This is a genomic window from Actinomycetospora callitridis (assembly GCF_028737265.1).
Classification (GTDB): domain Bacteria; phylum Actinomycetota; class Actinomycetes; order Mycobacteriales; family Pseudonocardiaceae; genus Actinomycetospora; species Actinomycetospora callitridis.
This window is the reverse complement of record NZ_JAQZAK010000011.1, coordinates 55493-166741: the sequence shown is the minus strand read 5'-3', so window position 1 is coordinate 166741 and position 111249 is coordinate 55493. Positions and strand designations below refer to the sequence as shown.

115 protein-coding genes (2 of these 115 only partly in view) are annotated in these 111249 nt (G+C 74.7%); 55 read left to right on the top strand and 60 right to left on the bottom strand.

The genetic code is table 11. The features are described 5' to 3' along the window. The 3 genes from PH191_RS26150 to PH191_RS26140 form a co-directional block, all read right to left on the bottom strand. A protein-coding gene (locus PH191_RS26150; protein WP_274197600.1) for an RNA polymerase sigma factor crosses the window boundary here: on the bottom strand, positions 1-1179 show its 5' portion. It extends 42 nt beyond the left edge of the window; the window shows 1179 of its 1221 coding nt (coding positions 1-1179); it begins with the start codon at positions 1177-1179; the stop codon falls past the left edge of the window. An 11-nt stretch (positions 1180-1190) separates the two neighbouring features. After that, positions 1191-1541, bottom strand: coding sequence for a YciI family protein (locus tag PH191_RS26145; RefSeq protein ID WP_274197560.1), 351 nt, complete (start codon positions 1539-1541; stop codon positions 1191-1193). A gap of 111 nt (positions 1542-1652) precedes the next feature. Then, positions 1653-1787, bottom strand: coding sequence for a hypothetical protein (locus PH191_RS26140; protein WP_274197559.1), 135 nt, complete (start codon positions 1785-1787; stop codon positions 1653-1655). A 137-nt stretch (positions 1788-1924) separates the two neighbouring features. On the opposite strand from PH191_RS26140, the gene PH191_RS26135 reads away from it, so the two are divergent. After that, positions 1925-2941 carry a hypothetical protein gene (locus tag PH191_RS26135; protein ID WP_274197558.1) on the top strand — a complete coding sequence of 339 codons (1017 nt, stop codon included), beginning with the start codon at positions 1925-1927 and terminating at the stop codon, positions 2939-2941. Positions 2942-2947: 6 nt separating this feature from the next. Here PH191_RS26135 and PH191_RS26130 read toward each other — a convergent pair whose 3' ends face one another. Next, on the bottom strand, positions 2948-3535 hold the full coding sequence (locus PH191_RS26130; protein ID WP_274197557.1) for a TetR/AcrR family transcriptional regulator: 588 nt from the start codon (positions 3533-3535) through the stop codon (positions 2948-2950). Positions 3536-3603: 68 nt separating this feature from the next. Here PH191_RS26130 and PH191_RS26125 point away from each other — a divergent pair, with 68 nt between their 5' ends. After that, positions 3604-4740: an acyl-CoA dehydrogenase family protein gene (locus tag PH191_RS26125; RefSeq protein ID WP_274197556.1), complete on the top strand. Its 1137-nt coding sequence runs from the start codon at positions 3604-3606 to the stop codon at positions 4738-4740. Between the two features lie 119 nt (positions 4741-4859). Here PH191_RS26125 and PH191_RS26120 read toward each other — a convergent pair whose 3' ends face one another. From PH191_RS26120 to paaA, 9 genes are all read right to left on the bottom strand, one after another. Further along, complete coding sequence (locus PH191_RS26120; RefSeq protein ID WP_274188517.1) at positions 4860-5177, bottom strand: DUF8129 domain-containing protein; 318 nt, start codon at positions 5175-5177, stop codon at positions 4860-4862. 40 nt (positions 5178-5217) lie between these two features. Beyond that, a complete protein-coding gene (locus tag PH191_RS26115) occupies positions 5218-5853 on the bottom strand; it encodes a DedA family protein (protein WP_274197555.1) in 636 nt (211 codons plus the stop codon). Positions 5854-5980: 127 nt separating this feature from the next. Continuing rightward, positions 5981-6388 (bottom strand): hydroxyphenylacetyl-CoA thioesterase PaaI, encoded by a 408-nt coding sequence (gene paaI, locus PH191_RS26110; protein ID WP_274197554.1) that lies wholly within the window; start codon positions 6386-6388, stop codon positions 5981-5983. Then, a complete protein-coding gene (gene paaZ, locus PH191_RS26105) occupies positions 6381-8420 on the bottom strand; it encodes a phenylacetic acid degradation bifunctional protein PaaZ (protein ID WP_274197553.1) in 2040 nt (679 codons plus the stop codon). The genes paaI and paaZ overlap by 8 nt, the downstream gene beginning before the upstream one ends. An 8-nt stretch (positions 8421-8428) precedes the next feature. Then, complete coding sequence (paaE, locus tag PH191_RS26100; RefSeq protein ID WP_274197552.1) at positions 8429-9526, bottom strand: 1,2-phenylacetyl-CoA epoxidase subunit PaaE; 1098 nt, start codon at positions 9524-9526, stop codon at positions 8429-8431. After that, a complete protein-coding gene (gene paaD / locus PH191_RS26095) occupies positions 9526-10035 on the bottom strand; it encodes a 1,2-phenylacetyl-CoA epoxidase subunit PaaD (RefSeq protein WP_274197551.1) in 510 nt (169 codons plus the stop codon). The genes paaE and paaD overlap by 1 nt, the downstream gene beginning before the upstream one ends. Beyond that, positions 10029-10958, bottom strand: a complete 930-nt coding sequence (paaC, locus tag PH191_RS26090) for a 1,2-phenylacetyl-CoA epoxidase subunit PaaC (protein WP_274197550.1) — start codon at positions 10956-10958, stop codon at positions 10029-10031. The genes paaD and paaC overlap by 7 nt, the downstream gene beginning before the upstream one ends. Next, positions 10958-11296 carry a 1,2-phenylacetyl-CoA epoxidase subunit PaaB gene (gene paaB / locus PH191_RS26085; RefSeq protein WP_274197599.1) on the bottom strand — a complete coding sequence of 113 codons (339 nt, stop codon included), beginning with the start codon at positions 11294-11296 and terminating at the stop codon, positions 10958-10960. Before paaB ends, paaC begins: the two co-directional genes overlap by 1 nt. A gap of 2 nt (positions 11297-11298) precedes the next feature. Beyond that, complete coding sequence (gene paaA, locus PH191_RS26080; RefSeq protein WP_274197549.1) at positions 11299-12276, bottom strand: 1,2-phenylacetyl-CoA epoxidase subunit PaaA; 978 nt, start codon at positions 12274-12276, stop codon at positions 11299-11301. Between the two features lie 251 nt (positions 12277-12527). Here paaA and PH191_RS26075 point away from each other — a divergent pair, with 251 nt between their 5' ends. Next, on the top strand, positions 12528-13022 hold the full coding sequence (locus PH191_RS26075; protein ID WP_274197548.1) for a GNAT family N-acetyltransferase: 495 nt from the start codon (positions 12528-12530) through the stop codon (positions 13020-13022). Here PH191_RS26075 and PH191_RS26070 read toward each other — a convergent pair. Together PH191_RS26070 and PH191_RS26065 are read right to left on the bottom strand one after the other, a co-directional pair. Then, positions 12994-13215 (bottom strand): hypothetical protein, encoded by a 222-nt coding sequence (locus PH191_RS26070; RefSeq protein ID WP_274197547.1) that lies wholly within the window; start codon positions 13213-13215, stop codon positions 12994-12996. The two genes, PH191_RS26075 and PH191_RS26070, sit on opposite strands and share 29 nt — an antisense overlap. Positions 13216-13241: 26 nt before the next feature. Further along, the gene (locus PH191_RS26065; protein WP_274197546.1) at positions 13242-13904 is read right to left on the bottom strand and encodes a TetR/AcrR family transcriptional regulator; all 663 of its coding nucleotides are present in this window, start codon (positions 13902-13904) and stop codon (positions 13242-13244) included. 207 nt (positions 13905-14111) lie between these two features. On the opposite strand from PH191_RS26065, the gene PH191_RS26060 reads away from it, so the two are divergent. The 3 genes from PH191_RS26060 to PH191_RS26050 all read left to right on the top strand — a co-directional run bounded on the left by PH191_RS26060 (position 14112) and on the right by PH191_RS26050 (position 17033). Further along, a complete protein-coding gene (locus PH191_RS26060) occupies positions 14112-15689 on the top strand; it encodes a class I adenylate-forming enzyme family protein (RefSeq protein WP_274197545.1) in 1578 nt (525 codons plus the stop codon). A 141-nt stretch (positions 15690-15830) separates the two neighbouring features. Further along, positions 15831-16229, top strand: a complete 399-nt coding sequence (locus tag PH191_RS26055; protein ID WP_274197544.1) for a hypothetical protein — start codon at positions 15831-15833, stop codon at positions 16227-16229. A 78-nt stretch (positions 16230-16307) separates the two neighbouring features. Next, the gene (locus PH191_RS26050; protein ID WP_274197543.1) at positions 16308-17033 is read left to right on the top strand and encodes an alpha/beta hydrolase; all 726 of its coding nucleotides are present in this window, start codon (positions 16308-16310) and stop codon (positions 17031-17033) included. A 2-nt stretch (positions 17034-17035) separates the two neighbouring features. Here the strand turns inward: PH191_RS26050 and PH191_RS26045 are convergent, their stop codons facing one another. Next, positions 17036-17833: an enoyl-CoA hydratase/isomerase family protein gene (locus PH191_RS26045; RefSeq protein ID WP_274197542.1), complete on the bottom strand. Its 798-nt coding sequence runs from the start codon at positions 17831-17833 to the stop codon at positions 17036-17038. A gap of 118 nt (positions 17834-17951) precedes the next feature. Here PH191_RS26045 and PH191_RS26040 point away from each other — a divergent pair, with 118 nt between their 5' ends. Continuing rightward, positions 17952-18368 (top strand): hypothetical protein, encoded by a 417-nt coding sequence (locus tag PH191_RS26040; protein WP_274197541.1) that lies wholly within the window; start codon positions 17952-17954, stop codon positions 18366-18368. On the opposite strand, the gene PH191_RS26035 is transcribed toward PH191_RS26040, so the two are convergent. Next, a complete protein-coding gene (locus tag PH191_RS26035; RefSeq protein WP_274197540.1) occupies positions 18326-19129 on the bottom strand; it encodes a class I SAM-dependent methyltransferase in 804 nt (267 codons plus the stop codon). The genes PH191_RS26040 and PH191_RS26035 overlap by 43 nt on opposite strands. A gap of 183 nt (positions 19130-19312) precedes the next feature. On the opposite strand from PH191_RS26035, the gene PH191_RS26030 reads away from it, so the two are divergent. The 3 genes from PH191_RS26030 to PH191_RS26020 all read left to right on the top strand — a co-directional run bounded on the left by PH191_RS26030 (position 19313) and on the right by PH191_RS26020 (position 21755). Then, positions 19313-19657 carry a hypothetical protein gene (locus PH191_RS26030; protein ID WP_274197539.1) on the top strand — a complete coding sequence of 115 codons (345 nt, stop codon included), beginning with the start codon at positions 19313-19315 and terminating at the stop codon, positions 19655-19657. A gap of 65 nt (positions 19658-19722) precedes the next feature. Next, positions 19723-20433, top strand: a complete 711-nt coding sequence (locus tag PH191_RS26025) for a response regulator transcription factor (RefSeq protein WP_274197538.1) — start codon at positions 19723-19725, stop codon at positions 20431-20433. Continuing rightward, the gene (locus PH191_RS26020) at positions 20430-21755 is read left to right on the top strand and encodes a sensor histidine kinase (protein WP_274197537.1); all 1326 of its coding nucleotides are present in this window, start codon (positions 20430-20432) and stop codon (positions 21753-21755) included. Before PH191_RS26025 ends, PH191_RS26020 begins: the two co-directional genes overlap by 4 nt. On the opposite strand, the gene PH191_RS26015 is transcribed toward PH191_RS26020, so the two are convergent. Beyond that, positions 21721-22002, bottom strand: a complete 282-nt coding sequence (locus PH191_RS26015; protein ID WP_274197536.1) for a hypothetical protein — start codon at positions 22000-22002, stop codon at positions 21721-21723. The genes PH191_RS26020 and PH191_RS26015 overlap by 35 nt on opposite strands. A 113-nt stretch (positions 22003-22115) precedes the next feature. On the opposite strand from PH191_RS26015, the gene PH191_RS26010 reads away from it, so the two are divergent. Continuing rightward, on the top strand, positions 22116-22301 hold the full coding sequence (locus PH191_RS26010) for a MerR family DNA-binding transcriptional regulator (protein ID WP_274197535.1): 186 nt from the start codon (positions 22116-22118) through the stop codon (positions 22299-22301). A gap of 83 nt (positions 22302-22384) precedes the next feature. Continuing rightward, positions 22385-22690 (top strand): hypothetical protein, encoded by a 306-nt coding sequence (locus tag PH191_RS26005; protein WP_274197534.1) that lies wholly within the window; start codon positions 22385-22387, stop codon positions 22688-22690. Here PH191_RS26005 and PH191_RS26000 read toward each other — a convergent pair. The 3 genes from PH191_RS26000 to PH191_RS25990 form a co-directional block, all read right to left on the bottom strand. Beyond that, a complete protein-coding gene (locus PH191_RS26000) occupies positions 22674-23402 on the bottom strand; it encodes an HAD family hydrolase (RefSeq protein ID WP_274197533.1) in 729 nt (242 codons plus the stop codon). The two genes, PH191_RS26005 and PH191_RS26000, sit on opposite strands and share 17 nt — an antisense overlap. Before the next feature lie 36 nt (positions 23403-23438). Beyond that, on the bottom strand, positions 23439-24347 hold the full coding sequence (locus PH191_RS25995) for a sulfite exporter TauE/SafE family protein (protein ID WP_274197532.1): 909 nt from the start codon (positions 24345-24347) through the stop codon (positions 23439-23441). A gap of 277 nt (positions 24348-24624) precedes the next feature. Beyond that, on the bottom strand, positions 24625-25245 hold the full coding sequence (locus tag PH191_RS25990) for a hypothetical protein (protein WP_274197531.1): 621 nt from the start codon (positions 25243-25245) through the stop codon (positions 24625-24627). Positions 25246-25370: 125 nt separating this feature from the next. Here PH191_RS25990 and PH191_RS25985 point away from each other — a divergent pair, with 125 nt between their 5' ends. Then, entirely contained in the window at positions 25371-26069 is a 699-nt protein-coding gene (locus PH191_RS25985; protein ID WP_274197530.1) for a response regulator transcription factor, read from the top strand. Continuing rightward, on the top strand, positions 26066-27550 hold the full coding sequence (locus tag PH191_RS25980) for a sensor histidine kinase (protein ID WP_274197529.1): 1485 nt from the start codon (positions 26066-26068) through the stop codon (positions 27548-27550). The genes PH191_RS25985 and PH191_RS25980 overlap by 4 nt, the downstream gene beginning before the upstream one ends. 78 nt (positions 27551-27628) lie before the next feature. Here the strand turns inward: PH191_RS25980 and PH191_RS25975 are convergent, their stop codons facing one another. Then, positions 27629-28366, bottom strand: a complete 738-nt coding sequence (locus tag PH191_RS25975) for a PP2C family protein-serine/threonine phosphatase (RefSeq protein WP_274197528.1) — start codon at positions 28364-28366, stop codon at positions 27629-27631. A gap of 281 nt (positions 28367-28647) precedes the next feature. Between PH191_RS25975 and PH191_RS25970 the strand changes: the two genes are divergently transcribed. The 4 genes from PH191_RS25970 (at position 28648) to PH191_RS25955 (ending at position 30857) form a co-directional block, all read left to right on the top strand. Next, positions 28648-29085: a DUF4333 domain-containing protein gene (locus PH191_RS25970; RefSeq protein WP_274197527.1), complete on the top strand. Its 438-nt coding sequence runs from the start codon at positions 28648-28650 to the stop codon at positions 29083-29085. A gap of 77 nt (positions 29086-29162) precedes the next feature. Then, on the top strand, positions 29163-29891 hold the full coding sequence (locus PH191_RS25965; protein WP_274197526.1) for a sulfite exporter TauE/SafE family protein: 729 nt from the start codon (positions 29163-29165) through the stop codon (positions 29889-29891). 91 nt (positions 29892-29982) lie between these two features. Further along, positions 29983-30495, top strand: coding sequence for an STAS domain-containing protein (locus PH191_RS25960; protein WP_337994100.1), 513 nt, complete (start codon positions 29983-29985; stop codon positions 30493-30495). Then, positions 30492-30857 carry a hypothetical protein gene (locus tag PH191_RS25955; RefSeq protein ID WP_274197524.1) on the top strand — a complete coding sequence of 122 codons (366 nt, stop codon included), beginning with the start codon at positions 30492-30494 and terminating at the stop codon, positions 30855-30857. Before PH191_RS25960 ends, PH191_RS25955 begins: the two co-directional genes overlap by 4 nt. Before the next feature lie 14 nt (positions 30858-30871). Here PH191_RS25955 and PH191_RS25950 read toward each other — a convergent pair whose 3' ends face one another. Beyond that, entirely contained in the window at positions 30872-31504 is a 633-nt protein-coding gene (locus PH191_RS25950; protein WP_274197523.1) for an L-threonylcarbamoyladenylate synthase, read from the bottom strand. A gap of 185 nt (positions 31505-31689) precedes the next feature. Between PH191_RS25950 and PH191_RS25945 the strand changes: the two genes are divergently transcribed. From PH191_RS25945 to PH191_RS25915, 7 genes are all read left to right on the top strand, one after another. After that, positions 31690-32250, top strand: a complete 561-nt coding sequence (locus PH191_RS25945; RefSeq protein ID WP_274197522.1) for a hypothetical protein — start codon at positions 31690-31692, stop codon at positions 32248-32250. Positions 32251-32285: 35 nt separating this feature from the next. Next, on the top strand, positions 32286-33482 hold the full coding sequence (locus tag PH191_RS25940) for an amidase (RefSeq protein ID WP_274197521.1): 1197 nt from the start codon (positions 32286-32288) through the stop codon (positions 33480-33482). A gap of 91 nt (positions 33483-33573) precedes the next feature. Then, positions 33574-35442: an alpha/beta hydrolase gene (locus PH191_RS25935; protein WP_274197520.1), complete on the top strand. Its 1869-nt coding sequence runs from the start codon at positions 33574-33576 to the stop codon at positions 35440-35442. Continuing rightward, positions 35439-36194, top strand: coding sequence for a CPBP family intramembrane glutamic endopeptidase (locus PH191_RS25930; RefSeq protein WP_274197519.1), 756 nt, complete (start codon positions 35439-35441; stop codon positions 36192-36194). The genes PH191_RS25935 and PH191_RS25930 overlap by 4 nt, the downstream gene beginning before the upstream one ends. Before the next feature lie 26 nt (positions 36195-36220). Further along, positions 36221-37255, top strand: coding sequence for a magnesium and cobalt transport protein CorA (locus PH191_RS25925; RefSeq protein ID WP_274197518.1), 1035 nt, complete (start codon positions 36221-36223; stop codon positions 37253-37255). After that, positions 37252-37992: a class I SAM-dependent methyltransferase gene (locus tag PH191_RS25920; RefSeq protein WP_274197517.1), complete on the top strand. Its 741-nt coding sequence runs from the start codon at positions 37252-37254 to the stop codon at positions 37990-37992. The genes PH191_RS25925 and PH191_RS25920 overlap by 4 nt, the downstream gene beginning before the upstream one ends. 68 nt (positions 37993-38060) lie before the next feature. Next, positions 38061-38507: a P-loop NTPase family protein gene (locus PH191_RS25915; RefSeq protein ID WP_274197516.1), complete on the top strand. Its 447-nt coding sequence runs from the start codon at positions 38061-38063 to the stop codon at positions 38505-38507. On the opposite strand, the gene PH191_RS25910 is transcribed toward PH191_RS25915, so the two are convergent. Continuing rightward, complete coding sequence (locus PH191_RS25910; protein WP_274197515.1) at positions 38492-38782, bottom strand: DUF1540 domain-containing protein; 291 nt, start codon at positions 38780-38782, stop codon at positions 38492-38494. The genes PH191_RS25915 and PH191_RS25910 overlap by 16 nt on opposite strands. A gap of 299 nt (positions 38783-39081) precedes the next feature. Here PH191_RS25910 and PH191_RS25905 point away from each other — a divergent pair, with 299 nt between their 5' ends. The 6 genes from PH191_RS25905 to PH191_RS25880 all read left to right on the top strand — a co-directional run bounded on the left by PH191_RS25905 (position 39082) and on the right by PH191_RS25880 (position 45828). Beyond that, positions 39082-41466 carry a xanthine dehydrogenase family protein molybdopterin-binding subunit gene (locus tag PH191_RS25905; protein ID WP_274197514.1) on the top strand — a complete coding sequence of 795 codons (2385 nt, stop codon included), beginning with the start codon at positions 39082-39084 and terminating at the stop codon, positions 41464-41466. After that, positions 41463-42368, top strand: coding sequence for a 5-oxoprolinase subunit B family protein (locus PH191_RS25900; RefSeq protein ID WP_274197513.1), 906 nt, complete (start codon positions 41463-41465; stop codon positions 42366-42368). The genes PH191_RS25905 and PH191_RS25900 overlap by 4 nt, the downstream gene beginning before the upstream one ends. Then, entirely contained in the window at positions 42365-43336 is a 972-nt protein-coding gene (locus PH191_RS25895) for a 5-oxoprolinase subunit C family protein (RefSeq protein WP_274197512.1), read from the top strand. Before PH191_RS25900 ends, PH191_RS25895 begins: the two co-directional genes overlap by 4 nt. 23 nt (positions 43337-43359) lie before the next feature. Further along, positions 43360-43602 carry an acetyl-CoA carboxylase gene (locus tag PH191_RS25890; RefSeq protein WP_274197511.1) on the top strand — a complete coding sequence of 81 codons (243 nt, stop codon included), beginning with the start codon at positions 43360-43362 and terminating at the stop codon, positions 43600-43602. Beyond that, a complete protein-coding gene (locus PH191_RS25885) occupies positions 43599-44945 on the top strand; it encodes an acetyl-CoA carboxylase biotin carboxylase subunit (RefSeq protein ID WP_274197510.1) in 1347 nt (448 codons plus the stop codon). The genes PH191_RS25890 and PH191_RS25885 overlap by 4 nt, the downstream gene beginning before the upstream one ends. Positions 44946-45027: 82 nt before the next feature. Continuing rightward, positions 45028-45828, top strand: a complete 801-nt coding sequence (locus PH191_RS25880; RefSeq protein ID WP_274197509.1) for an alpha/beta fold hydrolase — start codon at positions 45028-45030, stop codon at positions 45826-45828. Here the strand turns inward: PH191_RS25880 and PH191_RS25875 are convergent. The 6 genes from PH191_RS25875 to PH191_RS25850 all read right to left on the bottom strand — a co-directional run bounded on the left by PH191_RS25875 (position 45810) and on the right by PH191_RS25850 (position 53394). Next, positions 45810-46574, bottom strand: coding sequence for a LamB/YcsF family protein (locus PH191_RS25875; RefSeq protein ID WP_274197508.1), 765 nt, complete (start codon positions 46572-46574; stop codon positions 45810-45812). The two genes, PH191_RS25880 and PH191_RS25875, sit on opposite strands and share 19 nt — an antisense overlap. Before the next feature lie 15 nt (positions 46575-46589). Continuing rightward, complete coding sequence (locus PH191_RS25870; protein WP_274197507.1) at positions 46590-47402, bottom strand: NAD(P)H-binding protein; 813 nt, start codon at positions 47400-47402, stop codon at positions 46590-46592. 18 nt (positions 47403-47420) lie between these two features. Further along, a complete protein-coding gene (locus PH191_RS25865) occupies positions 47421-48704 on the bottom strand; it encodes an aminotransferase family protein (RefSeq protein WP_274197506.1) in 1284 nt (427 codons plus the stop codon). Between the two features lie 50 nt (positions 48705-48754). Next, positions 48755-51949, bottom strand: a complete 3195-nt coding sequence (locus tag PH191_RS25860) for an ATP-binding protein (RefSeq protein WP_274197505.1) — start codon at positions 51947-51949, stop codon at positions 48755-48757. A 181-nt stretch (positions 51950-52130) separates the two neighbouring features. Next, the gene (locus PH191_RS25855; RefSeq protein ID WP_420791849.1) at positions 52131-52415 is read right to left on the bottom strand and encodes a DUF1636 family protein; all 285 of its coding nucleotides are present in this window, start codon (positions 52413-52415) and stop codon (positions 52131-52133) included. A 43-nt stretch (positions 52416-52458) separates the two neighbouring features. After that, entirely contained in the window at positions 52459-53394 is a 936-nt protein-coding gene (locus PH191_RS25850) for a metal-dependent hydrolase family protein (protein WP_337994103.1), read from the bottom strand. Positions 53395-53462: 68 nt separating this feature from the next. Between PH191_RS25850 and PH191_RS25845 the strand changes: the two genes are divergently transcribed. Further along, positions 53463-53657 carry an FCD domain-containing protein gene (locus PH191_RS25845; protein ID WP_274197503.1) on the top strand — a complete coding sequence of 65 codons (195 nt, stop codon included), beginning with the start codon at positions 53463-53465 and terminating at the stop codon, positions 53655-53657. A gap of 18 nt (positions 53658-53675) precedes the next feature. Further along, positions 53676-55331, top strand: a complete 1656-nt coding sequence (locus tag PH191_RS25840) for a phytoene desaturase family protein (RefSeq protein ID WP_274197502.1) — start codon at positions 53676-53678, stop codon at positions 55329-55331. Here the strand turns inward: PH191_RS25840 and PH191_RS25835 are convergent. Both PH191_RS25835 and PH191_RS25830 read right to left on the bottom strand, forming a co-directional pair. Beyond that, entirely contained in the window at positions 55283-56722 is a 1440-nt protein-coding gene (locus PH191_RS25835) for a lipase maturation factor family protein (RefSeq protein ID WP_274197501.1), read from the bottom strand. The two genes, PH191_RS25840 and PH191_RS25835, sit on opposite strands and share 49 nt — an antisense overlap. 138 nt (positions 56723-56860) lie before the next feature. Then, positions 56861-59197, bottom strand: coding sequence for a transketolase-like TK C-terminal-containing protein (locus PH191_RS25830; RefSeq protein WP_274197500.1), 2337 nt, complete (start codon positions 59195-59197; stop codon positions 56861-56863). A 128-nt stretch (positions 59198-59325) separates the two neighbouring features. On the opposite strand from PH191_RS25830, the gene PH191_RS25825 reads away from it, so the two are divergent. After that, positions 59326-59820: an Lrp/AsnC family transcriptional regulator gene (locus tag PH191_RS25825; protein ID WP_274197499.1), complete on the top strand. Its 495-nt coding sequence runs from the start codon at positions 59326-59328 to the stop codon at positions 59818-59820. 341 nt (positions 59821-60161) lie between these two features. Further along, positions 60162-61754 carry a TROVE domain-containing protein gene (locus tag PH191_RS25820; protein ID WP_274197498.1) on the top strand — a complete coding sequence of 531 codons (1593 nt, stop codon included), beginning with the start codon at positions 60162-60164 and terminating at the stop codon, positions 61752-61754. A 56-nt stretch (positions 61755-61810) separates the two neighbouring features. Here PH191_RS25820 and PH191_RS25815 read toward each other — a convergent pair whose 3' ends face one another. The 3 genes from PH191_RS25815 to PH191_RS25805 are packed head-to-tail and all read right to left on the bottom strand — an operon-like array spanning position 61811 to position 65277. Next, positions 61811-63283 (bottom strand): aldehyde dehydrogenase, encoded by a 1473-nt coding sequence (locus PH191_RS25815; protein ID WP_274197497.1) that lies wholly within the window; start codon positions 63281-63283, stop codon positions 61811-61813. A gap of 27 nt (positions 63284-63310) precedes the next feature. Next, positions 63311-64198 carry a hydroxymethylglutaryl-CoA lyase gene (locus PH191_RS25810; RefSeq protein ID WP_274197496.1) on the bottom strand — a complete coding sequence of 296 codons (888 nt, stop codon included), beginning with the start codon at positions 64196-64198 and terminating at the stop codon, positions 63311-63313. 17 nt (positions 64199-64215) lie between these two features. Then, a complete protein-coding gene (locus PH191_RS25805) occupies positions 64216-65277 on the bottom strand; it encodes a hypothetical protein (RefSeq protein ID WP_274197495.1) in 1062 nt (353 codons plus the stop codon). A 220-nt stretch (positions 65278-65497) separates the two neighbouring features. Here PH191_RS25805 and PH191_RS25800 point away from each other — a divergent pair, with 220 nt between their 5' ends. The 6 genes from PH191_RS25800 (at position 65498) to PH191_RS25775 (ending at position 74896) form a co-directional block, all read left to right on the top strand. Then, positions 65498-66646 carry a lysylphosphatidylglycerol synthase transmembrane domain-containing protein gene (locus PH191_RS25800; RefSeq protein WP_274197494.1) on the top strand — a complete coding sequence of 383 codons (1149 nt, stop codon included), beginning with the start codon at positions 65498-65500 and terminating at the stop codon, positions 66644-66646. Positions 66647-66907: 261 nt separating this feature from the next. Then, a complete protein-coding gene (locus PH191_RS25795) occupies positions 66908-68398 on the top strand; it encodes a hypothetical protein (RefSeq protein WP_274197493.1) in 1491 nt (496 codons plus the stop codon). A 124-nt stretch (positions 68399-68522) separates the two neighbouring features. After that, positions 68523-68756, top strand: coding sequence for a hypothetical protein (locus PH191_RS25790; RefSeq protein WP_274197492.1), 234 nt, complete (start codon positions 68523-68525; stop codon positions 68754-68756). Further along, entirely contained in the window at positions 68753-70939 is a 2187-nt protein-coding gene (locus tag PH191_RS25785; RefSeq protein ID WP_274197491.1) for a dynamin family protein, read from the top strand. Before PH191_RS25790 ends, PH191_RS25785 begins: the two co-directional genes overlap by 4 nt. Before the next feature lie 230 nt (positions 70940-71169). After that, on the top strand, positions 71170-72642 hold the full coding sequence (locus tag PH191_RS25780; RefSeq protein WP_274197490.1) for a dynamin family protein: 1473 nt from the start codon (positions 71170-71172) through the stop codon (positions 72640-72642). 127 nt (positions 72643-72769) lie between these two features. Next, the gene (locus PH191_RS25775; protein ID WP_274197489.1) at positions 72770-74896 is read left to right on the top strand and encodes an Hsp70 family protein; all 2127 of its coding nucleotides are present in this window, start codon (positions 72770-72772) and stop codon (positions 74894-74896) included. 13 nt (positions 74897-74909) lie between these two features. Here PH191_RS25775 and PH191_RS25770 read toward each other — a convergent pair whose 3' ends face one another. After that, complete coding sequence (locus PH191_RS25770) at positions 74910-77558, bottom strand: helix-turn-helix transcriptional regulator (protein ID WP_274197488.1); 2649 nt, start codon at positions 77556-77558, stop codon at positions 74910-74912. Between the two features lie 195 nt (positions 77559-77753). On the opposite strand from PH191_RS25770, the gene PH191_RS25765 reads away from it, so the two are divergent. From PH191_RS25765 to PH191_RS25750, 4 genes are all read left to right on the top strand, one after another. Beyond that, positions 77754-78503, top strand: a complete 750-nt coding sequence (locus PH191_RS25765) for a (Fe-S)-binding protein (protein WP_274197487.1) — start codon at positions 77754-77756, stop codon at positions 78501-78503. Next, on the top strand, positions 78500-79975 hold the full coding sequence (locus tag PH191_RS25760; protein WP_274197486.1) for a LutB/LldF family L-lactate oxidation iron-sulfur protein: 1476 nt from the start codon (positions 78500-78502) through the stop codon (positions 79973-79975). The genes PH191_RS25765 and PH191_RS25760 overlap by 4 nt, the downstream gene beginning before the upstream one ends. Beyond that, positions 79942-80625, top strand: a complete 684-nt coding sequence (locus PH191_RS25755) for a LutC/YkgG family protein (protein WP_274197485.1) — start codon at positions 79942-79944, stop codon at positions 80623-80625. Before PH191_RS25760 ends, PH191_RS25755 begins: the two co-directional genes overlap by 34 nt. A 381-nt stretch (positions 80626-81006) precedes the next feature. Then, positions 81007-81420 (top strand): hypothetical protein, encoded by a 414-nt coding sequence (locus tag PH191_RS25750; protein ID WP_274197484.1) that lies wholly within the window; start codon positions 81007-81009, stop codon positions 81418-81420. 87 nt (positions 81421-81507) lie between these two features. On the opposite strand, the gene PH191_RS25745 is transcribed toward PH191_RS25750, so the two are convergent. The 3 genes from PH191_RS25745 to PH191_RS25735 form a co-directional block, all read right to left on the bottom strand. Continuing rightward, positions 81508-81711, bottom strand: a complete 204-nt coding sequence (locus PH191_RS25745; protein WP_274197483.1) for a hypothetical protein — start codon at positions 81709-81711, stop codon at positions 81508-81510. Positions 81712-81842: 131 nt separating this feature from the next. Further along, positions 81843-83393 carry a class I adenylate-forming enzyme family protein gene (locus PH191_RS25740; RefSeq protein WP_274197482.1) on the bottom strand — a complete coding sequence of 517 codons (1551 nt, stop codon included), beginning with the start codon at positions 83391-83393 and terminating at the stop codon, positions 81843-81845. Then, entirely contained in the window at positions 83390-84361 is a 972-nt protein-coding gene (locus tag PH191_RS25735) for a phosphotriesterase family protein (RefSeq protein ID WP_274197481.1), read from the bottom strand. Before PH191_RS25735 ends, PH191_RS25740 begins: the two co-directional genes overlap by 4 nt. Positions 84362-84477: 116 nt before the next feature. Between PH191_RS25735 and PH191_RS25730 the strand changes: the two genes are divergently transcribed. Then, positions 84478-84810: an ArsR/SmtB family transcription factor gene (locus PH191_RS25730; protein ID WP_274197480.1), complete on the top strand. Its 333-nt coding sequence runs from the start codon at positions 84478-84480 to the stop codon at positions 84808-84810. After that, positions 84807-85355 carry an SRPBCC family protein gene (locus PH191_RS25725; RefSeq protein ID WP_274197479.1) on the top strand — a complete coding sequence of 183 codons (549 nt, stop codon included), beginning with the start codon at positions 84807-84809 and terminating at the stop codon, positions 85353-85355. Before PH191_RS25730 ends, PH191_RS25725 begins: the two co-directional genes overlap by 4 nt. Positions 85356-85383: 28 nt before the next feature. Here the strand turns inward: PH191_RS25725 and PH191_RS25720 are convergent, their stop codons facing one another. Further along, positions 85384-85599, bottom strand: a complete 216-nt coding sequence (locus PH191_RS25720) for a hypothetical protein (RefSeq protein ID WP_274197478.1) — start codon at positions 85597-85599, stop codon at positions 85384-85386. A gap of 134 nt (positions 85600-85733) precedes the next feature. Between PH191_RS25720 and PH191_RS25715 the strand changes: the two genes are divergently transcribed. Together PH191_RS25715 and PH191_RS25710 are read left to right on the top strand one after the other, a co-directional pair. Next, complete coding sequence (locus PH191_RS25715; RefSeq protein ID WP_274197477.1) at positions 85734-86831, top strand: SPL family radical SAM protein; 1098 nt, start codon at positions 85734-85736, stop codon at positions 86829-86831. 104 nt (positions 86832-86935) lie between these two features. Continuing rightward, a complete protein-coding gene (locus PH191_RS25710) occupies positions 86936-88903 on the top strand; it encodes an HNH endonuclease signature motif containing protein (protein WP_274197476.1) in 1968 nt (655 codons plus the stop codon). Positions 88904-88914: 11 nt separating this feature from the next. Here PH191_RS25710 and PH191_RS25705 read toward each other — a convergent pair whose 3' ends face one another. From PH191_RS25705 to PH191_RS25695, 3 genes are read right to left on the bottom strand one after another with little or no spacing between them, the layout of a single operon-like run. Then, complete coding sequence (locus PH191_RS25705; RefSeq protein ID WP_274197475.1) at positions 88915-89718, bottom strand: thioesterase family protein; 804 nt, start codon at positions 89716-89718, stop codon at positions 88915-88917. Then, entirely contained in the window at positions 89708-90505 is a 798-nt protein-coding gene (locus PH191_RS25700; protein ID WP_274197474.1) for an arylamine N-acetyltransferase family protein, read from the bottom strand. The genes PH191_RS25705 and PH191_RS25700 overlap by 11 nt, the downstream gene beginning before the upstream one ends. 34 nt (positions 90506-90539) lie before the next feature. After that, positions 90540-91037: an Lrp/AsnC family transcriptional regulator gene (locus tag PH191_RS25695; protein WP_274197473.1), complete on the bottom strand. Its 498-nt coding sequence runs from the start codon at positions 91035-91037 to the stop codon at positions 90540-90542. A 181-nt stretch (positions 91038-91218) separates the two neighbouring features. On the opposite strand from PH191_RS25695, the gene PH191_RS25690 reads away from it, so the two are divergent. Next, positions 91219-94797, top strand: coding sequence for an indolepyruvate ferredoxin oxidoreductase family protein (locus PH191_RS25690; RefSeq protein ID WP_274197472.1), 3579 nt, complete (start codon positions 91219-91221; stop codon positions 94795-94797). Here the strand turns inward: PH191_RS25690 and PH191_RS25685 are convergent. From PH191_RS25685 to PH191_RS25640, 10 genes are read right to left on the bottom strand one after another with little or no spacing between them, the layout of a single operon-like run. After that, positions 94790-95275 (bottom strand): OsmC family protein, encoded by a 486-nt coding sequence (locus PH191_RS25685; RefSeq protein ID WP_274197471.1) that lies wholly within the window; start codon positions 95273-95275, stop codon positions 94790-94792. The genes PH191_RS25690 and PH191_RS25685 overlap by 8 nt on opposite strands. Beyond that, positions 95275-95667, bottom strand: coding sequence for a DUF3224 domain-containing protein (locus PH191_RS25680; protein WP_274197470.1), 393 nt, complete (start codon positions 95665-95667; stop codon positions 95275-95277). Before PH191_RS25680 ends, PH191_RS25685 begins: the two co-directional genes overlap by 1 nt. 36 nt (positions 95668-95703) lie before the next feature. Next, on the bottom strand, positions 95704-96513 hold the full coding sequence (locus PH191_RS25675; protein WP_274197469.1) for an SDR family NAD(P)-dependent oxidoreductase: 810 nt from the start codon (positions 96511-96513) through the stop codon (positions 95704-95706). Between the two features lies 1 nt (position 96514). After that, the gene (locus PH191_RS25670) at positions 96515-96700 is read right to left on the bottom strand and encodes a hypothetical protein (protein ID WP_274197468.1); all 186 of its coding nucleotides are present in this window, start codon (positions 96698-96700) and stop codon (positions 96515-96517) included. 45 nt (positions 96701-96745) lie between these two features. Continuing rightward, on the bottom strand, positions 96746-97018 hold the full coding sequence (locus tag PH191_RS25665; protein ID WP_274188423.1) for an antitoxin: 273 nt from the start codon (positions 97016-97018) through the stop codon (positions 96746-96748). A gap of 37 nt (positions 97019-97055) precedes the next feature. Further along, entirely contained in the window at positions 97056-98459 is a 1404-nt protein-coding gene (locus tag PH191_RS25660) for a carboxylesterase/lipase family protein (RefSeq protein WP_274197467.1), read from the bottom strand. Beyond that, a complete protein-coding gene (locus PH191_RS25655; RefSeq protein WP_274197466.1) occupies positions 98456-99631 on the bottom strand; it encodes a DUF3500 domain-containing protein in 1176 nt (391 codons plus the stop codon). The genes PH191_RS25660 and PH191_RS25655 overlap by 4 nt, the downstream gene beginning before the upstream one ends. Continuing rightward, on the bottom strand, positions 99628-99954 hold the full coding sequence (locus tag PH191_RS25650; RefSeq protein ID WP_274197465.1) for a putative quinol monooxygenase: 327 nt from the start codon (positions 99952-99954) through the stop codon (positions 99628-99630). The genes PH191_RS25655 and PH191_RS25650 overlap by 4 nt, the downstream gene beginning before the upstream one ends. Before the next feature lie 59 nt (positions 99955-100013). Beyond that, a complete protein-coding gene (locus PH191_RS25645) occupies positions 100014-100496 on the bottom strand; it encodes a hypothetical protein (RefSeq protein WP_274197464.1) in 483 nt (160 codons plus the stop codon). 13 nt (positions 100497-100509) lie between these two features. After that, entirely contained in the window at positions 100510-101004 is a 495-nt protein-coding gene (locus PH191_RS25640) for an inorganic diphosphatase (RefSeq protein WP_274188418.1), read from the bottom strand. Positions 101005-101164: 160 nt separating this feature from the next. On the opposite strand from PH191_RS25640, the gene PH191_RS25635 reads away from it, so the two are divergent. Beyond that, positions 101165-102148 (top strand): YihY/virulence factor BrkB family protein, encoded by a 984-nt coding sequence (locus PH191_RS25635; protein ID WP_274197463.1) that lies wholly within the window; start codon positions 101165-101167, stop codon positions 102146-102148. A gap of 64 nt (positions 102149-102212) precedes the next feature. Here PH191_RS25635 and PH191_RS25630 read toward each other — a convergent pair whose 3' ends face one another. Next, complete coding sequence (locus PH191_RS25630; RefSeq protein WP_274197462.1) at positions 102213-102767, bottom strand: YceI family protein; 555 nt, start codon at positions 102765-102767, stop codon at positions 102213-102215. A 118-nt stretch (positions 102768-102885) separates the two neighbouring features. Further along, entirely contained in the window at positions 102886-103329 is a 444-nt protein-coding gene (locus PH191_RS25625) for a hypothetical protein (RefSeq protein ID WP_274197461.1), read from the bottom strand. 242 nt (positions 103330-103571) lie between these two features. Here PH191_RS25625 and ilvD point away from each other — a divergent pair, with 242 nt between their 5' ends. The 3 genes from ilvD (at position 103572) to PH191_RS25610 (ending at position 106503) form a co-directional block, all read left to right on the top strand. Beyond that, complete coding sequence (gene ilvD, locus PH191_RS25620; protein WP_274197460.1) at positions 103572-105257, top strand: dihydroxy-acid dehydratase; 1686 nt, start codon at positions 103572-103574, stop codon at positions 105255-105257. Further along, positions 105250-105666, top strand: coding sequence for a GNAT family N-acetyltransferase (locus PH191_RS25615; protein ID WP_274197459.1), 417 nt, complete (start codon positions 105250-105252; stop codon positions 105664-105666). The genes ilvD and PH191_RS25615 overlap by 8 nt, the downstream gene beginning before the upstream one ends. 72 nt (positions 105667-105738) lie before the next feature. Continuing rightward, complete coding sequence (locus tag PH191_RS25610; protein WP_274197458.1) at positions 105739-106503, top strand: hypothetical protein; 765 nt, start codon at positions 105739-105741, stop codon at positions 106501-106503. A gap of 1 nt (position 106504) precedes the next feature. On the opposite strand, the gene PH191_RS25605 is transcribed toward PH191_RS25610, so the two are convergent. Genes PH191_RS25605 through PH191_RS25595 form a run of 3 tightly spaced genes read right to left on the bottom strand, consistent with a single transcriptional unit; the run spans position 106505 to position 108517 of the window. Beyond that, positions 106505-107107 (bottom strand): SMI1/KNR4 family protein, encoded by a 603-nt coding sequence (locus tag PH191_RS25605; RefSeq protein ID WP_274197457.1) that lies wholly within the window; start codon positions 107105-107107, stop codon positions 106505-106507. Beyond that, entirely contained in the window at positions 107104-107406 is a 303-nt protein-coding gene (locus PH191_RS25600; protein WP_274197456.1) for a protealysin inhibitor emfourin, read from the bottom strand. The genes PH191_RS25605 and PH191_RS25600 overlap by 4 nt, the downstream gene beginning before the upstream one ends. 10 nt (positions 107407-107416) lie before the next feature. Further along, a complete protein-coding gene (locus tag PH191_RS25595) occupies positions 107417-108517 on the bottom strand; it encodes a M4 family metallopeptidase (RefSeq protein ID WP_274197455.1) in 1101 nt (366 codons plus the stop codon). Positions 108518-108713: 196 nt separating this feature from the next. On the opposite strand from PH191_RS25595, the gene PH191_RS25590 reads away from it, so the two are divergent. Further along, entirely contained in the window at positions 108714-110291 is a 1578-nt protein-coding gene (locus tag PH191_RS25590) for a DEAD/DEAH box helicase (protein ID WP_274197454.1), read from the top strand. 265 nt (positions 110292-110556) lie between these two features. Here the strand turns inward: PH191_RS25590 and PH191_RS25585 are convergent, their stop codons facing one another. Further along, positions 110557-111036, bottom strand: coding sequence for an Hsp20/alpha crystallin family protein (locus PH191_RS25585; RefSeq protein ID WP_274197453.1), 480 nt, complete (start codon positions 111034-111036; stop codon positions 110557-110559). Between the two features lie 163 nt (positions 111037-111199). Beyond that, on the bottom strand, positions 111200-111249 hold the 3' portion of the coding sequence (xylB, locus tag PH191_RS25580; RefSeq protein WP_274197452.1) for a xylulokinase. Its footprint extends 1348 nt past the window's final position; the window shows 50 of its 1398 coding nt (coding positions 1349-1398); its start codon lies off the right edge, out of view; it ends in the stop codon at positions 111200-111202.

The window sequence follows — 111249 nt, the reverse complement described above, 5'->3', positions numbered from 1 at the left end:
GGGGTCGTCGGTGCGGGTGAGGGCCGCCTCGAGCGCCCGGTCGGCCTCGTCGTCGCGGCCCAGCCGGCCCAGGAGGTCCGCCCGGACGGCGTGCAGGAGGTGGTAGCGCTCCAGTCGCTCCGCGAGCGCGTCGACGATCTCCAGCGCGGCGGCCGGACCCTCGGTCTCGGCCAGCGCCACCGCCCGGTTGAGCGCGACCGTCGGGCTCGGGGTCAGCGCGAGCAGCTGGTCGTGCAGGGCGACGATCTGCCGCCAGTCGGTCGACGCGGTGTCGGGCGCGGACGCGTGCACGGCGTTGATCGCGGCCTGGACCTGGTAGGGCCCGGGCCGGTCGCGGCGTAGGCACCGGCGGACGAGGTCGAGGCCCTCGTCGACCATGGCCCGGTCCCAGCGCGTCCGGTCCTGGTCGGCGAGCAGCACCCGCGCGCCGTCGGCCGACGTCCGTGCCGGCCTGCGCGCCTCGGTGAGCAGCAGCAGCCCGAGCAGCCCGAGGACCTCGGGCTCGTCGGGCATCAGCTGCGCGAGCAGGCGCGCGAGCCGGATCGCCTCCGCGGCGAGGTCCTCCCGCGTCGCCGTCGCGTGGCCCTCGGTGAAGACCAGGTAGACGACGGCGAGCACACCGGGCAGGCGGTCGGGCAGGTCGGCGTCGCGGGGCACGCGGTACGGGATGCGCGCGGCGCGAATCTTGTTCTTCGCGCGCACGATCCGCTGCGCCATCGTCGCCTCGGGCACGAGGAACGCGCGGGCGATCTCGTCGGTGCCCAGCCCGCCGAGCAGACGCAGGGTCAGGGCCACGCGTGCCGGCAGGGCGAGCGCGGGGTGGCAGCAGGTGAAGATCAGGCGCAGGCGATCGTCGTCCACCGGTCCCTCCTCCTCCTGCGGGGTGTCGTCGTCGGGCGGCGGTTCCTCGCGGGCGGCCCGGTGCTCCTTGTCCCGCCCCACCGCGTCGCGGCGGAGCCGGTCGAGGGCCCGGCGCCGGCCCGTGGTGACGAGCCAGCCGCCGGGGTTGGCTGGCACGCCGTCGGCGGGCCAGCGCGTCAGGGCGACGGTCAGCGCGTCCTGGACCGCGTCCTCGGCGAGGTCGATGTCGCCGAGGACGCGGGTCAGGGTCGCCACGCACCGCCCGTACTCCTCGGCGACGATCCGCTCGATCGCCGCCGAGGACGGGACGTGGCGCATGGTGCGATCGCTCACGGGGCCCACTGGAAGGGCCGGACCTCGATCGCCAGCCCGATCGCCTCGGTGGAGCGCCGGCCCCAGTGCAGGGCGGCGTCGAGGTCGGGCACGTCGATGATCGTCAGGCCGCCGACGTACTCCTTGAGCTCGACGAACGGCCCGTCGGTGACCAGGACGTCGTCGCCGCTGCGCCGCAGGACCGTCGCGGTGTCCGGGGCCTCGAGACCACCGGAGAACACCCAGACGCCGGCGGACTGCATGTCGCTCTGGAGCGTCGCGACGTTGCCCATGATCGCGTTCATCTCGTCCTCGGTCGGCGGCTCGCCGTCGGAGGGGGTGACGACGCTGAGCAGGTAGTGGGCCATGAGGTCCTCCTCGGTGGGTGGGCGGGCACGGCGCCCGCACACCCCTCCACGAACGGCCGGGGCGCCGATCGACAGGTCCGCCCGAGAAATCTTCTCCCGGGAACGGAGCGCTCAGCGTCCCCGGTCGGCCACGGCCGTGATCACGGCGGCGCGGGCGACGTACCAGGCCCGGCTGGCCCACCACCCCGCGGCCACGCCGTGCCAGACGACGCCGGCGGCGAGGACGAGGACAGGACGGACGGACATACGGACCTCCGGGGAAGCGACTCGGGGGCTTCCTATCCTCCGCCGCGTCCCCGCCGCACCCGACACGCGACGTCGGACGGGTGGTGGACGACGAGGCTTCACCCGGCGTTCGTCCCGGGCCCCGGCATGATGGCGCGGTGATCAGGGCGAGGCGGCGGGCGTGGCTCGTCGTCGTGGTGCTCCTGCTCGCCGCGGGGTGCTCGACGACCCCGTCCCGAGGCGCGGTCACCGACACCGGCCCCGAGGGGCCGCGGGACGTCTACCTCCGGCCGTTCGCGTGGAACTCGATCTGGAACCTCCCGCTGTCCACGGCCGCGCAGTACGCCCCGTTCGACGCGCAGATCGACGAGCTCTACCCCGACATCGAGAACATCTCGGTGGACCCGGACGCGCCGGTCCGTGAGCTCGACGCGGACCCCGGCGGCTCCGTGCACGTCGACCCGGCCCTGCGCGCGGACGGCAGCTACAACAACTGCTCCACCCTGCTGCTCGACACCCCCGACCGGACCACGGTGATCCAGGGCCAGCCGATGCGGCTCTCCCGCGGCGGCGACCCGAGCTGGGAGCACGGCTGGCCGCCGATGTCGCTGACCGGTCGCGGGATCGAGGGCTGTCACGGCGGGTCGGGGCTGTCGGGGATCGGCGGCACGCTGCGTCAGGGCGAGCTCTCCGGGACCCGGCCGATCCGGCACGCCCTGAAGATGAGCCTGCCGTGCCAGACCAGCTGCTCCACCGCGGACGGCGGCTACCGCTGGCCCGCGGTGAAGTCCGACTCCGGCTACGAACGCACGTACGGCGGCGACGACGAGAACGTCGGGATGGGCACGCTGCTCGCCCTCCCGCCCGACGTCGACGTCTCGCGCATCACCGATCCCCACGCGCACCGGATCGCCGTGGCGCTCCAGACCTACGGCGCCTACGTCGTCGATTCCACCGGCGGCCCTCCCGCGGGCTCGTTCGACGTCCAGTCGACCGCCGTCCGCGAGTTCCCCGACATCGACTCCGGCGCGATGCGTCGCGTCGTCGCCCAGCTCGCCGCCGTCACCAACAGCACCCGCGAGACCCCCGGCGGCGGCGAGCTCGGCACGCCCCGCCGCGCCCCGTGCGCCCCGGCGTTCACCGACGGGACCGGGGGCGCGCCTCCCGGGTGCTGAGCGGTGTCAGTCCCGGGCGAGCCCGTGCAGGAGCAGCGTCGCGAGGGCCTCGTAGGCCTCGGCGTCGGCCAGACCGGTGGTGCCGGCGATCCGCCGCTGCTGGATGGCGACCATCGTCGCGGTGATCACCTCGGCGGCGAACGACACCGGGACCTCCCGGAACGCGCCGGCGGCGACGCCCTCGCGGATCAGGTCGCCGACGCGACGCGCGGCGGCTTCGGTGTTGCGGGCGTAGACCTCGGCGGCGGGCGGGAAGCCGGCCATGTCGTCGAAGAAGCGCGCCGAGGCGGGCGCGAGCTCGGCGGCCACGGCGCGCAGGTAGGCCGCGACGCGGTCGGTGGGCGCGGCGACCGCGGCCACCGCGGCCTCGACCCGCGTGGTGGCGCGCTCGAAGAAGTGCACGACCGCGGTGCGCACGAGCTGCTCCTTCGACCCCGCGAGCGCGTAGAGCGTGCGCTTGGAGCAGCGCAGGCGGCCGGCGAGCTCGTCGAGCGTGAGGTGGGCGAAGCCCTCGGCGAGCAGCAGGTCGACCAGCGCGTCGAGGAGCTCCGAGTGGCGCGCGGCACCCCGTCGGGTCGGGCTCGGAGCGGACACGGACCTACCCTAGCGCTCCTGCTATCGGTACTCTAGGACCGATTTCAGTACCGATAGGAGTACCGCCGATGGCCGTCGACCGGCTGCTGCCCACCCAGGAGTCCGAGGACCTGCTCGAGCTCACCCGCGAGATCGCCGACAAGGAGCTGGCGCCGCGGGTCGAGGAGCACGAGCGGGCCGAGACGTACCCGGAGGGCCTGTTCGCCACCCTGGGCGAGGCCGGCCTGCTCGGCCTGCCCTACCCCGAGGAGGTCGGCGGCGGGGGCCAGCCCTACGAGGTCTACCTGCAGGTGCTCGAGGAGCTGGCCGCACGCTGGGCCGCGGTGGCCGTCGCGACGAGCGTGCACTCGCTGGCGTGCTTCCCGCTGTTCACGTTCGGCACCGAGGAGCAGAAGCAGCGGCTGCCCGAGATGCTCGCCGGCGGGCTCGTCGGCGGCTACAGCCTGTCCGAGCCCCAGGCGGGCTCCGACGCGGCGGCCCTGCGGTGCAGGGCGGAGAAGGTCGACGCGGGCTACCGGATCACGGGCACCAAGGCGTGGATCACCCACGGCGGCGTCGCCGACTTCTACGCCCTGTTCGCCCGCACCGGCGAGGGCTCGCGCGGCATCTCGTGCTTCCTCGCGCCCGGGCAGGCCGAGGGCCTGGAGTGGGGGAAGCCCGAGGAGAAGATGGGGCTGCACGCGATCCCCACGACGACGGCGAACTGGGACGGCGCGGTGCTCGACGCCGACCGTCTGATCGGTGCGGAGGGGCAGGGCCTGGAGATCGCGTTCTCGGCGCTGGACTCCGGCCGGCTCGGGATCGCGGCGTGCGCGGTGGGGCTCGCGCAGGGGGCGCTGGACGCCGCCGTGGACTACGCGAACGAGCGCTCGACGTTCGGCAAGAAGATCGTCGACCACCAGGGTCTCGGCTTCGTGCTCGCCGACATGGCCGCGGCCGTCGACTCGGCCCGCGCGACCTACCTCGACGCCGCGCGCCGACGCGACCTCGGGCGTCCCTACGGCCGCCAGGCCAGCGTGGCCAAGCTCGTGGCCACCGACGCGGCGATGAAGGTGACCACCGACGCCGTCCAGGTCTTCGGCGGCTACGGCTACACCCGCGACTTCCCGGTGGAGCGCTACATGCGCGAGGCCAAGATCATGCAGATCTTCGAAGGCACCAACCAGATCCAGCGCCTCGTCATCAGCCGGCACTTCGCCCGCTGATCCGCCGAAGCGACGACCCGTCCCGCTCCTCCGTCGCGCGACGGGCAGATCGCCGGCGGTGGGCCCGCTGACCCCGTGAGCGAAGTTCACGGCTATAGCCGTGAATTCCGCTCACGTGGCTAGCCGCCCCACGTCACCTGGCGGAGGCCGTGGCGGTCGGGCGGGCCGGGTTGGGCGGCGCCGTCGGGCGAGACGGGCGAGCCGTGGGACGTCCCGCCCTCGCGGGCCTCGCGCTGGTCCCCGCCCGACGGGGTCGCGCCGTCGTCGAGCTCGGCGAGCCGGGTGCGCAGCACCTCGATCACCGGCATGCGCGAGGAGTGCGCGCGCTCGTGGTCGAGCAGCCCCTGCACCTCGTCGCGCTCGAGCGACCGGATGCGGTGCTTCACGGTCTCGACCGTGGCGTGGTCGAAGTCGGGGAACGGGGGTGTGTCGGCCACGAGTACCTCCTGCGGGCGGTGGGGCCCGGGGCCTACCCGTTCACGAGGTCGTCGCACTCTCCCCGGGTTGGTTCAGCAGCCCGATCACGCGCTTCTTGACGAGGAATCCCACGGTGAGGCCCACGATCACCGCCACGACCAGGCCGGCCCAGGAGAACCGCCTCAGCCAGGTCTCGGCCGCGATCCCGAGCGCGTACACCGCCGCCGTGGTGCCGAACGTCCAGAGCACCCCGCCGACGACGTTCGCGGGCATGAACTTCCGGTACGGCATCCGCAGGGCGCCGGCCAGGGGACCCGCGAAGATCCGCAGGATCGCGATGAAGCGGCCCACGATCACCGTCAGCACGCCCCAGCGCTCGAACGCGCGCTCCGCGAGGGCGAGGTGCGAGGGGCCGAAGTGCCGGGGGAAGCGGCGACCGGCCGCCTGCAGCAGGCCCATCCCGTAGCGCCGTCCAACCGCGAACCCGATGGAGTCGCCGACGACGGCCCCGATGAGCGCGGCCACCGCGACCCAGATCGCCGACACCGCGAGCTCGGGGCGGGTGGCCATCAGCGTCGCGCTGACGAGCACGATCTCGCCCGGGAGCGGGATCCCGAAGCTCTCCACCCCGACCACGCCCAGGACGGTGAGGTACACCGCCAGGGGCGGGATCGACTGCAGCCACTCAGCGATCACCGCGCGACCCCCTCTTCCCCGGCACCGACCCGCCGAGCATGACGCACCGTGGCGACGGACGACACCGTTGGGTCAGAAGGGCGACCAGGAATCGGGCGCCGGTCGACACACCGTGACGGATCGGGTGCTACCCGCTGCGCAGCACCCTGCTCCGGCCGCGGAACTCCGCGATCACCTGCCCGTCGCGGAGGCGCGTGACCGTGACGTCGTAGACGCCGCTGCGCCCGTACGCGGTCCGCTCCGTCGCCACGGCCTCGAGCACGTCGGCGGTGCGCGCCGACGCGACGAAGACGATGTCCGCGGCGGCGGCGACGGTCACCGGGCCGGGGCTGTTGCAGGCGCACGCGAACGCGGAGTCCGCGAGCAGGAACAGGTAGCCGCCGTGGCACATGCCGTGGCCGTTCACCATCTCGTCGGTGACGGTCATGGTCAGCCGCGCGCGGCCGTCGACGGCCTCGTGCAGCTCCATGCCGAGCTTGCGGGACGCGGCGTCGTCGTCCCACATGCGGCGCACGGAGGCGCTGATCTCAGGCATCACGCTTCGCCACCAGGGTCAGCACGTCGTACTTGGCGACGGGCTCGCCGGCGGCGTTGACGACCTCGGCGTCCCAGCGCACCTCGCCGTAGGCCGCCGAGGCCCGCGGGGAGATGTCCTTGGCCGTGAGCGTGATCGTCAGCTCGTCGCCGAACTTGACGGGCGTCAGGAAGCGCAGGTGGTCGACGCCGAAGTTCGCCAGCACGGGGCCGGGCGCGGGGTCGACGAACAGGCCCGCGGCGAACGAGACGACCAGGTAGCCGTGGGCCACGCGCTCGCCGAAGAACGGGTTGGCGGCGGCCGCCTCGGCGTCGAGGTGGGCGTAGAAGGTGTCGCCGGTGAACTCGGCGAAGTGCGCGACGTCGGCCTCGGTCACCGGTCGCGGGCCGCCGACGACGGTGTCGCCGGGGCGCAGGTCCTCGAGGTGCTTGCGGAACGGGTGCTCGTCGGTGATCGTGCGCGCGCTGCCCGGCACCCAGCGCCCGGTGATCGCCGAGAGCATGTCCGGGCTGCCCTGGATCGCAGTGCGCTGCATGTGGTGCGCGACGCCGCGCACCCCGCCCATCTCCTCGCCGCCGCCGGCGCGGCCGGGACCGCCGTGCACGAGCTGGGGCATCGGCGAACCGTGGCCCGTCGACTCCTTCGCGTCGGCACGGTCGAGCACGAGCAGCCGCCCGTGCCACGGCGCGACGCCCAGGACGACGTCGCGGGCGAAGTCCGGGTCGGCGGTGACGACCGAGCCCGCCAGCGACCCCTGCCCGCGCGCGGCCAGCGCCACGACCTCGGCGGTCGACGAGTACGGCATGATCATCGACACCGGGCCGAACGCCTCCACCTCGTGCACCGCGGCGGCGTCGCCCTCGGCGCGCAGCAGGACCGGCGACAGGAACGCCCCGCGCTCGGCGTCGGCGCCGCGGACCTCGACCTGCTCGGGGTCGCCGAACACCACCTCGGCGGCGTCGGTGAGCGACTTCAGCGAGCGGCGCACCTCCTCGCGCTGCTCCAGCCCCGCCAGCGCGCCCATCGTCACGCCCTCGGTGGACGGGTCGCCGACGACCACCTGCGCGAGCTTCCCGCGCACCGCCTCGACCACCGCGTCGACCTGCTCGGCGGGCACGAACGCGCGCCGGATCGCCGTGCACTTCTGGCCCGCCTTCACCGTCATCTCGGTGACGAGCTGCGAGACGTAGAGGTCGAACTCCGGGGTGTCGGGCGTCGCGTCCGGGCCGAGGATCGAGCAGTTCAGCGAGTCGGCCTCGGCGGTGAAGCGCACCGCGCGCGCCGAGAGCACCGGATGGGTGCGCAGCTGCCGGGCCGTCGACGCGGAGCCGGTGAACGACACCAGGTCCTGCTCGGTGAGGTGGTCGAACAGGTCACCCACCGAACCGGCGAGGAACTGCACCGCGCCCTCGGGCAGCACGCCCGACTCGACGATCAGCCGGACCAGCTCGGCGGTGAGGAACGCCGTGGGCGTCGCCGGCTTGATGATCGAGGGGACGCCGGCGAGGAACGCGGGGGCGAGCTTCTCGAGCGGGCCCCAGCACGGGAAGTTGTAGGCGTTGACCTGCACCGCGACCCCGCGCAGCGGCGTCAGCACGTGCTGGCCGAGGAACGTGCCGCCCCGGCTCAGCGGGGCCAGGTCGCCGTCGAGCCACGGTCCCGACGCGGGGAGCTCGCGCTTGCCCAGCGACGCGTACGCCGCCAGGACGCCGATGCCGCCGTCGACGTCGAACTTCGAGTCGCCCTTCGTCGCGCCGGTGCGCGCCGAGACCGCGTAGAGCTCCTCGCGGTGCTCGCGCAGGTACCCGGCCAGGGCCTTGAGCAGCGACGCGCGCTGGTGGAACGACAGGTCCCGCAGCGCGGGGCCGCCGGTGTCCCTGCCGTACGCGGCGACCGCGGCCATGTCGATGCCGTCGGTCGCGAGCCGGCCGATCTCCTCGCCGGTGACGGCGTCGGTCATCGGACGGCCCGCCGTGTCGGAGACGGTGGGTGTGACCCACCCGCCGCGGACGTAACTGGGCAGGACGCTCATCGGGACCTCTAGACGTCGTAGTCGACGGTGACTTCGTCGGAGACTGGCAGGGCCTGGCAGGTCAGGACGAACCCGGCGTCGACCTCCTCGGGCTCGAGGGCGAAGTTGCGGCGCATCGTCACCTCGCCGGCGCTCACGTGGGCCCGGCACGTCCCGCACACCCCGCCCTTGCAGGCGAACGGCAGGTCCGAGCGCACCTTCTGCGCGGCGTCGAGCACCGGCTCGGTGCGGGGCAGCGTCAGCACGCTCGCGCGTCCGTTGAGCACCACCGTCACGGTGGCGCCCCCGACCTCGTCGACCGCGTCGTCCTCGCTGCGGTGCACTTCGGGCGGGGGCTCGTCCACGTAGAAGAGCTCGCGGTGCACCCGGGCGCGGGGCACGTCGAACCCGGTGAGCACCTCGCCGGCGGCCTCGACCATGCCCAGCGGCCCGCACAGCCACCAGTGCGCGACCTCGCCGACGGGGACGAGCGCGCCGATCAGCGTGCGCAGGCGGTCGGCGTCGAGACGGCCGTTGAACAGGTCCGCGGCGGTGGGCTCGCGGGAGAGCACGTGCACCAGCTGCAGGCGCGGCCCGTAGCGGTCCTTGAGGTCGGCGAGGTCCTCGCCGAACATCACGGTGTCCGTCCGGCGGTTGCCGTAGAGCAGGGTGACGTGGGTGTCGGCGGCCGTGGCGAGCACCGTCGCGGCGATCGAGAGCACCGGCGTGATGCCCGAGCCGGCGGCGACGAGGACGTGGTGCTCCCCGGCGGTGACGTCGGGGGAGAAGCGGCCCTGCGGCGGCCCGACCTCGATCTCGTCGCCGGCGGTGAGCCGGTCGACCAGCCAGGTGGAGAACAGCCCCGTGTCGACGCGGCGCACCCCGATCCGCGGCGCGGCGCCCTCGGGCGCGCAGATCGAGTAGGAGCGGCGCTCCTCGCCGGCGTCGGTGACCAGGCGCAGCGTCAGGTACTGGCCGGCGCGGAACGCGAAGTCGTCGCCCAGGGCGTCGGGGACGTCGAAGGTGACGGCGACGGCGTCGTCGGTCAGCCGCTCGACGTCGGCGACCCGCAGGGTGTGGAAACCCGCCGCACGGGGGGCGACGCGCTCCGTGGTGGGGGCGCTCATCAGATCTCCTTGACGTGCTCGAACGGCTCGGCGCAGGAGCGGCAGCGACGCAGGGCGGTGCAGGCCGTGGGCCCGAACCGCGACACCTCCTCGGTGTCGGCCGCGCCGCACTGCGGGCACGCGACCGTCTGTGACGGCGGGGCCAGCGTCAGCGGGATGGGGGCGCCCGCGGCCTTCGGCCCGATCCGGTCGGGCGGGGCGACGCCGGCCTCGGCGAGCTTGCGGCGGCCCTCGTCGGAGATCCAGTCGGTGGACCACGGCGGGCTGAAGGTGGTGCGCACCTCGACCGCGTCGTAGCCGGCGTCCTGCAGGGCGGCCCGCAGGTCGTCGCGCATCGCCTCGAGCGCCGGGCAGCCGGAGTAGGTCGGGGTGAGGGTGACGACCACGGTGCCGTCGCCCGCGGTCTCGACGCGGCGCAGGACGCCGAGGTCGGCGAGCGTGAGCATCGGCATCTCGGGGTCGACGACGCGCTCGGCGGCCTCCCGGGCATCGACCAGGGCCGTCACCACGTCGCCCCCGGGTGCGCGCGGGCGAGCGACTGCATGAGGGCGAGGACGCCGCCGAGGGCCTCGGTGTGCACGCCGTCGCGGCCTCCGCGACCGCCGACGAGGCCGACCGCCGGGGTCTCGGGACGGGTGAGCGTCGCGGCGGGCAGGACCTGCGCGACGACCGCGTCGACGTCGCCCCGCAGCTCCGCCGGATCGACGGCGACGCCGGCCTCGACGAGGCGGCGCTCGACGTCGTGGGCCAGGAACAGCTCCTCGACGTGGGGCCACACGCCGTCCAGGCCGGCCTGCATGCGCGCGTGCGAGAGCTCCGTGCCGTCGCCGAGGCGCAGCACCCACTGCGCGGCGTAGTCGCGGTGGTAGGTGAGCTCCTTGACGGCCTTGCCGGCGACGGCGGCGAGCACCGGGTCGCGCGAGCCGGTGAGCCGCTGCATGAGCGCCAGGCGCCACGCGGCGAACACCAGGATCCAGGCGATGGTGCGCCCGAAGTCGCCGAGGTCGGTCTCGGCGAGCGTCACGTTGCGGAACGCGCGGTCGTCGCGGAAGTAGGTCAGCACGTCCTCGTCGTCCTGCGGCCCGACGCGGTACGGCTCGGCGGCGCCGAGGTGCCCGGCGCGCGAGAGCAGTACCCGCGCCTGGCCGAGCAGGTCGAGCGCGATGTTCGCGAGCGCGACCTCCTCCTCGAGCTCCGGGGCCTTCGCCGTCCAGCCGGCCAGGCGCTGCGAGGCAATCAGCGCGTCGTCGGCCAGCATGAGGCAGTAGGTCGCGACGTCGGCCCGGTCGACGCCCTCGGGTGCCGGAGCGGTGATCTCTGCGTCGCCGGCGTCGAACCCGGTGCCGAAGGCCCAGCGGCCGTCGTCGTCCGCGGTCGACAGGGCGTCGTAGACGTTCTCGTCGTGCCCTGGGTGGGGTGAGTGGGTGTCCATCACAGGTGCGGCACGTTGTCGGGGATCTCGTAGAACGTGGGGTGCCGGTAGACCTTGTCCCCGGCGGGCGCGAAGAACGGGTCCTTCTCGTCCGGGCTGGACGCGGTGATCGCGTCGCCGCGGACGACCCAGATGCTCACGCCCTCGTTGCGCCGCGTGTAGAGGTTGCGGGCGTTGTGCAGCGCCATCGTGTCGTCGGGCGCGTGCAGCGAGCCGACGTGCACGTGGTTGAGCCCGCGCTTGCCGCGCACGAACACCTCGTAGAGGGGCCAGACGGCCTTCGGGGTGCCGTCGAAGCGGGGCTCGCCCTCGACGTGGGCGGTGGTGTCGTCGGCCATGCTCATGCGCTCATCGCCCCCTCCGACGCCCGCGCCGCCTGCTTCGCGGCGTACGCCGTGGCCGCGTCGCGGACCCACTGGCCGTTCTCGTGGGCGGCGCGGCGGCTGGCCAGGCGCTGGGCGTTGCACGGCCCCGCACCCTTGACCACCTGCATGAACTCGTCCCAGTCGATGTCGCCGAAGTCGTGGGCCTCGCGCTCGTCGTTCCAGCGCAGCTCGGGGTCGGGCAGCGTCACGCCCAGCGCCTCGGCCTGCGGGACGGTCATGTCCACGTAGCGCTGGCGCAGCTCGTCGTTGGTGTGGCGCTTGATCCGCCAGGCCATCGACTGCTGGGTGTTGGGCGAGTCGCCGTCGGCGGGGCCGAACATCATCAGCGACGGCCACCACCAGCGGTCGACGGCGTCCTGCACCATCTCGCGCTGGGCGTCGGTGCCGGCCATCAGCGTCTGCAGGAGCTCGAAGCCCTGGCGCTGGTGGAACGACTCCTCCTTGCAGATGCGCACCATCGCCCGGGCGTAGGGCCCGTAGCTCGACCGGCACAGCGGCACCTGGTTGACGATCGCGGCGCCGTCCACGAGCCACCCGATGACGCCGATGTCGGCGAACGTCAGCGTCGGGTAGTTGAAGATCGACGAGTACTTCTGCTTCGAGTCGATGAGCTTCTCGGTGAGCTCACCGCGGTCGACCCCGAGCGTCTCGGTGGCCGAGTAGAGGTAGAGCCCGTGGCCGGCCTCGTCCTGGACCTTGGCCAGCAGGATGGCCTTCCGTCGCAGGCTGGGGGCCCGCAGGATCCAGTTGCCCTCGGGCTGCATCCCGATGATCTCGGAGTGCGCGTGCTGGGCGATCTGGCGGATCAGCGTCTTCCGGTACCCCTCGGGCATCCAGTCGCGCGGCTCCACCCGGCCCTCGGCCGCGACCGTCCGGTCGAAGTCCGCCTCGAGCGCGGCGAGGTCGGGGCCCTGGTCCTCGGTCACCGTCATCGGTGAGCCACCTCCGTACCGAATGTTCGTTCGGTTGATGGTGACGCACCGGCGCGCCCCTGTAAAGCCGTGGCAGCGGGTCCGGACGGGTGGAGCGAGGGTCACCTCGACTGCGCTGGGCGCAGCGAAGGCGTCCCTCGCTCGACCGCGCACCGGCACGCCCGGTGGGTCGAAGGACGCCCCAGCGGCACTGGACGCAGCGAGGACGTCCCTCGCTGCCGCACCCCGGACGCCGCGGGACGATCTCCGGCATGGACGTGCTCGCGACGCTGGCCGACGGGACGTTGACGGTGCGCCGGGCGCGGGCCGACGACCTGCCCGCGCTGGTGGGGCTCCTCGCCGCCGATCCCGTCGGCGCGGGCCGGGGCGACGCCGTCGACGACCTCGCGTCCTACGCAGCGGCCTTCGCCGAGATCGACGCCGACCCCGCGCACCTGCTCGTCTGCCTCGACGAGACCGACGGCACGACGGTCGGGACGCTGCAGCTCTCGGTGCTGCCGAACCTCGGGCGGCGCGGGACACGGCGCGCGCAGCTCGAGGCGGTGCACGTCAGCGACGCGCGGCAGGGTCGCGGGTACGGGGCGGCGCTCGTGGAGTGGGCGGTCGCGGAGGCCGGGCGCCGGGGGTGCGGGCTGGTCCAGCTCACCAGCGACGCGTCACGGTCCGGCGCGCACCGCTTCTACGAGCGCCTCGGGTTCACGGCGTCGCACGTCGGGTTCAAGAAGGACCTGACGTCCCGTCGATGAGCTCGTCGAGCGTGACGTAGAGGCCGGGCTCGCCGGTGCGCTCGCTGCGCTCCACCGCCGCCCGGGCGCGCTCGGCGATGCGCCCGATCTCGTCGGCCGCCACCACGCGGCTCTGCAGCACGGTGCCGTCCTCGTCGGTCAGCGTGACGGCGACGAGGCCGGTCTCGGGCTGCTCGGAGAAGTCCAGCGGCACGCAGCCCAGCCTAGTTGTCGCGGCCCCTAGAACGGGCGGCGCTTCGGTGCGGGTGCCGGCGCGAGCAGGCCCTCGAACGCCATGCGGTCGACCTCGGCGACCAGGGCGTCCACCGGGATCCGCCCCGGGCGGTACCACTCGACGAGCGAGTTCACGAGCCCCGAGAGCAGGCGGGCGTCGACGGCGGGGTCGAGGCCGTCACGCAGCTCGCCGGCGGCCGAGGCGTCGCGCACGAGGCGGGCGATCGCGGCGTCGAACTCGCGGCGCCGCGCCATGGCCCAGCGCTCGGTCTCGGTGTTGCCGCGCAGCCGCAGCAGCAGGGTGACGTGGGGCAGCTCGGCGACGAGCACCTCGACCTGGCGGCGCACGATGTGGCGCAGCCGGGTCAGCGGGCTGCCGGTGGACGCCGCCGGCTCGTCGAGGACGCCGAACAGCCCGTCGAGGGCGCGCTCGAGCGCGGCGCGCAGCAGCGCCTCCTTGCCCCGGACGTGGTGGTAGAAGGACGACTTCGTGATGCCCGCCGCCGCGGAGAGGTCCTCCATGCTCGTGGCGTCGTAACCGCGCTCGTTGAACACGCGCGCCGCGACCTCGACGAGGCTCGACGGGTCGTAGGTCGGGCGGGTCCGCCGGTCCCGGGCGGGCGCTGCCGCTCGTTCGCCCTCGCGGGCGGGGGGACGCGTACCGGTCACGGGGAGCAATCTACGGCCCCGGGCGGGGGACCTCCGCGCGGCGCTCCACACAGCGGAACCGCCGCGCCGGAGGTCGTCGACGCTGGCGCCGGACGCCCGTGACGGACCATCCTCGTCCTGGTCGACCGGGGTGCTCGCTGCTACCGTCCCGCCCGACCGAACGATCGTTCGCCTGTCCGTCCGCACAGCGCTACCCCGAGGTGGTCGATGACGACGCTCGAGACCCTCCACGACCTGGCCCCGGCCGCGGACGCCGGCAATGCCACGCGCACCGTCGGGGCCCCTATGCGCCGCGCGCTCGCGACCTCGCGCGACCGGACGGCCGTGGTGTGCGGCGAGCTGACGCTGACCTACGCCGAGCTCGGCGACCGCCTCGCCCGCCTGGGCGGCCTGCTCGCCGGGCTGGGCCTCGGCCCCGGCGACCGCGTCGGCGTCCTGGGCGCCAACTGCCACCGCTACCTCGAGCTCTACCTCGGGCTGCCCTCGCACGGGCTCGTGATCGTCCCGCTCAACGTCCGGCACACCGCGGCGGAGCGGACCTACGCGCTGCGCGACGCCGGGGCCACGGTGCTGTTCGCCGATCGGGCCCTCGACGACCTCGACCCCGACCTGCGCGTCGTCGACCTCGGCGCCGAGTACGAGGCGCTGCTCGCCGACGCCGCGCCCACCGAGCCGCGGCGCGCGCCCGCCGAGCACGACCTCGCCGGGATCTTCTACACGGGCGGGACCACCGGCGCGGCCAAGGGCGTCATGCTCACCCACGGCAACCTCGTCGCCAACGCCTTCCACTTCATGGCCTGCTGGCCGTTCACGGCCGACACCTCGTGGCTCGTCGTCGCGCCGATGTTCCACGCCGCCGGCACGATCGGGGCGCTCGCCACGATCTGGGCGGGCGGCACGCAGGTCATGTGCCCCGCCTTCAGCGCCGACGGCGTGCTCGACCTCGTCGAGCGTCACGGCATCACCGCGACGCTCGTCGTCCCGACGATGATGGACGCGCTGGCCGTCGAGCAGACGGCCCGGCCGCGGCGGGTGTCGTCGCTGAGGTGGCTCTCGCACGGCTCGTCGCCGGCGGCCGTCGAGCTGCTGCGGCGCACCCATGCGGCGTTCCCCGAGGCCGAGATGCTGCACATCTACGGGCTCACCGAGACGTCCCCGATCGTCACGCTGCTGCCCGGCGAGCAGCACCTGCTCGACGCCCCGCAGGCCCGCTCGTGCGGGCGGGCGGCGGTCGGCGTCGAGGTGATCGTCGTTGACCCGGCGGAGCGCACGCCGCTGCCGACCGGCGTCGTCGGCGAGGTGCTGATCCGCGGCGCGAACGTCACCGCGGGCTACTGGAACAAACCCACCGAGACGGCGGCGGCGCTGCGCGACGGCTGGTTCGCCTCCGGCGATCTCGGCCTGATCGACGACGGCGGGCACCTGTTCCTCGTCGACCGCGCCAAGGACATGATCGTCTCGGGCGGGGAGAACGTGTACAGCGCCGAGGTCGAGAACGCGCTCTTCGCGCACCCGTCGGTCGTCGAGGTCGCGGTTTTCGGCGTGCCCCACGAGCGGTTCGGCGAGGCCGTGCACGCCGTGGTCGTGCTCCGCGCGGAGCCCGAGGACGCGGACGCCTTCACCGAGGAGCTCGTCGCCCACTGCCGCCGCTCGATCGCCGGCTACAAGGTGCCCCGCAGCATCGAGACGCGCACCGAGCCGCTCCCGAAGTCCGGGGCGGGGAAGATTCTCAAGCGGGAGCTGCGCGCGGTCTTCTGGTCCGACCGGGAGTCGCAGCTGACGTAGGTCCCGGGGGCCGGTCAGGCGTGGACGTTCCGCTGCCCGACCGCGCCCCGGAGGCCGACGCAGCCGACACACCCCACGCAGTCGACGCAGTCCACACACCCGACACAGGCCACGCACCGGGTGCAGTTCACACAGGCGAGCGTGGCCACGCAGTTCCGGAGCGCGACGCCGAACGCGGTGACCAGGCTGCCCGCGATGCCGGCGCTGCCGGTGGTGGCCACGCTGCCGGCGACCGCGACGCTGCCGGACGTCGCCACGCTCCCCGCGACGGCGACGCTGCCGGCGGTGGCGACGCTGCCGGCGACCGCGATGCTGCCGGCCGTCGCCACGCTCCGGACGACGGCGACGCTGTGGGACGTCGTCACGCTCCCCGCCGTGGCGACGCTGCCGCTCGTGTCCACGCTCCCGGCCGTCGCGACGCTGTCGGCGGTGCGGACGCTGCCTGCGGCGGCGATTCCGCCGGCGGGGGGATTCTCCGGCTCGGTCACGACCAGCAGGGTGCACGAACTGCTCCTCGCCGTCCAGGAAGGATTGGGCTGATCAGTTCACCGAATGGGGCCCGATCACCACTACTGTCGATCTCGCAAGCACAGTGGGAACACACTGCCGGAGGCCGACGTGCCGCAAGCGACGATTGTCCTGGTCCACGGAGCGTGGGCCGATGGCTCGAGCTGGAATGCCGTGGCGCGCGAGCTGAGGAATCGTGGATTGACGGTGATCACGCCACCGAATCCCTTGCGCGGTGTGACCACCGATGCGCCCTACGTCACCTCGTTCGTCAAGCAGCGCACGACGGGTCCCGTGGTCCTGGTGGGCCACTCCTACGGCGGGTTCGTCATCACGAACGCCGCTACGGGGGCCGGTGACGTGCGCGCGCTCGTCTACGTCGACGCGTTCATCCCCGAGGCGGGGGAGACGGTCTTCCAGATTCTCGGCGGTTCCGGATCGGCGCTCGACGTCCCCGACCCGACCGCCGTCCTCGACCTCGCGGGATATCCGAATGCGCCCGAGGGGGACGTCGAGGCTTTCCTGAAAGCGGACACCGTGCACCGGTCGTTCGCGCAGGATCTGTCCGAGGACGACCGCTGGAGAATCGTCGAGAGTCAGCGTCCGATCACACTCGGTGCGAATTTGACGCCGGGCACGGAAAGTGCCTATACGTCGCTCCCCAGCTGGGCCGTGGTGGGCACCGAGGACAAGGTCATCCCGCCGGACACGCAGCGGAAGATGGCCGAGCGGGCGGGGTCGACGATCTCCGAGGTCGCCGGCTCGCACGTCTCGATGGTGTCCCGGCCGGGGCCGACGATCGACGCGATCCTCGCCGCCGCGGAGGCGGCCGGCTGAGGTCAGTGCCCCGTGAACGTGGGCTTCTCCTTGGCCAGGAAGGCCTCGACGGCGTTGCGGTGGTCCTCCGTGGCGGCGAGGCGTGACTGGGCGGCCCCCTCGTGCTCGAGCACCGTCGTCAGCGGCGAGACGGTGCCGAGTGCGACGGCCATCTTGATCTCCGCGTAGGCGGCTGTCGGGCCGTTGGCGAGGCGGCGGGCCAGCGCGAGGGCCTTGTCGTCGAGCTCCTCGGCGGGGACGACCTCGCGGACGAGACCCCAGTCGCGGGCCGACTCGGCGGTGAAGGTGTCGCCGAGCATGAGCAGGTCGGTGGCGCGCGAGGCGCCGACGGCGTGGGCGAGGGTGGCCGAGAGCCCCGAGTCGCCGCCGAACCCGATGCCGGAGAACGCCGTCGCGAACCGCACCCCGGTCGCGGCGAGGCGCAGGTCACAGGCGAGCGCGAAGCCGAGGCCGGCCCCGACGCACGTGCCCCCGACCGCGGCGATCGCGGGCTTGGGCATCGTCGCGAGCGCGGAGGTGATGCGGTTGTAGTGCTCGGGCACCGTGCGCATCGGCTCCTCGGCACCGGAGCGCAGCGCCTCGGCGTGCTCGCCGAGGTCCTGGCCGACGCAGAAGGCGGGCCCGGCGGCGGACAGGACGACGGCGCGGACCTGCGGGTCCTGGCCGACGTCCTCGAGCGCGTCGCGCAGGGCGACCTTGAGCTCGGTGGTCAGCGCGTTGCGACGGTCCGGGCGGTTCATCCGCACGGTCGCCACGGCCGCCTGGTCGTCACGGGTCACCACGACCGCGTCGTTCGTCATCGAACGCACTCCTCTCGCTCACCGTCTCCGCCGGGGATCATGCTGCCCGCCCTGGGTCACCGCGGACAGGGGGCGTCGGCCCCGTGACGGCGGACCGGACACACCGGACACTGGAGCCGTGGTCCTCTCCGTCCGCGTCGCCGCGCGCACCACCGGGGCGCTCCTGACCGGCTTCGGCGCCTTCCAGGCGGGCCTGGCGGGCGGTGCCCCGTGGGGACGGTTCGCCTACGGCGGCCAGCACGAGGGGCGTCTCCCCGATAGCTTCCGGCGGATCAGCGCCGTCGCCGCTCCGGTCTACGGCGTGCTGGCCGTCGTGGTCGCGTCGGAGGCGGGCTCGCCGCGGCGGCGGCGAGCGGTGGCGAGCGGGGTGGCGATCTTCATGGCGATCGGGACGGCGCTCAACCTCGCCTCCCGGTCACCGGCCGAGCGAATGCTCTGGACGCCGCTGTGCGCGCTGACCGCCGTGCTCGCGGGGGCGGCCCGTCCGCCGGCTCACTCCGTCCGGGCGACGAGCGTGACCACCGGGGGGCGGTAGGGCGCCATCACCGGGGTGACGGCGTCGAGGGCCGCCCAGCGCAGCGCCGCACGGTCGGCTTCGGGGAGCCCGGCGAGCCACGCGGCGACGTGCGCCTGGCCCAGGCGGTAGTCGACGAGGTCCTCGGGACGGTCGACGCCGACGTCGGCGGCGTGCTCGGTGACGACGACGTCGACGAGCCCCGCGCTCTCGGCGGCCGCGGTCATCGCGGGCACGTCGCCGAGCAGGGGCGCCTGGCCCCGGGTGAGGTGGGCGTACCAGGGCGGCGGGACGAAGCCGGGGTCCGCGACCACGGCGTCGATCCGGTCGCGCGCCGCACGGTGGCGGGTCGTCGCGGCGGCCACGGTGGCCAGGACCGCCCCGCCGGGCCGGGTGACGCGGGCGAGCTCGGCGAGCGCCGCGGTCGGGTCGTCGACGTGGTTGAGGACGAAGGCGGCGACGGTGTCGTCCACCGCGTCGTCGCGCAGGGGCAGTGCCTCGAGCGCCCCGGCGACGGCCGGTGGGCGGTGGCCCGCTTCCCAGGCGAGCATCGCGGGCGAGCGGTCGACGGCCACGGGGTGTGCGCCGACCGCGCTCAGGGCCGTGGAGGCGAGGCCCGTGCCGGCGCCCGCGTCGAGCACCCGGCGCCCGGCCAGGGGGTGGGGCGCCGCGGCCACGAGCTGCGTCGCGAGCGGGCCGTAGACGCGCGCCGCGCCCGTCGCCCAGCCCGTCGCCGCCGCGGCGTAGCGGTCCTCGTCCCCGTCAGTGATGTCGCTGCCCATGATCGGGGCGAGGATGTGGCTTTCCTGGCGCCCAGTGCAAGCGTGGACGCAGGGCTGGCACCGCCGGGACGACCTCACGGTTCCCTCAGAGTTGCCACAGAGCTGCGTCACGCGCGGTGTCCAGGGTGGATCACGAGGCGGCCGCCCCCGATCGGTCGCCCGTGTCGTGAGGAGATCGAGGAGATGGACTTCCGCCGCCTGCCGGTGCTCGCCGGACCGGTCGTGGCCGGGCTGTTCCTGCTCGGCGGGTGCGCCGCCGGGCCCGCCACCTCTGCTGCGGCCCCCGCCGAGGCCCCGGCCGCGGCCGCGAGCACCGGGACCGGCCAGGCGCCCTGCACCGCGCGGCTGCGTCCCGGCGCCACCGGCGGTGCCCCGCTGACGCTCTCGCCCGAGGCGCGGAGCGAGATCGACCGGCTGCGCGAGACCCGCTCCGGCCCCGCGACCGCCCAGGACCCGGAGCTCGCCGCGCGCCTGGCCGAGGTCAGCCAGCGGGTCGAGCGCGCTGCCCGGCCGTGCGCCGACCGCTGAGCGGTCCTGACGGTGCGACCGCCACCGCGCGGACCCTCCCGGACGCGGTGGCACCATCCGCGCCCATGAGCGAGTCGAACCCCGACCTGCTGGTGGTCGACGACGACGCCGACGTGCGGGCGTCGCTCGAGCGCGGCCTGCGGCTCTCGGGGTTCACCGTGCGCTCCGCGCAGGACGGGCCGGGCGCGCTGCGGGCGGTGCACGAGCGCGTCCCCGACGCCGTCGTCCTCGACCTCGGGCTGCCCGGCATGGACGGGGTGGCCGTCGTGACGGCGCTGCGGGCGATGGACCACGACGTGCCCGTGTGTGTGCTCTCGGCGCGCGACACCGTCGACGACCGCGTCGTCGGGCTCGAGGCCGGGGCCGACGACTACATGGTCAAGCCGTTCGCGCTCACCGAGCTCGTGGCGCGGCTGCGGGCCCTGCTGCGCCGGGGCGCGCGGTCGACGACCCCGGCCGAGCCCGCGCTCGGTGAGACGCTCACGGCGGGGCCGCTGACCGTCGACCTCGCCCGGCGCACGGTCCACGTCTCCGACCGCGCGGTCGAGCTCACCAAGCGCGAGTACGAGCTGCTCGTCGTCCTCGCCCGCAACGCCGAGGTCGTGCTCACCCGCGAGCGCCTGCTCGAGCTGGTGTGGGGCTACGACTTCGCCACCGACACCAACGTCGTCGACGTCTTCGTCGGGTACGTGCGCCGCAAGCTGGAGTCCGACGGCACGCCCCGGATCGTGCACACCGTGCGGGGGGTCGGGTTCGTGCTGCGGGCGTGCGGATGAGGCGCTCCCTCTCGCTGCGGGCGCGCGTCGCCCTCGCCGCCGCCCTGGCCGCGACCGTCGTCGTCGTCCTCGTCGGCGTGCTGGCCTCGGTGCTGCTGGCCCGGGAGCAGACCGAGCGGCTCGACCGCAGCCTGGTGCCCGGCTCGCCGGCGGTGCTCGGCTCGTTCGCCTCGACGCGCGCCGACCTCGCTGTGACGCTGCGGAACCCGGCCGGCGAGGCCCGGCGGGTGAGCGGGCCCGAGCTGCCGCTCTCGCCGATCGGCATCCCGACGTCGGTGACGGTCGCGGGCGTCGGCTACCGCATCCGCACCGCGCCGGGCCCGGCGCCGGGCTCGCTGGTGACGGTGGGCGCGACCGAGGACGACACCCGCGCACGGGTCGCGGAGCGCCAGCGTCTCGTGGCCGGGCTCGGGGTCGCGGCGGTCGCCCTGGCGGCGGGCCTCGGGTGGGTGTTCGCCGGCCGCGCGGTGCGCCCGATGCGCCGGCTCACCGCGCAGGCGGCGACGCTCGACCGCGCGGCCACCGACCCGGCGGCCGCGCCGCCGACGGTCCGCGCCGACGGGTCGCGCGAGTCCGAGGAGCTCGCCGACGCGCTGTCGGACATGCTCGCCCGCCTGCACGCCGAGCAGGAGCGCAGCACGGCCTCGCTGCACGCTGCGCGCGACTTCGCCGCGGCCGCCCGCCACGAGCTCCGGACGCCGCTGACGTCGATGCGCACCGACCTCGAGGTCCTGGCGGCCCACCCCGACCTGCCCGAACGCGACGAGGTGCTCGCCGACGTGCTGCGCGCCCAGGCCCGGGTGGAGGCCACGCTCACCGCCCTGGGCCAGCTCGCCGCCGGGGACCTGCCCGACGCCGCCGGTGGCGAGGCGATCGGGGTGGCCGACGTCCTGCGCCTGGCCGCCGAGGACGCGCGACGCGCCCACAGCCGGCTCGAGGTGGTCGTCGACGAGCCGGACCCGGCGACGCCGGAGTCGGTGCGCGCGTCGCCGGAGGGGCTGCGGATGGCGCTGGCGAACGCCGTCGTCAACGCCGTGCGGCACGGTCGCGCGGGCACCGTCCGGCTGGGTGCCCACGCGGGCACCGACGGCGGCGTCGTGCTCACCGTCGACGACGACGGGAGCGGCCTGCCCGCGGACGAGCGGGAGGCGGTGCTCGGCCGGTTCGTGCGCGGGAGCACCGCGGGCGCGCCGGGCTCGGGGCTGGGCCTGGCGCTGGTGGCGCAGCAGGCGGCCCGCCACGGCGGACGGGTGGCGCTCGGCGACGCCCCGACGGGCGGCCTGCGCGTCAGCCTGGCCCTCGGCCCGGATCGAGCTGGGTGACCAACCGCAGGTCCCACGCCTCGGGCCACGGCACGCTGCGCCGGACCCGCTCGTAGATCCAGGCGGTGAACCCCTCCGAGACCAGGACGCGCGCGATCTCGACGAGCGCGGCCAGGTCGTCGGACTCGTGCTGCTCGTGGTCGTTGCGGGCGGGGGTGTGCAGCGGCCCGCGGAAGCGTCGCGCGTCGAGCCGGTAGCGCCGGGGGCCGCCCGAGCGGGGTAATCGGATGTCGCCGGTGTCGTCCATGTCGCCGATGGTAGCGACACCGGCGCCATGAACGACAGCGGTGTCATCCACGAAATCCGCGACAGCAGCGGCGTTCCGTCGTACGGACGACACCGGCGACATAGGCTGCCGCCATGTCCCCGTCGGACCTCGTCTCGACCCCGGAGGCCGCGAAGGCGCTGGGGGTCAGCCCGCGCACGCTGCAGCGCTACGTCCGGGCCGGCCTCGTCACGCCCGAGATCACGCTGCCGTCGGGGCAGTACCGGTGGAACGTCGCCAAGCTGCGCCGCCAGATCGGCATCGCCCCGGACGAGGACTGAGGACGGGCGACCGAACCGCCCGTCGCTGTCGGTGGGCAGGGATAGCGTCGACGCCGTCCGCCACCCGCGGAGGAGGAGGCGCCATGCCCGACGGCGACGAGGTCCTGCCCGGACCCTTCGACACCGAACCCCTCGATCTCGGTCGGCTGCTCTCCGAGGGCTTCTCGCCGGCCGTGCCGGGCGACGAGGTGGTGCGTCGGTGCGAGCGCTGGCTGGTCGGCGTGCTCGACGAGGCCGATGTCGCGCTCGGGGCGAGCGACGTCGAGATCGCCGCGCTGCTCGCCGCCGAGGGGTGGTCGGTGGCCCAGGTGGTGGGCGGGTGGGTGCGGCGCGCGGCGAGACCGGTGGGCCGGGAGCTCGTGGCGCCCGGCGTCACCCGCGTGGGCTGACCAGCGCGAGCACGTCGCGCAGCCCGCGCTCCCGCTCGCGCTGCTCGCCGGCCAGCACGAAGGCCCGCAGGCCGGCGGTCACGGCGCCGCCGTCGCGCACCGGGTTGTCGCCGACCATGAGGGTGCGCCGTGGGTCGGTGCCCAGGCGCTCGCAGGCGGTGCGGAACAGCGCGGGGTCCGGCTTCTCGGTGCCCTCCTCGCAGGAGAGCACCCAGGTGCCGACGAGGCCGTCGAGCCCGGCGGCGCGGGCGTGGCCGCGGATGTCCCAGCCGATGTCGCTCACCACGCCCACCGGCACGCCCTGCGCGGCGAGGGCCGCGAGGAACGACCCGGTGTCGCCGTAGGGCACCCACGAGTCCTCGGCCACCACCCGCGCCTGCGCGGCGTCCTCGATGCCCGCGAGGTAGGGCACGCGGGAGAACCACGCGCGCATCGCGCGCCGGTGCGCGTCGGCGTCCAGGTCGCGGCCCACCTGTGCCGCCACGACCTCGGGCTCCGCGGCCGCCGCGTCGAGGGCGGCGAGGATCGCCCCGGGGTCACCGAGCTCGCGCCCCGTGTCGGCGGCCACCCGGCGCAGCCACTCCTCGGTGCCGATCATCCGGAAGAGCGTGTTGCTGAAGTCGCAGAGCACCGCCTCGACCGGTGGGACGGGCGCAGCCCGGTCGTCGTCGGACGGGCGGTAGGCCGCGGGCAGGTCGAACAGGGCGCGCACGTCGATCAGTGTGGCCCCTGCCCTCAGACGTCGTCCTCAGGCGGCGGAGGTGCTGTCCTCCTCGACCACGGCGGACTCGTTGAGCGCGCGCTCGCGACGGGCGCTGCGCACGGCGACGACGATGGCCACGACCCAGAGCACCGCCAGCACGATCAGCACGGTGGTCACGATGCCCGTGGCCACGTCGAAGCCGTTCAGCAACGTGCGGGCGTTGGTGATGATGATCAGACCGCCTGCCCCGGTGCCCAGCACCCGGGCGGGGAGCAGCCGGACGATGTAGGCCGCGAACGGCGCCGCGATCACGCCGCCGACCATCAGGGCGAGGACGACCGTGTAGTCGATGCCCTCCTGCGACAGCGTGAACAGGAAGCCGATGCTGGCGGCGAGGGCGACGACGAACTCCGAGGTGTCCACCGAGCCGACGACCTTGCGGGGCTCGAGACGGCCCGACGCGAGGAGGCTGGACGTGGCCACCGGGCCCCAGCCGCCGCCGCCCGAGGCGTCGAGGAAGCCCGCGACCAGGCCGAGCGGGCCGAGGAACTTGCCGCCCGGCCGCGGCCCCGAGACGACGCGCTTCGCGATCGCCCGGGAGCTGAAGCGCAGCAGTACGTAGACGCCGAGCAGGAGCAGGATGCCGGCCATGTAGGGCTCGGCGTCCTCGGTCATGTTGACCAGGACGTAGGCGCCGAGCACCGCGCCGACGGCGCCGGGGACCGCGAGGATGCCGACCACCCGCCAGTCGACGTTGCCGAAGCGCCAGTGGGAGGCGCCGGAGGCGAGGGTGGTGCCCACCTCGGCGAGGTGGACGGAGGCGGAGGCGATGGCGGGAGCCGTGCCCGCCGCCAGGAGCACCGACGTCGACGTGACGCCGTAGGCCATGCCCAGGGAGCCGTCGACGAGCTGGGCGATGAGCCCGGCGAGGGCGAAGAGCAGGAACGCGCGCACAGGATTCCTCGGTGGTGGCAGGGGCGGGCCCGCGCGCCCTCACACCGGGGCATGTGGCGACCCGGTCGGGGACGGACCCGCGACCGGACGAGACGTGGACGGTCAGCGGCGGGGGAGGCGACACCCGGCCGAGGTGACACGGAGGAGGTCGACGTGCGCACGGCGCACCAGGACCACTCCCGAGTCGGACACGAACTGATCCTCACACGGCGACGCGGCGGAGGACAGCGATCCGACCCACCGCTGTGACCGCTGCCACGCCGCCGCTCGAGGCCGGTCAGCCCGGCACGGGGGCCGGCTGGTCGGGCTGCGCGGGCACGGCCGGCCGCCCGGGCTGGGCCGGCTGGGCCGGCTGGGTGGGCTGGGTGGGCTGGGCCGGCTGCCCGGGCTGGGTCGGCTGCGCGGGCTGCGCCGGCTGGGCGGGCTGCCCCGGCTGGGCCTGGGCGCCCGGCACCGTCTGGACCGTCGCGCCCGGCGCCACCTGCACCGTCGCGCCCGGCTGGACCTGGACGACGATCGGGCCCGACGCGCCGGCGGCACCGCCGCGCTCGCCACGGGGACCGCCGTCGGGACCGGGCGGGCGGCCCGGTGCCCCGGGACCGCCCGGTCCGCCGCGCCCCTCGGCGCTCGTGCCGGGACCCCGGTCCCGCGGCCCGTCGCCGTGGCCGCCGCCCACGGTCGCGGCCAGCACGCCGCCGGCCAGCAGCACGCCGAGCAGCAGCCCGACGACGCCGGCCACCACGACCGCGGTGCGGCGGGTCCAGCCGGACGGGCGGGTGGTCCGCTGCCATCGCGTGGGCGGACCGCTCGGATTCGCGGCGGTCCCCGGGGACCGGTCGGTCGGTCGGGTCGGCGGGTCGCCGTCGGGGGTGCCGGACTGCGGGTCCTGGTCGCTCATCGGAGGTCTCCACTCGTGCTCGGGGACCACCGACGATGGGCAGCGGGGCTGAACCGGGCCTGAAGCCACCGGCGTACGGGCGGGTCTTCAGGTCCCGTTCAGCAGCGGGGGGCCAGGATCCGGGTGTGGGTGGCACCTGGGGCACGGCGGCGCGCGTGCTCGTCGTCGAGGACGAGACGGCGATCCGCGAGTCGGTCGTCGAGGCGCTCGAGGACGCGGGCCTCCGCGCGCTCGGGCGCGGCGACGGCGAGGGCCTCGAGGAGCTGCTGGACGGGTTCCGGCCCGACCTCGTCGTCCTCGACGTCATGCTGCCCGGCCGCGACGGCTTCCGTCTGCTCGGCGTGGTGCGCGAACGCAGCGACGCGGGACTGGTGCTGCTCACCGCCCGCGACGCGCTCGCCGACCGCCTGCACGGCCTCGACGGCGGCGCCGACGACTACGTCGTCAAGCCGTTCCTGCTCGCCGAGCTGGTCTCGCGGGTGCGCGCCGTGCTGCGGCGGAGGGGACGGGTGCCGACGGCCATGACGGTCGGCGACCTCGTCGTCGACGACGAGGCGGGCACCGCGACCCGCGGCGGCGCCGTCCTCGAGCTCACCGCCACCGAGCTGCGCCTGCTGCGCTACCTCGTCGAGCAGCGCGGACGCACCGTCACCAAGAACCAGATCCTCACCCAGGTCTGGGGCTACGACGCCTACGACCCCAACCTCGTCGAGGTCCATGTGAGCGCCCTGCGCCGCAAGCTCGAGGCCCACGGCCCGCGCGTCGTCCACACCGTGCGGGGCCTGGGCTACGCCCTGCGCCCGGTGGCGGGGGAGAGCGCGTGAGCCGCTCCTGGGCTCGGCTGTCGCTGCCCGAGGGCTGGTCGGCGACGCGCTCGCTGCGCTTCCGCGTCACCGCGCTCGTCCTGCTGGTGGTGGCCCTGGCGCTGGTGGTCATCGGGGTCGCCGTCGACCTCTCCCTCGACGCCCAGCTGCGCCGCGACCAGCAGAGCCGCCTCGACGACCGCGCCGCCCGGGCCGGCCTGCTCGTCGCGGCGGGGTCGACGGGCCCGTCGCTGGTCGAGGCCGTCGACGGGCAGGGCATCCGCGCGGTCCTGCTCGACGCCGCGGGACGCCGGGTCGCCGGGTCCGACGAGGACGGTCCCCGGGGACGCGGCCGGCCGGGCGCACCCGACGCGCCGGGCGGGCCCGGTGCACCGGACGGGCCGGTGCCGGTCGCGCCGGGTAGGCCGGACGTCCCGGGCGCGCCGGACGGCCCACGTCCCTCACGCGCCGGACGGGAGGACGTCCGCACGGTCGCCCTGCCCGACGGCTCGCGGCTGGTGCTGGCCGTGGAGCCGGGGGAGAACGACGGCGTCCTCCGGCGGTTGCGCGTGATCATGGTCGGCGTCGGTGGACTCGGGCTCGGTGTCGTGGCCGTCGCCCTGTTCGTCGGCGTGCGGATCGCGCTGCGCCCGCTCGACGACATGACGGTCCTGGCGCGCGACATCGCGGCCGGCGACCGGGGCCGGCGGCTGCGTCCCGAGCGCGCCGACACCGAGCTGGGACGCACGGCCGCCGCCTTCGACGCGATGCTCGACGAGCTCGAGTCCGCCCAGACGCGCGCCGAGGACGCGGCCGGGGAGGCGCGGCGTTCCGAGGTGCGCACCCGGCGGTTCCTCTCGGACGCCGCCCACGAGCTGCGGACGCCGATCGCCGGCGTCCAGACCCTCGCCGAGTCGCTCGTGCGCCACCCCGACGGCGACCTCGATCGCCGCGAGCGCCTCGCCACCACCCTCGTGCGCGAGACGCGGCGGGCCGGGGCGCTGGTCAACGACATGCTCGAGCTCGCGCGGATCGAGGACGGCACCCCGCTCGACCGCCGGCCCGTCGACCTCATCGAGCTGGCCGCCGCCCAGGCCGAGCGGATCGCGCTGCTCGCCCCCGGCCTCGCCGTCGAGGTCGACGGCCCGCCCACCACCGTCGACGCGGACCCCGGACGCGTCACGCAGATCCTCGCCAACCTGCTGGAGAACGCCCGGCGCCACGGGCCGGTCGAGGGCACCGTGCGGATCGCGGTGACCGTCGAGGGCGCGGACGCGGTGCTCGACGTGGCCGACGAGGGCCCGGGGATCCCGCCCGCGGACCGCGAGCGCGTCTTCGACCGCCTGGTCCGCCTCGACGACGCGCGCACCCGCGACGCCGGTGGCGCCGGGCTGGGCCTGCCCATCGCGCGCGCCCTGGCCCGCGCGCACGGCGGGGACCTGCGCGTCGTCGACTCCGAGGTCGGTGCCCGCCTCCGGCTGACCCTGCCGCGCGGGGGCTGACGCGAGGCCTCGGGTGGTGGCAGCGAGGGACGCCCTCGCTGCGTCGGGCGCAGGCGAGGCGTCCCTCGCTCCCAGATCTCAGCCGGCGACGACCAGCGCGGTGGCGTTGTCCGTGAGCCCCGCGGTCTCGGCGAGCCGGACGACGCGGGCCGCGCGCTCGCCGGCGCTGCCGCTCGCGGCGAGGACCGCGGCCATCGAGGACGCCGTGACCGCGCGGTGGACGCCGTCGCTGACGAGCAGGAGGGTCCCCGGGTCGTCCACGACCGCGATCCCGACGTCCCGGGGTCCGACGGTCCGCGCGCTCGTGGTGATGACGTGCTCCAGGTGCGGGTGCGGGGTCAGCCCCAGGGCCCGCACGCGCGCGGCGAACGTGTGGTCGCTGGTCAGCGTGCGCAGGGTGCGCCCGTCCCACGCCAGCGCGCGGCAGTCGCCCACCCACGCCAGGCGCCACCGCGGCTCGCCCGGACCGGGGGCGAGGGCGACGACCGCGGCGGCGTCACCGGGGACGAGGTCCTGCGTGGCCTCCAGCAGGTCGTGGGCGGCGAGCAGCGCGGTGTCGGGCCGGCCCTCGAGGGCCGCGACGCGGACCGCGTGGTCGGCCACGAGGCGCGCGGCGAACCCGGCGTCCTCGGAGTCCCCGACCCCGTCGGCGACCGCGACGGCGAGACGACCCCACGGCGCCCGGTGGGAGGCGACGGCGTCGGCCTGGTGCTGCCGGGGACCGCGATGGGTCGCGTGCCCGACGAGGACGTCGGCGGCGGAGGAGGTGGCGCCGGCCGCGACGGTGCCGGACGGGACGGTGACGGCGGCGGTCATGGACGGGCCCTCTTCGCCGGTGGTCGGCGCCGGTGCTCCGTGCGCCTACCGACCAGGGTGGGCGGGCTCCCTGGGCGCAGCCTGTGCGCGCGATGAGGACCGCGGGTGGGTCGAGCGACCGCGTGTCTCTGGCGAAACGCTGAGATAGCTCTGATGGAGTAGCCAGAAGGGTTTCTCGTCGCTCTCCGTGTTCTATGCTCCTTCTCGTCGGCCGGTCCCCGCTCCGCGCCGATCCGGCCCCGCCGGTCCCCGCGCAGCCCCCGTCGCATCGAGGAGTTCCCATGTCGCAGCAGGCACCGCCGCCCCCCGCCGGCTTCCCGTACCCGCCGATGCCGCAGGGTCCGTCCGGGATGCCCTACGGCGGCCCACCTCCCGGTCCGGGATACGGCGGTTACCCTCCGCCACCGCCCGTGCGCAAGAGCTCGGCCGGCAAGATCATCGGGATCGTGGTCGGGGTGTTCGTCGCGATCCTCGTGGCCCTGTTCGCGCTCGCGATGGTCTTCGGCTCGCCGACGGTCACCGCCGACCAGGTCGAGCAGCAGATCGCCCAGCAGTACGGCGTGGACGCGAGCCAGGTGGACTGCCCCTCGTCGCTGGAGGGCGAGGTGGGCGCGACCATCACGTGCACCGGCACCGACGCGGGCACCACGTCGACGCTGCTCGTGCGGGTGACCGCCGTCCAGGGCGACACCGTGAACTTCGACATCATTCCCCAGTGACGGTCGGGCCGGTGACGATCGGCCGCCGATCCCGGCGGTCATCATGACCGCATGACGCCTCCGTCCCCGTCGCGCCCGTGAGCGCGGCGGGGACGGCGGTGCTCGTCCTGGGCCCGGTGCTCCTCGGGGCGCTCACCCAGCGGGCGACAGGCCTCGGTCTCGCCCTCGTCGGCGCGCCGTTCCTCGTCGCGATCCTGGGTCCCCGCGACGGGGTGTCGTTCGGCAACGCCCTGCAGGTGCTGCTGTGTGCCGTCGTGCTGGCGCGGACCTGGCGCGGGGTCGACCTCCGGTCCGCCGGACTGCTCCTGGCCGGCGCCCTCGTCACGGTCCCGCTCGGCGCCTGGGTGGTCGGCGTGCTGCCCGAGGGGCCGTTGCTCGTCGTGGTCGGTCTGCTCGCCATCGGCGCCGTGGTGGTCTCGCTCGTCCCGCGTCTCGGCGGGTGGATGAACGGCACGCCCGGGGCCGTCGGGGCCGGCGCCGTCGCCGGGTTCGTCAACGCCGCGGCCGGCGTGGGCGGGCCGATGATCTCGGCGTTCGCGCTCGCCCGGCGGTGGAGCACCGACGTCTTCGTGCCGACCGCGCAGCTCGTCCTGCTCGTCATCAACCTGCTCGCGCTCCTGGGCAAGGGCGTCCCCCGCCTCGCCCCCGCGGTCTGGGGTGCCGGCCTCCTGGCGCTGGCCGTGGGGGTTGTCCTGGGCGACGTCGTCCACCGGCGCCTCGACCCCGCCACGGCGCGTCGAGCGGTCGTCGTCCTGGCCCTGACGGGCGGGCTCGCCACCGTCGTCCGGGGTCTGCTCACCCTCTGAGCGCCCTCCGACGACGACCGCTCGGGTGGACAGCGCCCGCCGGGCCGGGGCACAGTGAGGCAGCTACCCGCAGCTTCACCCCCACGAGGCCATGCGGTACTCGTTCCTCGTGGAAGGGGTGGCGCTCATGCGCGCGCCTCGCGACCATCAGTACGACGGCTCGACCGCGCCGGAACCTCGTTGTCCCGACGAGCCGCTCGGGGGCCTCACGATCGCCCCGACGCAGCCACGGCGTGGGCTCGTTCTCGTGCGCGTCATCGGTGAGATCGACATGCTCACCGCCCCTCGCTTCGGCGACGTCGTGCAGAACGCCCTCGTCGCGGTCGCCACGGAGCGGGATCGCGGGGGCGACCCCGCCCTCGACGAACCGTCCCCGCAGGTCGTGTGCGATCTCTCCGGGGTCACGTTCTTCGGCGCCTCCGGGCTCGACGTCATCGCCTCCGCGCAACAGACCGCCGAGGAGCACGAGGTCCGGTTGGTCGTCGTCGCCGACCACCGCACGGTGCGACGCCCCTTCCGCCTCGTCGCCCTCGACCGCCGGGTCCTCCTCACCGCGACCCATCCGGCGATCGGACGGCGCGTGACGGCGGGATCGGCGCGTTGAGCGCGGTGACGTCCCCACGGGCCGGCGGCGGCGGCAACGCCCGCCCCCCGGAGCTGGGTGAGGCGGTACGGGCGGCCCTGGGTGCGCTCGCCGACCTCGCGGTCCCCTCGGCCGCGCTGCGCGACGGCCGGGTCGACCGCATGTTGCGGGCAGCGCTGATGGCTCACGAGTCCGCCTACAACGGCGACGGGCACCGGGCCGGGCTCGACGAGGTCGCCGCCGCGGTGCGGACCGCCTGCGCGCACCTGGCCGTGACCGAGTTCGAGGACGCGTACCTCGCCCTGCGCGCCGCGCTCGACCGGTTGCCGCGGCGGTGGGATCCCGGGGTCGACGGCGCCGCCACGGGTGACGGACAGGGCTGAGCGGCCGCGTCACCTCACCACTGGAAGCCGTGCCCCGCGCCCTGCCGCACCAGCTCGGGCTCGTCGCCGGAGAGGTCGATGACCGTGGTCGGCTCGGTGCCGCACTCGCCGGAGTCGATGACGGCGTCGAGCTGGTTGCCGAGCCGCTCGTGGATGTCGGCCCCGGAGGTCAGCGGCTCCTCGGTGTCGGGCAGGAGCAGCGTCGAGGAGAGCAACGGCTCGCCGAGCTCGGCCAGCAGCGCCTCCGCCACCGGGTGCTCGGGGATGCGGACCCCGACGGTGCGCTTGCGGGGGTGCAGCAGCCGCTTCGGCACCTCCTTGGTCGCCGGCAGGATGAACGTGTAGCAGCCGGGCGTGGCGGCCTTCACCGACCGGAACACCGGGGTGGAGACGCGGACGAACTGGCCGAGCTGGGCGAAGTCGCGGCACACGAGCGTGAAGTGGTGGCGCTCGTCGAGGTGGCGGATCGCGCGGATGCGCTCGAGCCCCTCGCGGTTGCCCAGCGCGCAGCCGAGCGCGAAGCACGAGTCGGTGGGATAGGCGATCAGCCCGCCCTCCCGGAGGAGGTCGACGGTGGCGGTGACCGCCCGTCGCTGCGGGTTGCGGGGATGGACCTCGACGTACCTCGCGCGCGTGGGAGCGGCCATCGCCGCAGGGTAGGTGCGCTGCAGCCCGTTCCGCGACACCCGAGGGCGGTGAGCGGGATGATTGGGCCCCGTATCGGAGGGGCACTCCATCGAGGCTTGTGACCGGATCGAGACCTACGCGGAGCGTGACCGAGACGTCGATACGCCGTCCGGCGCATCGTGGTCACGCTGGAGGAGGAACTCGGATGAGCGCTCACCGCATCCAGGACGAACGCCCCGCTGACGTGGTCCGCCTCGTCGGGCGGGGGGTGGTGGCCACCGCGGCCGCCCTGACCCTCACCGGTGCGGGGGCGGGGCTGGCGCTGGCGACACCCGGCAACGGGCACGGCAACGGGCACGGCAACGGGCACGGCAACGGGCACGGCAACGGGCACGGCAACGGGCACGGCAACGGGCACGGCAACGGGCACGGCAACGGGCACGAGGACGACGACTCGTCGGGCTACTCCGCCCAGGACCCGGCCGACTGCGGCGCCTCCGGTGACGACCTCGTCGGCGGCCTGCTCGGGGACCTGGGCCTCGGGGGATCGAGCGGGCAGGACAGCTCGCAGGACGCCTCGTGCGACACCGGGTCGTCCGAGGGCTCCGAGGCCTCGGGCAGCCAGGACACCGCGTCGGCGAGCGACGGCAGCGCGACGCAGCAGGCCACGGCGCAGCGGCAGTACACGCCGACCAACCCGGCCGACATCCCGCCGCCCCCGGGCGAGACGAAGATCATCGACATCCCGGACCGCTCCGCGTCGTAGCGCGGCGGCCGAACCGGGGTGGGCAGACTGACGTCATGGATCTCGTGGCTCCGTGGCGGATCGACGACGCCCGACACCCCGACGCCGCGGTCGCGGCCCGCGAACGCATCGCCGAGGTCGACGACCACGTCCGTGCGTGGGTCACCCCGGTGCCGTCGGAACCCGCACGTGAGGGTCCGCTCGCCGGCGTCCCGGTGGGCATCAAGGACATCGTCGACGTCGCCGGCGTGCCGACCCGGTGCGGCTCGCGCGCGCTGGTCGACGCGCCGCCGGCCGAGGCGGATGCCGGGATCGTGCGTCTGCTGCGCGCCGCCGGGGCCGTGGTCGTCGGCAAGACCGTGACCACGGAGTTCGCCTACTTCGACCCGGGTCCCACGCGCAACCCGCACGACCCGTCGCGCACGCCCGGCGGGTCCTCGAGCGGGTCCGCGGCCGCAGTGGCCGCGGGTATGGTGCCGCTGGCCGTCGGCACCCAGACCGCGGGATCGGTGGTGCGGCCGGCGTCGTACTGCGGCGTCGCGGGGCTCGCGGTCGCGCGTGGGGTCCTGCCGCACGACGGGGTCGCGCCGCTGGCGCCCGGCCTCGACACGCTCGGGCTGTTCGCCGCGACCGTCGCCGACCTCGCTGTCGCACGGGCCGCGATCGACGGACGGGACGCGGCGCCGGAGACGGCGGACCCGCTGCGCCTGCTGGTCTGGGACGGCACCGCGGTCGCCGACGTCTCCCCGGCGATGCGCGACGCCCTCGCGGCCGCGATCGACCGGCTGCGCGCGGACGGGGCCACCGTCGCCGACCTCGACGTCGACCTCCGCGCGGCCACCACCGACCACCGCACCGTCATGGCCGCCGAGGCCGCGACCACCGTGCCCGAGCTCCCCGGGCTCGGCGAGAACCTCACCGCCCTGGTGGCCGAGGGCCACGCGGTCCCGGACGGCGAGCTGACCGCGGCCCGCGAGCGCTCCGCGGCCACCCGCGAGACGGTGCTCGCGCGTCTCGCCGACGCCGATGCGGTCCTGGCTCCCGGTGCCCTCGGCGTCGCCCCGCCCGGCCTGGACGCCACCGGTGACCCGGTGCTCAGCAGGCCGTGGCACGTGATGGGCCTGCCCGCCCTCGCCGTGCCCGGGCTGCGCGACGCCGACGGCCTGCCCCTGGGCCTGCAGCTCATCGGCCACCCCGACCGCGAGGACGCCCTGCTCGGCGCCGGCCGCCGCCTGGAGTCCCTGCTGCCGTGAGCGATGTTCACGGCTATAGCCGTGAACATCGCTCACATGGGGTGGGGCACCCGCCGTGTACCGCCTTGCGCGCGGGGGAAGAGTGGGGGCCGTGGCGGACCGGGAGACGCGGACGGCGGGGGCGACGCCCACCGGGCCATCCCCTGCCCCGCCCTCCGAGAAGAACTCCGACGACGAGCTCGACGTCGAGTTCCTCGAGGAGTTCGCCGACGAGCTCGACCACCACCACCTGTGGCACCGCGACGGCGAGCGCCACCAGTTCGGCACCGATTCGCCGCTGCTCTCCCCGCGCGTCGCCGCCTGGGTCCGCTACGTCCCGCGCGCGCACCCCGCGGGCTTCGTGCTGGGCACCGCCTTCGGGCTCATCTCGCTGACGCCGTCGCTGATCCCCCGCGACTACCTCTTCCAGGGCCTCGCCACCGGCATCTCCGCCGCCCTGGGCTACGCGATCGGGGTGGCCCTCGCCTGGCTCCTGCGTCGCATGGCGCGCTGGACGCACCTCACCGACCGCCTGGACCGCGCGACCCCCGTGTGGTTCACGCCCGGGGCCTGGCTGGTGCTCGTGGTGACCGCGACGTTCGCCCTGTTCGGCCTGCTCCTCGCGGGCGCGGGCTGGCAGCGGCAGATCGCCGGGCTCATGGGCCTCGAGCAGCCGACGACCGACGGCTGGCTGCGCGCCGGGCCGATCGCGGTGGTCGTGGCGGGGGTCCTCGTCGGTTTCGGACGCGGGGTGCGCTGGCTCGCGGGACGGGTCGCGGAGCTGCTGCGCCGGCGCGTCCACATGCCGCGCCGGGTCGCGACCGTCGCCGCCACGGTGCTCGTGCTGCTGCTCGTCGTCACGGTGCTCGACTCGGTGGTCCTGCGCGGCGGGCTGCGCGTGGCCGACTCCGTCTTCAGCGCCACCAACGACACGCCCTACCCCGGGCTCGCCGCCCCGACCTCGCCGCTGCGCTCCGGCTCGCCCGCCTCGCTCGTGCGCTGGGACACGATCGGCCGCGAGGGCCAGGCCTTCGTCGCGGGCGGGCGCCCGCCCTCCGAGCTCGCCGCCGCCTCCGGGCGCGCCCCGGTGGAGCCGATCCGCGCCTACGTCGGCCTGCTCGCCGCGCCGGGGTCCTCGGAGCGCGCCGCCCTGGCCGTCGCCGAGCTCGAGCGCACCGGGGCGTTCGACCGGTCGGTGCTCGCCGTCGTCACCACCACGGGCACCGGGTGGATCGACACCCCGACCGCCGACTCCCTGGAGATGATCTGGGGCGGGGACACCGCGATCGTCGCCACCCAGTACTCGTACCTGCCGAGCTGGCTGTCGTTCGTCGTCGACCGCACGCGCGCCGAGGCCGAGGGCCGGGCCCTGTTCGACGCCGTGCACGCCCGCGTCGAGCAGATGCCCCCCGACCGGCGGCCGCGGCTGTTCGCGTTCGGCGAGAGCCTCGGCTCCCAGGGCTCCGAGGCCGCCTTCTCGGGTGTCGACGACGCCCGCGCCCAGGCCGACGGGGTGCTCTGGGTGGGCCCGCCGAACTCCAACCGGCTGCACTCCGCCCTGACCGCGCGCCGGGATCCGGGCACGCCGGAGGTCCTCCCGGTCGTCGACGGGGGCCGCGAGGTGCGGTTCGGGGCGACGCCCGAGGACCTCGCGCGCCCGCCCGGCCCGTGGGATGCGCCACGGATCGTCTACCTGCAGCACGCCTCGGACCCGGTGGTGTGGTGGTCTCCGTCACTGCTCTGGGCCCGCCCCGCGTGGCTGGCCGAGCCCAGGGGCCGCGACGTCTCGCCCGCGATGGACTGGTACCCCGTGGTGACGTTCTGGCAGGTCACCATCGATCTGACCAACTCGCTCGGGGTGCCCGACGGCCATGGTCACCAGTACCGCGGCGTGATGGTCGACGGATGGCTCGCCCTGGGTAGCCCCACGGGGTGGACCCTTGCGGACACGGAGCGGGTGGCAGGCATGCTGGGGCTGTGACCGCTCCCCAGCACACGGCCGCCGAGGCGTGCCCCGACCGGGGCGACACGAGCGACGAGGAGGACACCCCCTCCCACTGGCGGCGGCTCGCCCCGCCGGCCGTCGTCGCGGTCCTGCTGCTGGCCTGGAGCAACCTCGTGCTCCCCGCGCTACCCGCCGACGCGGTGCTCAAGGCGCTGTTCAACGTCGGCGGCGTCGCGGCCATGGTCACCGTGGCCCGGCTGCTCGGCCTGTCCTGGGCCGACCTCGGGATCGGACGCGGCACCTGGGGCGCCGGTCTGCGCTGGGGCGGCGCCGCGATCGCCGTCGCGGTGCTCGGCTACGGCGCCGTCCTCGTCGCCGCCCCCGGGCTCCTGGAGAACCCCCAGCTGGCCGGCGCCTCCCCGGGCGCCCTGCTCCTGCGCGGGCTCGTCCTCATCCCGCTCGGCACCGTGCTGGCCGAGGAGCTCGCGTTCCGCGGCGTGCTGCAGGGGCACTCGGTGCGCTCGCTGTCGGCCCGGGTGGCCCTCAGCGTCACCGCCGTCGCGTTCGGCCTCTGGCACCTCACCGTCGCGATGGGCCCCTCCGCCGTCCCGCTGCCGCCGACGCTGCAGTGGACCTCGGTGCTCGCCGTGCTCGCCGTGACCGTCGTCGGCGGGCTCGCGCTCGGCTGGCTGCGCCACCGGACGGGCTCGGTGCTCGCCCCCATCGGGCTGCACCTGGGCACGAACGCGGTCGGTCTCGTCGCCGCGGGTGTCGCGCTCGCGCACTGACGGACGCCGCAGGCGAGACTGTCGCGATGACGGTGGTCGACAACGCGGTGTACGTGAGCGGTACCCGCGACAGGGAACCCGACTCGCTCGACGGCACCCTCGCCGCGCTCCGCGAGCGCGACGGCACGCCCGACGACGACGGCTTCGCCTGGATCGGCCTGCTGCGCCCCGACAAGGCCGAGCTCGACAAGCTGGCGCTCGAGCTCGAGCTGCCGGAGCTGGCCGTCGAGGACGCGGTGCACGCCCACCAGCGGCCCAAGCTCGAGCGCTACGACGACACGGAGTTCGTCGTCCTGCGGCCCGCCTGGTACGTCGACGAGGACGAGGACGTCCAGGTCGGCGAGATCCACGTGTTCCTCGGGCAGGACTTCGTCGTCACCGTGCGCCACGCCGAGACCCCCGACCTGTCCTCGGTGCGCGCCCGCCTCGAGGGTGATCCGGGGCTGCTGGCACTCGGCCCGCGGGCGGTGCTCTACGCGGTGCTCGACCGCATCGTCGACGACTACCAGCCGGTCATCCGCGGGCTGCGCAACGACATCGACCAGATCGAGACCCAGGTCTTCGGCGGTGACCCGAGCGTCTCGCGGCGCATCTACCAGCTCTCGCGCGAGGTCATCGAGCTGCAGCGCTCGGTGGACCCGCTGCGCGAGGTGCTCGACGGGCTCCTGTCCGAGACCGCCGACGACCACGCGCGCGTCGATCTGCACCGCGGGCTGCGCGACGTCGCCGACCACATCGCGCAGACCTCGGAGTCCGCCGACAACTTCCGCCAGCTGCTCGGCAACATCCTGCAGGTCAACGCCGCACTCGTCGGGCAGCGCCAGAACGAGGAGATGCGCAAGCTCTCCGAGACCAGCCTGGCCCAGGGGGAGGAGGTCAAGAAGATCTCCTCCTGGGCGGCCATCCTGTTCACCCCGTCGCTCATCGGGGCGATCTACGGCATGAACTTCGAGCACATGCCCGAGCTCGCCTGGACCCTCGGCTACCCCTTCGCGCTCGGGCTGATGGTGATCGGCTCGCTGACGCTGTTCCTCGTCTTCCGCAAGCGCGGCTGGCTGTGACGACCGAGCGGGCCCGCTCGTTCGGCGCCGCCGCGGACGACTACGACCGGCTGCGGCCCGCGCCGGCCGCCGAGGCCCTGCGGTGGCTGGTGCCGTCCCCGCAGAGCCGCGTGCTCGACCTCGCCGCGGGCACGGGGCTGGTGACCCGCGCGCTCGCCGCCGAGGGCGTGCACGGCGTCGTCGCGGTCGAGCCCGACGACGCCATGCGGGCCGTGCTCACCGCGCGCAGCCCCGGGGTGCGGGCCCTGGCCGGCACGGCCGAGGACATCCCGCTGCCGGACGGGTCGGTGGACGTCGTGCTGGCGGCGTCGGCGTGGCACTGGTTCGACGCCGAGCGGGCCGCGACCGAGATCGCGCGGGTGCTGCGGCCGGGGGGTGTGCTCGGCCTGATGTGGAGCTACTCCGACCCCGACACCGACTGGGTCGCGGACCTGCGCCGGATCGGGCGGGCCGAGGCGCAGGGGTCGGCGTCGCTGGTGCGGTCGGGGCTCTCGCTGGAGATGCCGGCCGGGGCGCCGTTCGGCACCGGCGAATCGCGGGTCTTCCGGCGCTCGGCGTGGATGGCGGCGCAGGACGTGGCCGCGATGCTCGGGACGTACTCGAGCGTGCTCACGCTGCCCGCGGCCGAGCGCCGTGACGTGCAGCGACGGGCCCGGGCCCTCCTCACCGAGCGGGTGGGCAACGACCCGGTGCGCGTGCCCTTCGTGACCGGGGCGTTCCGGACGTTGCGCTCATGAGGTGATCGCCTCTCGACTCGGGGCCCGGAGCGAGGTTAGCCTGCCCTCACAGAAGCGAGGAGGCTGCCGTGACGTTGCGTTTGCCCACGGGTGAGGTGACCGTGCTGCTCGGCGAGCAGATCGTGCGCCGCCGGCTCATGGACATGCTCGACGACTCGTCCGCGCGCGAGGACACGGGGCGGCCGGCGACGGTGCACCGGGTCGGTGCGGGCGCGTCGGAGGGTGTCGCGACGCGCCGCCGGCGTCTCGAGGACGCCGGCGGCGTCGACGGGGCCGCGATCGTGCTCGTCGACCACATCACCGACGGCCTCGACGCCGCGGGGAGGCGCGCCGTGCTCGGCGCGCTCGCGACGGTGGCCGCGCGGGGTGCTGCGGTGCTGGTGGACGACGGTGACTGCGTGGCCGCCCTGGCGATGGCGGACGGCACGCTGCGCGCCGACCCCGTGCGGGGGCTCGTCCTCGAGCCCGCCAGCGGGTCGGCCGCGCCGCTGGAGGAGCTCTACCGGGCCTCGTAGGTCAGGCAGTCGGCGACGTCCGAGCCCTGGCCGATCTCGACCGACGGCGCGGTGCACTCGAGCTTGTCGTTGAACTTGCACTCCGAGCGGTGGCAGGCGCCCACGACACCGTTGCGGTCGAGGCCGCCGCGGAAGGAGATCTCGACGAAGGTGCCGCACTTGGCGGTGTCGCCGGCGATGGTGATCGCACCGGCGTGGCAGGTCTTGCTGTCGTTGTAGGAGCAGGCGGTCACCGAACAGGCCTGGACCGTGGGCATGTCCTGGGTCGAAGTCATGACCATGATGGTGGCGTCCCCGCAGGAGCCGTCGCCACGCAGCGAAGGCTGCCCTGATCAGGGCGAATGCCCCGTCCGGCACACGCCGACCTGGGGCGACGGAGACGACACCCGCGACAGGCGGGCATTCCTGTGAGGCACATCACGTTGCGCGGTACCCGTACGGGCGTCGCGCGGTGAGGGTGCGCTGTCCTCAGTTGCTCCCTTGATCGGTGATCGGACGCTGGGGACTTCCCAGGACGCATCGGGCGGGCCACGGTGGATCACTCCACCACCGCCCGTCGACGGGAGCACCGCCCGTGACCGACACCGCCCCGCCCGCCCAGCGCACCACGCACGTCGGCCAGAGCCTCCCGCGTCGCGAGGACGCGGCGCTGCTCACCGGCCGCGGCACCTGGACCGACGACATCGCCCCGCTCGGCGCGGTGCACCTCGCCCTGGTGCGCAGCCCCGTCGCGCACGCCCGGATCACCGCCGTCGACACGACCGGCGCGCGGGAGCACCCGGGCGTCGTCGCCGTCCTCACCGGCGAGGATCTCGCCGACGACTTCGTGGCCGGCATCCCCACCGGGTGGCCGGTCACCGAGGACATCCTCGTGCCCGACCACCGGCCGCTGGCCCACTCCGAGGTCAAGCACGTCGGGGACGCCGTCGCGGTCGTCGTCGCGGGCGACGCCGCGACGGCGCGGGACGCCGCCGAGCTGGTGGTCGTGGACTACGACGAGCTGCCCGCCGCGGTCGACCTGGAGGCCGCGCTCGCGCCCGGTGCCCCGCTCGTGCACGAGGACTTCGGCACGAACCACTGCTACACCTGGCCGCTCGCCGTCGGCGACGTCGACGCGGCGTTCGCCGAGGCCGACGTGGTCGTCGAGGGCCGCTACGTGCAGCAGCGCGTGATCCCCTCGCCGATGGAGACCCGCGCGGTCGTCGTCACGCCCGATGCCGTCGGCGGCGGCTTCACCCTCCACACCTCGACGCAGGTGCCGCACTTCGTGCGCGACATCCTCGCCGCGATCTGCGGCATCTCCGACACCAAGCTGCGCGTCGTCGCCCCGGACGTCGGCGGCGGCTTCGGCGCGAAGCTCAACGTGTACGCCGAGGAGGCCCTGGCGCTGGTCCTGGCGCGGCGGCTCAAGCGGCCGGTGAAGTGGACCGAGACCCGCTCGGAGCACCACGTCGCGACCACCCACGGGCGTGGGCAGGTCCAGTACATGACGATCGGCGCCACGCGCGAGGGGAAGATCCTCGGTATGCGGATCCGCCTCGTCGCGGACATGGGCGCCTACCTGCAGCTGCTGACCCCGGGCATCGCCGTCTTCGGGGCGTTCACCTACTGCGGGCTCTACGACTTCGGGGCCTACGACTTCTCGTGCCAGGGCGTCTTCACCAACCTCACGCCCACCGACGCCTACCGGGGCGCCGGGCGCTCCGAGGCGGCGTACGCCCACGAGCGGATCCTCGACGACCTCGCCCGCGCCCTGGAGATGGACCCGGCGGAGCTGCGGCTGCGCAACCTCCACCCGGCGTTCGCCGAGCCGCGCACGGTGCCCTCGGGTGTCCAGTACGACTCCGGGGACTACGAGCCCTGCATGCGTCGCGCCCTCGAGCTGGTGGACTACGAGGGTCTGCGCGCCGAGCAGGCGCGGCGCCGGGCCGCAGGCGACACCGTCGAGCTCGGCATCGGGATCGGGAACTTCACCGAGTCCGGCGGCCTCTCGCCCTCGAAGGTCGCCGCAGGCGTGCGGCTGCAGAGCGGCGGCTGGGAGGCGGCGACGGTGCGGATGACCACCGCCGGGCGTGCCGAGGTCGTCACGGGCACGAGCCCGCACGGACAGGGCCACGAGACGGCGTGGGCCCAGATCACCGCCGACAGCCTCGGCATCGATCCCGCCGACGTCGAGGTGTTCCACGGCGACACGATGGTCGCGCCGTTCGGGCGCGACACCTACGGCTCGCGCAGCCTCGCCGTCGGGGGCACCGCGGTGTTCGGGGCGGCCGAGAAGGTGGTGGCCAAGGCCAGGCTGATCGCCGCGCACCTGCTCGAGGCCAGCGAGACGGACCTCCAGTTCGTCGACGGCACGTTCTCCGTGGCCGGCACCTCCGGGCCGTCGATCACGATCCAGGAGATCGCCGGCGCGGCGTCGCTGGCCGCCGACCTGCCCGAGGGCATGGAGCCCAACCTCACCGCCGACTACCACTTCGACCCGCCGAACTTCACGTGGCCGTTCGGCACGCACATCTGCGTCGTCGAGGTCGACACCGAGACCGGGATGACCACCGTGCGGCGCTTCGTCGCGGTCGACGACTGCGGGCGGATCGTCAACCCCCAGATCGTCGACGGGCAGCTGCACGGCGGGATCGCCCAGGGCATCGCGCAGGCGCTCTACGAGCACGCCACGTTCGACGAGGACGGCCAGCCGACGGCCGCGACGCTCGCCGACTACGCCGTGCCCGCCGCGAGCGACCTGCCGTCGTTCGACCTGGACCAGACCGTCACCCTGTCGCCCACCAACCCGCTGGGCGCCAAGGGGATCGGGGAGTCCGGGGCGATCGGCTCGTCGCCCGCCGTGGTGAACGCGGCGATCGACGCGCTCGCCGCCCGAGGCGTCACGCACCTCGACATGCCGCTGACCCCGCAGCGGGTCTGGCGCGCCCTCGACGGGGCCGCCAAGGTGACCACATGACCGCCACGGAGGCCGAGACGGAGACCCGCTACGACCACGGCGGCGACGAGTTCGTCTACGTCGAGCTGTCCGCGGCGATGAGCCTGCCGGTGCACTTCCGGTCGCTGGCGATCACCCGGCGGCTGGCCGAGGAGGCGATCCCGGGCGTCGAGGAGATCGCGCCGTCGAACGCGTCGTACATGGTGCGCGTCGACCCGGACCGGCTGCACCCGCGCGACCTCGTCCGCGAGCTGAAACGCATCGAGGGTGAGGTCGGCGAGCTCTCCGACGACCTCACCGTGGCGTCGCGGATCATCGACGTCCCGATCATGCTGAACGACCCGTGGACCCACGAGGTCCTCATGAAGTTCCGCGACCGCCACCAGGACCCGAACGGCACCGACCTCGACTACGGGGCCCGGATCAACGGCTACAGCTCGACCGAGGACTTCATCGACGCGCTCGCCGCGTCGCCGTACCTGGTGACGATGATGGGGTTCGTCCCCGGGCTGCCGTGGTGCTTCCAGCTGGTGCCCCGCGAGCGGCAGGTCGAGGTGCCCAAGTACGTCCGCCCGCGCACCGAGACCCCGGAGCGGGCGTTCGGGTTCGGCGGCGCGTTCGCGGTGATCTACCCGGTGAAGGGTGCGGGCGGCTACCAGCTCTTCGGCTCGGCGCCCGCGCCGATCTTCGACGGCGAGCAGCGCCTGCCGGACTTCGCCGAGAACGACTCGGTGGTGTTCTTCAAGCACGGAGACGTGATCAACTACCGGCGCGTCGACCGCGAGGAGTACGACGACGTCCGCGCGCAGGTCGACGCGGGCACCTGGCGGTACTCGTACAAGGAGCTCGAGTTCTCGCCGAGCCGGTTCCTCGCCGACCCCGACGGCACCAACGCGGCGATGAAGGAGGTGCTGTACGGGTGAGTATCCGCGTGCAGGACCCGGGTCTGGAGACGACGGTCCAGGACACCGGGCGGCTCGGCTACTACAGCATCGGCTTCCCGCCCTCGGGCGCACTCGACTCGTTCGCCTACCACGTCGGCAACGCCCTGGTCGGCAACGAGCCGGGCGCCGCGGGGCTGGAGGCGGTCTACCTCGGCCCGACGCTGGAGTTCACCGTCGACACCGTCATCGCGGTGACCGGCGCGGACATCCCGGCGTTCGTGGACGGCCAGGAGATCCCCCTCTGGGAGTCGGTGGCGGTGTCGGCGGGCTCGGTGCTGTCGTTCGGTCAGCTCCGCGGCGGGGCGCGGCCCTACATCGCCGTCGCCGGCGGGGTCGACGTGCCGCTGTACTACGGCAGCCGCTCGACCTACACGCTCGTGGGGATCGGCGGCTTCGAGGGACGCGCGCTGAGGGCCGGCGACGAGCTGGCGATCGGCTCCGACGCGCGGGACCCCCGGGCGGGACGGCGGGTGGACGCCTCCGACGTGCCGGTGCACCCGTCGACCGCCGAGGTGCACCTGCTCGTCGGCCTGCACAGCTACCGGCTCACCGAGGACAGCCTCGCGCGGTTCACCGACACCGAGTGGAAGGTGACCCCGGACGCCAACCGGGTCGGCTACCGCTTCCGGGGTGCCGAGCTGGAGTTCGTGCCCCGCGAGCAGCCGTTCGGCGCCGGGAGCGACCCCGCCAACGTCACCGACTGCGGCTACCCGGTCGGGTCGGTGCAGGTGCCCGGCGGCGTCGAGCCGATCGTGCTGCTGCAGGACGCGGTCACCGGGGGCGGCTACGCGACGCTCGGCACCGTCGTGTCCGTCGACCGCGACCGGCTGGCCCAGACCAAGACCGGCGACAGGACGCGCTTCGTGCCCGTCGACCTCGACGGCGCGCTGGAGGTCCGCAAGGACCGCCTCGGCGCGCTCGACCGCATCCGTTCCGCGCTCGCCTGACCGATCCTCGAGGAGGCACGTCCGTGGGCAGCCACACCATCACGTCCCGCACGCCCGGCGTCTTCTACCACCGGCCCTCACCCGACGCGGACCCCTACGTCACGGAGGGGGCGTCCGTCAGCGAGGGCGACACGGTGGGTCTCGTCGAGGTCATGAAGACCTTCCACGAGGTGAAGGCCGACGCCGCGGGCACCGTGTCGAAGTTCCTCGTCGAGAACGAGGACGAGGTGACCATCGGCCAGGACCTGGTCGAGCTGGAGACGTGAGCCTGCGAAGCGTCCTGGTCGCCAACCGCGGAGAGATCGCGCTGCGGGTCGTGCGGGCCTGCCGGGAGCTGGGCATCCGGTCGGTCGCCGTGTACTCCGACGCCGACGCGTCCGCCGCGCACGTCCGGCACGCCGACGACGCGGTGCACATCGGCAAGTCGTCGGCGTCGAAGAGCTACCTCAACGCCGACGCGGTGCTCGAGGCGGCGCGCTCGGCCGGGGTCGACGCGGTGCACCCCGGCTACGGCTTCCTCTCCGAGCGGCCGTCGTTCGCCGCGGCCGTCGAGGAGGCGGGGCTGACGTTCGTCGGCCCGCCGTCGTCGGTGATCGCGACGATGGGGGACAAGGCGGCGGCGCGGGCGGTGGCGCGCTCGGCGGACGTGCCGGTGGTGCCGGGCAGCGACGAGGTCTCCTCGGCCGACTACGCCGTCGCCGCGGCCGAGGAGGTCGGCTACCCGGTGCTCGTCAAGGCCTCGGCCGGCGGCGGGGGACGGGGCATCCGGCCGGCCGCGTCGGCCGGCGAGCTGCGCACCGTGGTGGTCGAGGCCCAGCGCGAGGCGTCGTCGGCGTTCGGGTCGGACAAGGTGTACCTCGAGCGGGCGCTGCAGGGGCCGCGCCACGTCGAGGTGCAGGTGCTCGCCGACACCCACGGCTCCGTCGTGCACTGCTTCGAGCGGGAGTGCTCGCTGCAGCGGCGCCGGCAGAAGATCCTGGAGGAGGCGCCGGCGCCCGGGCTCTCCTCGGAGCTGCGGTCGGCGTTGTGCGACGCGGCCGTGCGGCTGTCGTCGCAGGTCGGCTACGTCGGCGCGGGCACGGTGGAGTTCCTCGTCGAGGGCGAGGAGTTCTTCTTCATCGAGATGAACACGCGCATCCAGGTCGAGCACCCGGTCACCGAGTGGATCACCGGGCTCGACCTCGTCGCGGAGCAGCTGCGCATCGCGGGCGGGGAGCCGCTGTCGGTGGCCCAGGACGACATCGTCCGCCGGGGCGCGTCGATCGAGTTCCGGGTCAACGCCGAGGACCCCGACCAGGACTTCCTGCCCTCGCCCGGCGAGGTGACCGGCCTCGAGCTGCCGGGTGGGCCCGGCGTCCGCGTCGACACCGCCCTCATGGCCGGCGACGTCGTCCCGCCGTTCTACGACTCGCTGGTGGCGAAGCTCGCGGTCTGGGCGCCGACGCGCGAGCAGGCCCTGGCCCGCGGCCGCCGCGCCCTCGCCGAGTACCGCGTCGAGGGCCTGCCGACCACCATCGGCCTGCACCGGCGCCTGCTCGACGAGCCCGCCGTCGTCGACGGCACCTACGACATCACGACGCTGGAGACGTGGTTGGCGGGCCCGTCCTGATGCAGCGAACGCGCTGTTCGCTGCTTCTACGCGCACGAACTCCCCGTTCGCGGACTGCCTCGGCGCCGCGGGCGACCCGGGCATGAGCCCGCCGGTCGACGTGCTCGACTCCGGGTCGGGGCCGCCGGTGGTGCTCCTGCACAGCTCGGTGAGCGGGAACCGGCAGTGGAATGCGCTGACCGCCGAGCTCCGGGACCGCCACCGCGTGCTGGCGATCAACCTCCTCGGCTACGGCGCCACGCCGCCGTGGCCCGGCGACCGGCCTCAACGGCTCACCGACCAGGCCGCGCTCGTCCACGCGGTGCTCGACGACGTCGACGGCCCGGTCGCGCTCGTCGGCCACTCCTTCGGCGGGGCGGTGGCGATGCGCGCGGCCGTCGAGCTCGGCGACCGCGTCGGCACGCTCGTCCTGCTCGAGCCCAACCCCGTCGCGCTGCTCGCCCGCGCCGGGCGCGCCGACGCCTTCGCCGAGGCCTGCGAGCTGCGCGACCACGTCCAGGGCCGCGGCGACGCCGGCGCGTGGGACGAGGTCGCCCCGCGCTTCGCCGACTACTGGCTCGGCGACGGCTCCTGGGACGCGATGGCCGACCACCGACGCGCCGCGTTCGTCGCCGCCCTGCCGCCCAACCGCCACGAGTGGGACGCGGTGACGGACCCGGACCTGACGCTCGACGAGGTCGCGCCGACCGGTGTGCCGACGCTCCTCGTCCACGACCCCGCGACGCGTCGTCCCCTCCGCGAGGTCGTCGAGGTGCTCCGGCACGAACGCCCGGACTGGCGCTTCCACGCCCTCCCCGAGGGCGGCCACATGGCACCGCTGGTGCGCCCGGACCTGGTGAACCCGGTGATCGCGGACTTCCTCGGTCAGCCCCGCAGCAGCTGAGTCGCCGGCACGCGCTCGACGCCCAGGGAGTCGAAGCGCCGACGGAGGGCCTCGACGATCTCGACGGCGTTGGGGCGGTCGCCGTGCAGGCAGATCGTGTCCACCTCGACGTCGAGGTGCTTGCCCGTCGTCGAGGTCACGTGCCCCTCGAGGAGGTCGACGGCCTGCTGGGCGACGGCGTCGGGATCCTTCGCCTTGGGCTCGGGCTCGACGATGATGTGGCCCTCGTCGTTGTACTCGAGGTCGGCGAAGCCCTCGCGGGCCACGGTCGCGCCGAGCGAGCGGGCGAGGTCGGCCGTCGGCCCGGCCAGCCAGAAGATCATGAGGTTCGGGTCGAGGCGCAGCACCGCCTCCGTGATCGCGGTGGTGATCTCGGGGTCGGTCAGCGCCATGCCGTACAGCGCGCCGTGGGGCTTGACGTGCACGACCTCGGCGCCCTCCGCGCGAGCCGTCGCCTGCAGTGCACCGGTCTGGTAGAGCACGAGCTGGGCGGCCTCGTCCGGGCGCAGCGCCATGCGCCGGCGCCCGAAGCCGACGAGGTCGGGCAGCCCGGGGTGGGCGCCGATCGCGGTGTCGGTGGCGACGGCCGTGCGCACCGAGTCGCGCATGGTCACCGGATCGCTGGCGTGGTACCCGCAGGCGACGTTCACCGAGGTCACGTGGCCCATGAGCTCGGTGTCGTGACCGAGCTTCCAGCGCCCGAGGCTCTCCCCGGCGTCGGCGTTGAGGTCGACGCGTGTCTGCATGGGCACAGTGTCCGCTCAGAACGCGCCGGCGTGAACCTCCGCCCACTGACGGAACGTCCGCGCCGGGCGCCCGAGGAGATCGGGGACGGTGGTCGTCACCCGGCTGTCGTCGTACTCGCCGCCGCGGAAGAAGCGGAAGAAGGCGTCGACGTACGCGGCCGGCATCACCGACCCGAGACGCGCCCGCGCCTCGTCGTCCGGCTCGGGCTCCAGACGCAGGTCGCGCCCGAGGACATCCCCGAGCACCGCCAGCCGGTCGGCCGGGAGCGTCGCCTCGGGCCCGGTGAGCCGCAGGCTCCGTCCCTCGAGCCCCGGGTCGATGAGCGCACGGGCGGCGACGGCACCGATGTCGGCCGGGTCGATGACGGCGACCGGGACGTCGGCGAAGGGCTCGCGGACGACGTCGGCGAGCGGCGCCCACTGCAGCGCGTTCGACATGAACCCGCTCGGGCGCAGCACCGTGCACCCGAGGCCCGAGTCGCGCACGGCGGCCTCGGAGACGAGGTTGAACCGGGTCACCGCGTTGTCGACGTCGCCGCCGACCACCGCGCCGGTCGAGAGCAGCACGACCCGACGCACCCCGGCCGCCCGCATGTCGGCGAGCAGGCCCGGGACGTCGGGGTGGCCTGCGGGCAGGAACACGGCGTCGACGCCGCGCCAGACGTCCGCCACCGAGGTGCGGTCACCCAGGTCGCCGGCCACCGGGACGGCCCCTTCGACGGGCGTGCCCCGGCGCGAGAGCGCCCGGACCTCGCCCGCGCCGGCGATCGCCCGCACCACCTCGCCGCCCACGTTCCCGGTCGCGCCGGCCACCAGGACGGTCGTCATCGGCCCTCCTCGGTGCGGTCACGCGCCCGGCGCCGCGGGCACCGGGGCCTCGAGCGGCAGGGAGTCGAGCCCCCCGCGGATCGCCTCGGCGAGCAGGGCGATGTCCTCGTCGTTCGCGATCAGCGGCGGCGACACCGCGATGCCCTTGCCCAGCCCGCGCACGAGCACGCCGTTCTTCCGCGCGGCGCGCAGCAGCACGTTCGGGGCGTCGCGGACGCCGTCGAGCACGTCCTGCTCCAGCTCGACCGCGGCCAGGAAACCGAAGCCGGCGCGCACCTCGTGGACGTACGGGTGCGACGTGAGCGGCGCGAGCGCCTCGAACAGCGGCGTCTCCAGCTCGCTGCCGCGCGTGATGAGGTTCTCGCGCTCGTAGACGTCGAGGGTCGCGAGGCCGGCGGCGCAGCAGGTCGGGTGACCCGAGTAGGTCGGGCCGTGGCGCAGGGTGCGCTCGCCGGGGGTCGTCCACCACGGGGCGGCGACCTCGCCGGAGACGATGACGCCACCGAGCGGCAGGTAGCCGCTGGTGACGCCCTTCGCGAAGGTGATCATGTCGGGCCGGACGCCGAAGCGTTCGATGCCGAACCAGGTGCCCAGCCGGCCGAAGCCGCAGATCACCGCGTCGATCACCAGCAGGACACCGTGGCGGCGGCACAGCTCAGCGACGCCCTCGACGTAGCCGTCGGTGGGCAGGTGCACGCCGCCGGCGCCGGTGACGGGCTCGATCACGAACGCCGCGATCCGCTCGGGGCCGACGTCGGCGAACACCTTCTCGACGCCGTCGAGGTCGTGCAGGGGCGCGACGGTGTTCTCGCCGGGGAGCACGCCCCAGCCGTCGCGGTTCGGCGGGATGCCCGTGATCGACGTTCCGAAGCCGTGCGTGCCGTGGTAACCGGTCTCACGGGAGACGACGTGGACGCGCTGGTGCTCGCCGCGCGCCTGCCAGTAGGCGCGGGCGAGCTTCACCGCGGTGTCGATGGCGTCCGCGCCGCCCGAGCCGAAGAACACCTTGGCGTCGTCGACGGGGGCCAGGTCGGCCAGCCGGTCGGCGAGCTCGAGCGCGGGGCGGTTGGCGATGTCGGCGAAGCACGAGTACGCCTCGAGCTTGGACATCTGCCTCATGGCCGCGTCGACGATCTCCTGCCGTCCGTGGCCGACGTTGCAGTACCAGAGGCTCGCGCAGCCGTCGAGATAGGCGCGTCCCGCCTCGTCGTAGACGTACGCGCCCTCGGCGCGGTCGACGACGAACTCGTTCCCGTCGACGGCGGCCATGTCGGAGAACGGATGCCACAACCGGGTGCTCATGGTCGGCGATTCTCCCGCCGACCATGCTCCGGCGGCACCCCTGCGGAGGGTCAGAGACCGTTCCCGTCCGCCGTCCCGAGCCCCAGCGGCAGCGGCGCGCTCGGGTCCGTGAGCGCGGCCAGGCACTGCCGCGCCGCCGCGGCCCACGGGGTCCATCCGGCGCGCTCGGCCAGGGCGAGGGCGGCGGTCCAGTCCCGACGGGCGGTCTCGGGGTCGTCGAGGACCCGGGCCGCGAGCCCCGTCCACAGCGTCGCGGGACCGAGCACGGCGCCACCGAACCCCACCAGCACGGCGGCGTCCGGGTCGGCGGGGAGCACCTCGCGGACGTGGGTCGCGACCGCGGCGTCCCCGAGGCGGACGGCGGCGGCCGCGGCCATCGCCGCCGCGGCGCGGGAGAACCACATCGCCGGGTTGGCCGCGCGGCGCCCGTACTCCGCGAGGTGCTCGCGCGCCCGGTCGTCCTGGCCCGCGCAGGCCTCCGCGTAGGCGGCCGCGGCGGACCAGGCCCCCGTGTTCAGCGCGCGGGTCGAGGCGTGGGCGGCGAGCGGGGCGAGCTCGGCGACGGTGCCCAGCAGCAGGTGCTGGACGAGCAGGTGCGCGCCGGCGGCGAACGGCGCCGCGGGGAGCCCGAGCGCCTGGCCCCGTTCCGCGGCGCGGCTCGCCGCGGCGTCGGCACCCGGGTCACCCTCGGCCAGCAGCATCGCGGCCCCGGTGACCTGCGCGGCCCAGATCGAGCGCGGGCGGAACCACCGCTCGGCGGCGGTCTCCAGCTCGACGCGCAGCTTGTGGGCCTGCTCGGTGCGCCCGTTCGCGAGCTCGGCGGTCATCAGCAGCTCGGTGCCCTCCAGGTACAGCGACGGGTCCCCGGTGGCCAGGGCGAGCCGGTGGGCGTCGGTCGCGACGGCGAGCCGCTCGCGCACCGGGCGGGCGCCGTCGACGATGTGGCGGGCCTCGAGCGCCCGGACGCGGGCCCGGGCCTCGGGGTCGTCGTCGGCGATCGCGTCCGCCAGCGCCTTCGCCTCGGCGACGAGCGCCGGCGCTCCGTCCCGGGCGGTCGCCGAGGCCTCGCGGACCGTCGCGACGAGCAGGTCGAGCCGCAGGCGCGGAGCCAGCGGCCGGTCGAGGAGGCGGTGCAGCCGCGCGTAGCGGCGGGGGTCGCCCTGCACCGAGAGCCCCAGCGGCTCGTCGCCGATCGCGACCAGCACGGCGAGCTCGTCGTCGCCGGCGTCCAGGGCCGCGTCGAGGGCCTGGTCGAGGTCCTCCTCCAGCGCGTGGTCCCGGGCCTCGCCGGTCCCGCGCACCGCGGAGTGGCACAGGGCGCGGTGGCCGAGCAGGCGCGCGCGGGCCCGGTCGGTGGCCGCCGGGAGCGCGGCCTCGAACAGGGCGATCGCCTCGGGGATCGCGCGTCGGCGGTAGGACTCGACGCCGGCCTCCACCTGCGCCGCGGCCAGGCGGGACGGGGCGAGCAGCGTCGCGGCGCCCTCGCAGTGGCGCAGCACGGTGAACGCGTCCGCGTCGTCGTCGAGCCCCTCGAGCCGGGCGAGGTGCAGGTGCGCCGCGCGGACCGGCGGCACCCCGGCTCGCAGGCCGTCGGCGTCGAGGTCGTGGCGCAGCACGTAGCGGTCGCCCTCGCCGGTGGCCAGCCCCGCCCGCACCGCCACCTCGAGGTCGTCGGCCACGTCGAGCGGGCGACGCCCGAGGACGGCGGCCAGGCCGGTGAGGTCGACGGGACGCAGCACCGCGAGCGCCTCGACCGCCCGCCGCGTCGCGGCCGGGAGCTGGGCGGCCTGGTGGTCGATGACGGCCCGCACCTGGTCGGGGACCCGGTCGACCGCCTCCCGGGCCTCCTCCCGCCCGGCGCAGCGCCCGAGGAGGTCGAGCAGCGCCGTGACGTGGAGGGCGAGACCCCCGGATCGGCGGATCACCGCGTGCGCGAGGTCGTCGTCCGGCTCGAGCGCGGCGAGACGACGCCGGACGAGGACGGCCACCGCGTCGGGGGCGAGCGGCCCGACGGCGACGGTGGCGACGGCGTCGTGCCCGTCCAGCTCGGCCCGTGCGCGGTCCCAGTGCGGGCGCGGGGTGGTGTCGGGCGCCCGCGCCGCGACCACGACGACCACCCCGGCGGGCAGGCCGCGACGGGCGAGGGCGCGCAGGACGTCGAGCGAGGCGGTGTCGGCGCGGTGGGCGTCGTCGAGGGCCAGGAGCACGGGCGCGTCCCCAGCACGGCGACCGAGCTGGGCATGGACCCAGGGCCCGAGGTCGCGGTCGGGGACCGGACCCCGGATCTCCAGGTCGTCGATCACCTCGTGCCACGCGGCGGCGGGGGCGTCGTTCTCCCCCCACGCCGAGCTCGCCGTCCGCGCCCCGCGCGCCCGGGCGGCGTGGACCACGGCGCGGAGCGCGGCGGACTTCCCCGCACCCGCGCGGCCGTGCAGCACGAACAGGCGGCCGTCGCCGGTCAGGGCGTCGAGGATCGTGCGTGCGAGGACCTCCCGACCGACCAGCTCCGGAGCGCTCGTCCGCTCCCCGCCGGCGCGGGGCGGGGTGAGCGCGCCGTAGAGCGACCGCAGCTCCGGCCCGGGCTCGACGTCGAGCTCGTCGCGGAGCCTGCGACGGACCTCGAGGTAGGTCTCGACGGCGTCGCGGTGCCGGCCGCCGTCGCGCAGGGCCCGCACGAGCAGGGCCGACAGCTCCTCGTCGAGGCGGTCCTCGCCGGCGAGGAGGTCGACGACGTCGCCGTACCGGCGCTCCTCGAGCAGCAGCGCGGCGTGGCGGACCGTCACGGCGCGCCGGCGCTCCTCGGCGCTGCGCCGGGCCTCGGTGAGACGGGTCGAGTCGAGCCCGAGGAACGGCGTGCCCCGCCACGCGGCGCGGGCGTCCTCGTGGGCGGTGAGGTCCCCGCCGCGCAGGGCGGCGTCGGCGAGACGGCCGAACTCCAGGACATCGACGGCATCGCGCCCGAGGTGCAGCGTGTACAGCCCGCCGCCCGCGGTGATCCACGGCTCGGCGCGGTCGCCCAGCCACGCGCGCAGGCGGGTCAGCGCGACCTGGAGGGTGGCGCGGGGGTTCTTCGGCAGGTCCTCACCCCACGCCTCGTCGATGAGCGCGTCGCCGTCGACGGCCTCGCCCGCGTGGAGGGCGAGGACCGCGAGGAGGGTCGCGAGGGTGCGGCTGCGGTGCGGCTCCGGCACCCCGTCGCGCACCACGGCCACGCCGCCGAACAGGCGCAGGCCGACAGACGCCATCCATCCCCCCGGACGTCACGTCACGTGATCACCTCGCGGAAGGGTACGTCCTCCGAGGTCACCCGACGTGCCGCCGTGTGGACGAACCGTTCGCCCGAGCGGCGGGGGTGGAGTGCGAGCCGACGACATCGCCCGAGCTGCACGAGGAAAGCTTCGAAAACCGAAGCATCCCCGGAACCCCTCACCGCTTCGGGCTGACGGCGGTGACCCGCGCGGCGAGTCCGGCGGGCACCTCCCAGTCGTCCGGGGCACCGGAGGGACTCGCGTCGTACCGCCGCGCCGCGTCGAGGAGGTCCTCGGCGTCGTCCACCCCGATCCGCGAGAAGCGGACGCGGGGCTTGCCCGGCCCGTCGACGGCGACGTTGCCGGCGTTCGGGCACCCGCCGAGGCAGGGCACGTGACCGACACGCACGTCGGCCCCGACGAGCGCCCCGTCCAGGGCGGCGCCGAACGATCCGCTGTCCACGTCGTACCGCGGACAGGTCCGGCAGATCAGCAGCGGCACGGGCTCAGGGCCGGGCTTCGACGACCTGGCGCGTGGCGTCCGTGACCGGACCGGCCGGGGCGTCGAGCCCGCTGCGCGGGGCGATGCCGCTGTCCTCCTTGTGGAAGCGCCCGTCCTTCATGATCGCGTGCAGCTTGTCGTGGTCCTGCAGGATCGTGATGTCGTCGAGCGGGTCGCCGTCGACGAGGAGGAGGTCGGCGAGGTAGCCGGGCTGGACCTGGCCGAGCTCGTCGGGGCGCAGCATGATCTCGCCGCCGAGCTTGGTGGCCGAGAGGATCGCCTCCATCGGCGTGAAACCGAGGCGCTCGACGAAGTGCTCGAGGTCGCGGGCGTAGGTGCCGTGCGGGGTCCAGGCGAAGCCGTAGTCGCCGCCGGGCAGCAGCTTGATGCCGCGCCGGTGCATCTCGCGCAGCCCGTCGGTGGCGACCTCCAGCTCCTTCTTGTAGCCGACCGCCTCGGCCGCCTCCTGCGGGAACCCGAACGCCTCGGCCTCGTAGAGCGTGGCGATCAACCAGTTGATGCCGGGCGCGACGAACACCCAGTCCTTGTTCGCCTCGAGCATGTCCATGCCCTCGGCGTCGGTGAACGAGGCGTGATAGATGATGTCGACCTTGTTCCGCAGGCACATCTTCACGCTCTCGGCGGAGCGCGCGTGGGCACAGACGCGCTTGCCGCGCCGGTGGGCCTCGGTGACCGCGGCGGCGACCTCCTCGTCGGAGAAGTACGTGTCCTCCGCGCGCTGGGTGCCGGTGACCTCCTCGCCGGTCATCGACAGCTTGATCTGGTCGACGCCGAGGTCGATCAGCTGGCGCACCGCGAGCCGCATGCCCTCCGGCCCGTCGGCGAACTTCGTGATCGACTTGATCAGCGCGCCGCCCGTCACCGCGATCTCGGGGCCGTTGGCGAGGTAGCGCGGGCCGGGGATGCGGCCGGCGTTGATCGCGTCGCGGCAGACGGGCCGTCGCGGCGGCGGCGCACAACGGGCTGCTGCTGCGGCTGTTCGACACGATGAACGCCGCCCGCGACCTCCCGGTGTGGGGCAGCATCAAGCGGCGCTCGGCCTCGCCGGAACGGCGGCGCGGCTACGAGCAGTGCCACGCCGAGATCGTCACCGCGCTCACCGAGCGCGACGCGGACGCCGCGCGCGAGCACATGCGCCGTCACCTCGTCGACGTCCGCACCAACCTGCTCGGTCCGCACTGAAACGGGCATCCTCGGCGGATGCCCGCCGAGAACCTGGTCGTGAGCGACACCGAGACCGTCGACGCCGTCGTCGTCGGCGCCGGCCACAACGGCCTGGTGGCGGCGAACATGCTGGCCGACCGGGGCTGGTCGGTGCGCGTGCTGGAGGCCTCGGACGGGCCGGGCGGGGCGGTGCGCACCGAGGAGATCACCGCGCCGGGGTTCCGCAGCGACCTCGGCAGCGCGTTCTACCCGATGGGCGTCGTGTCGCCCGCCTTCCGCTCGCTGGACCTCGAGGGACACGGCCTGGAGTGGCGCCACGCGCCCGCCCCGCTGGCGCACGTCCTGCCCGATGACCGTGGCGTGCTGCTCTCGCGGGACGTCGACGTCACCGCGGCGTCGCTCGACGGCTTCGCCCCCGGCGACGGCGACGCCTGGCGACGGCTCGCCGACGAGTGGCAGCGACTGCGCGACCCGCTGCTCGCCGCGTTCCTCGGGCCGTTCCCGCCGGTGCGCGACGCCGCCCGGGTGCTGCGGACCCTCGGCGGCCCCGACGCGCTCCGCCTCGCCCGCCGGATGCTGCTGCCGTCGACGCGGTTCGGCGAGGAGGAGTTCGCGGGGGAGGGCGCGCGGGTCCTCGTCGCCGGCAACGCCCTGCACACCGACCTCGGGGTGAACCAGACCGCGAGCACGGCGTTCGGCTGGCTGCTCGCGATGCTCGCGCAGGACGTCGGCTTCCCGGTGCCCGCAGGGGGCGCGCGGGGGATCACGGACGCGCTGGTGACCCGGTTCGCCCTGCGGGGCGGGAGTGTGGAGTGCGGGCGTCCCGTCGCCCGGGTGCTGGTCGAGGGCGGCCGGGCCGTGGGGGTCGTGGACGCGGCCGGCGGGCTGGTGCGGGCCCGGCGCGCGGTGCTCGCCGACGTCCCCGCGCCGGTGCTGTTCGGGGATCTCGTGGGGACGCAGCACCTGCCGGCTCGGATGGTCGACGATCTCGCCCGGTTCCAGTACGACGACGCGATCCTCAAGGTCGACTGGGCGCTGTCGTCCCCGATCCCGTGGACCGCGTCGGAGCCCCGCGAGGCGGGCACGGTGCACCTCGGCGGGGACGTGGCAGGGCTCGTCGACTTCGGCGCCGACCTCGCGGCCGGCCGCATGCCGCGCGAGCCGTTCATGCTGCTCGGGCAGATGACGCTCGCCGACCCGCTGCGCTCGCCGCCCGGCACGGAGTCGGTCTGGGCGTACACGCACCTGCCGCACGGCCGTGTCCACACGGAGGAGGAGCTCGCCGAGCAGGTCGCGCGCATGGACGCGGTCATCGAGCGCCACGCGCCGGGCTTCGGCGAGCGTGTCGTCGCGCGGGTCGTGTCCCGGCCCGACGACCTCGAGGCCCGCAATCCGTCCTTGGTGCGCGGCGCGCTCATGGCCGGCACCGCCCAGCTGCACCAGATGCTCGTGTTCCGCCCGACGCCCGGGCTGGGGCGCCCCGACACCCCCGTCGAGCGCCTCTTCCTCGCCGGCGCGACGGCCCACCCGGCGGGTGCGGTGCACGGGACGCCGGGGGCCAACGCGGCGCGGGCGGCCCTGGCGCGCGACGGGCGGCTCGGCGCGCTCTACGGCGCCGGGATCCGCGCGGGGCAGCGGCTGGTCTACGGGGCGGACGTCCGGGAGGTCGGCCGCGAGCGCGCGGGCAGGTAGTCCCCGATCAGCTCGCGGTGCCACCAGGCCCCGGTCTCGCGGCGTTCGACGCGGGTGGTGAAGCGGTAGCGGAAGAGCCGGGCGCGCACCCAGGCCGGCCGCTCGCCGTCGAACGGGTCGTGGCGCAGCAGCCGCAGGGTCGGCGCGTCGGCCTCGAGCAGGCGGTCGAGCAGGCCCGGGAGCCAGCTGCGCGCCATCCGCGGCGCGAGCGGGGCGAACCACATCAGCCAGTCCAGCCGGCGGTGGTACGGCGCGAGCTGGGGCGGGCGCCGGTACGGGTCGCCGGGCTTGGCGCGGAACCCGTACTCGCGCCAGTCGGCGTCGTCACCCCCGTGCGGGTCCTTGGTGCCCTCCAGCACCACCTCCTCGCGCTCGCGGGTCACCGACCCGAAGGCGCCGTAGCTGTTGCCCAGGTGCACCGGGGTGATGCCGGCGTTCATCAGCTGGCGGCCGCTGGCCATGTTCAGCACCGGCCACACCGACAGCGCGAGCATCAGGACCGTCACGGCGATCACCAGGACGGCGAACCACGTCGGCAGGGGCCCGGGCGCCGGCAGCGACACCAGCCACCCGAGCCGGGCGTCGTCGATCGCGGCGAACGCCAGCGTGATCGTCAGGAGGTTCAGCCACGCGAAGTTGCCGCTGCTGACCAGCCAGCCCTGGGTGACGATCACGACGACGGCGGCGATCGACGCCACCGGCTGGGGGAGGAAGAGCAGGAACGGCACGACGAGCTGGGTGACGTGGTTGGCGAGCACCTCGGCGCGGTGCAGCGGGCGCGGCAGGTGGTGGAAGAACCGGCTCGTCGGGCCCGGGAGCGGCTGGGTCTCGTGGTGGTACTCGAGGCAGGTGAGGTCGCGCCAGCAGCGGTCGCCGCGCAGCTTGATCAGGCCCGCGCCGAACTCGACGCGGAACAGCAGCCAGACGAGCAGCCAGAGGATCGGTGTGGGCGGGGCGACGTCCGCGGGGCCGAGGAACGTCACGAGGAACCCGGCCTCGAGCAGCAGCGACTCCCAGCCGAAGCCGTACCAGACCTGGCCGACGTTGACGATCGACAGGTAGAGCACCCAGAGGGCGGCCCACAGGGCGATGCCTGCCCCGAGCGGGAGGACGTCGGTGGCCCCGGCGAGCGCGGCGACGGCGAGAACGAGGCCGAGCGCGGCGACGACCCGGAAGACGGTGTCCGAGTAGCGCAGGTGGAACAGGCTCGGGTGGCGGCGGAAGGTCGTGCGCGCGAGGAAGCGCGGGATCGGCGTCAGGCCCCGCTCGCCGATCAGCGGGCGGAACTGCGCGAGCGCGACGGTGAACGCGATGACGTAGACGAGCGCAACGAGGTGCTGGACCACCCAGCGGGCGGTCGTGTAGTCGGGCGCGGCGAGCCAGTCGAGCACGGGGCCTCCCCTCGGGTGCGAGGTCCGAGGCCTACCCGCCGTGGCGTCCGGTCGATGCGCGCCACCTCAGGCGCTCATGATCGACGCGGATTTCCTGGCCTTGAGTGCCAGCGTGGACGCAGGGCTTGCACACCGGGGTCAGGCGAGCGCCGCCGCCACGATCGCGTCGGTGTCGAGGTGGTGGTGCGCCCAGGCGTCGGCGAGGCCGGAGGAGCGGCCGAAGTCGGTGACGCCGAGGTGCGAGGCCCGGACGCCGTGCACCGACGCCAGGAACGCGAGGGTGTGGGGGTGGCCGTCGAGGACGGTGACCAGGCGCGCGACGCGGTCGGCGGGGAACGCGGCGTCGAGGATCCAGGTCGGCGCCTCGGCGTGGGCCCCGGTGGCCGCGTCGCGCGCCCGCAGCGCGCGGAAGAGCCGGTCGGGGCTCGTGACCACGACCACGTCGGTCGGCCGGCCCTGCTCCTCGAGACGCTCGGCGGCCGCGAGGGCCTGGCCGACCAGCGCGCCCATCACCGCGATCGTGACCGCCGGTGTCCCGGCGGCCCGGCGCAGCGGGTAGGCGCCCGCGGTGACCTGGCGGCGGCGCTGGGCGCGCGCCGCCGGGTCGGTGGGGACGGCGGCGAGGCTCTGGTCGACGGGCACGGTCGACAGGCGCAGGTAGGTCGACGAGCCGCCGGGGCGTCCGAGGCGGCCGAGCCCGTCGAGCAGGCACCAGCCGACCTCGACGCCGAACGCGGGCTCGAACGCGACGCAGCCGGGCTGCTCGAGCCCGATCGAGGGCGTGGTGATCGACTGGTGCGCGCCGCCCTCCGGCGCCAGCGACACCCCCGACGGCGTGCCGACCAGGATCGACTGCCCGCCCGCGTACATCCCGAACGCCCAGGGCTCGAGGGCGCGGGCCACGAACGGGTCGTAGAGCACGCCGATCGGCAGCAGCGGCTCGCCCCACCGCGACCACGTCGCGCCGAGCTCGCCGAGCAGCCCGACGAGGTTCGTCTCGGCGATCCCGAGCTCGATGTGCTGCCCGCTCGGCTTCTCGTGCCAGTGCAGGATCGTCTCGGCGTCGTCGGCGAACCAGTCGCGACGCTCGTGGGCCGACCACGAGCCGACCTTGTTCAGCCAGCCGCCCAGGTTCGTCGACGACGTGACGTCCGGGCTGACCGTCACCACCCGCCGGGCGGCGTCGGGCGCGGAGCGGGTGAGGTCGAGCAGCGCCCGCCCCAGCGCCTGCTGTGTGTGGCCGGTGCCGGTGGGCGTGCGGTCGAGGTCCTCGGGGATGACCGGGGCCGCCGCCGGGGCCGCGGGGGAGCGGCGCAGGCGGGTGGCGGCCGCAGCGCAGAGGTCGGCGGCCGGCCCGGCGGGCAGGGGCGCCCACGGGTCGTCGAGGTCGGTACCCAGCCCCGTCGCCAGGGCCCGCATCTGGGTCTCGGTGAGCAGCGACGAGTGGTTCTGCGGGTGCCCCTGCGTCGCGAGCCCGTAGCCCTTCACCGTGTACGCGAAGATCACGGTCGGGCGGGTGTCGTCGATCGCGTCGTAGGCGTCGGCGAGGGCGCCGAGGTCGTGGCCGCCGAGGTTGCGGATCGCGGCGTGCACCGCGCCGTCGGTGACCTCCTTGAGCAGCGCGGCGATCGCCTCGCCCTCGGGGCCGTCGCCGGGGAGGCGTTCGCGCAGCTGGAGCGGGGTGCAGCGCAGCAGCCGCTGGTACTCCGGGTTGGTCATCTCGTCGATGCGCCGGCGCAGGGCGTCGCCACCCGGCCGGGCGTAGAGCTCGGAGAGCAGCCGCCCGTACTTGACGCTGATGACCTGCCACCCCGCGGCGGTGAACAGCGCGTGCAGCCGGGTGGCGGAGATGTCGGGGACGACGCGGTCGAGGCTCTGCCGGTTGAAGTCGACGATCCAGCAGACCTCGCCGAGCTCGCGCACCATCGGGTCGAGCACGGCCTCCCAGACCGCGCCCTCGTCGAGCTCCGCGTCGCCGACCAGCGAGAACTGCCGTCCCGTCCCGGCGCGCTGCCCGAGGCCCTCGGCGTAACGCCGCGCGATCGTGCCCCAGATCGGGGCGGTCGCGCCGATGCCGACCGAGCCGGTGGAGTAGTCGACGGGGTCGGGGTCCTTCGAGCGCGACGGGTAGGACTGCAGCCCGCCGGCCTCGCGCAGCGTCGTCAGGTAGGACGCGTCGAGCTCGCCGAGCAGGTGGTTGATCGCGTGCAGCACCGGCGAGGCGTGCGGCTTGACCGAGACGCGGTCCTCGGGACGCAGCGCGTGGAACCACAGCGCCGTCATGATCGAGACGATCGAGGCCGACGACGCCTGGTGGCCGCCGACCTTCAGCCCGCCCGGGTTGGGACGCACCCGGTTGGCGTGGTCGACGATCGCCGTCGACAGCCAGAGCACGCGGTCCTCCACCGCCTGCAGCGCCTCCCGCTCCGGCTCCTGGCCGGTCAGCGGTGCGGGGGCGGGACGCGTGGATGTCATCGGTGGCCTCCGGGTCTCACATTGACGCCCGAAGCGTTCGTCATGGCGGTGTCGTGCGCAAGCGGTGCGGACGCCGCTGAGCACTATGGTCGCGCCGACGGTCCCGACGTCGGTGGGGAGTGAGCAGGATGGAACCCGTCGACCCGATCGACGCCCGGCTGCTGCAGGCGCTCGGTGACGAGCCGCGCGCCACCGTCGTCGCGCTCGCCGAACGTCTCGGGCTCGCGCGCAACACCGTCCAGGCCCGCCTCGCCCGGCTGGAGAGCCGCGGCGTGCTCGGTGCCTTCGGCCGCCGCATCGACCCCGCCGCGCTCGGCCACCCGCTGCGGGCCTACGTGACGACCCGGGTCGACCAGCGCCGCCTCGAGGAGGTGACGACGGCGCTCGCCCGCGTCCCGGAGGTGGTCGAGGTCGTCGGCCTCGCCGGGGACGACGACCTGCTCGTCCAGGTCGTCGCCCGCGACGCCGACGCGCTCTACACGATCGCCGGCAGCCTCCTGGCCGTCCCGGGCGTGGAGCGGACGTCGACGGCCCTGGTGATGCGCCAGCTCGTCCCGTTCCGCCTGGACCCGCTGCTCGCGCGCCGCGCCAATTCGGAGGACGCCGGCAACGGGCGGGGCTAGCGTCGTCGCTGCGAGTACGGGCCGGAGGCTCAGTCGGTGACCACTCGAAATGGGGAGGTTGCGGGTTCGAGTCCCGCCGCCGGGAGGTCCCCGGCGTAGCTCAACCGGAGGAGCGCCACGACTCCGGCGGCCACACCACGCCCGTCCTCGCGCCAGGCGCTCGAGGAGTTGCCCGCCCGGGGAGGGCGGGCCGGCAGACCGTCGGTGATCGGCGTTCCCGGTACGACCGCGGAGCGTGGCCGGCCTTCCGGTGTTCCCCCGGTGGTCGAGAGCACGCCCGTCCTCCCCTCCCGACACCCCCACCCACCTGCCGGAGGTGTGCCCTCCAGGGAGGACGACCCATGGACCCCCTGACCTCGGTCTCGACCCGCGCCACGTCGCAGCTCCTGCGCGCCGACGAGCGCCAGATCCCCAACGCCGCCGGGGGGTTCGGGTTCGCCCTCGACGACGACACCCGGGTCCTGCGCTTCCTGACCCTGGGCACCGACGGCGGCACCTACTACGCGACCGCGCGGGAGCTCACGGCGCAGAACGCGCCCGTGGTCCTGCGGGCCGCGCGGGAGCGGACGGCGTGGCTGGTCGAGCAGGTCGTGGCGATCTCGACCGCCGGACGGGCGCCGCGGCAGAACCCGGCGATCTTCGCGCTGGCCGCGGCCGCGGCGCTGGGTGACGAGGCCGGGCGTCGCGGCGCGCTCGACGCGCTGCCCGCGGTCTGTCGCACCGGCACCCACCTGTTCCTCTTCGCCCGCTACGTCGAGCAGTTCCGCGGGTGGGGACGGGGCCTGCGCCGGGCCGTCGCGCGCTGGTACACCGAGCCCGACGTGGACGACGTCGCCTTCCAGGCCGTCAAGTACCGGCAGCGCGAGGGCTGGTCGCACCGCGACCTGCTGCGCCTCGCCCACCCCGCGGTCACCGACCCCGTCCGGCGGGCGCTGTTCCGGTGGATCGTGGGCGACGAGGCCGGCGAGGACGCCCCGGAGATCGTGCACGGCTACCTGGCGGCCCGGGCGGCGACGACCGCGTCGGCGTGGGTCCGGCTGGTGATCGACCACCGTCTCTCGTGGGAGATGCTCCCGGACGCCGCGCTCGGCGAGCCCGACGTGTGGCGGGCGATGCTCGCCAACGGGCTGCCGCCGACCGCCCTGCTGCGCCAGCTCCCCCGGCTGACCCGTCTCGGGGTGCTGACCGGCGACACCCGCCGGTCCGTGGCCGCGCAGCTCGCCGACCCGGCCCGTCTGCGCCGGGGGCGCGTGCACCCCGTGTCGGTGCTGGTCGCGCTGCGCACCTACGCGTCGGGGAGCGGGGCGGGCGGGACCTGGGAGCCGGTCCGGGAGATCGTCGACGCCCTCGACGTCGCCTTCTACGCGGCGTTCGCCACGGTCGTGCCGTCCGGGACGCGGACGCTGCTCGCGGTGGACGTGTCGGGGTCGATGAAGGTCGGGTCGGTGTCCGGGCTCCCGCTGTCGCCGCGGGAGGCGTCGGCGGCGCTCGCGCTGGTCACGATGAGCACCGAGCGCGACGTCACCTGCGTCGGCTTCACCTCGGCCGACGGTGGCTGGGCGCCGGCGCTCACGGAGCTCGCGATCAGCCCGCGCCAGCGGCTCGACGACGCGATCGCAGCGGTGTCCCGCCTGCCCTTCGGGAGCACCGACTGCGCGCTGCCGATGGAGTGGGCGCGGGCGACCGGGCGGGCGTTCGACACGTTCGTCGTGCTCACCGACAACGAGACCTGGGCGGGCGCGATCCACCCGCACCAGGCGCTCGTGCGGTACCGGGAGCGGTCGGGGATCGACGCCCGGCTCGTGGTGGTCGGCATGACCGCCACCGACGTGTCGATCGCCGACCCCGCCGACGGCGGGATGCTCGACGTCGCCGGGTTCGACGCGGCGGCCCCGGGCCTCATCGCCGACTTCGCCCGCGGCGACCTCGGCTGACCCCCACGTGAGCGATATTCCCGGCTATAGCCGTGAACATCGCTCACGGAGGCCGGTCAGCCCAACGTGAACGGGTCGCGCGTGCCGCCGGTGAGCTCGACCCACACGGACTTGTTCTCCAGGTACGCGTCGATGCCGTGGACGCCGTTCTCGCGCCCGATCCCCGAGGCCTTGAAGCCGCCGAAGGGGACGCTGGGGGAGACGACGCGGTAGGCGTTGATCCACACCGTGCCGGCCTTGATCCGCGCGGCCATGCGGTGGGCGCGGTGGACGTCCTTGGTCCAGACCGCGCCGGCGAGCCCGTACGGGGTGTCGTTGGCGAGCTTCACCGCCTCGTCCTCGTCGGTGAACGTCGTCGCCGCGAGCACCGGCCCGAAGACCTCCTCGCGGAACACGGTGTCCGTGGGCTTCACCGAGAGGACCGTGGGCTGGACGAAGTAGCCGCCGAGCTCCTCGTCGGGGTCGCCGCCGTAGGCGATCGTGGCGCCCTCGTCGCGGGCGGTCCGCAGGTAGCCGACGACCTTCTCGTACTGCATCCCGTTGGCCACCGGACCCATCTCGGTGTCCTCCGCGAACGGGTCGCCGAGCTTGATCTGCGACGCGCGCTCGGCGACGAGGCGCACGAGCTCGTCGTGGACGTCGGCGTGCACGATCAGCCGGGACCCGGCCATGCACGTCTGCCCGGTCGCCGCGAACACCCCGGCCACCAGGCCGTTCGCGGCCGCCTGCAGGTCGGCGTCGGGGAACACGACCTGCGGGGACTTCCCGCCGAGCTCGAGCGTCGCGGGGTTGAGGTTCTCCGCGGCGGCCGCGGCGACCTTGCGGCCCGTCGCGGTGGACCCGGTGAACGCGACCTTGTCCACCCCGGGGTGCGCGGCGAGATGTGCCCCGACCGAGCCCGAGTTCGCGGTGACGACGTTGACGACGCCGTCGGGGATGCCCGCCTGCGCGATCAGCTCGGCGAACCCGAGCGTCGAGCCGGGCGCGTGCTCCGACGGCTTGATCACCACGGTGCACCCGGCGGCCAGCGCAGGCGCGACCTTCCAGCTCATCAGCAGCAGCGGGGAGTTCCAGGGCGTGATCGCGGCGACGACGCCGACCGGCTCGCGGCGGGTGTAGACGAGGTAGTTCGGGTTCGGCGAGGGGATCTGCTGGCCCTCGATCTTGTCCGCGAGCCCGGCGTAGTAGTGGTACCAGCCGCCCAGGCCGTTGAGCTGGCCCAGCATCTCGCGGTAGAGCTTGCCTGAGTCGTTGACCTCGAGGCGCGCGAGGCGCTCGGCGTTCGCGGTGATCAGGTCGGCGAGGCGGCGCAGGCAGGCGGCGCGGGCGAACCCCGTCATCTGCCCCCACTCGCCGTCGAGGGCCGCGCGGGCGGCGTTGACCGCGGCGTCGACGTCCTCGGTGCCGCCGTCGGGGATCAGGGCCCAGGACTGCCCGGTGTAGGGGTTCTGGGACTCGAAGGTCTTCCCCGAGATCGCGCCGGTCGGCTTCCCGCCGACCAGCATGGACAGCTGCTCGAGCTCGCTCACTGGTGATCTGCTCCTGTCGAGGGGTGCTCAGCCGGGGAAGGTGCCGGCGCGGGGGAGGAGGGCGGGGACGCGGTAGCCGAGGGCGTCGGAGAGGAATCCGGCGATCGGCAGCAGCGCGTCGAGGTCGAGCCCGGTCGGGTGGCCCATCCGGTCGAGCAGGTACACGAGGTCCTCGGTGGCGATGTTGCCCGTGGCCGCCGGGGCGAACGGGCAGCCACCGATCCCGCCGTTCGAGGAGTCGAGCCAGTCGACGCCCCACTCCAGCGCGGCGACGGCGTTGGCGAAGCCGGTGTTGCGGGTGTTGTGGAAGTGCGCGCGCATCAGCGCGTCGCGGGCCACCGCGCGGACCCCGTCGAGCAGCGTGCGCACCTGGGTGGGCACGCCGACGCCGATGGTGTCGGCGATCGCGATCTCCTTCGCGCCCGCCGCCGCCCCGCGACGGGCGACCTCCACGACCCGGTCCGGGTCGACCTCGCCGTCGAAGGGGCAGCCGAACGACGTCGCGATCGTCAGCGACGCGAACAGGTCGCGGTCGGCGGCCTCGGCGAGGACCTCCTCGGCGACCTCGGTGAGCGCCTCGGTGGTCGAGTTCTGGTTGGCCTTGGCGAACCCGTCGGAGGCGGGCACGACGACGTTGATCTCGTCGACGCCCGCGGCGACGGCCCGGTCGTAGCCGCGCCGGTTGAGCACCAGCCCGATGTAGGAGACCCCGTCGACGCGGTGCAGCCCCTCCATCACAGCCTCGGCGTCGGCCATCGCCGGCACGAGCTTGGGGTGCACGAACGACACCGCCTCGATGCGCGTCGTGCCGGCCGCCACCGCCCGCTCGATCAGCTCGATCTTCGCGCCCGTCTCCAGCAGCGCCCGCTCGTTCTGCAGCCCGTCGCGCGGGCTGACCTCCACGATCCCGACCACGGGACCGATCCTGCCCCTCAGCCCCGCACGGCGGCCACCGTCGCGGCGTGGTCACGCATCGTCGCGATCGGGTCCTCGCCCCGCTGACGGCCCATCCCGCAGTACATGGCGACGCCGAAGTCGGCCAGGTGACGGGACGCCGTGGCGTGCCGGCGGCGTAGCCCGTCCTCGCCGTCGAGCGGCAGGACGATGCCGAGGAAGATCCGGGAGTCGGGGGCGTCGAGGTCGGCGAGCGGGGCGAAGAACGCGTCCTCCTCGCTGCGCAGGTAGCGCGGGCCGGCGAGGTGGATCCAGTCCACGGGACGTCCGGCGTCCGCCACCGCGTGGTTGGCCATCCGCACGATCAGCTCCATGTCGCGCGCCTCGTACATCGGCCACTCGGGGAACGTGCCGTAGCAGAGGTGAAGGCCCATGAGGACGTCCACCGGGACGCGGCGGGCGAGGCGCGACCACGGCCCGGCGAAACGCTCCCAGGCGTCCCCGTCGGTCCAGCCGACCACGCCCTCGATGTCGATCACCTCGTAGGCGAGGTCCCACTGCAGGGCGAGGTCCGCGGCCGGGATCACGGCGAGCAGATCGCCCACCGACCGCTCCCACAGGTCCTCGAGCGCCGGCCCGACGATCGCCCAGTTGTCGGCGTAGTCGTCCTTGAAGGCGCCGGTGAACACGCTCGACGGGAACGGCAGCCCCACCTGGAAGCGCAGCCCGGGCGGGATCACCCCTTCGGCGCGCAGCGCGACGAACCGCTCGTAGGACGCGAGGGTCTCGGCCACCCGCGGCCAGGCGTCGAAGCGCAGCGTGTCGACCCCCTCCCGGACCGTCAACCGGGCGGTGTCGTAGGCGTGCCGGGCCCGGCCCGTCGGGGACGGCGACGGGGCGAGCACGGCGATGTCGGGGTGCGGCTCGAGCAGGGTCGTGCGGTCGTAGCCGACCCAGGCGCCGCGGGCGCCGGACTCGCCGTCCGGCAGGGCGGCGACCAGGCCGGCGAACAGCTCGGCACCCCACCGGAACCCGTCGTCGGTCGAGTCGACGGGCAGGCTCCCGACCAGGAGCAGGTCGCTGTCCACGCGGCGGGTCATCCTCGGGTCTCTCCTCGATCTTCGACCAGCGGGACGGGGTCCGCGTCGGTGCACCGACCCCGTCCGGCAGCATGATCCCGCCGCACCACGGGCGCACCCCCGGGCGGACCGCTCGGCGATGCCGGGTGACCGACGGGGTGTTCGCCACGTCGCACCCGGCGTGCCGCGGCGTCGTCACGGTCACCCAGGAGTGATCGGACGGCAGGAGGACACTGGGAGGATGAGCGCGATCGTGACCACCGGGTCGACGAGCACGACACGCGCCACCCCGGCCACCCGCCGGGCCCTGCGCATCGGCACGGGTGTCCTCGTGGCCGCCGTCGTGATCACCGGCGTCGTCATCGTGATGCCGACGGTCGAGGCCGCAGGCGCCGCGCTCATCGGCGCCGACCCGTGGTGGGTCGTCCTCGCGGTCGCTGCCGAGGCCGGCGCGCTCGTCGCGTTCTCCGTGCTCCACCACCGCCTGCTCGTGGCCGCCTCGGTGCGGGTCTCGCTCGGCGAGGTCACGCTCGCCACCCTCGCCGCGAACGCCCTGCACCTCACCGTGCCGGGCGGCGCCGCGCTCTCCACGGCCTACACCTACAAGCGCCGCCGCGCCTGGGGCGCCAGCGCGCCCGCCACCACGTGGACGATGGTCGCCGGCGGCGTCGCGGCCAGCCTGGCGCTCGCCGCCATCGCCCTCGGTTCCGCGCTGGTCGTCGGCGGACGGGCCACCTCGCTCCCGTGGCTGATCGCGCAGATCGTGGGTGTCGCGGCGCTCGGCGCGGGCGTCGTGGTCATCGCCCGCCGCCCGGGCCTGCTCGTCCCCGCGGGGACCTGGGGGCTGCGCCTCGTCAACCGTGTGCGTCACCGCCCGCGGGAGACCGGCGTGGGCGAGCTCGCCGAGCAGATCGCGGGCCTGCAGCTCATCGACCTCCGCGGCAGCGGGCGGGCCGTCGTCAGCACCGCCGCCCTGGCCAACTGGATCCTCGACATCGCGTGCCTCGCCGCGTGCTGCGCGGCCGTCGGGGCCGAGGGCATGACCCTCGCGCTCGTGCTGCTGGCCTACGCCGCGGCCACCGCTGCCTCGAGCGCCGCGTTCCTGCCCGGCGGTCTCGGGCTCGTCGACGGGGCCCTGCTGGCCGCGCTCGTCGCGGGCGGTGTGCCGTCGCACCCCGCGCTCGCCGCCGTGCTGCTCTACCGCCTGGTGAGCTTCGTGGGCGTGGCCGCCGCCGGCTGGGTCGCCTGGTTCGTGATCCACGCCAAGGAGACCCCGACGGCCACGGCCGACACGGTCGACGACGCCCCGCCCGAGACACCTGCGGTGCCGGACGCGCCGTCCGAGGACGCGGACGCGATCTCCCCGCACGGCTCCCGTCGCCTGCGCTGACGTCCCGCGCGGCCGTCTGAGCAACGCCACCCGAGTAATCGGGCACCGTCGTGGCGGGCACACCCCCGCCGACGTGGGGGAGAACCCCACCTCCTGCATGGTGGGTCCCCGACGGGTGAGTAACCGGGCCCGTTCCCGAGTACCGCAGTCGAGTACCCACGTGCTCATGACCCGGGGCCCGCAGGCCCGCAATCTGGTTCCCATCACCGACGAGCACCTCGGTCGGACCCCCGGTCCGCACCCGAGCCGAAGGGAACCGACATGACCACTCCCGTGAGCCCGGCCGCAGCCGGCGTGACCCCCGGCCCCGTGGCGGCGGGTGTCCCCACCGAGACCCCCGTCCCCGATCCGGCGACGACGAACCCGGGGCCGTTCCCCCCGGGAACCCCCGACGACGTCACCGACGGGACAACGCCCGACGTCCCCGAGGGCCCCGAGACCCCCGAGACCCCCGAGACCCCCGAGACCCCCGAGTCGCCGGTCGACGGCGAGGAGCCCCCGGAGGAGCCCGAGGAGCCGGAGACGCCCGAGGAGCCGGCCGCCGAGATCGACGTGGTCGAGGACTACTGGTGCTGGGACCACGGCCAGGGCTGCCCGCCCGCGTGCGCGATCCTGATCCGGTGGCGCGAGGTCTACGACCTCCCCGACGACTGGCACCCCAGCGAGGGCTGGGACGGCGGCGACCAGTGGCAGTGGCACCCCTCGCACAACCCGCACTGCTGGCACCCCGAGCACAACCCGTGCGGGTACCACCCCGAGCACCAGCCGCACTGCTACCACCCGGAGCACAACCCCGAGGGCTACCACCCGGACGAGAACCCGCACTGCTGGCACCCGGACTACAACCCCTGCGGCTACAACTCGCATCACCAGCCGCACTGCTGGGACCCCGACCGCAACCCGGACGGGTTCCACCCGGACTACAACCCGCACTGCTGGCACCCGGACTACAACCCCTACGGCTGGAACCCCGAGGTCCAGCCCTACTGCTTCCACCCGACCGCACAGCCGTACTGCTGGAACCCGGTCGCCCAGCCCTACTGCTGGCACCCGGTCTACTACCCCCACGGCTACAACCCGGAGCACAACCCGAGCGGCTGGGACCCGGTCAACAACCCCGAGGGCACCGACTCCGACCCGAACGGCCCGTACATGCCCGAGGACGCCCGGGGCGAGGAGCCGCCGGAGCCGACGCCGACCCCGGAGCCGGACACGGAGCCGCAGCCGGAGACGGAGCCGGTGGGCGAGACGGAGGAGCCGCTGCCGATCCCGGAGCCGGAGCCGGAGTCGGAGACCGAGCCGGAGACGGTGGGCGAGACGGAGGAGCCGCTGCCGATCCCGGAGCCGGAGCCGGAGACCGAGCCGGAGACGGTGGGAGGGACGGAGGAGCCGCTGCCGACGGAGCCGACGCCGACAGAGACGCCGGTGGACGAGACGCCGGTGGACGAGACGCCGGTGCCGACCCCGGAACCCGAGCCGGAGCCGGAGCCGGAGGGCCCCGTCTTCACCGGCGGGAACGCCCCGTCGGCAGGCGGCGGTGACGACGGCACGTCGTCGGGTGGTTCGGGCGGCGACACGTCGGGCGGCGACGAGGTCGAGACGACACCCGTCGCCACCACCCCGGAGCCCGAGCCCGAGCCCGAGCCGGAGCCGGTGTCCCAGGTCGAGTCCTCGTCGGACGACGGCGGTGGCGACGACGGCGGGAGCGGCGACTCCTCCGGCAGCGACTCCGACCTCGCCGGCGTGAGCTGACGGTCCTGATGTGCGTGGCCCCGGCCGGGGTGACCCGGCCGGGGCCACGGCACGTCCCTCGCTGATCCACCCGACACCGCCGATCCCGGCGGGGTCGAGCTCGGCCGTTCACGAGGAGGAACGGGTGACCCACCCCGGAGCCGACGACGCCCACCCCGCGCGTCGTCGTCGTCGATCGATCTTCCGCGACGACTCGGACGATCTCGGCCTGCGCGATGCCTGGGCCGGCCCGACGTCGGACGCCGCTGCGCCGACGGCCGCGACCGACGACCTCGACGCGGCGCCGTCGATCTTCCGCGCCGGGCTCCCCGACTCCCCGCCGGCGGATTCCGGCACTCCCGACGGGATCGTGCGATGAGCGCCGACGACCGGACGGGGGCCGACCCGGCCGACGCCGCGCGCGCGATGCAGGAGAAGGCCGACAAGGCGCGGGCGGAGGCGCTCGAGCGCGCCGCGGCCGCCCGGGAGGCCCGCGAGGAGGCCCGCCGACGCAAGGAGGCCACCCCACCGCCGACCGCACGGCCGGCCACACCCAAGGCCGCCACGCCCGCCGCGACGCCGGCAGCGAAGCCCGCGGCCACGCCTGCCGAGCCCGCCCCGAAGCCCGCGGCGAAGCCCGCGCCCGCCGCCACGCCCGCCCCGCCGAAGATCGTCGCTCCCGCGAAGCCGGCGGCCCCCGCGAAGCAGGCGCCGAGCGCCGCCGCGAAGCACGCCACGGACACCGTGGACATGGCGATCAAGGCGGCGACCGCCTACGAGCGCGAGGACCTCGTCGCGCGTCTGCGGACGGCCCGGAAGCTGCTGAGCGACAACTCGGTGCGCATCCCCGTCGTCGGCGAGTTCAAGCAGGGCAAGAGCTCCCTGGTGAACGCACTGGTGGGCCTCCCGATCTGCCCGGTGGACGACGATATCGCCACGGCGGTGCCGACCGAGGTGAGGCACGCCGCGGCCCCCACGGCGAGCGCGACCTTCGAGGCGCTGCCCGGATCGGGCGGCACCGGCTGGACCGAGAGCATCCCGCCGGCCGAGGTGGCGACGTACGCCTCCGAGTCGGGCAACCCCGGCAACACGCGCCGGCTGACGTCGGTGACCGTCGGGATCGACCGCCCGTTCCTCGCCGACGGCCTGGTCCTGGTGGACACCCCGGGCGTCGGCGGCCTCGGGGGGCCGAACCAGAGCGCCGTCGCCGACCTGCCCCGGTCGCACGCGTGCCTGTTCGTCAGCGACGCCTCCCGCGAGCTCACCGACGCCGAGCTGCGCTTCCTCCACGCGGTCGCGGAGCTCTGCCCGACCGTGATCATGGTGCTGACGAAGACCGACCTCTACCCGCACTGGACCCGCATCCTCGAGCGCAACCGCGCGCACCTGCAGCGGGCCGGGGTGCGGCTGGAGATCTTCGGGTTCTCCTCGGAGCTCCGGATGCTCGCCGGCGCCCACCGCGACGAGGAGCTGGAGGAGGAGTCCGGCGCCCCGCAGCTCGTCGCGCGCCTCCAGCGCGTCCGTGAGGAGGCCGCCCACATCGCGGTGCGGTCGGTGATGATCCAGGTGACGTCCGCGCTCGCTCAGCTCGAGGCGGCGGCCCGCGCCCGGCGCGACGCGCTCGTCGACCCGGCCCGCCAGGAGGCCCTCGTCGCCCAGCTCACCGCCGCCAAGGAGCGTGCGGAGGGTCTGCGCGAGAAGGGCACGAAGTGGCAGTCGGTGCTCACCGACGGCTTCGCCGACATCACCTCGAACGTCGACTTCGACCTGCGCAACCGTGCGCGTGCCGTGCAGCGCGAGGCGGAGGAGACGATCGAGGAGGGGGATCCGGCGAAGAACTGGGAGGAGTTCACCGACTGGCTGCGCCGCCGGCTCGCGACCGAGGCGATGGAGAACTACGCGCTCTTCGTCCGGCGCGCCAAGGACGTGGCGGTCGATGTCGAGCGGCACCTCGACATGGAGCAGTCCCGCATCACCGCGCGGGCGGTCGACGCCCCGCACGAGACGATGGCGCGGCTGGCCCTCGACGTCGAGTTCGCCCCCTCGGGCTTGCGTCAGAGCATCAAGCTGCCGATCCTCCAGAAGGTGTTCGGCGGGGTCATCATGCTCACGATGATCTCCAACATGGCCGGTCTCGGGATCCCGATGGCCGCCGGCCTCCTCGTCGGTGGCGCCATGGGCTTCTTCGGCGTCCGCGAGGACCGCAAGAAGGCGCTGGAGAAGCGGCGCACCGACGCGAAGGCCGGGGTCCGCAAGTACGTCGACGACTTCATCAACCAGGTCGGCAAGGACTCCCGCGACTCGATCCGCCACGTCCAGCGGGAGCTGCGCACCGCGTGGACCGCGCGCGTCGCCGAGCTGCAGCGCTCGTCCACCGCGGCGCTCGTGGCCGCGCAGTCCGCCGTCCAGGCGGGCAAGACCGACACCGGGGCCCGCGAGCGCATCGAGAAGGACCTCGAGTCGCTCGGCCTCGTGCGGGCCCGCGTCGACGACCTGGGGGAGCACCTCCGCCGTACCGCTCCGGGGCAGGCCCGTCGTGAACCCGCCGGGAGGATCTCGTGAGTGGGCGCCCCTGGCCGCCGGGCCCGCCCGGCCCGCCAGGCCCGCCCGGCCCTCCCGGCCGCCCCGGTCCGCCGCCGCGGAACGTGCCGCCGCCCGTCGGGGGGCCCCGCTCCGTCCCCGGTCCCGGGACGCCGGCGCGAGGCGTCCCGCCCAGACCGATCCCACCCCGGCCGACCCCGTCCCGGCCGGGCCCGCCCGCGCCGCCCGCCGAACCGCAGCTGCTCGACCGCGTGCGCGGCCTGGTGCGCCACGTCGCGGGCCTCTACCAGGGCGGCCCTGCGGCGGCGGGTCTCGACCGCGCCGCCCGCCGGCTGGACGAGCCGCTCCGGGTCGCGATCGCCGGACGGATCAAGGCCGGGAAGTCGACGCTGCTCAACGCGATGGTGGGGCAGGAGCTCGCGGCCACGGACGCGGGGGAGTGCACGCGGATCGTCACGTGGTTCCGGGACGGTCACACCTACCGCGTGCAGGCCCAGCTGCGCGACGGCAGCAGCCGCCAGCTGCCCCCCGGACCGACCGGGGGCCTGCTCGACATCGACCTCGGGCGCCTGGGGTCCGACGACGTCGACCGGCTGCTGGTCGACTGGCCGTCGCCGACGCTCCGGTTGATGACGCTGATCGACACCCCCGGCCTCGACTCGCTGAGCGCCGAGCTCTCCCGCAAGACCGAGGCGGCGCTGGCGCCCGGCGGGGACGGCGCGGCCGAGGCCGACGCGGTGATCTACCTGATGCGGCACGTCCACGCGTCGGACGTGCACTTCCTCGAGGCGTTCCGCGACGACCCCACCGACCGCCGCCCGCTGAACACGATCGGCATCCTGGCCCGGGCCGACGAGGTCGGGCACGCCCGGCCCGACGCGCTCGAGAGCGCCGCGTCGATCGCCGCGCGCTACCGCGAGGACGAGCGGATCCGTGGCCTGTGCCAGACCGTCATCCCGGTGGCCGGGCTGCTCGCCTCGAGCGCGGTGACACTGCGCGAGGACGAGTTCCGCGCGTTCGGCGTGCTGGCCACCGCGCCCGAGGCCGACGTCGACCGGTTGCTGCTCACCGCCTCACGGTTCGCCCGCGCGGAGTCGGAGATCGGCCTCGAGCCGGCCCGGCGCGCCGCGCTCCTCGACCGCTACGGGCTGTACGGCCTGCGCCTGTGCGTACGCCTCCTGCGCGAGGGCACGGTGACCACAGCAGGAGGCCTGTCCAGGGAGCTGATCACCCGCAGCGGTCTCGGGCCGCTCCGGGAGTCCCTGATGACCCGCCTGGCCGGGCGCGCGGACGTCCTGCGCGCCCAGTCGGCGCTGACCGCGGTCGAGCGCGCCGTCCGGCGGTACCCGATCGCATCGGCCTCGGCGCTGCGCGGCGAGATCGAGCAGATCACCGCCGGGGCACACGAGTTCGCCGAGATCCGCCTGCTCGACCGCCTGCACACCGGCGCGGTGACGCTGGCCGAGGACGAGCGCGCCGACGCCGAGCGCCTGCTCGGCAGCGACGGCCCGGGCCCGGCGATCCGGCTCGGCCTGACGCTCGACGCGCGCCCGGAGGAGGTGGTGCGGGCGGCGAACGCGAGCCTCGGGCGCTGGCGGCGCCGGGGCGAGCACCCCGCGTCGGGACGCGACGTCCGCGACGCCGCCCGGGTCCTCGCCCGGACCTGCGAAGGCATCCTGCAGCGCGCCCGGCGCAGCGGTCCGCCGGGTCGGGCGGTGGGGTGAGCCGGGGGAGATGAGCAACGCCCGACGGGTCGTCGGCGATAGGGAGTAGTCAGCTGCTCATGACGGGAGGACCGTCAGGGGCGACGGTGGACCGCGACGTCAGGTGGCGGTCGTTGGGGAGGTTCCGGTGGCGTACGGGCTGGGGGTCGATCTCGGCACGACCTACACGGCGGCTGCGGTCGTCCGTGAGGGGCACGTCGAGATGGCCCCGCTGGGCGACCGGTCGACCGCGATGCCCTCCGTCATCCTCATGCGCGCCGAGGGCGGCGTCCTCACCGGCGACGCGGCCAACCGCCGCGCGGCCACGGAACCGGACCGCGTCGCGCGCGAGGTCAAGCGCCGCCTCGGCGACCCGATGCCCGTCCTGCTGGGCGGGACGCCGTACTCCGCGGGCGACCTCATGGCCGCCCAGCTCCGCGAGGTGGTCGCCCAGATCTCCGAGCGGGAGGGCGGGCCGCCGGTCGCGGTGCGGCTGACCCATCCGGCGAACTGGGGCCCCTACAAGCGCGAGCTGTTCGAGCAGGTCCCGCGCACGGCCGGGCTGTCCGACGTCACGATGATCACCGAGCCGGAGGCCGCCGCCGCGCACTACGCGGCGAACGAGCGGATCGCCGACGGCACCACCGTCGCCGTCTACGACCTCGGCGGCGGCACCTTCGACGCCACCGTCCTGCGCACCACCGGCGGCGGCTTCGAGATCCTCGGGGCGCCCGAGGGCGTCGAGGGGCTCGGCGGTGTCGACTTCGACGAGGCCGTGTTCGGCCACGTCGACCGCTCCCTCGACGGGGCGGTCTCTGCGCTCGATCTCTCGGACCCGGCCGCCACCAGCGCGATCGTGCGCCTGCGCCAGGACTGCGTGCTGGCCAAGGAGGCGCTCTCCTCGGACACCGAGGCGACGATCCCCGTGCTCCTGCCGTCGCTGCAGACCGAGGTCCGCCTGACCCGCGGCGAGTTCGAGACGATGATCCGCCCCTCGGTGGCGTCGACGATCGCCTCGCTGCAGCGCGCCCTGGAGTCGGCCGACATCTCCGCCGAGCAGGTGGACACGGTGCTGCTCGTCGGTGGGTCGTCGCGCATCCCGCTGGTCTCCCAGATGGTCTCCGGCGAGCTCGGGCGTCCCACGTCGGTCGACGCGCACCCCAAGCACGCCATCGTCCTCGGCGCGGCCTCCCTGGCCGAGCCGCCGGCCCGCGCGGCCGGCCCGGGCGCGCCGGGACCGGCGCACACGTCGGTGTTCCCGACGTCCGGGGCGCCCTTCCGGACGCCGGTGCCCCGCGTCGGTCCGCGCACGCCGCCCGGCGGCATCCCCGTCGGCGGCAGTGGGCGCCCGGCCTCGACGCCGGCCGCGGCCGCCCACGGCGGGGGATCGAGTACGAACTCCGGGATGATCCCGATCGTCGCGGGCCCCCGACCCTCCTCGACCGGTGGCTTCTCCACGGTGTCGCCCACGGGGACGCACGGCCGGGCGCCCGGTGGACGGCCGGGCACCGGGGCGTTCCGCGCCGCGGGCGCGGGCACCGGGGCGATGAACGCCGGGACCGGGTCCGCGCCCACCGCCGCCACGCGCACCGGCGGCACGTACACCGGCCCGACCGCCCTGCGCCCCACCTACACCGGGCCGACGCGCACCGTGCCGGCCCGTCCGGGCCCGGCCCCGACCGGGGCGACCGCCGCCGTCCACAGCCAGGGCCCCCCGACCCAGGGCGGGCAGGGTGGCCAGGGCGGCCAGGGCGGGACCGGCGGACGCGGGGCGCCGCCGCCGTCGCTGGGCGGCCGGCCCGGCGACGACGAGCCGTCGTCCGGCGGGTCGCGCCGCCGGATCCCCCTGATCGTCGGCGCGGTGGTGCTCGTGGCCGCCCTCGCGGGCGGCGGCACCTTCGCCTACCGCTCGCTGTCGGCGGAGGCCCCCCTCCCGCCCGCACCGACCCCGTCGGTGGTCGTGGCGCCGACCCCGCTGCCGACGTCCGCGCCGCCGGAGCCGGTGGAGGAGCCCGCGACCGGCGGGTCGAGCGGGTCCGGCGGGTCGGGGTCGGCCGGCGGCTCGGGGTCGGCCGGGGGCTCCAGTGGTACCGGTGGCTCCGGCCGCGGCGGCTCGGGAGGGTCGAACAACAACGGCGGCACCTGGCGCCCGCCCGAGCCGGGACACAGCACCGGCGGCACCACCGACGGCGGCACCACCGACGGCGGCACCACCGACGGCGGCACCACCTGCTGCGACCCGACGCCGGAACCCGCCCCCGGCGCCGGCGGGTAGGACAGGGGGCAGGTCAGCTGGGGCGGAGACCCAGCGCCTCGGGTAGGTCGCCGCGACGCGCGATCCCGAGCTTGGCGTACACCGCGTGCAGCACGTTGTTCACGGTGCGCACCGAGATCACCAGCTGGTCGGCGATCGCCTTGCTCGTGAGACCGCCCGCGGCCAGCGCCGCGATCTCGGACTCCCGCGGCGTGAGCTCGCCGCTGCGTTCGAGCAGGCCCGAGGCGGGCGTCTCGGCCCCCTCGCACGACGACGCCGCCACCCGGCTGCGCGACGCCGACCAGCCCGCCGCGCCGGTGTGCCCGGCCGCGCGGTGCGCCGCGCACGCCTGGGCGTAGGCCTCGGCGGAGAGCAGGAGATGGTCCAGCTCGGCGAAGCGCCCGGCGGCCTCGTCGAGACCCGCGCCGTCACCGGCCGCCAGCGCCCGCGCGTGCGCGACGCACGCGACGGCGAGCGGGCCCTGGATGGTCGCGGCCACCCGCTCGATCGCCTCGAGCACCGGCCGTCCGACGCCGAGGCGGACCGCGGTGTGCAGGGCGCGCAGGTGGTCCGACGGTGACGCCGCCGGGCGTTCCTCGCCGGCCAGCTCCGTGGCGCGCGTGACCCGGCCCTCGACCCCCGCGATCCACACCTGCGCGGCCCAGAGCCACCCCGTGAGCGGCCCGCCCGGCACCCCGTGCGCCTCGGCGAGCACGTCCTGGCCCTCCGTCGTGCGCCCGAGGCCGGCGAGGGCGACGGCGAGCTCGCCGACCAGCGGCACCGTGTACGGGAAGCGGCGCGACGACACCCCGGACGCGGCCTCGTGCAGGAGGCGCACCGCGGTCTGCAGGCGCCCGCGCCGCGACGCGACGATGCCCAGCCAGGTGACGTACAGCGCGACGTGCTCACCGATCCCGCCCGGCGCCGCCTCGGCGTGGCACGCCCGGGCGAGCTCCTCGGCGTCGTCGAGGCGGCCGGTGGCGAGGAGCGCGCCCCACTGCGCCGAGCGCAGCTCGACGGTCAGCCAGCCGCCGGTCGGGTCGGGGCCGGCCGCGAGACCCCGGACGGCCGGCGGCACCGCGTCCTCGGTGCGCCCGAGCTGCACCTGGGCGATGGCGGCGACGGCGAGGGCGGCGGTCGTCCCCGGGTCGCCGTCCGGGCCGTCGAGCACCGGGGTGACCTCGGCGAGGGCGTCGGCGGGCCGGTGCGAGAGCAGGGCGAGGAAGCCGCGCAGGGCGACCGCGAGCGGGGACTCCCCGGCGCCGGTGTCGGTCGCGGTGCCCTCGGCCGCGGCGAGCGCGGCCGTCACGGCGGCGCGCGCGCCGGGCTCGTCGCGCAGGCCCCAGTAGAGGTTCCGGGCGCGGGCGGTGGCCACGAGGACCGGGTCCGGGAGGGGCTCGCCGGTGGTGTCGGGCCCGGCCTCGGCGAGCTTCGCGGCGGTGGCGAACGCGGTCTCGGCCTCGTCGAACCGCCCGAGCGCGACCCGGAGGCGTCCGAGGCGCCACAGCACCTCGGCGCCCGCGCCCTGGTCGGCGGCGGCGCGCAGCAGGCGCTCGGCGGTGCGTGGCTCGTGGTCGGAGACGCCGTCGGCGGCCGCGAGCAGTTCGGCCGGGTCGATGGACAGGCCCTCGGCGGCGCGCCAGGCCAGCATCCGGTACCGGTCGCCCGCGCGCCGGGACCCGGACGCCTCGAGCGCGGTCCGCAGCCGCCGGTAGGCCTCGCGCTCCTGCAGCGGCGTGGCCCGGCTGCGCAGGAGCTCGGTGTAGAGCGGGTGGGTCAGCGCCACGTCCAGGCGGCGGCCGTCGCGCGTCGACGTGATCAGCCCCTCGGCCTCGAGCCGCGCGAGCGTGTCGTCCGGGAAGATCTGGTTGACGACCTCGCACCCGAGGGGCTGGCCGAACGCCAGCGTGCGCATGAGGTCCTGCTCGGCCGGCGCGAGACCGCCCAGGCGGTCGGTGAGCAGCTCGATCAGGCGCCGCGGCGGGTGGCGCGGCGGGTCCCAGCGCCACACCGAGCCTGCGCGCCGCAGCGCCCCCTCGTCGCGGGCGCCGTCGACCAGCTCGCAGAGGAACCGGGGATTGCCCAGCGACAGCTCCCAGAAGCGGTCGAGCGTCACGCCGTCGACGTGGCCGCCGAGCGTGCTGCTCACGAGGTGGTCCGACTGGGCGCGGTCGAGCTCGGTGATCTCGAGCCGGGTGGCGAGCCCGTCGCGGTAGAGCGCGTGCAGCGGCTCCGGGGACACCGCGCCGGTGGGCACCGTGAGCAGCAGGAACATCTCCCCGGCGCGCGCGAGCTGGGCGAGCAGGACCGCGGAGGTCGTGTCCAGGAGGTGGGCGTCGTCGACGACGACGAGGTGCTTCGGCCCGGCGCCGACGAGCAGACGGCGGGCCTCGCGGAGCAGGGACGCGGTGTCGGTGAGCGCCGGGTCGAGATTCGGCAGCAGGTGGCCGAGCGCACCGAGCGGGATGTCCCGGGTGGCCCGCCCGGTCATCGCGCTCGACGGGCGCCAGCGGCCCGCGCCCGCGCCGTGGGTCATCCCGGCCAGGGCGGTGCGCGCCAGCCGGGTGCGGCCCACCCCGCGAGGGCCGCCGATGACGACGGCCGCGAGCCGGTCGTCCTGGGTGGCGGCGACGGCAGCCGCGATCGCCTCCGATCGCCCGACCAGTGGTCGGCTCTCGGGCATGCTCGCGCCTCCCTCCGGGCCGCAGGTACCGGGAGTGTCGCGAAGGCGACGTGAGGGCGGAAGGGATCACGACACTCTTACGTAGTACTGCTGACGCGATGAAGGTAACCGCGGGTAACACGTAACCTTCCTGCGGGGCCGCGATCGGAGGGGGACACTGGTCCGGCCACCACCACTGGCGAGGAGGACCCGCCGTTGAAGATCGCCCTCGTCGCGACCTGCCTCGGGGACGCCTTGTTCCCCCGGGCGCCGCGGGCCACGGTCGAGCTGCTCGAGCGCCTGGGGCACGAGGTCGTCTTCCCCGCCGACCAGACCTGCTGCGGGCAGATGCACGTCAACACCGGCTACCTCGACCTCGCGCTGCCGCTGGTGCGCCACCACGTCGAGGTGTTCTCGGGCGCCGCGGACGTCGCCGTCGCCCCGTCCGGGTCGTGCGTGGGGTGCGTCCGTCACCAGCACGCGATGGTCGCCCGCCGCGGGGGCGACGAGGAGCTGGCCCAGGCGGCCGAGGATCTCGCCCACCGGACCTACGAGCTCTCCGAGCTGCTCGTCGACGTCCTCGGGGTCACCGACGTCGGCGCCTACTACCCGCACCGCGTGACGTACCACCCGACGTGCCACTCGCTGCGCATGCTGCGCGTCGGCGACAAGCCGCTGCGCCTGCTCCGCGAGGTCCGCGGGCTGACGCTGACCGAGCTGCCCGACGCCGAGGTCTGCTGCGGGTTCGGCGGGACGTTCGCGGTGAAGAACGCCGAGACCTCGACGGCGATGCTCGCCGACAAGATGGCGAACGTCCTCTCCACCCACTCCGAGGTGTGCACCGCGGGCGACACCTCGTGCCTCATGCACATCGGCGGCGGGCTCTCGCGGCTGCGCTCGGGCGTGCGCACCGTGCACCTGGCCGAGATCCTGGCGTCCACCGCCGATCAGGAGGTCCCCGCATGACCACCGACCTCGGCATGCCGACCGTCGCGTCGGACCCGTACGGCCACCTGCGCGGCAGCGAGTCGTTCCCCGTCGCGGCGCGCCGGTCCCTCGCCGACACCCAGCTGCGCCAGAACCTCGGCCACGCCACCCGCACGATCCGCGCCAAGCGCGCCGGGGTCGTCGCGGAGGTCGACGACTGGGAGGAGCTGCGCCGGGCCGGCGAGGGCGTCAAGGCCGACGTCATGGCGCGCCTGCCGGAGCTGCTCGTGCAGTTCGAGGAGGCGGTGACCGCCCGGGGCGGTGTCGTGCACTGGGCGCGCGACGCCGTGGAGGCCAACCGGATCGTCGTGGACCTGGTGCGGGGGACGGGCGTCGAGGAGGTGGTCAAGGTCAAGTCGATGGCCACGCAGGAGACGGGGCTCAACGAGGCCCTCGGCGAGGCGGGGATCGCGGCGCTCGAGACCGACCTGGCCGAGCTCATCGTCCAGCTCTCCGACGACCGGCCGTCGCACTTCCTCGTCCCGGCCATCCACCGCAACCGCTCGGAGATCCGCGACATCTTCCTGCGCGAGATGCCCGACGTGGACCCGGAGCTCACCGACGAGCCGCGGCTGCTGGCCATGGCGGCCCGTGCGCACCTGCGCCGGAAGTTCCTCTCCGCACGGGTCGGCATCTCCGGGGCCAACTTCGCGGTCGCCGACACCGGAACGATCTCGGTGGTCGAGTCCGAGGGCAACGGGCGGATGTGCCTGACGCTGCCGGACACGCTGATCACGGTGATGGGCGTCGAGAAGATCGTCCCGACGTGGTCGGACCTCGAGGTGTTCCTGCAGCTGCTGCCGCGGTCGTCGACCGGGGAGCGGATGAACCCGTACACGTCGACGTGGAGCGGGGTGACGCCCGGCGACGGGCCGCAGACCTTCCACGTCGTGCTGCTCGACAACGGCCGCTCGAACGTCCTGGCCTCGCCGGACGGCCGCCAGGCGCTGCACTGCATCCGCTGCTCCGCGTGCCTCAACGTCTGCCCGGTCTACGAGCGCGCGGGCGGGCACGCCTACGGCTCGGTCTACCCGGGGCCGATCGGCGCCGTGCTCACCCCGCAGCTCACCGGGATCCGGGGCACCGACGACGTGAGCGCCTCGCTGCCCTACGCCTCGACGCTGTGCGGGGCGTGCTTCGACGCGTGCCCGGTGCGCATCGACATCCCGCACCTGCTCGTGCAGCAGCGCGCCGCCGCGGTCGACGCGCACACCCGCCCGACGACGCAGGACGTCGCGATGCGCGCCGCGGCCGCCGCGATGTCCTCGCCCGGGCGGTTCTCGCTCGTCGAGCGCGCCCTGAAGCTGGGGCGGCTGATCGGGCGCTCGGGCCGCATCCGCTCGGTGCCCGGGCCGGGCGCGGCGGCGTGGTTCGGCGCCCGGGACATGCCGACGCCGCCTGCCGAGACGTTCCGGCAGTGGTGGGCGCGCACCCGCGGGCCGTCGTCGTGAGCTCGCGCGACGAGGTGCTCGCGCGGCTGCGGGCGGCCCGGGACGCCGGCGGCGCCACCGCCCCGGAGGTGCCGCGGGAGTACCGGCGGACGGGGACCGCGCCGCCCGGATCGCCCGAGGTCGTCGACCGGCTGACCGAGACCCTCACCGACTACAAGGCCACCGTGCACCGCGTCGCCGACGAGGACGACGTCTCGGCGACGATCGCGGACATCCTGGAGAGCGCCGGCGTCACGACGTTCGTCGCGCCACCCGGCCTGCCGGCGCGCTGGCTCGGCGAGGTCACCGCCCGCGTGCGGCCCGACGAGCCGCCACTGTCGGTGGCGAAGCTCGACGCGGTCGACGCCGTGGTCACCGGGGCCGCGGTCGCGATCGCCGACACCGGGACGTTCGTCCTCGACGCGCTCGCGCCGGACCAGGGGCGGCGGGCGATCTCGCTCGTCCCCGACCACCACGTGTGCGTCGTCCGGGCCGCCGACGTCGTGTCCTCCGTGCCCGAGGGCGTCGCGCGCCTCGACCCCACCCACCCGCTGACGTTCGTCTCCGGGCCCTCGGCCACCAGCGACATCGAGCTCGACCGCGTCGAGGGCGTCCACGGGCCCCGCCGCCTCGACGTGGTCCTCGTCGGGCCGTCCTCGGCGCCCGAGTGAGGCGATCATCGCCGGACCATCGGCGGTGGAGATCGGTGAAAGTGTTCGCGTCGTCAATCAAATCCGGCGACTCGCCCTCGGATGACCCGAATGCTTCACCAGTTCCTCCGAGTTCCGTGAGCCGTTCGGAGGCGTGGAGTCGGAATGATTACGAAGTGGATCGCGGTCGTCGCTCAAGAACGGTCGAGTCGTTGCGTGACCGTCTGCATCGTAGCGACATCGAAGAGTAAGAACGTTCCGTCATCATTTTCGAACGCAACCTGAATGGCCCTTTACCGTCTCACCGTTCTCGCACATGGTTGAGGCGTCGGGGGACTCTTTCTTGGTGGGCAACCATCGGACAGCCGCATGCCTCCGACCCGACCGAGAAGGAGAAGCACTATGTTTGACACACCGCCAGCCAGTGCGATCACAGCCACGGACAGCGTGACCGTGATCGATCCGGGTGCCGTGGTAAACCACATCCTGGACATCAACCAGGACTTCACCGTCCAGGTCAACTTTCAGCTCGACGGGGCCAACGTCCAGTTCTTGGGCGGTGAGTGGACCGTGTCCGTCTACGCGTCGGGTCTGACGCTGTTGTTCAGCGCCAAGATCGCGGAGGGCAAGACGGACGTCGTGCCCACCGACGGGCATCCGTATCAGCTCGACCTGAAAGTGACCCCTCTGGGTCTCCTTCCCGAGGGCGTGTACCAGCTCACGATCGTCATCACCAACCAGAACCCCAAGGGTGGCCCGGACACCGAGATGGCCGGCTTCAACCAGGGCTCGGTCATCGACATTCGTGAGCCCTGAGACGGGAAGGCGTGAAACCGCTTGCCGGTTCGTCCGGCAGGCGGTGCCGGGCTGCGCCACCGTGAAGGGTCTCCGATGGTACGGCGCCTAATGGAGACCGCGCCGGACGAGCTCGAGCCCGAACAATTCGCTACCCGATTGGGCGGCGGACAATTCGCGCGCCCGAGCGGGGTGATCAGAGGGTAGTTGGAGTAGCCTCCGGACGTCCTCGGACTTGAGCGTGTAGGCCAGGCGGACCTGTTCGTCAGGCCACGTCGAAATGGTGCTCATCGGCACCGTCATGTCGTCCATGCGCGGATGATGCGCCCGCGAGGAGCACCGCGCCGTGCGGAAGACCGAGCACACACGGATCAGACTGCACCGTGGCGCGTCAACGGCGGAACCGGTAGGGCCGAGTGGTCGCCCGCGTGCGATTTCGACGGTCAGCGACCGCGCACCGGCCGCCCCCAGTCCGTGCCGTCGCGCAGGGTCCGCTTGAGCAACTTGCCGCCGGGGTTGCGCGGCAGGGGGTCGGTGGTGACGACGACGAACTGGGGCACCTTGAAGTCGGCGAGCTGCGTGTCGAGGTAGGCGAGGACGGCGTCGACGTCGACGCTCCCGCCCACCAGCACCGCGCCGACCTTCTCGCCCATGACGTCGTCCGGGACCCCGACGACGGCCGCGTCGGCCACCCCGGGTGCGCCGGCGAGGGCGTTCTCGACCTCGACCGAGTAGACGTTCTCGCCGCCGCGGTTGATCACGTCCTTGGCGCGGTCGACCACCCGGACCAGCCCGTCGTCGACGCGGGCGAGGTCCCCGCTGTGCAGCCAGCCGTCGACGAAGGTCCGGGCCGTCGCCTCCGGGGCCTGCCAGTACCCGTCGACGACGTTCGGGCCCCGGATCAGCAGCTCCCCGACGCCGGCGTCGTCGACGTCGGCCAGCGCGAGGTCGACCACCGGGGCGGCGAAGCCGACGGAGTCGGCGTGCTCCACCGCCCACTCGTGGGGCAGGAACGTGGAGATCGAGGAGGTCTCGGTCAGCCCGAACCCGTTGCCGAGCCGGGCCCGCGGGAGGCGCTCCTGGAGCCGCCGGACCAGGTCGGGCGCCATGGGCGCGCCGCCGTAGGTCGCGCGGCGGACGCCGGAGAGGTCGACGTCGAGGTCGCCGCGGGCCAGCGTCAGCCCGTAGATCGCGGGGACGGAGACCAGCGTGTCGATGCGCTCCTCGACGATCGTGCGCACGAACGCGTCCGCCTGGAACGTCGGCAGCACCACCGTCGTCCCGCCCAGACCGAGCTGGACGAGCAGCTGCGAATTGCAGCCGGTGACGTGGAACAGCGGGACCGAGACGAGGTTGCGCAGCGTCGGTCCGTCGGCGCGGTCGATGCCGATGACGCGGATCGCGGTCTCGACGTTGGACAGGAAGTTGCCGTGGGTGGTGCGTGCGCCCTTGGGGCGGCCGGTGGTGCCGCTGGTGTAGAAGATCGCCGCGAGGTCGCCGGGGACGAGGTCCTCGAGGGCCTCGGGGTTCCCCTCGGGCAGCGGCGACCCGGCCCGCAGCACGGCGGCGGCCCCGGAGTCGGTGAGCACGTGCTCGATCTCCGGCGCGGCGAAGCGGGTGTTCACCGGCACGGCGACGGCGCCGGCGAGCAGGGTGCCGAGGAAGCCGACCACCCAGTCCAGGCCCGCCGGCAGCAGCGAGGCCACCCGGTCGCCGCGGGTGATGCCGTCGCCGACCAGGCCGCCGGCGACCCGGGCCGCGCGCTCCCACAGCTCGGCGTACGTGACGCGCTCGCCCCCGACCTCGACCACCGCCTCCACGTCGGGGTGGCGCTCCACCGACGCCCGCACCATCGCCACCACCGACGGGGCGAGGTGGTCGTAGCGCGCGATGCCGTCGTCGCCGCGGGTGATGCCCGTCGTGTCGAACGGCGCGGGGCCGCGGGGCAGGGGTTCGGGGGTCAGGTGCTCGGGGGGCAGGGGTTCGGGGCTCACGAGAAGTACCGCCGCGGGTTCTCGACCAGCATCGTCGTGAGCTGTTCGTCGGAGACGCCCTGCTCGCGCAGCGCGGGGAGCACGTCGCGGTGGATGTGCTCGTAGTGCCAGTTCGGGAGCATCTGCTCCTTCGTCGCCTGGCTGTCGCCGGAGAAGAAGTCGATGTAGCAGGACGCGTCGTGGGACAGCACGATCTTCTCGGCGTACCCCTCCGCGCAGAGTGCGGCGATGGTGGCCACCCGCTGGTCGGTCGGGTTGAAGACGTCGACGCCGAACCGGTCGGCGCCGATCGTGGCGCCGCGGTCGGCGATCTCGCGCAGGTAGTCGAGGTCGTTGCTGTCCCCGGCGTGCCCGACGACGACCTTGGTGAGGTCGACGCCTGCCTTCTCGTAGAGATCGAGCGCCAGCCGCCCCGTCTGGTGGGCGGCGTTGGTGTGCACGGTGATCGGCACACCCGTCTCGACATGGGTGGCCGCGATCGCGTGCTGGATGCGGGTCTGGTCGGGCGTGAGGCCGCGCTCCTCGACGACGCCCTTGAGGAACGCCGCCTTGATCCCGGTGCCGCCGATGCCCTCACGGATGTCGCGCACGAACATCTCGGTCATGGGCTCGTCCCCACCGAGCACGGTGCCGGGGCCGCGGTAGTGCAGGAAGTGGGGGATCTCGTCGAACGTGTAGAGGCCGGTGGCGACGACGATGTTCAGGTCGACCTCGGCGTTGATCCGCGCGACGCGGGGGATGTAGCGGCCAAGCCCGACGACGGTGGGGTCGACGATCGTCGTGACGCCCAGCTCGCGCAGGCGGCGCAGCTTCTCGATCGCGTCGGCGACCCGGACCTCCTCGTCCCAGTACTCGTCCCCGTAGTTCTGCATGACGTCCGGCGACAGCACGAACACGTGCTCGTGCATCAGCGTCGTGCCCAGATCCCCGGTGTCCACCGGACCCCGCACCGTCTCCACCGTGGGCATGCCCGCACCTCCGCCGCGTCGTTGTGACCCGAACCACTGTCACGGATTCCCCGCGGCGAAACCAGGACCTTCTGAATCGCTTGTCAGCTATATAGCTGTATGGCAAAGTACGGGTCGTGGACGTGTTCCAGGCGGTGGCGGATCCGGTGCGACGCTCGATGGTCGAGCGGCTGGCCGATCGGGGTGAGGTGACGGCGGGGGAGCTCGCCGAGCTCGCCGCCGAGCGGTTCGGGATCCGCCAGCCCACCGCGTCCAAGCACCTCAAGGTGCTGCGTGAGGCCGGGCTGGTCACCAGCACGGCCGACGCGCAGCGCCGCGTCTACCGCCTCGATCCCGGCCCGCTCGACGAGCTCGCCGGCTGGGCGGCGCGCCAGACCCGCTTCTGGGCCGGGCGCCTCGACGCCCTCGAACGCCACCTCGAGAACGACCACGATGGGAGCACCTCATGACCGATCTCCTCGGCGCCGTGGACCGCGCCGCCGGCACCGTCCACCTCGAGCGCCGCATCGCGGCCCCGGCCGCCCGGGTGTGGGACGCGCTCACCGACCCCGCGCGGCTGAGCGACTGGCTGGCACCCGTCGAGTCGGGCGCGCCCGGTCCCGACGCGACGTTCGTGCTGCGCATGAGCGGTGCGGAGACGGCCACGTGCACAGTGACCATCTGGGACCCGCCGCACGAGCTGCGCTTGACCTGGTACTACACCGGCGAACCGGCCTCGGAGCTCCTGCTGCGCCTCGTTCCCGACGGCGCGCAGACCCTCCTGCGCCTCGACCACACCCTCCTCGAGGTCGACGTCGTGCAGTACGGGGCCGGGTGGCACCTACACCTCGACAACCTCGCCGTGCACCTGGACGGGCGTGACGTGGGGTCCGAGGGTTGCTCCGGGCCGGCGTTCCTGGCCGCCTGGGAGGAGCTGGCGCCGCGGTACGCGGCCACCGATCCCGCCACCACCGATCCCGCCACCGCCGATCCCGCGACCGCCGACGCGCCATGAGCACGGTCGCCGAGGTGGGCCCGACCCGTCAGGCGGGGCGGTAGGCCAGCAGCCGGACGCCGAGGGCGCTCTCGGCGCGCCGGATCTCGGCGAGCTGCTCGTCGGTGAGCTCGGCGTAGGGGCTCTCGGCCTCGTACGCGACGAGCGGGATGCCGATGCGCTCCTCGACACGGCGCAGGTCGTCGAGGGCCGCGTCGTCGAGCGCCGCGGGGCGCAGGTCGGGACCGGAGGACGGGGCGGACACGGGACCTCCCGGGTGGGCTGAACGGATGTGACCGGCACCACTGCCGGATGCGGCCGAGTATCCCGCGCCCGGAGGGACCAATCACCCCGTTCGGGCGGAAGTCGCCGAACGTGCGGTGCGTTGACGTGGGTGCGATGACGACATCCCTCCCGGCCCCGCCCACCACCCGCCTCTGGACCCCGCAGCGCGTCCTGGTCACCCGGTCCGCGCAGGAGCACCCGCACACCGCCGAGATCCTCCGACGGTGCGCGGCGGCCGGCGTCGACGACGTCGAGCTGCTGCGTGGCGACCGCATCACCGGTGTGCGCGGGGAGACCGAGCGCGAGACCTACGCCCGTGCGAAGTCGACGCTGGCGGTGGTGACGAGCCCGGCGTCGGCGCGGAAGCTCGACCCCATCCCGCCGAGCGCCGACTGGCGGGTCGACCTCGCCCGAGGCTGCCCGGCCCACTGCCAGTACTGCTACCTCGCCGGGTCGCTGGCCGGCCCGCCGATGACCCGCGTCAACGGCGACCTCGAGGAGATCCTCGCCGGCCTCGACGCCTACGTCGGCCACGGCACGATCACCTCGACGAACGTCGACCGCGCCGCGGAGGGGACGACCTTCGAGGCGTCCTGCTACACCGACCCGCTGGGCATCGAGCACGTCACCGGCAGTCTCTCGGCGGCGATCCGCCACGTCGGGACCCACGATTTCGGCGGCCCGGTGCAGCTGCGGGCGACGACGAAGTTCGCCGACGTCGCAGGGCTGCTCGACCTGCCGCACGGCGGTCGCACGCGCCTGCGGTTCTCCGTCGGCCCGGAGTCGGTGGTGGGCCGCTTCGAGGGCGGGACCGATCCGGTCGGGAAACGCATCGACGCGCTCGCGACGCTCGCCCGTGCCGGCTGGCCCGTGGGTCTGACGATCGCGCCGATCATGCCCGTCGGTGACTGGCGGGCGGCGTACTCCGACCTGCTCGCCCGGGTCGCGGCGGCGCTCGAGGGGATCGACGACCTCGACCTCACCGCCGAGTGCATCACCCACCGGTTCACGCCGGGGAGCAAGGAGACCCTCGAGAGCTGGTACCCGCGCACCCGCCTCGAGATGGACCCCGAGCAGCGGCGCACCAAGCGCGGGAAGTTCGGCGCGGTGAAGCACGTCTACCCCGACGACGTGATGGCGGATCTGCGCGCCCACGTGACCTCCGAGCTCGCGGAGCGCCTGCCCGCGGCGCGGGTCCTGTACTGGACGTAGGGGCCTCCGAGCAGGGGATCGTTATCGTGCTGTGACCTCGCCGGTCGCTGTGGAGGACCTTCGGTGGGCCGTCACTGTCGGGGGTCGGGGCTAGCGTTCTGGTCGTGAGCATCGACCACGGTGTCCGGGTCGGCCTGGTGGCCGAGCTGGACGCTCTCGCGCCCGGCGCGGAGCTGGCCGCTGCTCTGGAGTGCCTGTCGCCGGCCGCGTTGACGGGCGAGGATCTGGCCGCGTACGTGCGGGGCCGGTGGCGGTCGCAGAACCGGGCGACGGCCGAGCTGCTCGAAGGCATCCACCATCTGGGGCGCGCCCAGGCTGGTCGCACCGAGCGGCTGTCGTCGTGCGACGAGTTCTCCGGTGACGAGGTCTCGGCCCAGCTGGGCTGGTCGCGCACCATGTCCTCGCGCAAGCTCGACCTGGCCGACGACCTGCAGCAGCGGCTGCCCGAGGTCGGCAACGCGCTGTACGGCGGGTGGCTCGACGAACCCAAGGCCCGCACGATCTGCGACCAGACCCGCGACCTCACCGACGACCACGCCCACGAGGTGTGCCGGATCGTGCTGCCCGAGGCGCCGGAGCTGCCGGTCGGGGCGTTGATCGAGCGGATCGAGCAGGTCGCGACGGCGCTGGACCCGGACTGGGCCCAGCGGCGCCGCCAGCGTGCCGAGGCGCGGGCGCGGGTGCTCCTCTCGCCGACCCCGTCGGGCACCGCGAACCTGTCGTTCTGCGACGCGCCCGCCCCCGACGGCATCGCCTCCCAGGCCCGCATCGACGCGCTCGCCGCCACGGTCCGCCACCTCGGTGTCCTCACCCCGATCGGGGTGCTGCGACTGCAGGTCGGGCTGCGGCTGCTCGACGGCTCCACCGCCGGGATGGACGACCGCACCATCGCGCTGCTGCTCGCCGCCGAGTACCACGCCCAGAACACCCCGCAAGACCCCGACGACGCCAGCGGCGGGGACGACACCGGTGACGACGGCCCCGACGACAGCGGTCCCGACGACAACGGCCCCGACGACGACGGCCCCGGCGAGGACCCCGGCGAGGACCCGGACGACGATCTCGTCGCGACCGTGCCAGCGCCGCGCTCACCGTCGGAGCAGGGCGTCCTCGACCTCCCCGACCTGCCTGCCGTGCTCGACCCCGCGGTGCCGCTCGATCCGCCCGACACCGGTCCGGGCCGGATCCGGGAGGGCTGCGTGGAGGTGCGGCTGCGGCTGACCACCGCCCTCGGGCTCGACGAGCACCCCGGCAGCGTCCCCGGCTACGGCGCCGTCCTCGCCGGTGACGCCCGCACGCTCGCCCTGCGCCACCGCAGCGGCGAATGGCGTGTCGTGCTCACCGACGACCAGGGCCGCCTCCAGCACGTCCTGCTCGCCCGACGCCGACCACCCGACCCCCGCCGCCCGGCTCGGGCGCGGGGACGCCGGGCATCGATCGTCGAACTCCACGTTCCGACGACACTGCTCGCCGCCCTCGACCCCGACGACCACCCCGACTGGGCGCCGCTGCTGCGGGAACTGCAGCAGCGGCTCGCCGACCTCGGGCGGCCCGGCGCGCCTCCGGACCACAACGCCGGACCCGATGACCGGGCCCGGCGGCGTCCCGGCGCCGAACTCGACCGCTGGATCCGGGTCCGCGACCGGCACTGCGTCGCGCCCTGGTGCCGGCGCCCCGCCCACAACGCCGACCTCGACCACACCCTCGCCCACGCCCGGGGCGGGCCCACCTCCTCGTGGAACCTCGGCGCCTGGTGCACCCACGATCACCGCGCCAAACACCACGCCCCATGGACGGTCCGCCAACCCAGCCCCGGACAGTTCGTCATCCGCACCCGCGCCGGCATCACCTACACCAGCCACCCCAAGCGCGTCACCGAACCGCTCCCGGCGCCACGGCCCGCCGCCGCACCCCGACCCCTCCCCGACGACGGCTGGTCCGACGACCGCACCGACGCCGGCGACGACATCGACCCCGACTGGTACCGCAAGGTCGCGCCGACCCAGAAGGCCCGCCCGACGAGGACCACCACCCCGATCCGGAGCTCCTACGACGGGGACCCACCGTTCTGACCGCCGAGCGCCTACAGCAGCAGCGCCAGCTGACGCGACTGCGCGACCAGCCGTCCCGCGGAGTCCCACACCTCCACGTCCTCCTCGTGCAGGCCGTGGGAGAGGTGGTTCGTCACCGTGCGGCACCGCAGCGGCCCGGGCGCGGGGTGCTCGCGCAGGTGCACCGTGAGCTGGGCGGTGCTCGACCCGCGGCCGAGCTCGAGCACCACCGGCGCCGCCCCGTCGACGACGAAGGCGAGGTCGAGCAGCGTCGCGTCCGACCCGTCGGCCAGGGCGAACCAGAACTCCGCGCGAGGATCGCCCGAGGGGTCGCCGCGGGTCCAGCCCGGCATCTCCGTCACCCCGTAGCGCATCCGCCGGCCGACCGCCGCGACGGACGCGGGTGCGTCGGCGCCGCCGAACGTGGTGCACGCGTCGAACGGCGGGAGCTCCGGCGCCGCGGTCAGGTCGTGCGGCTCGGCCGGGCTCGCGGCGAGGTCCGCGAACGTGGCCTCCAGGCGCAGCACGTCGCGCTCCCCGCCGTCCGGGCCGGGCTGCACGATCCGCGACGTGCCCGTGGCCAGACGGCGCCCGGCCCGCACCACCTCGGTGAGCACTCGCGCCGGCCCCGGCATCGCGGGGCGCAGGTAGGACGCCGAGGCCACGACGGGGTCGGGCAGCGGGACCTCGCCCGCGAGCGCCCGCAGCGCGACGCTGAGCTGGTACCCGCCGTTCAGGCGCCCGTCGTCGAGACCCCAGCGGTCGGACAGGACGATCTCGTGCACCCCGTCGGCCACCCGCTCGGACGCGCTGTCGAGTGCGAGCTCACTGATCACGTCGCTGAGTAGACCACCAGGTCCGCAACGCCGCGGCCTCGTCGTCGTCGAGGTCGACGTCGAGCGAGGCCAGGGCGTCGACGACGTCGGTCACCTCCTGCTCCTCGACGCGCCCGTCGGCGTACTCCGTGGTCAGGGTGGTGCGCACGAGCCGGCGGCTCACGCCCTCGGCCAGCCGCATCACGACGAGCTGGCCCGTGAACGGCGACGAGGGGTGGGTCGCCGTGAAGTGGTGCGCGACCTCGTCGTCGACCGGCTCGGACGGCTCCGGGTCCAGGCGGTACGCCCGCTCCTCGCCGCCGCGGGTGGACCGCACGAGCGTCCACTCGCGGCCCTCGCGCTCGAGCCGGTGCGGCCAGCCGGCCTGGTCGACGACGACCCCGTCGCGCAGCGGCATCGGCACCAGCATGCTCGCCCCGAAGCCGACGTCGACGAGCTGCTCGTCCACCACCAGGGCCCGGTGCGTGCGCGGGCCGCCGCGGTCGGCCTGGACGCGCGCCATGACGGGCCGCACCTCGTACCCGAGGTGCTCCAGCACGGCGGCCATCAGGCGGGCGTGCTCGTAGCAGTAGCCGCCGCGGCGTCGGAGGACGAGCTTGTCGACGACGACGTCGAGGCCGATCCCGGGGTGGCGCCCGAGGACGACGTCGACGTTCTCGAAGGGGATCGCGGCGACGTGCGCCCGGGTGAGCTCGGCCAGCGTCGGTCGCTCGCCGGGCAGGCCGACCCGGTCGAGGTACTCGGCGACGACGGAGGCCGGCAGTCCGGTGTCCACGGCGGTGCTCATGCCCTCCACGGTGGGACCTCGAGTCCCGTCGAGGTCAAGCGTCGTGTCCGGCGTCCGTGCCCCGGCGTCCGCGGGGGAGGGCGCGCACGAGCGGCAGGACGCGGTGGGCGACCCGCTCGGTGAGGGCGATCTCCGTGCGGGTGCGCTCCACACCCGGGGTGCCGATGATCCCCTGGACCACCTGCTCCAGGTGCGCGTTGGTCCGGGCGACCACCCGGGCCCAGAGGTCGCCGTCGCCGGTGATGCTGTGCACCTCGACGACCTCGGCGACGGCCTCCAGACGCGTGGCGACGTCGTCCAGGCGGCCCTGCGTGATGTGCAGGGTGACGAACGCGTGGACGTCGAAGCCCAGTGCCTCCGGGTTCACGTGCGGGGCGAACCCGACGATGACCCCGCGCTCCTGCAGCCGCAGGAAGCGTGCCTGGGCGGTGCCGCGGGCGATGCCGAGCGCCCGCGCGTGCTCGCGGAGGCCGGCCCGCGGGCGTTCGAGCAGCGCGAGCAGCAGGGCGCGGTCGAGGTCGTCGAGGTCCACGTGTCGTCCATTGGCCGAAGGGGATCAATCAGGAGCCCGCATGACTGGACCGGTGGCCCAGTCGATCTGGATGACACTAGACCACTGGAGAGTAACTCCCTACCTTTCGTGCCACCGCGAGAAGCGTGGCCGGACGCCGGGGACCACCCGCCCGGACGTCCGCCCGCCGAGGAGGTGCCCCATGACCGTCGACGTCCGCCCACCCGCGTTCGACGTCCCCCACGGCGACGACCGGGGCGACGGCCCGCAGCGCCCCCGGACGCTGCGCGACCGCTACGCCCTGACCACCGGCCGCGTGCACCTCACCGGCGTCCAGGCCCTCGTGCGCCTGCCCCTCGACCAGCACCGCGCCGACCGTGCCGCGGGCCTGCGCACCGGGGGCTACGTCTCGGGCTACGAGGGCTCGCCGCTCGCCGGCTACGACCTCGAGCTCGCCCGCCACCGCGACCTGCTCACCGAGCACGACGTCGTCTTCGCGCCCGGCCTCAACGAGGAGCTCGCCCTCACGGCGGTGGAGGGCACCCAGCTCGCCGCCGCCACCGGCTCGCTCACCCGCGACGGGGTCGTCGGCTACTGGTACGGCAAGGCGCCCGGCCTCGACCGCGCCACCGACGCCCTGCGTCACGCCAACCTCACCGGCACCCACCCGCGCGGCGGCGCCGTCGCGTTCGTCGGCGACGACCCCGCGGCGAAGTCGTCGAGCGTGCCCTGCGCCTCCGAAGCGGCGCTGGCCGACATGGCCGTCCCGGTGCTCTACCCCGCCGACTCGCAGGACGTCCTCGACCTCGGCCGCCACGCCGTCGCGCTCTCGCGCGCGAGCGGGCTGTGGACCGCGCTGAAGATGGTCACCGCCGTCGCCGACGGCTCCGGCACGGTCGACGTCGACCCGGACCGCGTGCGCATCGTCGCCCCGGACGTGACGATCGACGGCCGCGAGTACGTGCACACGCCGTCGGCGACGCTGCTGCAGCCGCACCTCGGGCCGATCGAGCGCGACCTCTACCGCGCCCGGCTCGAGATCGCCCGCCGTTACGCCGCCGCCAACGGCCTCGACCGCATCGTCGGCCACGGCCCGGCGCGGGTCGGCGTCGTCGCGGGCGGCAAGAGCTGGCTCGACCTGCGCCAGGCCCTCGACACCCTGGGGCTGGACGACGCCGAGCTCGCTCGGCGCGGCGTGCGCCTGCTGCGCGTCGGCATGCCCTGGCCGCTCGAGCCGGGGATCGTCGACCGCTTCGCCGACGGCCTCGACGAGATCGTCGTCGTCGAGGAGAAGCGGGCGTTCCTCGAGACCCAGATCAAGGAGCGGCTCTACGGCCGCGCCGGCGCACCGGCCGTCCACGGCAAGCGGGGTCCCGACGGCGCCGCGCTCTTCCCCGAGCACGGTGACCTGGACCCCGACGTCGTCGCCCGCCGGCTCGGCGGGCGCCTGCTCGCGCACGGGTCGTTCCCGTCGGTGGTCGCCTGGCGCGACGCGAAGGCCCGCCGCAGCCGCATCGAGCTGTCGCTGACGCCCGTCGAGGGCGGGCACCGCACCCCGTTCTACTGCTCGGGCTGCCCCCACAACACCTCGACCACCGCGATCCCCGAGGGCTCGCTCGTCGGCGCCGGCATCGGCTGCCACACGATGGTGCTGCTCATGCCCGAGGAGCAGGTCGGCGAGGTCACGGGCCTGAGCCAGATGGGCGGCGAGGGCGCGCACTGGCTGGGCATGGAGCCGTTCGTCGATGCCGACCACTTCGTGCAGAACATGGGCGACGGGACGTTCCACCACTCCGGCTCGCTGGCCGTGCGCGCCGCCGTCGCCGCCGGGTCGCACCTGACCTTCCGCCTGCTCCACAACGGTGCCGCGGCGATGACCGGCGGGCAGGACGCCGTCGGCGCGCTGTCGATGCCGGCGCTCACGAGGAGCCTGCAGGCCGAGGGCGTCGCGCGGATCATCGTCACCACCGAGGACCGCTCGCGGTACAAGGGCGTCCGCCTCGCCAAGGGCGTCGACGTCTGGGACCGGTCGCGCTACGAGGAGGCCCAGCGGGTCCTCGCGGACACCCCGGGCGTCACCGTCCTGATCCACGACCAGGAGTGCGCGGCCCAGAAGCGCCGCAAGCGCAAGCGCGGCACGATCGCCGACCCGAGCACCCGCGTGATGATCAACGAGCGCGTCTGCGAGGGCTGCGGCGACTGCGGGCAGACGTCGAACTGCCTGTCGGTCACGCCGGTCGACACCGAGTTCGGCCGCAAGACCCGCATCCACCAGGCGTCGTGCAACAAGGACTACTCCTGCCTCGACGGCGACTGCCCGGCGTTCCTGACCGTCGAGCCGGGCTCCGCGGATTCGGCCGAAGGTGCCCTTCGCGCGCCTAGAGCGCGTGACGGTGCCCTTCGCGCAGAACCGCTCGGCCCCGACGCGTTCGCGACCCCGCGCGCGCTGGTCGACCCCGACGCGTTCACCGTGCGGCTCGCGGGGATCGGCGGCACCGGGGTCACGACGGTGTCCCAGGTGCTCGCCACCGCCGGGCTCGTGGCCGGGCGCCACGTGCGCGGCCTCGACCAGACCGGCCTCGCCCAGAAGGGCGGCGCGGTCGTCTCCGACCTCAAGATCAGCCGGGCGTCGCTCGAGGCGGCGGGCCGTGCGGCCGAGGGCGAGTGCGACCTCTACCTCGGCGCCGACCTGCTGGTCGCCGCGGAGCCCTCGAACCTCGCCACCACCTCCTCATGGCGCACGGTCGCCGCGATCTCGTCGGCGAAGGTGGCGACCGGCGCGATGGTCGTCGACCCGACGGTCTCGTTCCCGGACGCCGACGCAGTGCTGAAGCGGATCACCGAACGGACCCGGAAGGACGCCGGGGTGGTCGTCGACGCCCGCGCGCTGAGCGAGGCGCTGTTCGGTGACGACCAGTTCGCGCTCACGCTGCTGCTCGGCGCGGCCTTCCAGGCCGGCGCGCTGCCGCTGCCCGCCTCGGCGGTCGAGGAGGCGTTCACGCTCAACGGCGCGGCGGTGGAGAAGAACCTGCAGGCGTTCCGGCGCGGCCGCCAGGCCGTCGCGGACCCGACGGCGTTCGCGGCCGTCGTCGCCGCGGCGACGGGCACCGGCCCCGACACCGGGGTGCCGGGGCTGGACGCGCGCGGCGCCGCGGAGGCGGCGGAGATCGTCGCGTCGATCGGGGCCCCGGCGGACAGCGGGCTGGCGCGCCTGGTCGGTGTCCGGGTGCCCGAGCTCGTCGCGTACCAGGACGCGGACTACGCGCGGCAGTACGCGTCGGTGGTCGCGGGCACCGTGGACGCCGACCCGCTCCTGGCCGAGGCCATCGCCACCGGGCTGTACAAGCTCATGGCGTACAAGGACGAGTACGAGGTCGCGCGGCTCTCGCTCGACCCCGCGCTCGAGGCCTCGGTGCGCGCGCAGTTCGGCGACGGCGCCCGGTACGCGTGGAAGCTCCACCCGCCGGTGCTCCGGGCGGTCGGCATGCAGCGCAAGATCACGCTGGGCCGCTGGTTCCGGCCGGGCTACCGCACCCTGCGGGCGATGCGCCGCCTGCGCGGGACGCGCCTCGACCCGTTCGGTGTCGCCGAGGTCCGTCGCGTCGAGCGGGAGCTGGTGGCGGAGTACCGCGGGCTGATCCCGACGCTGCTGACCCTCGACGACACGGACCGCGCCGTCGAGATCGCCGGCCTGCCGGACATGGTGCGGGGCTACGAGCAGATCAAGCTCGACAACGTCGCCCGCTACCGCGCCCGGATGGCCGAGCTGCTGCCTAACTGACGGAGTACGTGATCGCGGGCTCCACGGCCACCGGGGTCGCGAGGCTGTTCGCGATGTAGCACTCGCCGTGGGCGAGGTGCACGAGCCGTTCCACGCGCGGGACGCTCGGGCCCGGCGCCACGGTGATCTGCGGGCGCAGCACGATCCCGGCGATCCGCGCCGGACCCTCGTCGTGCGACATCACCGCCTCGGCGTCGTCGCGGTAATCGGTGACGTCGACCCGCGCCCGGGCGGCGATCGCCAGGAACGAGAGCAGCTGGCACGAGGACGCCGCGGCGAGCACCAGCTGCTCGGGGTCGAGGCGTGACGCGTCGCCGCCGAGCGACGGGTCGTTGGAGAGCTCGAGCGCGGCGGCGGCCGGCGGCGACTCCACGCGGTGGGCGCGGTCGTAGGCGTCGTAGCCGGCCCCGGTCGAGCCCGACCAGGTGCACGTCGCGCGGTAGCGGTGGGTGCCGTCGGGCGCCTCGGTGAACGCCATCAGGGCAGCTCGTAGTCGAGGGTCAGCAGCTCGTGCGCCACCACGCCGGTGCCGCTCAGACCGGTGAGGTCGCCGGCGCCGGACCCGGCGACGACGAACGCCCACTGGCGCATCTCCTGCCCGTCCCCGCCGGCGGCGCCGTGCTGGAGCACGAAGCTGCCCGTCCGGCCGTCGAGCTCGCCGACGACGCGCTCCTGCGCGAGGTACGCCGCCCCACCCTCGCCCTGGGTCGTGAGGATCTCGCCCACCGCCGTGCCCTGCAGGGCGCCGGAGTAGGTCTTGCGGATCAGCGCCCGACCCGTCGCCGGCCCCCGGCCCTCCGGCTCGGCCAGGGCGTCGCCCTCCGCCGTCTCCCAGAGGTCGATGCTGAACGCGCTCTCGAGGTGGGTCACGCGATCATCCTGCCGGGTGAAGGCTGACACCTCCCGTCAGGGTTGGGTCAGATCGTCGGCGATCGCCCGCAGCCGCGCCCGCGCCTGCGGGTCCTGCGCCTGCGGATCGGGCCGGGCCTCGCGCACGCCGTTGAAGTACCGCCCGGTGACGCCGGCGAGCTCCGGGTCCACCGCGAGCCGCGCCGTCGCCGCCACGCCCTCGGCGATCGTGCTGATCGGCGACGGCACGATCTTCGTCGGCATGTAGGTGGCCGGGTGCAGGGCCGTCGCCGTGACGACGCCCGGGTCGAGCTCGTCGGCGAGGTCGTAGGCGTCGAGGATCTGCGCGAGCTTGCTCTGGCAGTAGGCCCGCCAGCCCGAGTAGCCGCGCTCCAGCATGACGTCGTCGAAGTCGATCGCCGCCTGCCCGGCCGACGACACCATGACGATCCGCGCCGGGCCGCGCTCGGTGCCCGCCGCCTGCAGGGACGGGAGCAGCCGGCGGGTCAGCAGGTGGCCCGCGAGGAAGTTGACCGCGAACCGGAGCTCGTACCCGTCGACGCTCTCCTGGCGCTGCCCGCCCCCCGGGACGTCGGCCCCGATCCCGGCGTTGTTGACCAGCACGTCGAGAGCCGGGTGGTCGGCGGCGACGCGGTCGGCGAGCTCGCGCACCTGGGCGAGCTCGGCGAGGTCGGCGCGGTACGAGGCGACCTCGACACCGGTCGCGGCGCGGATCTCGTCGACGGTCGCGGCGAGCCGCTCGGGGTCGCGGCCGTGGACGAGCACCTCGTGACCGCGCCCGACGAGGTCGTGGGCGAGGGCGCGACCGAGGCCGTCGGTGGCGCCGGTGATCAGCACGGCACCCATGTCAGTCCGACGTGTAGGAGTAGCCACCGGGCAGGTCGACGGTCTTCTTCTTCGTGCGGCTGTTCCAGCTCACGCCGAGGAGCTTGACCGTCCAGGAGACGGTCTTCCCGTTGCCCTCGGAGCGCGAGACGTTGCGCCACACCGGCAGCGGGCCCAGCTTGCGACGACCGCGGTAGTTCAGTCCCATGGTCGTCCTGTGCCCACTGCCGGCGCCGGCGTCACATCGAGATCACTACGGACGGTCGGTCCGCTGGCTCGGGTAGCGCGTCGCGGACTGCGGCCCGTAGTACTGCGGCTCGGGGAACGGGGTGGTGCGGCCCGGGACGCTGGTCTGCTTGCGGACCTGGCGCATCGCCGAGTCGATGTGCTTGCGGTAGCGCCCTCCGGTCTTGCCGTCGACGAACGCCGCAGCCTGGTCCGCGTAGCGGTTGACCTTCTCGGGGTTCTGCCGCGCGTAGCGCCGCGCGGCGGCGATGGCCGCGCCGGCGGCCGCGACCCTGCGCATCAGGGACATCGTGTTCTCCTCGGAGTTCGGGGGGACATCATCGAGTGTGCCCGTTCCGGGCGACGGAGGCGTCGAGCACCACCGTCGGCCCACCGCCCGCCGCGTGCGGCGGCCAGGGCAGGGCGTCGGTCGCGGGGTTCCCGGTCCGGACGAAGCGCAGCCACGCCGCACGCACCACCGCGCCGAGCGGCTCGACGTCGTCGTCCCAGTCGGCACCGCGCAGCATCGGCGCGCCCTCCCAGGCGTCGCGCGCCCCGAACAGGAAGGGCAGCTCGATGCAGTGGCACGCCCCGAGCCCGGACACGGGCGCACGCCACGTGAAGCGGTAGCTGAACGTCCGGGCACCGCTGCGGGCCGCGTCGTCCGCGAACCGCTCCGCCGGCGCCCCGAACACGCGCCGCGTCGCCAGCCCGGCGCCCGCCGAGGTGAGCCGCCCGAGCACCGGGAGCCGCTTGAGCCCCCACAGGGCCGGGCTGATGCGCACGAACGTCTCGGCCTCGTCGGCGGTCGACCCGACGAGCACGTCGTGACCCGCCGACGCCGCGTCGGCCCAGGTGACCCCCGCCGACAGCGGCGGGACGCCGTCGACGGGCGCGAAGGCCGGCGACGAGTCGAGGCCGCCGGGGCCGGCCGCGCGGATCATCGCGTGGCGCTGGGCGGCGAGCAGGTCCTCGACGTCGACGGTGGCCGGGTCGCCACCCTCGAGGCCCTCGGTCACGTACCCCGCGACGCGGGCGGCCCGCTGCGGGGACGACAGGCCGAGCCCGAGCTGGCCGCTCTGCAGGATCGCGCGCCGGAACAGCGGCCGGGCCTCGGGAACGGTCATGAGGCAGGCGATCGAGTGCGCGCCCGCGGACTGGCCCATCACCGTGACCTGGCCCGGGTCGCCGCCGAAGGCCGCGATGCGGTCGCGCACCCAACGTAGGGCGGCGATCTGGTCGAGCAGGCCGAGGTTGCCGTCGGACACCCCCGGCGCGGCGAGCCACCCCAGCACGCCGAGGCGGTAGCCCACGTTGACCGTGACGACCCCGCCCTCGCTGCCGTCGCTCACCAGCCGACTGGTGTCGTACCAGGACGTGGCCGCCGACCCGATGACGTAGGCGCCGCCGTGCAGCCACACGAGGACGGGGCGCGGCACGCCGTCAACGAGTGCCGCGGCCGGGGCGCGCACGTCGACCCGCAGGCAGTCCTCGTCCTGCGGGGTGCCGTCGTCGGGCGAGGGCCCGGTGACGGCGGCGACCCGCGCGGGCAGCTGCGGCGCGGTCGGTCCCCGCTCGACGGCCTCGCGGACGCCGGTCCACGGCTCCGGCGCGCGCGGCGGGGCGAACCGCGCCGCCGTGGCGTAGCGGATGCCGAGGAACTCGACGACGTCGCCACGTCGACGGCCGCGCAGCACGCCGTCGGGCAGCGTGACCGTCGGGTCGGCGACCGACGTGCTCACGCGTCGTGCCCGTGTCCGTGGTGCCCGCGTCCGTGGTGTTCCGTGAGGTGCTCGCCGAGCAGGTCGAGACCGAAGTCGTGGCCGGGGTCGCGCCACACCGAGTGGGCGTGGTTGACCGCGCGCTGGGTGTTGTCCCACTCCGCGAGCAGGTGCGGCCCCTGCAGCCGGTAGTAGTGCGGCTCGCCGCGTTCGATGCCGCCCGCCCAGGCGAACGCGACCGCGTGCAGGGCGTCCCCGTCGAACCGGGCCCGCTCGCGCTCCACGATCCCGGGCGGCATGCGGCCGACGTAGGTCTCCAGCACCTCGCGCAGCATCGCCTGCTGGTCGGCGGTCATCTCGGCGGCCGGCAGCCCGCGGGGGGTCGCGGTGAGCGCTGTGGCCTCCCGGTCGGCGTCGGTGACCCCGAGCTGGGCCTCGAGGTTGTCGTGCATCGACCACATGCGGTCCTCGAGCTCCTGCTCGAAGTGCCCGCGCCACAGGTCCGGCAGCGGGATCACCCGGTCGCCCGGGGCGGGCCGGACGCGGTTCCCGCCGATGATGTCGGGGGCCGCGGTGGGGGTGAGCACGGCGCGGGCGCGCTGGTCGGCGTCGAGGGCGTGGAGCAGGTCGCGCGCGGTGTCCTCGACCCCGCCGAGCGGGCGCAGCTCCCGCCCCCCGAGCAGCGGCGAGGCCATCGGGTCGGCGCCGAGGAAGCACGGGCTGCCGGCGACGGCCTCGCCGTCGACGACGAGGTGGTGCACCGACACGTGGTGGCCGCCGAAGCGCCACGACCACGGGCCGGCGCCGGTCGGGTCGCCGAAGACCCGCAGGTAGTACATGCCCGGATCGCGGCCGCGCTCGCGGGCGAAGCCGGCGGTGAACCCCTCGGTGCGGTCGAGGACGTTCTCCAGCCCCATGATCGTCGAGGCGCTGACGTAGCCCGCCTCGGACAGTCCCGTCGCGAGCAGGCGCATCGCCGCGCGCTGCTGGTGGGGCCGCTGCTGGTGGATCGTCAGGCCGCCGTGGTCGGTGGGCGTGTAGTACCAGCGCACCCGCTCGATGTCGGCGGCGTTCGAGCCCGGCCACGCCCAGACGCCGGTGGGGCGCTGCTCGTCGTCGAGGCCGTCGACCCACGCGGCGGCCGCCTCGGCCATGGCCGAGGCGACCGTGCGCGGGGTCGCGGTGGAGGTCATTTGATCCGCTGCAGCTGGGTGATCACCAGCCCGTCGGCGCCGCCGACGAGGTACTCGTCGAGCTTGCCGGCGAACTCCACCAGGTGCGCGTTGCCCAGGTGCGCCTCGAGGTGCCCGGGGCTCGTCCAGTTCTCGTAGAAGAAGAACGTGGCCGGGTCGTCGACGGCGACGTGCAGGTCGTAGTTGACGCAGCCGTCCTCGGCGAGCGTCGGCTCGACGAGCTGCTCGAGCTCGGAGCGCAGCTCCTGCTCCTTGCCGGGCAGTGCGGTCATGCGCGCGATGACCGTCAGCAGCGTGCGGTCGTCGTCGGTGGGTGTCGGCACGGAGTCTCCCCGGGGTGGTCGAGCAGCGTCGCGTGGTCCGTACCCGGGCCACGCACGGGTCAGTCCCGGCGTCCGCCGGGGTCCTCGTCCTCGGCCGTCCGCGAGCCCGTGCCGTCCTCCTCCTCGGAGATCGACAGCTCCTCCTCGTCCCCGCCGGGCGACCCGACGGGGGCCTCGACGCCGCGGCCGTCGTCCTGCTGGTCGTCCTCCGGCTCGAGCGGGCCCTCGTCGTAGGGGCTGTCGTGCGGACCGCCGACGGGGGGAGGACCGGGCGGCCGACCCGGGTTGGCCGACGGGGGATCCGCCGGCGGCACGGGCGCGTTGGTGAGGGTGCGCGACGCGCGGATCGCCGAGCGCGCCCGCACCTGCTGGATGCCCACGAGGCCGGCGCCCAGCAGGGCGGCGAGCACACCGAACACCGCCACCGCGAACACCGTCGCGACGGCGCCCCCGAGGATCGCCAGCACACCCACGGCGATCCACACGAAGCCGATCGTCCGCATCGTCGCGATGGTGGGCGGCGGCTCCGGGGGCTCGGTCATGCGCGCGCTCCGGTCACGTCGTGTAGCCGGCCTTCTCGGCTCGCTCCAGGGACGCCCGGACCTCCTTCTCGGCCTCCGCGCGGCCGACCCACTCGTGGCCCTCGACCTTCTTGTCGGGCTCCAGCGCCTTGTAGACCTCGAAGAAGTGCTGGATCTCCATGCGGTGGTACTCGTCGAGGTGGTGGATGTCGCGCAGGTGCTCGAGGCGCGGGTCGTCGCTGGGGACGCACAGCACCTTGTCGTCGCCGCCGGCCTCGTCGGTCATGCGGAACATCCCGATCGCGCGGCTGCGCACGAGGCAGCCCGGGAACGTCGGCTGCTGGACGAGGACGAGGGCGTCCAGCGGGTCGTCGTCCTGACCGAGGGTGTTCTCGATGTACCCGTAGTCGGCGGGATACCTCGTCGCCGTGAACAGCGTCCGGTCGAGGCGCAGGCGCCCCGATTCGTGGTCCATCTCGTACTTGTTGCGGCTGCCCTGAGGCACCTCGACCAGCACGTCGAACTCCACCAGCTGCTCCCTCGCCGTCGTCGGGCCGCCAGTGTGTCGCGTCCGGCGGCCCGGCGCCCACCCCGGTCCCCGATCGGCCGTGTCGTCGGCTGCGCTCCGTGGCCCGCTGTGGTCCCCGGGAACGGGGTATACGTGACGGGAGGGTCGGGAGGTGGCGCTGATGGGCGTCTCGAGGCGGTTCGACGCGTTCCAGCGCCGGCACCGGTGGGCCGCGCTGCCCCTCGCCGTCATCTACAAGTTCCTCGACGACCAGGGCACCTACCTGGCCGCCCTCCTGACCTACTACGGCCTGGTCTCGCTGTTCCCGCTGCTGCTGCTCGGCGTGACGGGTCTCGGCTACGTGCTCCACGACGACCCGGCCGCCCAGCAGGCGGTGCTGTCGTCGGCGCTGCGCAACGTGCCGGTGATCGGCGACCAGATCCGCGACAACGTGCACACGCTGAGCGGGAGCGTGGCCGGTCTCGTCGTCGGCGTGGTCCTGGCCGTGTACGGCGCCCTGGGCGTCACCCACGCCGCGCAACACGCGCTCGACGAGGTCTGGGCGGTGCCGAAGGCCGAGCGCGCGAGCATCGGGGTCGCCTACGGCAAGGGCGTGCTGGTCGTGGTGCTGGTCGGCTGCGGCGTGATGGTCACCGCCGGGCTCTCGACGCTGGCGACCGCCGCCGGCGAGACCACCGGACTCGGGGCGCTGGGCCGCGCGGTCGCGACCCTCGCCGGCACCCTCGTCAACATCGGCCTGTTCCTGCTGGCCTACCACCTGCTGCCGGCCCGGCCGGGGCGACTGCGCGACCGCCTGGTCGCGGCGGTCGCCGCCGGGGTCAGCTGGCAGGTGCTGCTGTCGGTGGGCACCTGGCTCGTCGGCACCCGCCTGCAGGGCGCGAGCGCGACGTACGGGTTCTTCGGGATCGTGATCGGCCTGCTGGCCTGGATCTACCTGGCGGCGTCGGTGTTCGTGCTCTGCGCCGAGCTCGACGCCGTCCTCGTGCGCCGGCTGCACCCGCGCAGCCTGTTCAGCATGTATCCCGACGACCGCGACACCACCGCCGCCGACCTGCGGGCCTACAAGTCCTACGCCGAGCAGGAGCGGCAGAAGGACCACCAGTCGGTCGACGTGAAGTTCGAGGAACCGGGCGGGCCCGGGTAGACGCACGACGGCCCGCGTTCCCCGGTGGGGAGCGCGGGCCGTGTCGTGTGCTGCTCGAGGGGCCTCAGGCCTGCTTGATGGCCGAGATGTCGAACTCGAGGCCGATCTTGTCGGAGACGAGCACGCCACCGGTCTCGAGCGCGGCGTTGAAGGTGATGCCCCAGTCCTTGCGGTTGATCGTGGTGGCGCCCTCGAAGCCGGCGCGGACGTTGCCGAACGGGTCCTTGGCGAGGCCGGTGAACTCGAAGGGCACGGTGACCGGCTTGGTGGTGTCGCGGATCGTGAGGTCACCGGTGATCGTGAAGGTCTCGCCGTCCTTCTCGACCGAGGTCGAGCGGAAGGTGATCTCCGGGTAGACGTTCACGGCGAGGAAGTCGTCGCCCTGGACGTGCCCGTCACGCTGCTCCTGGCCGGTGTTCAGGCTGTTGGCCGCGATGATGATCTCGACGCCCGAGCGGGCCGGGTCCTCGCCGATGCTCGCGTTGCCACGGAACTCGCCGAACGTGCCGCGCACCTTGGTGACCATGGCGTGGCGGGCGGTGAAACCGATGCGCGTGTGCGCGGGGTCGATCTGGTACTCGCCCACGAGCTCGAGGGTCGGCGCGGCGGTCTCGGTCATGTCGTCCTCCGAAGGGAGACTTGAAGCATCAACTGTCAACGCAGACTCTAGCACTCAAGGTTGAGACGTCAACTATTGGACGGTGCTGTGACCGGGGTCTCGCGGGGGCGAGGACGGGTCAGGCGACGAGCGCGGTGAGATCGGTGTCGGCGGTGGCGACCGGGCCCGCCCAGCGGGCCGACAGCGCGGCGGCGAGGGTCGCCGAGCCCGGGCCGAGCACCCGCACGGCGAGGCGCCGGCCCGCGAGACCGGTGGCGCTGGCGGCGAAGCGGGCGAGGGCGTCGGGCGTCCAGGCCGCGGCGCTCACCTCGACGACGACGTGCACGCTGCTCGTCGCGAGCAGGACGGCGAGCGCCTGGGCGGTGCTCGGCCACTGGCGGCCCCCGGGCGCGGAGCCGGCGGGGATCGTGACGGCCGCGGCGCCGGAGAGCTCGGCGGCCCGGGCCTGCGCGAGCATCGCGTCGAGGTCGCGCGTGCCTCCCGCGGGATCGGCCGTGGGATCGACCAGGCCGTGCAGGACGGGGTCGAGGCGCACGACGCGGGGCGGGGCGATGGTGGTCACGGTGACGAGCTCCAGGCAGTGATCGCGGGGGGAGCGCCGGACAGCGGCGCAGGCGGGCACCGGCGGACGCGCAGGCGGGAGCGTCGTGGAGGACGGATCGGCTCCTGGCCGCGGCGTCCTAGCGACAGAGCTCGTCGAAGCTGTCGAGGCGACGGCTCGGCCAGAACCGCTCGAGCGTCTCCCCGGACATGCGCGGGAGTCTGCCCCGACCCCGGGGGAGGGACAAGCGTTACCTTCGCCTCATGGAGTCCGCCGACCTCAAGCCCCGCAGCCGCGACGTCACGGACGGGATGGAGCGGGCCGCCGCCCGCGGGATGCTGCGCGCCGTCGGGATGACCGACGACGACTTCGCGAAGCCCCAGATCGGCATCGCGTCGTCGTGGAACGAGATCACCCCCTGCAACCTGTCCCTGGACCGCCTGGCCACCGCGGCCAAGGAGGGCGTGCACCACGCCGGCGGCTTCCCGATGGAGTTCGGCACGATCTCCGTCTCGGACGGGATCTCGATGGGCCACGTCGGGATGCACTACTCGCTGGTCAGCCGCGAGGTGATCGCCGACTCGGTGGAGACGGTGGTGTCCGCCGAGCGGCTCGACGGGACGATCACGCTGGCGGGCTGCGACAAGTCCCTGCCCGGCATGCTGATGGCGGCCGCGCGGCTCGACCTCGCGTCGGTCTTCCTCTACGCCGGCTCGATCATGCCGGGCACCGTGGACGGCAAGGAGGTGTCGATCATCGACGCCTTCGAGGCCGTCGGTGCCTGCGCCCGCGGGCTGATCACCCGCGAGAAGGTCGACGAGATCGAGCGCGCCATCTGTCCCGGTGAGGGCGCCTGCGGCGGCATGTACACCGCCAACACCATGGCCTGCGCGGCCGAGGCGATGGGCATGGCGCTGCCCGGCTCCTCGTCGCCGCCGAGCGCCGACCGCCGCCGCGACGGGTTCGCGCGGCAGTCCGGCGACGCGGTGGTGGGGATGCTGAGCCGCGGGCACACCGCCCGCGACGTCATGACGCGCGAGGCGTTCGAGAACGCGATCGCCGTGGTCATGGCGTTCGGCGGCTCCACCAACGCGGTGCTGCACCTGCTCGCGATCGCCCGCGAGGCGGGCGTCGACCTCGTGCTCGACGACTTCAACCGCATCGGCGACAAGGTCCCCCACCTCGCCGACGTCAAGCCGTTCGGGCGGCACATGATGACGACGGTCGACAAGGTCGGCGGCGTCCCGGTGGTCATGCGCGCACTGCTCGACGCGGGCCTGCTGCACGGCGACGCCCTCACCGTCACCGGCCGCACCGTCGCCGAGAACCTCGACGCGCTCGCGCCCGGCCCGCTCGACGGCGACATCCTGCGTCCGCTGTCGAACCCGATCCACCCCACCGGCGGGCTCACGATCCTGCGCGGCTCGCTCGCCCCCGACGGCGCCGTGGTCAAGTCGGCGGGCTTCGACACCGCCTCGTTCGAGGGCACCGCGCGGGTCTTCGACGGCGAGCAGGGGGCCATGGACGCGGTGTCGAACAACGACCTGAACACCGGCGACGTCCTCGTCATCCGCGACGAGGGTCCTCGCGGCGGGCCCGGGATGCGCGAGATGCTGGCGGTCACCGGGGCGATCAAGGGCGCCGGGCTCGGCAAGGACGTCCTCCTGCTCACCGACGGCCGTTTCTCGGGCGGCACGACGGGGCTCTGCGTCGGGCACGTCGCCCCCGAGGCCGCGCACGGCGGTCCGATCGCGTTCGTGCGCGAGGGCGACCGCATCCGCCTCGACCTCACGGCGCGCACCCTGGACCTGCTGGTCTCGGACGAGGAGCTCTCCGAGCGGTCGGCCGGCTGGACCCCGCCGCCGCCCAAGCACCGCACCGGCGTCCTCGGCAAGTACGCCCGCCTCGTCGGCTCGGCGGCCGAGGGCGCCGTCGTGGGTTTTGACTGAACGGGCCCGCTTCGACGACCTGACCCCGCGCGACCTCTACGACCTGCTCGCGCTGCGCGTCCGGGTGTTCGTCGTCGAGCAGGAGTGCGCGTTCCAGGAGCTCGACGGCCTGGACGCCGGGGCCGAGCACGTGTGGACGCGGGGCCCGGCCGGCGAGGTCGTGGCGTACCTGCGGGTCCTCGAGGGCGGCGGTGAGACGCGGATCGGGCGCATCGTCACCGCGCCCGAGCACCGCGGGACGGGCGCCGGGGCGGCGTTGGTGCGCGCGGTGCTCGCGGGCATCTCCGGCCCGGTGGTCCTCGGGGCCCAGGTGCAGGCGCAGGGGTTCTACGAGCGGCTCGGCTTCGCCGTCGACGGCCCGGGCTACGACGAGGACGGCATCCCCCACGTGCCCATGCGGCGACCTTGAGCGTCGACTCCGAGCGTTGACTCTGGGCGTCCTCACAGCCGCCTCTCAGGACCCGCGCGGACTGTGGAGGACGTGGAACTCCTGCTCATCCTGCTCGTCGTCGGCGGTCTCATCGCCCTCGTGGCCACGCGCGGACGCGGCCGGGGCACCTCCGCCCAGAGTCAGCTCGGTGACGCCGAGGCCGAGGCGCGTCGCTGGTACGAGCGCCTCGGCGGCCAGGTGCTCAACCTCGTCGGCTCCGACGAGCCCTCGAAGCAGGCGCTCGCCGACGCCGCGGAGCGGTACACGGCGGCCGGCTCGCAGCTCGACCAGGCGACGAGTGCCCCGCAGTACCGCCTGGTCACTGACACCGCCCTCGAGGGCCTCTACTACGTGCGCGCCGCGCGCACCGCCATGGGCATGGACCCCGGTCCCGAGCTCCCCGGCTCCGCCGAGCGGGCCCGCGCCGGCGAGCTCGCGTCCACGCGCGAGGTGGACGTCGACGGCCGCAGCGTCACCGGCTCTCCGCAGCCCTCGGCGCAGAACAACCACTACTACCCGGGCGGGATGGTCGGCGGACGGCCCGTGCCCGCCGGCTGGTACTCCGAGCCGTGGTGGAAGCCGATGCTCCTCGGCGGCGTCGGCGCCTTCGGCGGGATGATGGTCGCGAGCGCCCTGTTCTCGGGCTTCGGTGCCGCCGCGGTCGGCGGGGGAGCGATGGCCGGAGACATGGGCGGTGGGTTCGACCCGGGGATGGACCCGGGGATGGACCCCGGTGGCTTCGACGGCGGTGGCTTCGACGGCGGTGGCTTCGACGGCGGTGGCTTCGACGGCGGGGGCTTCTTCGACGGCTGGTGAGTCACCGCAGGCCGGGCGCGTCCCACCACGCGACGCCGTCGGCGAGCTGGTCCGCGTCGGGCGGGTCGAGGTCCGCGTCGAGCAGGGCGGCGAGGTAGGCACCGACCCCCGGCGCGAGCACGCGGCGCTCGTCCTCGTCCGGGCCGGCCACCAGCACCTGGCCCACCGTCCCGCCGGGCGGGGGCTCGAGGTCGACCATGAGGTGGTTGCCCCCGCCGTCCTCGGCGAGCGGCCACCACGGCGCCCGGGTGTACACGCGGTGCACCGGGTCGTCGCCGCGCACCGTGATCATGCCGTCGAAGTCCCTGGCCGTGTACGCAGCGCGGATGTCCGCCCACCCCTGCCAGGCCCGGCGTGCCCCGGCGAGGGACAGGAACTCGTGGCCGGGGAAGAGGTTGGTCCACGGGCCGCGGACGTGGCGCGTCTCGAGCTGGCCGTCGGCGATCCGGTAGAGCGCCGCGAGCTCGTCGGGGAACACGCCCACGACCTCGGCCGCCGCCGCGATGACGTCGTCGCCGGCCGGCGGGCGCAGCATCGCCCGCGCGCCCCAGCCCCGCTCCTCGAGCCGGTCCACCCAGCGCCACCACAGTTCCTCGACGGTCACCGGCCCATCCTCCGACGGGCGTGCGGGCCGTCGAGCACCCAGGCCGCCAGCGCGCCCGCCCCGGGCGGCGCCGCGCCCTGCCCGAAGCGGGCCCGGGCGACCGATCCGTCGTCGCGCGCGACCGAGAGCTCGTAGCCGAAGCCGTCCGCGACCGCACTCGGGGCGCCGTCGACGAACTCGCACGCGTCGACCAGGCCGGTGAGCTCCGCCGCGGCGGGCGTGTCGAGGTCGGCGTCGTCCACCTCGGCGGTGAGCACCATCCCGGCGACGCCGCCGGACCGGACGACGGTGACCCTCACCGCGGCGTCCTCATCGCGGGTCCGGCCGCAGACGCACCTTGACCGCCTCCCACCCGCCGCGCACGGCGTCCTGCTCGACGGAACCGCCGCCGTAGCGCTCCCCGGCGACGGCCACCGTGAGCGCCGCACAGTCCTCGAAGTCGGCGAACCGGGACAGCTCCCCGCCCGTGAGCACCTCGTACCAGACCGGGCCGAGCGTCTCCCACGCGTCGCCGCCCAGGGCGCGGGCCGCCTCGGCGAAGGCGCGGTTCGGGATGCCGGAGTTGATGTGCACGCCGCCGTTGTCGTTGCGCGGGTCGTCGTCGGCGGGCAGGTCGACGTAGGCGTCCATGTCGGCGGGCTGGTCGTCGCCGGCGTAGGCGGTGCCCGGCGCGATCATGTTGCGCAGCGCCCCACCGAGCGAGGGCTCGAGGATGTCCTCGCCGATCAGCCAGTTGGCCGACGCCGCGTCGATGCCCTCGGCGCGGTGCTTGACGAGGATGCCGAAGACGTCGGAGAACGACTCGTTGAGCGCGCCGCTCTGACCCCGGTACTCCAGCTCCGCGCTGAACTGCGTGACGCCGTGCGTGAGCTCGTGGGCGATGACGTCGATCGCCCGGGTCAGCCCGCCCGGCACGAACACCCCGCCCCCGCCGTCGCCGTAGACCATCTGGTCGCCGGTCCAGAACGCGTTGTCGTAGCGCTGCCCGAAGTGCACCGACGACACGAGGTCCAGGCCCCGGTCGTCGACGGAGTCGCGGTCGAACTCCTCGCGGTAGAAGTCCGCGGTCGCCGCGGCGCCGTCGAACGCCTCGTCGACCGCGGCGTCGCCGGTGGGCGGGTCGGTGGTGCCCCGGACGAGCCGCCCGGGCAGGGCCTGCTCCTCGCCGCCCGCGACGTCGTAGACCGTGTTCTCGGGGCCGGTGTCCGGCGCCTGCGCGGGCAGGAAGTCCAGGTCGGCGGGGGAGAGCCCGAAGCGGCGCAGCGTCGGGCCGAACGAGGAGCGCCGGGACCGCAGTGCCACCGACGTCAGCAGCGTGCGCAGGGCCGCGTCCCGCGTCTCGGCGTCGCCCTGCTCGGCGACCGCCAGCAGCAGGGAGGGCGGCGCGATCGTGCACCGGCAGCGGTTCACGACGGTCAGTGTGCCGGAGGACACCGGGCGTTCCGGCCCCGTTCGGCCCCGGTGTCGCACCCGTACACAAGGTCTCTGGGACACTGGAGTCGTACAGGGCGCCGCCGATGGCGCCCGTGGGTCGTCAGCACACCGCATTCCTCGCGCGGTCCCCCCTCCATGACGGACGGGCCGGCGCTCGCGGCCCCTCGCTCCCGTGGAGAGGTTCCCCGACATCCCGACGACGTCTGCTCCCCGTTCCGCCCCGACCTTCACCGACCTCGGCGTCCCCCGTGACGTCGTGGACGCGTTGGCCACGCGCGGGATCACCGAGCCCACCCCCATCCAGCGCGCGGCGATCGCCGACGCGCTGGCCGCCCGCGACGTGCTCGGTCGCGGCCGCACCGGCAGCGGCAAGACCCTCGCGTTCGGTCTGCCCCTGCTCACGCGCCTGACCAGCGGTCGCACCATCTCGAAGCGTCCGCGCGGCCTCGTGCTGCTGCCGACGCGCGAGCTCGCGAGCCAGGTCCGCGACGCGCTGGCCCCGCTCGCCGAGATCCTCGGCCTGCGCCAGACCGTCGTCTACGGCGGCGTCGGCCAGGGTCGGCAGGCCGACGCGCTCCGCCAGGGCGTCGACCTGCTGATCGCCTGCCCCGGCCGTCTCGAGGACCTCATCGGCCAGGGTCTCGTCGACCTCGACCGCGTCGAGGTGACGGTGCTCGACGAGGCCGACCACATGAGCGACCTCGGCTTCCTCCCGGCGGTCCGCCGCCTGCTGCGCCGCACGCCCCGCGACGGGCAGCGGATGCTGTTCTCGGCGACCCTCGACGGCGAGGTCGACCGTCTGGTGCGCGAGTTCCTGCACGACGCGGTGACGCACAGCGTCGACGCGGCCGAGGAGCCCGTGCCGGACATGACGCACCACCTCTTCACGGTGGCGCCCGCGGACCGCAACGCCGTGGTGCAGGAGCTGGCCTCGGGCCACGGCCGCAGCATGATGTTCACCCGCACCAAGCACGCGGCGCGCAAGCTCTCCCGCCAGCTCACGGCCGCGGGCATCCCGGCGACCGAGCTGCACGGCAACCTCTCGCAGCCCGCCCGCGATCGGAACCTGGCGGGCTTCTCCGCCGGCGACGTCCGCGTGCTGGTCGCCACCGACATCGCCGCGCGCGGCATCCACGTCGACGACGTCGCCCTCGTGGTGCACGTCGACCCGCCCGCCGAGCACAAGGCGTACACCCACCGCTCCGGGCGCACGGCGCGCGCCGGCTCGGCCGGGGACGTGGTGACGCTGGTGCCGCCGGCCGAGCGGGCCGAGGTCGCGTCGATGACCCGCAAGGCCGGTATCAAGGCCAAGCCGGTCGACGTCGGCCCCGGCGCGCGCGAGATCGTGGCGCTCGTCGGCGAGCCCGCGCCCCGCGTCGATCCCGAGGACGGCCCGGCGGCCGCGTCGCGCAAGCCCGCGCCGCAGCCGGCCGGAGGGTCCGGTGGCGGGTCCCGCCGTGGCGGCGGCTCCGGTCGCGGTCGTGGTGGCGGCGGTGCTCCCGGCGGCCCGGGCGGCGGCGCCCGTGGCGGCTCCGGTCGGGGTCGTGGTGGCGGCGGCGGTGCTCCCGCCGGCTCCGGCGGGCGCGGTGGCTCGGGCGGTCGTGGCTCCGGCGCGACCGGCGGCTCGGGGGGCGGTGGCGGCGGCCGTCGCACGGCCGGCTCGAGCGGCGGCCCGTCCTCGTCGTCGCACTCCGCGGCGGCGCACTCGGCCCGCTCGGGCGCGGGCCGTGGTCGGGGCGGCTCCCGCTAGGTTCGTGGATCAGCGCGAACCCCGGCGGACCGGGACGTCGATGCACACCGACGCCGACGCCGACGCCGGGGTTGGGCATCACGGATGCAAGCCCTGCGTCCTCGCTTGCACTGAACGCCAGGAAATCAACTTCGATCATGAGCCGCGCATGACGACGCCCGCGGGACCATGTGGTCCCGCGGGCGTCGTTCTCCCCGTCGATCAACGGGGACTTCGTGCGCCTAGAGGCAGCGAACAGCGCGTTCGCTGCGTCAGGAGGCGCGCGTCAGGCGGCCGGGGTCTCCGGGGCCTCGGTGGACTCCGTCTCCTCCGGCGCCGGGACACCGTCGATGGCGATACGGCGGGCGCCGGGCTCGGTGGCCTCGGCGTGGGCGCCGGTGACGCGCACCGTCAGGACGCCGGCGTCGTACGACGCGGAGACCGCGTCGGCGTCGACGTGCCCGGGCAGCGTGAAGCTGCGACGGAACGAGCCGTATCGGCTCTGGCGGTAGCCCTCGCCGGTCTGCTCGTCGCGGCGCTCGCCGCGGACGGACAGACGGTCGCCGTCGACCTCGACGGTGACGTCCTTCGCCACGTCCACGCCCGGGAGCTCGAGGCGGACGACGGCGTCTTCACCCTCGCGCACCACGTCGGTGGTCGGGGCGTACCAGGTCGTCCCCCGGCCCGGGGCGGGGCGGCGGAACAGAGCCGGGGCGACGGCGAACGGGTCGACGAATCGCGGGCCCCAGGGGGTCAGCGTGCTCATGGTGGTTCCTCCTCGGTGGCTGAAGGCGGCCCGACCTTGCGGACCTTCGACTCATGCAACGTGAGCCGACCACGCTCAATTCCCTGACTCGAGGATGCGGATTTCCTGGCGTTGAGTGCAAGCGAGGACGCAGGGCTTGCACGCAGCGCGTGCACTCCCGCCCCTACGGCGCACGCCCGTCGCGGACGTCGGCGTAGCGGGCGCGGACCTGCT

What these genes read in the sequence shown, in the direction of transcription:
- PH191_RS26145 (WP_274197560.1), bottom strand. Translation starts at nt 1,541, where the DNA reads ATGGCCCACTACCTGCTCAGCGTCGTCACCCCCTCCGACGGCGAGCCG.
- PH191_RS26140 (WP_274197559.1), bottom strand. Translation starts at nt 1,787, where the DNA reads ATGTCCGTCCGTCCTGTCCTCGTCCTCGCCGCCGGCGTCGTCTGGCAC.
- PH191_RS26125 (WP_274197556.1), top strand. Translation starts at nt 3,604, where the DNA reads ATGGCCGTCGACCGGCTGCTGCCCACCCAGGAGTCCGAGGACCTGCTC.
- paaI (WP_274197554.1), bottom strand. Translation starts at nt 6,388, where the DNA reads ATGCCTGAGATCAGCGCCTCCGTGCGCCGCATGTGGGACGACGACGCC.
- paaZ (WP_274197553.1), bottom strand. Translation starts at nt 8,420, where the DNA reads ATGAGCGTCCTGCCCAGTTACGTCCGCGGCGGGTGGGTCACACCCACC.
- paaE (WP_274197552.1), bottom strand. Translation starts at nt 9,526, where the DNA reads ATGAGCGCCCCCACCACGGAGCGCGTCGCCCCCCGTGCGGCGGGTTTC.
- paaC (WP_274197550.1), bottom strand. Translation starts at nt 10,958, where the DNA reads ATGGACACCCACTCACCCCACCCAGGGCACGACGAGAACGTCTACGAC.
- paaB (WP_274197599.1), bottom strand. Translation starts at nt 11,296, where the DNA reads ATGGCCGACGACACCACCGCCCACGTCGAGGGCGAGCCCCGCTTCGAC.
- paaA (WP_274197549.1), bottom strand. Translation starts at nt 12,276, where the DNA reads ATGACGGTGACCGAGGACCAGGGCCCCGACCTCGCCGCGCTCGAGGCG.
- PH191_RS26075 (WP_274197548.1), top strand. Translation starts at nt 12,528, where the DNA reads ATGGACGTGCTCGCGACGCTGGCCGACGGGACGTTGACGGTGCGCCGG.
- PH191_RS26060 (WP_274197545.1), top strand. Translation starts at nt 14,112, where the DNA reads ATGACGACGCTCGAGACCCTCCACGACCTGGCCCCGGCCGCGGACGCC.
- PH191_RS26045 (WP_274197542.1), bottom strand. Translation starts at nt 17,833, where the DNA reads ATGACGAACGACGCGGTCGTGGTGACCCGTGACGACCAGGCGGCCGTG.
- PH191_RS26035 (WP_274197540.1), bottom strand. Translation starts at nt 19,129, where the DNA reads ATGGGCAGCGACATCACTGACGGGGACGAGGACCGCTACGCCGCGGCG.
- PH191_RS26030 (WP_274197539.1), top strand. Translation starts at nt 19,313, where the DNA reads ATGGACTTCCGCCGCCTGCCGGTGCTCGCCGGACCGGTCGTGGCCGGG.
- PH191_RS26025 (WP_274197538.1), top strand. Translation starts at nt 19,723, where the DNA reads ATGAGCGAGTCGAACCCCGACCTGCTGGTGGTCGACGACGACGCCGAC.
- PH191_RS26020 (WP_274197537.1), top strand. Translation starts at nt 20,430, where the DNA reads ATGAGGCGCTCCCTCTCGCTGCGGGCGCGCGTCGCCCTCGCCGCCGCC.
- PH191_RS26015 (WP_274197536.1), bottom strand. Translation starts at nt 22,002, where the DNA reads ATGGACGACACCGGCGACATCCGATTACCCCGCTCGGGCGGCCCCCGG.
- PH191_RS26010 (WP_274197535.1), top strand. Translation starts at nt 22,116, where the DNA reads ATGTCCCCGTCGGACCTCGTCTCGACCCCGGAGGCCGCGAAGGCGCTG.
- PH191_RS26005 (WP_274197534.1), top strand. Translation starts at nt 22,385, where the DNA reads ATGCCCGACGGCGACGAGGTCCTGCCCGGACCCTTCGACACCGAACCC.
- PH191_RS25990 (WP_274197531.1), bottom strand. Translation starts at nt 25,245, where the DNA reads ATGAGCGACCAGGACCCGCAGTCCGGCACCCCCGACGGCGACCCGCCG.
- PH191_RS25975 (WP_274197528.1), bottom strand. Translation starts at nt 28,366, where the DNA reads ATGACCGCCGCCGTCACCGTCCCGTCCGGCACCGTCGCGGCCGGCGCC.
- PH191_RS25970 (WP_274197527.1), top strand. Translation starts at nt 28,648, where the DNA reads ATGTCGCAGCAGGCACCGCCGCCCCCCGCCGGCTTCCCGTACCCGCCG.
- PH191_RS25960 (WP_337994100.1), top strand. Translation starts at nt 29,983, where the DNA reads ATGCGGTACTCGTTCCTCGTGGAAGGGGTGGCGCTCATGCGCGCGCCT.
- PH191_RS25950 (WP_274197523.1), bottom strand. Translation starts at nt 31,504, where the DNA reads ATGGCCGCTCCCACGCGCGCGAGGTACGTCGAGGTCCATCCCCGCAAC.
- PH191_RS25945 (WP_274197522.1), top strand. Translation starts at nt 31,690, where the DNA reads ATGAGCGCTCACCGCATCCAGGACGAACGCCCCGCTGACGTGGTCCGC.
- PH191_RS25940 (WP_274197521.1), top strand. Translation starts at nt 32,286, where the DNA reads ATGGATCTCGTGGCTCCGTGGCGGATCGACGACGCCCGACACCCCGAC.
- PH191_RS25925 (WP_274197518.1), top strand. Translation starts at nt 36,221, where the DNA reads ATGACGGTGGTCGACAACGCGGTGTACGTGAGCGGTACCCGCGACAGG.
- PH191_RS25910 (WP_274197515.1), bottom strand. Translation starts at nt 38,782, where the DNA reads ATGACTTCGACCCAGGACATGCCCACGGTCCAGGCCTGTTCGGTGACC.
- PH191_RS25900 (WP_274197513.1), top strand. Translation starts at nt 41,463, where the DNA reads ATGACCGCCACGGAGGCCGAGACGGAGACCCGCTACGACCACGGCGGC.
- PH191_RS25880 (WP_274197509.1), top strand. Translation starts at nt 45,028, where the DNA reads ATGAGCCCGCCGGTCGACGTGCTCGACTCCGGGTCGGGGCCGCCGGTG.
- PH191_RS25875 (WP_274197508.1), bottom strand. Translation starts at nt 46,574, where the DNA reads ATGCAGACACGCGTCGACCTCAACGCCGACGCCGGGGAGAGCCTCGGG.
- PH191_RS25870 (WP_274197507.1), bottom strand. Translation starts at nt 47,402, where the DNA reads ATGACGACCGTCCTGGTGGCCGGCGCGACCGGGAACGTGGGCGGCGAG.
- PH191_RS25865 (WP_274197506.1), bottom strand. Translation starts at nt 48,704, where the DNA reads ATGAGCACCCGGTTGTGGCATCCGTTCTCCGACATGGCCGCCGTCGAC.
- PH191_RS25860 (WP_274197505.1), bottom strand. Translation starts at nt 51,949, where the DNA reads ATGGCGTCTGTCGGCCTGCGCCTGTTCGGCGGCGTGGCCGTGGTGCGC.
- PH191_RS25845 (WP_274197503.1), top strand. Translation starts at nt 53,463, where the DNA reads ATGAACGCCGCCCGCGACCTCCCGGTGTGGGGCAGCATCAAGCGGCGC.
- PH191_RS25840 (WP_274197502.1), top strand. Translation starts at nt 53,676, where the DNA reads ATGCCCGCCGAGAACCTGGTCGTGAGCGACACCGAGACCGTCGACGCC.
- PH191_RS25830 (WP_274197500.1), bottom strand. Translation starts at nt 59,197, where the DNA reads ATGACATCCACGCGTCCCGCCCCCGCACCGCTGACCGGCCAGGAGCCG.
- PH191_RS25825 (WP_274197499.1), top strand. Translation starts at nt 59,326, where the DNA reads ATGGAACCCGTCGACCCGATCGACGCCCGGCTGCTGCAGGCGCTCGGT.
- PH191_RS25820 (WP_274197498.1), top strand. Translation starts at nt 60,162, where the DNA reads ATGGACCCCCTGACCTCGGTCTCGACCCGCGCCACGTCGCAGCTCCTG.
- PH191_RS25805 (WP_274197495.1), bottom strand. Translation starts at nt 65,277, where the DNA reads ATGACCCGCCGCGTGGACAGCGACCTGCTCCTGGTCGGGAGCCTGCCC.
- PH191_RS25800 (WP_274197494.1), top strand. Translation starts at nt 65,498, where the DNA reads ATGAGCGCGATCGTGACCACCGGGTCGACGAGCACGACACGCGCCACC.
- PH191_RS25795 (WP_274197493.1), top strand. Translation starts at nt 66,908, where the DNA reads ATGACCACTCCCGTGAGCCCGGCCGCAGCCGGCGTGACCCCCGGCCCC.
- PH191_RS25785 (WP_274197491.1), top strand. Translation starts at nt 68,753, where the DNA reads ATGAGCGCCGACGACCGGACGGGGGCCGACCCGGCCGACGCCGCGCGC.
- PH191_RS25770 (WP_274197488.1), bottom strand. Translation starts at nt 77,558, where the DNA reads ATGCCCGAGAGCCGACCACTGGTCGGGCGATCGGAGGCGATCGCGGCT.
- PH191_RS25760 (WP_274197486.1), top strand. Translation starts at nt 78,500, where the DNA reads ATGACCACCGACCTCGGCATGCCGACCGTCGCGTCGGACCCGTACGGC.
- PH191_RS25750 (WP_274197484.1), top strand. Translation starts at nt 81,007, where the DNA reads ATGTTTGACACACCGCCAGCCAGTGCGATCACAGCCACGGACAGCGTG.
- PH191_RS25745 (WP_274197483.1), bottom strand. Translation starts at nt 81,711, where the DNA reads ATGGACGACATGACGGTGCCGATGAGCACCATTTCGACGTGGCCTGAC.
- PH191_RS25735 (WP_274197481.1), bottom strand. Translation starts at nt 84,361, where the DNA reads ATGCCCACGGTGGAGACGGTGCGGGGTCCGGTGGACACCGGGGATCTG.
- PH191_RS25725 (WP_274197479.1), top strand. Translation starts at nt 84,807, where the DNA reads ATGACCGATCTCCTCGGCGCCGTGGACCGCGCCGCCGGCACCGTCCAC.
- PH191_RS25715 (WP_274197477.1), top strand. Translation starts at nt 85,734, where the DNA reads ATGACGACATCCCTCCCGGCCCCGCCCACCACCCGCCTCTGGACCCCG.
- PH191_RS25700 (WP_274197474.1), bottom strand. Translation starts at nt 90,505, where the DNA reads ATGAGCACCGCCGTGGACACCGGACTGCCGGCCTCCGTCGTCGCCGAG.
- PH191_RS25690 (WP_274197472.1), top strand. Translation starts at nt 91,219, where the DNA reads ATGACCGTCGACGTCCGCCCACCCGCGTTCGACGTCCCCCACGGCGAC.
- PH191_RS25685 (WP_274197471.1), bottom strand. Translation starts at nt 95,275, where the DNA reads ATGGCGTTCACCGAGGCGCCCGACGGCACCCACCGCTACCGCGCGACG.
- PH191_RS25675 (WP_274197469.1), bottom strand. Translation starts at nt 96,513, where the DNA reads ATGGGTGCCGTGCTGATCACCGGCGCCACCGACGGCCTCGGTCGCGCC.
- PH191_RS25670 (WP_274197468.1), bottom strand. Translation starts at nt 96,700, where the DNA reads ATGGGACTGAACTACCGCGGTCGTCGCAAGCTGGGCCCGCTGCCGGTG.
- PH191_RS25665 (WP_274188423.1), bottom strand. Translation starts at nt 97,018, where the DNA reads ATGCGCAGGGTCGCGGCCGCCGGCGCGGCCATCGCCGCCGCGCGGCGC.
- PH191_RS25655 (WP_274197466.1), bottom strand. Translation starts at nt 99,631, where the DNA reads ATGACCTCCACCGCGACCCCGCGCACGGTCGCCTCGGCCATGGCCGAG.
- PH191_RS25645 (WP_274197464.1), bottom strand. Translation starts at nt 100,496, where the DNA reads ATGACCGAGCCCCCGGAGCCGCCGCCCACCATCGCGACGATGCGGACG.
- PH191_RS25635 (WP_274197463.1), top strand. Translation starts at nt 101,165, where the DNA reads ATGGGCGTCTCGAGGCGGTTCGACGCGTTCCAGCGCCGGCACCGGTGG.
- PH191_RS25630 (WP_274197462.1), bottom strand. Translation starts at nt 102,767, where the DNA reads ATGACCGAGACCGCCGCGCCGACCCTCGAGCTCGTGGGCGAGTACCAG.
- ilvD (WP_274197460.1), top strand. Translation starts at nt 103,572, where the DNA reads ATGGAGTCCGCCGACCTCAAGCCCCGCAGCCGCGACGTCACGGACGGG.
- PH191_RS25585 (WP_274197453.1), bottom strand. Translation starts at nt 111,036, where the DNA reads ATGAGCACGCTGACCCCCTGGGGCCCGCGATTCGTCGACCCGTTCGCC.